The sequence below is a fragment of the Klenkia terrae genome, assembly GCF_900491935.1.
GTDB lineage: Bacteria > Actinomycetota > Actinomycetes > Mycobacteriales > Geodermatophilaceae > Klenkia > Klenkia terrae.
Genome location: NZ_UEXK01000004.1, coordinates 2765484 through 2880826, shown reverse-complemented (window position 1 = coordinate 2880826; position 115343 = coordinate 2765484). Strand labels below are relative to the sequence as shown.

Sequence of the window (115343 nt, the reverse complement as noted above, 5' to 3'; positions counted from 1 at the left end):
GCCGACGGGCGGATCACGCTCGACCAGCTGACGGCCGGCGTCCTCGGCCAGCGCCACTGGGTCGGCGTGGGTTCCCTCGCGAGTGCCGTCCGGCTGGCCCGGGTCGGTGCGCACTCCCCTCTGGAGACGCTGACCCGCCTGGGTCTCCTCACCGCCGGGCTCCCCGAGCCCGTCCTGCAGGCCGCCGTCCTGCGGGATGGACGCCTCGTCGCCGTCCTGGACCTGTGGTGGGGAGGCACCCCGGCGTTCGGCGAGACCGACGGACGCGTGAAGTGGGCGCAGCCGTGGCGAGGACGCTCGCCGGCCGACGTCGGCTGGGACGAGAAGCGACGGCACGACGAGCTCCTGGACCTCGGCCTCATGGGCACCCGGATCACCGCGGCCGACCTCGGACCCGGCCTGGCAGCCAAGGCCGCGCGCATCAGGACGCTCATGACCCAGCCCCTGCGCCTGCCCCCGGGGGTCCGCATCGTCCCGTGGCGGGACGGCCTCCGCCGGGAACCCCGTGCCCGCCCGTGGTCGGTCCCGATCACGGCCGATGGGCGGGAGGAGCCGGTCCTCAGCCACCCCCGTGCATCCTGGTCAGCTGATGTCAGCTAGGGAGGATGCACAGCCGTCGTCGCAGCTGATCCACGCCGCAGGAGCGGCTACTCGCAGGGGCCGGTGTCGACGGCGGCGGTGGCGGTGCGGCCCTGGGTGATGGCGTCGGCGACCTCGGTGTCGGTCAGCGCGTAGCCGGTGTCCGGGTCGTCGACCGCGGAGGCGAAGACCACGCCGAGCACCGTGCCGTCCGAGGCGAGCAGCGGGCCACCGGAGTTGCCGGCCCGCACCTGGCCGTAGAGGGCGTAGACGTCGCGCACCACGGTCTGCTCGGCCCGGAAGTCCGGCCCGCTGATCGCCCCGCGGTCGCGCACCCGGGCCGCGCCGACGTACAGCCCGCCGCCGCCGGGGTAGCCCATGATGATCGCGTCGGCGCCGGAGTCCACCGGGTCGGCGGTGAAGTCCAGCGGGACCTGCGGCAGCCCCGGGACGGCGAGCACCGCCACGTCGGTCTCCTGGTCGACGTAGACCGGGAAGGCGTCGTAGACGTCGCCCTCGGCCAGCACGGTGGGCTCGGTGACCCCGGCCAGCACGTGTGCGTTGGTCATCACCCGCTCGGGGGCGAACACGAAGCCCGAGCCGTCGATCTGCCGGGAGCACGAGGCCGCGACCCCGCTGACCTTGACCACCGACCCCTGCACCTGGGTGACCACCGCGCTCTGCGCCAGGGCCTGGTCGGGCACCGGCACGTCGCGCACCTGGGTGGGGGTGAGCGGGTCGAGCACGTCGGGCAGGCCGCGCCGGTCGATCGCCTCGCGCAGGGAGTCGTAGAGCGACCGCACGCCGTCGGGCACGCCCTCGTCGACCGCCTGCACCAGCGTGGACTGCCGGACCTGACTGGCCACGGCCGGGAACGCGGAGTTGGCCAGCGGGGTGGCCACCATCCAGGCGACCAGCAGGACGGCGACCGCGGAGATGGCGGCGCCGGCCACCGAGTCGACGATCTTCGCCGGCTCCCAGGTGACCTTCTCGCGGATCGCCCGGCCCACGTAGCCCGCGAGCAGCTGGCCGAGCAGGGCACCGGCCAGCACGACGACCAGGGCCACGAACACCCGGGACAGCGTCGACCCGCCGAGCTCGTCGGCGACCGGCCCGGACAGCTGAGCACCGGCCACCGCGCCGCCGAAGAAGCCGATGAACGAGGCCGCCGAGACGATCAGGCCCTGCCGGAAACCCGACAGGGCGAACAGCAGGGCCAGCGCGATGAGCACCAGGTCGACGAGGGACATCCGGTCAGCCGGTCGCCGTCGGGAACGTGGCCGGCCCCGTCACGACCATCGTCCCGACCTGGCCAGCGCGGTGTGGGACGTGCACTCGGACGGGTTGGTGCCCGGCTCGGTCACGGTCGTCTCGCTCTGGCCCGGCGCCAGCAGCGGCATGCAGGTCAGCTGGCTGGCCGTGTTGGTGACGGTCGACCGGACCTGGTCCGGCGCCACGGTGGAGGTGTCGGGGCTCAAGACGTGGTCGTCGCCCGTCTCCGGGGTGATGTCCTGGACGGTCACCAGGACCCGTGCACGGTTCGACGTCATCGCCCAGGGACCGTACGCGGCACAGCTGGGGACGACGGCTCCTCGGCCACCGTCGGCGCGGCGCGGTCGGCGGGGTCCTCGGCGACCTCGGCCGTGCCCCGCACCCGCTCCTGCTCGGCGGCCAGGTCGCGGACGTCCCGGGTGTCCCAGGGCCGGGCCACCCCGGCGGCGGTGAGGACGGCGTCCAGCACACCGGCGGTGAACCCCCAGACGACCAGCCCGGCGACCTCGAAGGCCGGCCCGGTGTAGCCCGAGGGGTGCCGCACCCGGAACCGGCGGGCCGGGTCGACCAGCTCGGCCAGCGGGACCCGGACCACCTGGGCCACCTCGAACGGGTCGCCGGTGACGGTCTGCCGCGCGTCGTCCCACCAGCCGACGACGGGGACCACCAGGTTGTCGCTGGGGCCCAGGAACAGCTCGGGCAGCGTGCCCAGCACCCGCACCGAGGCCGGTTCGACCCCGGCCTCCTCCCAGGCCTCGCGCAGCGCCGTGGCCACCGGGTAGTCCTCCCCCGGTTCGGCACCGCCGCCGGGGAACGCGGGTTGACCGGCGTGCGTGCGCAGGCGGGCCGACTTCTCGATCAGCAGGACATCGTGGCCGCGCTCGGTCTCGCCGAAGAGCACCAGCACCGCCGAGCGCCGCGCGGTGTCGGTGGCGTCGCCCATCCGGTGCCGCAGCGGCAGCGCGTCGGCCGACGCCAGCAGCGCCCGCACGTGCTCCGGGACGCCGGTCAGGTCCGTCGTCACAGGGTCACGCCCAGGTGGTCGGCCACCAGCTGCCGGAGCTCGTCGTAGGAGGACACCGCGCCTGCCTCCGTGTACGCCAGGGTGCCGTCGGCGGCGACGAAGAAGGTGAAGGGCGCCCCGCGGCGGCCCAGGTCGGAGAGCAACTCGTCCTGCTGGTCGAAGGCGTTCGGGAAGGTCACCCCGGCGTCGGCGGCGAAGGAGTCGGCCGCGCCCAGGGTGTCGGTCGTGACCACGCCGAGCACCTGCACCTCCTCCCCCGCGGCGTCGGCGAGCTCCTGGACCAGCGGGAGCTCCTCGCGGCACGGGCCGCACCAGGAACCCCACACGTTGATCACGGTGGGTACGCCCGGGGCCCGGGACAGGTCCAGGCTGCCGCCGCCGATGCACTCGAAGGTCAGCGCGGGCAGCGCGTCGGTGGCCTGCACCGTGTCCCCGGTCTGCTCCGGGCACGGCTGCAGCGCCGTGTCGACGTCCTGCACCCCGGTCTCGGCCGGGCCCGTGGCCTGCGCGCCGTCGTCGGACGACGACCCCGAGGTGCAGCCGGCGAGCAGTGCCGCGGCGGCCACCAGCGCGACCAGCAGCCGCTTCACAGCGTGTCCGAGGCGGCCGGGCTCTTCACCAGCTTCGCGGCCACCAGCGGGTCGATCGGACCCGTGCCGAAGGACGGGCACGCGCGGGCCAGGCCGCACGCCCCGCACGCCGGCTTCTTGGCGTGGCAGACCCGCCGGCCGTGGAAGATGACCCGGTGGGAGAAGTCGGTCCACTCCTTCTTCGGGATCAGCACGGCGACCTCGGTCTCGACCTTGACCGGGTCCTCCTCGGCGGTCCAGCCGAACCGGCGCACCAGGCGGCCGAAGTGGGTGTCCACGGTCAGCCCGGGCACCCCGAAGGCATTGCCCAGCACGACGTTGGCGGTCTTGCGGCCCACGCCGGGCAGGGTCACCAGGTCCTCCAGCCGCCCGGGCACCTCGCCGTCGAACTGCTCGACCAGCGCGCGGCCCAGACCGAGCACCGAGTTGGCCTTGGCCCGGAAGAAGCCGGTCGGCCGCAGGATCGTCTCGAGCTCGTCGCGGTCGGCGCCGGCGTAGGCAGCCGCCGTGGGGTAGCGGGCGAAGAGCGTGGGCGTGACCGTGTTGACCGTCCGGTCGGTGGTCTGCGCGGACAGCACCGTGGCCACCAGCAGCTCCAGCGGCGTCGTGAAGTCCAGCTCGCAGTGCGCATCGGGGTGGATCAGGGCCAGGTCGCGCGCCATCCGCCGGGCCCGCCGGGTCCGCCCCAGCGGGGTCTCGCCGGTGTCGGACGGCGGGAGGCCCAGCCGGACCGCGCGGGCCGGGCGGAGGGGGGTGGACGGAGCTGGTGCGGACACGCGCTCGAGGGTAGGCGGGGGCACCGACAGGCCCGACCTGTCATGCTCGTCCCGCCCGGCACATTCGTCACAGCACGTGTCGGGTCAGCCGCAGCCGGGCATGCCCGGCCCGTCGCCACGTCGTCCGAGGAGGTCACCGGTGGTCGCCCTCGTCGTCATCCTGTTCCCCCCGATGGTCATCGCGTTCCTGCTGATCATGGAGCGCGTCGAGGAGCCGCTGCGCCGGCCGACGTCCCAGCGCCAGGTCGAGGAGTTCCTGGCCTCGGCGACCCCCGGGGACGTCGACGAGCTGGCCCACTCGGGCATCCGCCGGGCCATGGACCGCTGGCGTCGCCGGCGGGCCGGCCGGACGGTCCGCGGCACCGAGGCGATGACCGCCCACCGCTCGGGCGACTGACCCCACCCCACCCTTCGTGGGCACCGTCGTGACGCTCCGCACGGTGAGTACGGCCACAGGCCCTAGACTGCCTCCGGACGTGGGTGATCACTGCACCCGCCACGACGTCGTACGAGAGGTGCACTGGTGGACGAGGTCCTTGCCCAGTCCGGTCTGTTCCAGGGGCTGTCGCCGGAAGCCGCGGAGCCCACGGCGAGCGGCCTGGAGACGGTCAACCTGCCCCGCGGGCGGGTGGTCTTCAACGAGGGCGAGCCCGGTGACAGCCTGTACGTGGTGCTGTCCGGGAAGATCAAGCTCTCCCGCCGCTCCCCCGACGGCCGCGAGAACGTGCTGGCCGTGATGGGTCCCTCCGACCAGTTCGGCGAGCTCTCGGTCTTCGACCCCGGCCCCCGCACGGCCACCGCCACCGCGGTGACCGACGTGCGGCTGGCCAAGATGCCCCAGCAGATGCTGCGGCCGTGGATCGAGGCGCACCCCGAGGTGGGCGAGCGGCTCCTCCAGGTGCTGGCCCGCCGGCTGCGGCGCACCAACGACTCGGTCGCCGACCTCATCTTCACCGACGTCCCCGGCCGCGTGGCCAAGGCGCTGCTGCAGATGGCCGACCGCTTCGGCTCCCGCGAGACCGACGGCCTGCGGGTCAAGCACGACCTGACCCAGGAGGAGCTGGCCCAGCTCGTCGGCGCCTCCCGCGAGACGGTGAACAAGGCGCTGGCCGACTTCGTGCACCGCGGCTGGATCCAGCTGCAGGGCAAGTCCGTCGTCGTCCTCGACGAGGAGCGGCTGCGCCGCCGCGCGCGCTGACCTGACCACCACGAGGGGCCCGGGACCACTGGTCCCGGGCCCCTTCGTGCGTCCGGCGCGTTCAGCGCGGGAGCGGCACGACCAGGCGGATCCGCGTGCCGTCGGGCAGCACGGCCCAGCGCTGACCGGTGCCGTCGTCCTCGAACGTGGGGCTGATCGGGCGCAGCGGCTCCGGTGGCGACCCGGCCAGGGCCGACGCGACGTCCGGGAAGGCCGCCAGCTGGCCCAGGGTGTGGATGGTGGGCGGCAGCATCGGCCGGTCGCCCGACCGCATCTCCGCCAGCGCGCCCTCCGCCGTCGACCAGCCGGCCTCGTCGGCCTCACCGGAGACGTCCTGCGCCTCCTGGCCGACCGGCAGGGCCGCGGCGAAGAACTTGGTGTCGTAGCGCCGGGGCTCCTCCGGCGGGGTGATCCAGTGCGCGAAGGGCCGCAGCAGGTCCGAGCGCAGGGCGAGCCCACGGGCGGCGAGCAGCTCCGACAGCGCCAGGTCCCGGGTCAGCAGGGCCCGTCGCTGGGTCTCCCACTCGGCTCCGGAGACGTCGGGCACCACCCCGCCCGCGGCCGGGCCGGCCAGCAGGACCCCGGCCTCCTCGAAGGTCTCCCGGACGGCGGCGCAGACGAGCTGGCGGGCGGTCGGGACGTCGCAGGCCCAGGTGGCGGCCCACTCCTCGGGGCCCGGGCCGACCCAGTCGAGGTCGGTGTCGCCGTCGCGGGGGTCCCCGCCACCGCCGATGTAGGCGGTCATGCCCCCGGCGAACGGCATGCCCTTCGTGCGGCGCTGCAGGTGCACCTCGAGCCCGGACGGTCCGTCCCGCAGGAGCAGGACCGTCGCCGCCTGCCGGATCACCTCAGCTCGACGGTGAGCTCGACCTCGACGGGTGCGCCCAGGGGCAGCTCGGCCACCCCGACGGCGGAGCGGGCGTGCTCGCCGGCCTTGCCGAAGATCTTGCCGATCAGCTCGGAGGCACCGTTGATCACCCGGGGCTGGCCGGTGAAGCCCTCGGCCGAGGCGACGTAGCCGACGACCCGTACGACCCGGGCGACCGAGTCCAGGCCCACCAGGTCGTCGACCGCGGCGAGGGCGTTGAGCGCGCACACCTTGGCGTCGTGCGCGGCGTCCTCGGCCTCGACCGAGCCGCCGACCTTGCCGGTGCGGCGCAGCCCGCCGTCGACGAAGGGCAGCTGGCCGCTGGTCATCACCAGGTTCCCGGTGCGGACGGCGGGGACGTAGGAGGCGACCGGTGCGGCCACCGGCGGGAGCCGCAGCCCCAGCTCGGCCAGCCGGGCGTGCCAGCTCGGCGCCTGGGTGTCCGCGGCGCCGGGCAGGCCCGAGGTCACGCCGAGGGCCGCTTCAGGTAGGCCACCAGCTGCTCGCCGCCGCCCGGCCCGGGCAGCACCGTGACCAGCTCCCAGCCGTCGACCCCCCAGGAGTCGAGGATGGCCTTGGTGTTGTGGGTCAGCAGCGGGATGGTCGCGTACTCCCAGGTGGTCCGTGTGCTCATGCCGCGCGACGCTAGCGCCCCCGCGGGTGGCGTGCTGGGACGGCCCCGCCGCGGGGGCCCCGCCGTGAGCTGGCGGACAGCGGGGAGCGGGCGGGTGCTCCTGCTCCTAGGCTCAGATGCGTGACGTCCGATCCCCCTCCCGTGCGCTGCCACATCGTCACGGGCAAGGGGGGCACCGGGAAGACGACGGTCGCCGCCGCCCTGGCCCTCGCCCTCGCCGCCGACGGGCACACCACGCTGCTGGTGGAGACCGAGGGCAGGCAGGGCATCGCCCAGCTGTTCGACACCCCGCCGCTGCCCTACGAGGAGCGCCGGGTCGCCGTCGCCCGCGGCGGCGGCGAGGTCAAGGCGCTGGCCATCGACCTCGACGAGGCGCTGCTGGAGTACCTCGAGCTCTTCTACTCGATGAAGCGGGCCGGCCGGGCGCTGCGCAAGATGGGCGCGATCGACTTCGCCACCACCATCGCCCCGGGCCTGCGCGACGTGCTGCTCACCGGCAAGGTCAAGGAGGCCGTGACCCGCCGGGTCGACGGCAAGCGGGTGTACGACGCGGTCGTCGTCGACGCACCGCCGACGGGCCGGATCACCCGGTTCCTCAACGTCACCGACGAGGTGGCGGGCCTGGCCCGGTCCGGGCCGATCAAGACCCAGAGCGACGGCGTCATGGCCGTGCTCCGGTCACCGCAGACCAAGGTGCACCTGGTCACCCTGCTCGAGGAGATGCCCGTGCAGGAGACCGCCGACGCGATCGCCGAGCTGGAGGCCACCGGCCTCCCCGTCGGGTCGGTGCTGGTCAACATGGCCACCGAGCCGCTGCTGCCCGCCTCCAGCCTGGCCCGCGCCGCCGACGGCCGTCTCACCGCGGCCGAGCTGGCCCCGGCGCTGGCCGCCGGCGGGCTGCCGGCCGACCCCGCCATCGCCGCCGGTCTGGTCGAGGAGGCCGTGGAGCACGCCCGTCGCTGGCGCTCCCAGGACGCGCTGCGCGGCCGGGTCGCGGAGCTGGGCCGCCCCACCACCGAGCTGCCGCTGCTGACCGGCCCGGTCGACTTGGGCGCCCTGCACGAGCTGGCCGACCGCCTGGAGGTGCTCCGGTGACCTCTCCCGCCCTGGACCTGGACGCCCTCGTCCGCGACCCGGCCACCCGCATCGTCGTGTGCTGCGGCGCCGGCGGGGTCGGCAAGACCACGACGTCGGCCGCGCTCGGGCTCGCCGCGGCCGCCGCCGGCCGCTCGGTCGTGGTGCTCACCATCGACCCGGCCCGCCGCCTGGCCCAGTCGCTGGGCCTGGAGGAGCTGGACAACGAACCGCGCCGCATCGAGACCGGTGGCCCCGGCGAGCTGCACGCGATGATGCTGGACATGAAGCGCACGTTCGACGACGTCGTCGTGGCGCACTCCACCCCCGAGCGGGCCGAGCAGGTGCTGGCCAACCCGTTCTACCAAGCCCTGTCCTCCTCCTTCGGCGGCACGCAGGAGTACATGGCCATGGAGAAGCTGGGCCAGCTGCGGGCGCGCGACGAGTGGGACCTGGTCATCGTGGACACCCCGCCGTCCCGCTCGGCGCTGGACTTCCTGGACGCCCCCGACCGGCTCGCCCGGTTCCTGGACGGGACGATGATCCGCCTGCTGACCGCACCGGCCCGGGCCGGCGGCCGCGCCGGGCTGCGCATGGTGAGCGCCGGCTTCGGCCTGTTCAGCCGGATCATCTCCAAGATCCTGGGCGGGCAGCTGCTGGGCGACATCGCCACCTTCATCGCCGCGCTGGACTCGATGTTCGGCGGCTTCCGCGAGCGGGCCACGGCGACCTACGAACTGCTCAAGCAGCCCGGCACGGCGTTCGTCGTGGTGGCCACCCCCGAGCCCGACGCGCTCCGGGAGGCCTCCTACTTCGTGGACCGGCTGTCCGCCGAGGGCATGCCGCTGGCCGGGCTGGTGCTCAACCGCACGCACCCGCCGGCGACGACCGCGCTGAGCGCCACCCGCGCCGAGGCCGCCGCCGAGGCGGTCGCCGAGGCCGGCGGCAAGGGCGCGAAGCTGGCCGCCGGGGCGCTGCGCGTGCACGCCGAGCGCATGGCGCAGGCCTCCCGCGAGCAGCGGCTGGCCGACCGGTTCGCCCAGGCGCACGCCGGCGTCGCCGTCCGCACGGTGCCGGCCGCGGCCGGGGACGTGCACGACCTGGCCGACCTCGAGGTGATGGCCGCCGCGCTCACCGCCGACGACGCCGACACCGGGACCGGCACTCCCCGCTCCCGCATCCTCCCGCAGCGCCGCTGACCCCCGGCTGGGACGGGTGGGGCGGGGCACCCGCNCCCCGTTGGTGTCCGGTGCGTTCGGGTCGACCGGCCCCGGCACCGGCCCCGGTCGACCCGAACGCACCGGACACCAACGGGGACGGCCAGCCCGGCTGACCGGGCCCCGCGCAGGGGCAACCGCACGACACGGCGAGGGCCGGTCGACCACCAGGTCGACCGGCCCTCGCGGCGTCCGCAGACGTCAGCCCAGCTGGCGGCGGACCTCCGCGGCGACCCGGCCGCCGTCGGCCCGGCCGGCCACCTCGGCATTGGCCCGGCCCATGACCTTGCCCATGTCGCCCATGCCGCTGGCCCCGGTCGCCGCGACCACCCCGGCGACCAGCGCGACCAGGTCCTCGTCGGTCAGCTGCGCCGGCAGGTACCCGGCCAGGACCTCGCCCTCGGCCTGCTCCCGGGCGGCCTGCTCAGCGCGCCTGGCGCCGCCGAACGCCTCGGCGGCCTCGCGGCGCTTCTTGGCCTCCCGGCGCAGCACGGCCTGCACCTCGTCGTCGGAGAGCTCGCGGGCCTGCTTGCCCGACACCTCCTCGGCGGTGACGGCGGCCAGCACCATCCGCAGCGTGGCGGGGGGCAGCTCGTCGCGGGCCTTCATGGCCGGGGGGAGGGCGGCGCGGAGCTTCTGCTTGAGGTCGGACATGGACCGAAGCCTGTCACGCCCGGCGAACGGGTTCCCGTCCTAAGCTCCCCCGGTGCGTCCCGCCCTCGCCGTCCCAGCCGCCGTCGTCGGAGCCGGCCTCGCCACCGTCGGCTACGCCAGCCTGGTCGAGCGGGTGCACTGGACCCTGCGCCGGTTCACCGTGCCGGTGCTGCCCGAGGGCCAGCGGCCGCTGACCGTGCTGCACCTGTCCGACCTGCACATGACCGCGGGGCAGACCTCCAAGCGCGACTGGGTGGCCGCCCTCGACGCGCTGGCCCCCGACCTGGTGGTGAACACCGGCGACAACCTGGCCGGCCACGACACCGTGCCGATCGTGCTGGCCGCCCAGGAGCCGCTGCTGGACCGGCCCGGCCTGTTCTGCCTGGCCAGCAACGACTACTACGCCCCCCGCCCGAAGAACCCGCTGAAGTACTTCAAGTCCGACCACAAGCGGGTGCACGGCGACGAGCTGCCCTGGCGCGACCTCCGGGACGGGATGCTGGGGCGGGGCTGGGCCGACGTCACCAACGGGACGGCGGTGGTCGAGGTCGACGGCCGCCGGATCGCCGTCCGCGGCGTGGACGACCCGCACCTGCAGCGCGACGACTACGACGCCGTCGCCGGCCCGACCGACGCCGGGGCCGACCTGCGGCTGGGCCTGGTGCACTCCCCCGAGCCCCGGGTGCTCGACCGCTTCGCCGCCGACGGGCACGACCTGGTGCTGTCCGGCCACACCCACGGCGGCCAGCTGCGGGTGCCGTTCTACGGCGCGCTGGTGACCAACTGCGGCATCCCCCGGGACAAGGCGCGCTGGCTGCACCGCTGGTCACCGCCCGGTCCGGCGGCCAACGGCACCTGGCTGCACGTGTCGGCCGGCCTGGGCACCAGCCCGTACGCGCCCTACCGGTTGTGCTGCCCGCCCGAGGCCACCCTGCTCACGCTGGTTCCCCGGGACACCGCCGTCGGCACCGCGGGGAGCGTGCGTTAAGCTCATCGACGGCTCTCGGGGTGTGGCGCAGCTTGGTAGCGCGCGTCGTTCGGGACGACGAGGCCGCAGGTTCAAATCCTGTCACCCCGACCACCACGCAGAGGCCCGTCCCGCCAGGGACGGGCCTCTGTGCGTGTGCCATGATCCCGCCGTGAACAGCGCCTCCGGCCTGCGCCGGGTCCCGGCCCTGACCGCCGCGATGGTCATCGCCTTCACCGCCTCGGGCTGCTCCAGCGGTGAGGACGAGGTCGCCTACTGCGTGGACCAGTCCAACCAGGTCGTGGACGACGACTACTGCGACTCCGGGTACAACGGCGGCGGGGGCTACTTCATCTGGCTGGGCTCCCCCGGCCGGACGCTGTCCCGCGGCGCCACCGTCCCCTCGGGTGGCCAGACGATCAACCCGGGCGACAGCTCGGCGCGCAGCGGCGCGGGCCTGCCCGGCTCGGGCAGCTACACCAGCGGCAGCGGGGGCAGCCGGTCCGGCGGCTTCGGCACGAGCATCGACAGCGGGGGCGGCAGCAGCGGCGGCGGCTTCGGCTCGTCGGGCAGCTGACGTGCGTCGCGTCCACGACGGCGTCGTCCGGCCGGGCTGGCAGGAGACGGTCACCGCCCAGGGCCTGACCTACTGGGAGACCGAGCTGCCCGACGGCAGCACGACCAGCTACTGGCGCGAGGGCCAGTTCTACGACTTCACGGCCGTGGAGGTCGCCCAGCTGGAGCGCGACGCCGCGACCCTGTTCGAGATGTGCGTCGAGGCCGGGGACCACATGGTCGCCCACCCCGAGCTGATGCTGAAGATGGGCATCCCCGAGTACACCCACGGCCAGGTGGTCGGCACCTGGAACGACGAGCCCTCCAAGCAGAGCGTGTTCGGCCGGTTCGACGTCCGGTACGGCGGGGACAGCCGGCAGTCCCGCCTGGACCCGACGCTGCGCCGCCCGCAGCTGCTGGAGTTCAACGCCGACACCCCGACGTCGCTGCCGGAGTCGGCCTACGTGCAGTGGGAGTGGTTCAGGGAGACCGGCCAGGGCAGCGACCAGTGGAACTCGATCTTCGAGCGGCTCACCCGCGCCTGGGAGCGCAACCTCGGGCTGATCGAGAAGGGGCTGCGCAAGGACCCCGTCGTCTACTTCGCCTGCGACGGCGCCGACCGGTCCGGCGAGGACCTGTTCAACACGTTCCTCATGCGCGATGCCTGCACCCAGGTGACCGACGGCGGCCGCCCCCGGTACAAGACCCGGTCGATCATGATGAACCAGATCACCCTGGACGAGGCGACCGGCGGGTTCTTCGAGGGCGACCCGGCCGACGGCCGGCACCTGGACGTGCTGTTCAAGCTCTACCCGTGGGAGTGGCTGGTCCACGACGACTTCGGCCGGGCCGCCTTCGCCGACATGGACCGCCCCGGCGGCACCGTGTGGATCGAGGCGCCCTACAAGATGCTGTGGAGCAACAAGGGCCTGCTGCCGGTGCTGTGGCAGCTGTTCGGCACCGACCCCGCGCGCAGCCCGCTGATCCTGCCGGCCTACTTCGAGGACGACGACGTCCCCGGCTGGATGCAGGAGTCGCACGTGCGCAAGCCGTTGCTGTCCCGCGAGGGCGCCAACATCACCATCTACGAGGACGGCGCCACGATCGCCTCGACCGGTGGCGGCTACGGCGAGGAGGGCTACGTGCTGCAGTCCTACGCGCCGCTGCCGGACTTCCCCGGCCCCGACGGGTCGCACCACCCGGTGCTGGGCCTGTGGATGGTCGACGGCGAGCCCGCCGGGATGGGCATCCGGGAGAGCCCGGGCCTGATCACCGACAACCAGAGCTACTTCGTGCCGCACGTGGTCGGCCACGGCAGCCCCACCCAGCAGGGAGCCTGATGTTCCTCGACACCGCCCGCGACTACCTGGCCAACTGGCCGATCGCCGCGCTCCAGGTCGTCGTCGTCGCCGCGTTCGTCGCCGCGTTCTGGTACCTGGTGAACGCGCTGACCTCCTTCGACGACAACGCCGAGATCATCACCCGCGGCAACGCCGGCTACATGATCCAGCGGCTGAGCCTGTCGGCCGCGCTCGTCGTGGGCATGCTCAACTCGCTGGAGTACCGGTACGACGAGATCGGCTGGAGCGCGCTGACCAACCTGCTCCTCGAGGGCGCCTGGGTGTTCGTGGCCCTGCTGGTCGCCCGGGTGGTCGTGGACAAGGTCGTCCTGCTGCGGGTGGACAACGTGGCCGCCATGCGGGAGGGCAACGTGGCGATCGGCGTCGTCGAGGCCGGCTTCTACCTGGGCCTGGGGCTGATCCTCAACGGGTCGCTGATCGGCAGCTCGCCGGACTGGCAGACCGGGCTGGCCAGCACGGTGGTCTTCGCCGTCCTCGGCCTGCTCGTGGTGATCGGGGTGTACTTCCTGCACGACCTGGTCACCCACGGGCTCGTCCGCCGCGGCATCGCCGCCGGGTCGCTGCCGGCCGCGTTCGAGATCGGCGGCATCCTCGTCGCGGTCTCCCTCGTCGTCCGGGTCGGCGTGGCCGGGGACTTCACCGGGTGGGGTGCCGGGCTGGCCGCCTTCGCCGCCACCGCCGTCATCGCGGTGGTGACGCTCTACCTGTTCCGGTTCCTGGTGGACCTGGTCATCCTGCGCGGGGTCACGGTCGCCTCGATCCAGCGCGAGGGCCAGGTGGTCGCCGCCGGGCTGATGTCCGGGCTGTTCGTCGTCATCGCCCTGCCGGTCGCCACGGTGGTCGCCGCACAGCTCTGACCTGCCGCCCCGGAACCGGATCGGTACGGTCGCGGACATGGCACGGCTGGATCGTCTGGACATCTCCCGCGCCCGCGGCGGCACCGCCGCCGAGCGGCTCACCGACGCCGCGGCCCGGGCGCACGCGGTCGACCACCTCGGCACCTTCCTGGCCGTCGTGGACCCCGAGCGGGTCGACCCCGGCCTGGCGCCCGAGGGGGCGCTGGCCGGTGTGCCGATCGCGGTGAAGGACAACATCGACACCGTGGACCTGCCGACCAGCGGCGGCACCTCCGCCCTGCACGGCTCCCGGCCGGGCCGCGACCACCACGCCGTCGCCCGGCTGCGGGGAGCCGGGGCCACCGTGGTCGGCAAGACCAACCTGCACGAGCTGGCCTTCGGCATCACCAGCAACAACGCCGCCTACGGCCCGGTCCGCAACCCGCACGACCCCACCCGCTCGGCCGGCGGCTCCTCCGGCGGGTCCGCGGTGGCGGTGGCCACCGGGGTGGTGCCGGTCGCGCTGGGCACCGACACCGGCGGCTCGCTGCGGGTGCCGGCCGCGCACTGCGGCATCGTGGGCTACCGGCCCACCGTCGGCCGCTGGGGTGGCGCCGACGGGTTGGTCGGGCTGTCCAGCACCCGGGACACCGTGGGCGCCCTGGCCAGCACGGTCGCCGACGTCGTCCTGCTCGACCAGGTCGTCGCCGGTGCCGCGCCCGCCACCGTGCCGCACGCCCGCATGCTGCGGCTGGGGGTCCCGCTGCCCGGCTTCTTCGACGGGCTGGCCAAGGACGTCGCCGACGCCGTCGGCCGGGCCCTGGACACCCTGGTCGCCGCCGGGGTCGACCTGGTCGAGGTCGACGTGGTGGCCGCGCACGAGCTCGACGCCCGCTGCGGGTTCCCGATCGTGTTCCACGAGGTGCTGCGGACCCTGCCGGCCTACCTCGGCAGCCTGGACGCCGGGCCCACCTTCGAGGAGCTGGTCGCCGGGGTGGCCAGCCCCGACGTCCGCGGCGCCCTGGAGCACGCGATCGGCGACCCGGTGTCGGGGGTGGCCTACGCGGAGTGCCTGCAGCTGCGCGAGGAGCTGCGCGCGGCCTACGCCGCCGCGCACGAGCTGGACGGCGGGGGCCGGCTGGACGCCCTGGTCTACCCGACCGTGCCGTTGACCGCCCCGCCGCTGGGCGACGACGACACCACCGACCTCGACGGCGAGCAGGTGCCCGTCTTCGGCACCACGATCCAGAACACCGGACCGGGGTCCACCGCCGGCATGCCGGCGGTCTCGCTGCCCTGCGGCACCACCCCGGCCGGCCTGCCGGTGGGCCTGTCGCTGGAGACGCTGCCCGGCACCGACGCCCAGCTGCTCGCGGTGGCCCGGCGGGTGGAGCAACTGCTGTCCTGAGGACCACACCCGTCCGACGAGCGGTTGTGCTCCGCAACCCCCACGCTGGGGTCCGATGACCGAATGGCTGTTCCTGCTCGCCGCGGTCGTGCTCACCGCGCTCACCGGGTTCTTCGTCGCGGCGGAGTTCTCGTGCACCACCGTGGACCGCGGGCAGGCCGCCGAGGCCGCCGACGAGGGACGCCGGGGCGCCGCCGGCGTGGTGACCGCCCTCAAGGGCCTGTCCACCCAGCTGTCGGCCGCCCAGCTGGGCATCACGCTGACCACGCTGCTGGTCGGCTACCTGGCCGAGCCGGCGATCGGCGGGCTGCTGGACGGCCCGCTGGAGTCCCTCGGGCTGTCCGGCGGGACGGCGACCGCCGTGGCGGTGGTCCTGGGCATCGCCCTGGCCACCACGCTGCAGATGCTGCTGGGCGAGCTCGGGCCCAAGAACCTGGCCATCGCCAGCCCGCTGGCCGTCGCCTCCGCCGTCGCGCCCGGGATGCGGGCGTTCACCGCGGTGTTCGGGTTCCTCGTCCGCGCGCTGCAGCGGCTGGCCAACGCGATCGTGCGCTCGCTGGGCATCGAGCCGCGCGAGGAGCTGGACGACGCCCGCGGTGCCGGTGAGCTGGCCGCGGTCGCCCGGCGCAGCGCCGAGGAGGGCGACCTCTCCCCCACCGCCGCCCGGCTGCTGGACCGGTCCCTGGGCCTGCGGGACAAGTACGCCACCGACGTGATGACCCCGCGGACCCGGCTGGTCACCCTGCCCGACACCGCGACCGCCGCCGAGGTGGTCGAGGCCGCGGTGCGCTCGGGCAACAGCCGGTTCCCGGTCTGGCACGGCGACCTGGACGACGTCACCGGGCTGGTGCACGTCAAGCAGGCGGTCGCCGTCCCCGAGGACGAGCGGGGCACCCGCACGGCCGGGGAGCTCGCCCGGCCGGTGCTCGCCGTCCCGAGCACGCTGCGCCTGGACCCGCTGCTGGACCTGCTGCGCGACGAGGGCCTGCAGCTGGCCCTGGTGGTGGACGAGTGGGGCGCCACGCACGGCATCGTGACCCTGGAGGACATCGTCGAGGAGCTGGTCGGCGAGATCACCGACGAGACCGACCGCCCGCTGCGCCAGCTGCGCCGCCGCGGCGACGACGGCTGGGAGGTCTCCGGGCTGCTGCGCCCCGACGAGGTCCGGGAGCGCACCGGCATCCCGGTCCCCGAGGGCCGCTACGAGACCGTCGCCGGGTTCGTCACCCAGCAGCTGGCCCGGTTGCCCGCCGAGGGCGACGAGGTGACCGTCGAGGGCTACCGCCTCACCGTCGCCGGGCTGGAGGGGCGGCGGGTGGCCGTGCTGCACGCCGACCCGCTGCCGCCCCCGGACGACGGCGCCGAGCTGCCCGCCCGCCAGCACGAGGTGGCGCAGTCGTGAGCGACGTCCTCGCCCTGGCGGTCCTGGTCGCCCTCCTGCTGGGCAACGCGTTCTTCGTCGCCGCCGAGTTCGCGCTGGTCTCGGCGCGGGTGGACCAGATCGAGCCCCGCGCCGCCGCCGGGTCGGCCCGGGCGCAGCGGACGCTGGACGCGATGCGCAACGTGTCGCAGATGATGGCCGGCGCCCAGCTGGGCATCACGCTGTGCTCGCTGGGCCTGGGCGCGGTCGGCGAACCGGCCGTGGCGCACCTGATCGAGGTGCCGCTGGAGGCCGCCGGCGTCCCCGAGGGGTTCCTGGACCCGATCGCGCTGGTGGTCGCGCTGGGGCTGGTCACCGTGCTGCACATGGTGCTCGGGGAGATGGTGCCCAAGAACATCACCATCGCCGGCCCCGACCGCGCCGCGATCGCCCTGGGCCCGCCGATGACGAAGGTCGTCCGGGTGCTCAAGCCGCTGATCTGGTTCTTCAACACCACGGCCAACGGCTTCGTGCGGCTGTTCGGGGTGACCCCGACCGACGAGGTGTCGGCGAGCTTCGACAGCTCGGAGATCCGCTCGATGATCACCCAGTCCCGCAGCCAGGGGCTGCTCGGCGACGAGGTCGGCGAGCTGGCCGCCGGGGCGCTGACCTTCGAGACCCACGACGCCCGCTCGGTGCTGCTGCCCTCGGCCGACCTGGTCACCGTCGACCGAGGGATCACCCCGCGCGAGCTGGAGGCGGTCGTCGCCGAGCACGGGTTCAGCCGGTACCCGCTGTGCGCGCCCGACGGGTCGTGGGCGGGCTACGTGCACGTCAAGGACGTGCTGGGCGCCGCCGACCGGGACAGCCCGTTGCCCGAGGACGCCGTCGAGCACTTCGTCGAGGTGGCCGCCGACGAGCCGCTGCCCGAGGTGCTGCAGGAGATGCGCCGGGCCGGGGTGCACCTGGGCCGGGTGGTCTCCGACGGCGAGGTGATCGGGGTCGTCGCGCTGGAGGACGTGCTCGAGCAGCTCATCGGCGACGTCCGGGACGCCGCGGTGGACAGCCCGGCACCGTCGGTGGGCGGCGGCGCCGGCGGGAGGTGAAGGATGGGGGTGTGCTCCCCCCCGACGTCACCGCCCGCTGGCAGGCCCGTTTCCGCGCCCCCCGCGTCTCGCTGCCCGACTGGGCCGAGGACGCCCCGCAGCGCTGCCTGTTCGCCTCCGACGTCACCGGCGTCGTCGAGCAGTACACCTGGGACCGGGACACCGGTGCGCAGCGCCAGGTCACCGACCGGCCCAACGGCACGCTGGCGGCCACGCTGAGCCCGGACGGCGAGACCGTGTGGTGGTTCGCCGACACCGACGGCGACGAGTTCGGCGTCTGGCGCACCCAGCCCTTCGCCGGCGGCCCCGACGCCGTCGCCGTCCCCGAGGTGGAGCCCGCGTACCCGGCCGGCCTGGAGATCGGCCGCACCCTGGTGGCGATCGGCCGGTCCACCGACGACGGCAGCGAGCTGTGGCTGGCCCCGCACGGCCAGGCACCCCGGGTGTTCTACCGCACGCCCGACACCGCCTCGGTCGACGCGCTGTCCCGCGACGAGGACCGGCTGGTGCTCTCGCACTCCGAGCACGGCGACCCCCGCTACCCCGCGCTGCGGGTGCTCGACGTGGCCGCGCTGCCCGACGGGCACGCGCAGTCCGAGCCCGACAGCCCGTGGGTGGTGGCCGAGAAGTGGGACGGCGAGGAGCTGGGCCTGCACGCGCTGGGCTTCTCCCCCGTGCCCGGTGACCTCCGGCTGCTGGTCGGCCACGAGCGCCGCGGCCGCGAGGAGCTGCTGGTCTGGGACGTCGCCGCCGACACCGAGACCGAGCTGGTCCTGGACCTGCCCGGCGACGTGACGGCCGGCTGGTACCCCGACGGCTCGGCGCTGCTGGTCGGCCACGACCACGCCGCCCGCAGCGAGCTGTACCGCTACGACCTGGCCCCGGCCGAGCTGACCCGTCTGGAGACCCCGCCCGGCGTCGTCCGCGGCGCCACCGCCCGCCCGGACGGTTCGGTGGAGCTGGCCTGGTCCTCCTCCGAGCGACCGCCGGTGATCCGCCGGGCCGACGGCCCGGTCGTGCTGGCCGCCCCCGGCGACGAGCCCCCGGCCGGCTACCCGGTCGAGGACCGCTGGGTGCCCGGCCCCGGCGGGGACATCCACGCCCTGCTGGTCCGCCCGGCCGGCGAGGGGCCGTTCCCCACCGCGTTCCTGGTGCACGGCGGACCCGAGGCGGCCGACGACGACGGCTACCGGGCCCGCCGGGCCGCCTACGTCGACGCCGGGTACGCCGTCGTCCACGTGAACTACCGGGGCTCCTCCGGCTACGGCTCGGCCTGGCGCGACGCGCTCACCGGCCGGCCCGGGCTCACCGAGCTCGAGGACGTCGCCGCGGTGCAGGACGCCCTGGTCGCCGAGGGCGTCGTCGACCCGGCCCGCTGCCTGCTGTCCGGCGGCTCGTGGGGCGGGTTCCTCACCCTGCTCGGCCTGGGCACCCAGCCCGACCGCTGGGCCGCCGGCATCGCCGAGGTCCCGGTCGCGGACTACCTGGCCGCCTACGAGGACGAGATGGAGGGCCTGCGAGCCTACGACCGGGCGCTGTTCGGCGGCTCGCCGGCCGACGTCCCCGAGGTCTACCGCCGGTCCTCACCGCTGACCTACGTCGACGACGTCGCCGCCCCGGTCCTCGTGGTCGCCGGCGCCAACGACCCGCGGTGCCCGATCCGGCAGATCGACAACTACCTGGCCGCGCTCGTCGAGCGGGGCAAGGCGCACGAGGTCTACCGCTTCGACGCCGGCCACGGCTCGCTGGTCATCGAGGAGACGATCCGCCAGGTCGAGACCGCCCTGGACTTCGCCCTCCGCCACGTCGCGCCCTGAGCGGGGTCGCTGCGCACCGTTCCCCGGTGCGCAGCGACTCCACTACGCCTGAGCGGCGATGAGCTCCGCGATCTGGACGGTGTTCAGCGCCGCGCCCTTGCGGAGGTTGTCGTTGCTGACGAACAGGGCCAGCCCGTTCGGTCCGTCCTGCCGGATGCGGCCGACGTAGGACGGGTCCTGGCCCGCGGCCTGCAGGGGCGTGGGGACGTCGACGAGCTCGACGCCGGGCGCGGACGCCAGCAGCTCGCGGGCGCGCTCGACGGTGATCGCCCGGTCGAACTCCACGTTGAGCGACAGCGAGTGCCCGGTGAAGACCGGCACCCGGACGCAGGTGCCCGACACCCGCAGGTCGGGGAGGCCGAGGATCTTGCGGGACTCGTTGCGGAGCTTCTGCTCCTCGTCGGTCTCCCACGAGCCGTCGTCGACGACGGAGCCGGCCATCGGCAGCACGTTGAACGCGATCGGCGCGACGTAGACGGCCGGGTCGGGGAAGGCCAGCGCCGACCCGTCGTAGGCCAGCTGGTCGGCCTTCTCCACCACCGCGAGCGCCTGGCCGTGCAGCTCCCGGACGCCGGCGACGCCGGACCCGGAGACCGCCTGGTAGGTCGACGCGATGATCCGGACCAGCCCGGCCTCGTCGTGCAGCGGCTTGAGCACCGGCATCGCGGCCATCGTGGTGCAGTTCGGGTTGGCGATGATCCGGCCCTCGCCCGCGAGCGCGATGTCGCCGGGGTTGACCTCGCTGCAGACCAGCGGGATCGCCGGGTCCTTGCGGAACGCCGAGCTGTTGTCGATCACCGTCACGCCGGCGGCGGCGAACCGCGGCGCCTGGGCGCGGGAGGTGGTGGCGCCGGCGGAGAACAGCGCGACGTCCAGCCCGGTCGGGTCGGCGGTCGAGGCGTCCTCGACGGTGACCTCGCCGTCACCCCAGGGCAGGGTGGTGCCCGCCGAGCGCGCGGAGGCGAAGAACCGGATGCTCGCGAGCGGGAAATCCCGCTCGGCGAGGATCTGCCGCATCGCCACGCCGACCTGCCCGGTCGCGCCCACGACGCCCAGGTGCAGCGGGCGGCTCATCGCCCGGTCCCCCCGTAGACGACGGCCTCGACGTCCGAGCCCAGCTCGAAGGCGTCGTGCACCGCGCGGACGGCGAGGTCCACGTCGGCGTCCCGGCAGACCACGGAGATCCGGATCTCCGAGGTGCTGATCAGCTCCAGGTTGACCCCGGCGTCGGCCAGCGCGCCGAAGAACTTGGCCGAGACGCCCGGGTGCGAGCGCATCCCGGCACCGACCAGGGACACCTTGCCGATGTGCTGGTCGAACACGACGTCGGTGAACCCGACGGTGTGCTTGACCTTCTCCAGCGCGGCCAGCGCGGTGGGCCCGTCGCTCTTGGGCAGGGTGAAGGAGATGTCGGCGAGCTTGGTGGCCGCCGTCGACACGTTCTGCACGATCATGTCGATGTTGATCTCGGCGTCGGCCAGCACGCGGAACAGCTGGGCCGCCTCGCCCGGCCGGTCCGGGACCCCGTAGACCGTGATCTTGCCTTCGCTCCGGTCGTGCGCGACGCCGGAGATGATCGCCTGTTCCACCGTGAGGTCCTCCATCGAGCCGGACACCGTGGTGCCGGGGAGCTGGGAGTAGGAGCTGCGGACGTGCACCGGGATGTCGTACCGGCGGGCGTACTCGACGCACCGGAGCATGAGGACCTTCGCCCCGCAGGCAGCGAGCTCCAGCATCTCCTCGTAGGTGACGGTGTCCAGCCGCCGGGCGTTCGGGACGATCCGCGGGTCGGCGGTGAAGACGCCGTCCACGTCGGTGTAGATCTCGCACACGTCGGCGTGCAGCGCCGCCGCCACCGCGACCGCGGTGGTGTCGGAGCCGCCGCGGCCCAGCGTGGTGATGTCCTTGGTGTCCTGGCTGACGCCCTGGAACCCGGCGACGATGACGATCGAGCCCTCGTCCAGCGCCGACCGGAGCCGGCCCGGGGTGACGTCGATGATCCGCGCCTTGCCGTGGCTGGACGTGGTGATCACCCCGGCCTGCGAGCCGGTGAACGACCGCGCCTGGTAGCCGTGCACCGAGATGGCGATCGCCAGCAGCGCCATGGAGATGCGCTCGCCGGCGGTCAGCAGCATGTCCAGCTCGCGACCGGGCGGGTCCGCGGTGATCTGCGAGGCCTGGTCCAGCAGGTCGTCGGTGGTGTCGCCCATCGCGGACACGACGACGACGACGTCGTGCCCGGCCCGCTTGGCCGCCACGACGCGCTCGGCGACGCGCTTGACGCGCTCGGCGTTGGCGACGGACGAACCGCCGTACTTCTGCACGACCAGGGCCACGGGGCCCGAGACTACCGCCCGACCAGCCGGATCCCCGCCGCGGTGGTGTGATCACCTGCGTGCCCGAACCCGAGGACGACGCCCGCGCCTGGCTGCTCACCACCGCCGAGCGCGACAACCCGGCCACCGCGATCCCGGCCTGGACGGCGGGGAACGACGCCGTCCCGCTGGTTCACGGAGCCGCCTACTTCGACCGGCTGGTCGACGCCGTGGAGGACCTCGGCCCCGGCGACCACCTCTTCTTCACCGACTGGCGCGGCGACCCGGACGAGAAGCTGCGCCCCGACGGCCCGACCGTCGACGAGCTGTTCTCCCGGGCGGCCCGCCGCGGCGTCTGCGTCCGCGGCCTGGTCTGGCGCTCGCACTGGGACGGGCTGAGCTTCTCCAAGGAGCAGAACGCCAGCCTGGACCGCGAGCTGGAGGAGGACGGCGCGGTCGTCGTCCGGGACCAGCGGGTCCGCCGGCTGGGCAGCCACCACCAGAAGCTGGTGATCTGCCGGCACCCGCAGGACCCCTCCCGCGACATCGCCTTCGCCGGCGGCATCGACCTCGGGCACACCCGCCGGGACGACGCCGAGCACCGCGGCGACCCGCAGCCGCAGGACATGTCCGACGCCTACGGGGACACCCCGCCCTGGCACGACGTCCAGCTGCAGCTGCGCGGGCCCGTCGTCGGCGTCCTGGACGACTGCTTCCGGGAGCGCTGGGACGACCCGACCAGCCCGGCCTCGGAGAACCCGGTGGCCTGGCTGCACGACAAGACTCTGCAGTGGCTGGGCCGCAACCAGATGGACGCCACCCCGCTGCCCGAGCAGCCGCCGGCGCCGCCGGAGTGCGGGCCGCACCTGGTGCAGACGCTGCGCACCTACCCCAAGGTCTGGCCGGCCTTCCCGTTCGCGCCGGAGGGCGAGCGGTCGATCGCCCGCGGCTACACCAAGGCACTGACCCGGGCGCGCCGGCTGGTGTACCTGGAGGACCAGTACCTGTGGTCCACCGACATCGCCGACCACCTGGCCTCCTCGCTGCGCGAGCACGAGACGCTGCAGCTGGTCGTCGTCGTCCCGCGGGTGCCCGACCAGCAGGGCGCGTTCTCCGAGCGCCCGCAGCAGCACGGCCAGGGCCAGGCCATGGAGCTGCTGCAGGAGGCCGCCCCGGGCCGGGTGCACGTGTTCGACCTGGAGAACCACGAGGGGACGCCGGTCTACGTGCACGCCAAGGTCTGCGTCGTCGACGACGTCTGGGCCGAGGTCGGCAGCGACAACATGAACCGCCGTTCCTGGACCCACGACAGCGAGCTGTCCAACGCCGTCCTGGACCCCACCCAGGACCCCCGCGAGCCCCGCGACCCCGCCGGGCTCGGCGACGGCGCCCGCACCTTCGCCCGGGACCTGCGCCTGGAGCTGGGCCGCGAGCACCTGGACCGCACGGACGACGAGGGCCTGCTGGACCCCGACGAGTTCGTCGCCGCGTGCGTGGCCACGGCCGACGCGCTGGAGGCCTGGTACGCCGGTGGCCGGGTGGGGCCGCGCCCGCCGGGCCGCATCCGCCCGCACCGCCGTCCCGAGCTGACCCGGGTCGAGCAGCTGTGGGCCACCCCGCTGTACCGCCTGGTCCACGACCCCGACGGCCGACCGCTGCGGCTGCGCCGTAGGCACACCTTCTGACCGGGCGCTGCTACGGTGGCGGCGTGCGCGGCAGCCTCCTCCTTATCCGCCGCGGCGAGGCCCTCTCCTAGGTCGGCTCCCTCGCCGCGGTGATCGCGCGTGCCCACCCCGCGCTGCCGGACCGCACACCTCGGCACACCAGGAGAGCCACCGCCATGAGCACCCACCCGCACGCCCGCAACACCCAGCAGCCCTCGGCGATGCCGATCGGCAAGTACGCGCCGTTCGCCGCCGTCCCGCTGCCCGACCGCACCTGGCCCGAGCGCACCACCACGGTGGCCCCGCGCTGGTGCGCGGTCGACCTGCGCGACGGCAACCAGGCGCTGATCGACCCGATGACCCCCGACCGCAAGCGCCGGATGTTCGAGCTGCTGGTCGGCATGGGCTACAAGGAGATCGAGGTCGGCTTCCCCGCGGCCAGCCAGACCGACTACGACTTCGTCCGGCAGCTGATCGAGGACGGGCTGATCCCGGACGACGTCACCATCCAGGTGCTGACCCAGGCCCGCGACGAGCTGATCGAGCGGACCTTCGAGTCCTTGGTCGGGGCGAAGCAGGCGATCGTGCACCTGTACAACTCGACGTCCACGCTGCAGCGCCGGGTCGTCTTCAACTCCGACAAGGCCGGCATCGTCGACATCGCCGTCCACGGCGCCCGGCTGGTGCGCAAGCTGGCGGAGGGCATGCCGGAGACCGAGATCCGCTACGAGTACTCCCCCGAGTCCTTCACCGGGACCGAGCTGGAGTTCGCCGTCGAGATCTGCGACGCGGTCACCGACGTCTGGGAGCCCACCCCGGACAACCCGACGATCCTCAACCTGCCGGCGACCGTGGAGATGGCCGAGCCGACCGTCTACGCCGACCAGATCGAGTGGATGCACCGCAACCTGGGCCGCCGGGACTCCGTCGTGCTCTCCCTGCACCCGCACAACGACCGCGGGACGGCGGTCGCGGCCGCCGAGCTGGGCTACCGGGCCGGCGCGGACCGCATCGAGGGCTGCCTGTTCGGCAACGGCGAGCGGACCGGCAACGTCGACCTGGTGACCCTGGGGCTGAACCTGTTCAGCCAGGGCATCGACCCGCAGATCGACTTCTCCGACATCGACGAGATCCGCCGCACCGTCGAGTACTGCAACCAGATCGGCGTGCACGAGCGGCACCCCTACGGCGGCGACCTGGTCTACACCGCGTTCTCCGGCTCCCACCAGGACGCGATCAACAAGGGCTTCGCGGTGATGAAGGCCGACGCCGCGGCCGCCGGGGTCGGCGTCGACGACATCCCGTGGGCCGTGCCGTACCTGCCGATCGACCCCAAGGACGTCGGCCGCAGCTACGAGGCCGTGATCCGGGTGAACAGCCAGTCCGGCAAGGGCGGCGTCGCCTACATCATGAAGACCGAGAACCAGCTGGACCTGCCCCGGCGGCTCCAGATCGAGTTCTCCGCCGTCGTGCAGCGGCACACCGAGGACGAGGGCGGCGAGGTGACCGCGGAGCAGATGTGGTCGGCGTTCTCCTCGGAGTACCTGCCCGACCCGCACGCGCCCTGGGGCCGGCTGGCGCTGACCGGGCACCGGCACGTCGCCGGCGGTGGCGGGCCCGACGAGATGACCGTCGAGCTGACCGACGACGGCGTCCCGGTGAGCCTGACCGGTCGGGGCAACGGCCCGATCGCCGCCTTCGTCGACGCGCTGCACGGCATCGACGTCGACGTCCGGGTGCTGGACTACGCCGAGCACGCCCTCTCCTCCGGCGGCGACGCCCGGGCCGCGGCCTACGTGGAGTGCGCCGTCGGCGAGCGCGTGCTGTGGGGCGTCGGCATCGACCCCAACATCGTGTCGGCGTCCCTGCGCGCGGTCGTCAGCGCCGTCAACCGCGCCCTCCGCTGAGGTAGCCGGCGCGGGTGAGCCGCGCTGTGGTGGGGTGAGCCGCCGTCGACCGCGGCTCACCCCGCACCACCGCGGCTCACCCTCGCCGTCCACAGGCGGAGGCGGCATCCACAGATGTCGTCGCAGCACCCCTGACCTCCGTCGGGGCAGGCAGCCTCGCCGCATGACCGCGCTGCAACCTCGCCCGTCGACGTCGTGGACCGAGCAGGTCTTCAGCCGGGAGCAGGCGCGGGCTGCGGGATGGACCGACGCCGAGGTGCGCAGCAGGCTCGCCTCCGGCAGCTGGACGGCCCTGCGCCGCGGTCTCTACTGCGCGACGGCCGACCTGGACGGGGCCACCGCGGGCCGTCGCCTGCACCTGGAGCTGCTCGCCCTGCAGCGGCACCTGGACCGGCCGACCGCCGCCTTCAGCCACCGCACGGCGGCGCAGCTGACCGGCATCACCACGTTCGGGGCCGGGGACGGCGAGCACCGACTCGTCGACCCCACGCGGTGGCGGTCCGGCGCCGACTACCGGATGACCCGTGCCGAGCTTCCGGTGGGCGACCTCGCCCGCCGCGGCCCCTTCACGGTGACCAGTGCTGCCCGCACCCTCGTGGACCTCTGCCGCGAGCTCGACGAGCTCGACGCGGTCGCCACCCTGGACCGCGCCCTGCTGCGCGGGCAGGTCACCCGCGAGGCCCTCGACCTCGCGGTGCAGCGGGCACGGTTCGTCCGCGGGACACCGCTGGCCCGTCGGGCGGTGGAGCGCTCGAACGGTCGGTCGGAGTCGTGGCTGGAGAGCGCGTGGCGGGTGCGGCACCTGGCTGCCGGGCTGCCCGAGCCGGAGCTGCAGGTGGAGATCTGGGCCGGCGGACGGCTGGTCAAGGTGCTCGACGGGTACCTCCGCGCCCAGGCGATCGGCTTCGAGACCGACGGGAAGATCAAGTTCACCGACCCGTACGGCGGTCGGGACCCGGCAGAGGTGCTGTGGGCCGAGAAGCGGGCCGAGGATGCTGTCCGGGCACTCGGCATCCGGGTCGTGCGGCCGACGATGGTGGACATCGGGTCCGGCTGGGCGGCGTTCGAGGCGAGGGTGGCGCGGGAGGTGGCGGCGCCCGTGCCGGCGCTGCAGCCGTTCACCGCGGTGCAGCGCGACATCGGGCGGCTGCGGCCGCCGACGTCCCGGGGGTGAGCCGCGCCGTGGTGGGGTGAGCCGCCGTCGACAGCGGCTCACCCCTACCACCGCGGCCCACCCTCGCCGGAAGGGCGCTAGGAGGTGGTGCGGGAGTCGGCTTCGGGGCCGTCGGCGGGTTCGTCGGCGTCCGGGGCGCCCTCGGGGTGCACCGGGTGCGGGCGGGCGGGCAGCGGCGCCGGCGGGGTGCCCAGCTCGTCGACCAGCAGCCGGGCCCGGCGCACGTGCCGGCGGCGGTAGGCGATCCGGCTGACCATGTGCGCGCTGACCGGCGCGGTGATCAGCTGGGACACCGCGACCAGCACCAGCATCCACACGATCGGCTGACCGGTGAGCCGGATGACCGCCCCGGTCATCACCAGCAGCACGCCGAGCACCTGCGGCTTGGTGGCCGCGTGCATCCGGTTGAGCACGTCGGGGAACCGGACCAGGCCCAGGCCTGCGGTCAGGCAGAGGAAGCAGCCGGCGACCAGGCAGATCGAGGCGACGAGGTCGGCGGCGTTCACGGGGTGCCCTCCGGGCGGCCGGCGAGGTCGGCGTCGGACGGGGTGGCGTCGGCGGGGGTCTCGGCGGCGACCAGCATGCCGCCGATGTAGCGGGCCACCGACACCGAGCCGACGAACGCCAGCAGGGCCACCACCAGCAGCACCGGCTCCAGCGAGATGTCCCGGTAGACCGCGCAGTAGACGGCGATACCGCAGGCGATGGTCACCAGCAGCGCGTCGGTGGACACCACCCGGTCCAGCAGGGAGGGCCCCATCGCCAGCCGGGCCAGGATCAGCACGGCCCCGGCGCCCAGCAGCGCGAAGCACACGATCGCCACGACGGTCACTGCTGGCTCATCCTCTCGGTCCCCTCGGTCTCCGGGGTCTGCGTGCCGGGCTCGTCGAGCCGGGCGATGTCCTCGGCCGAGCCGAAGGCCCGCACCACGCGGTCCTCCATGCCCAGCACGTTGGCCCGCTGCCGCTCGACGTGCTCGAGGTCGCGCACCTGCACCAGGTGGATCGCCATCACCGAGTGCTCCCGGTCCAGGTCCAGCACCAGCGACCCGGGCACCAGCGACAGGGCCTCGGCGATGACGGTGAGCAGCAGGTCGGAGTCGGTGCGCAGCTGCACAGTGATGATCGCCGAGCGGTGCCGGCCGGGCCGGAACGCCAGCCAGGACACCTCGACGCTGGAGATCAGCAGGTCGACCAGGAACCGGCCGACGAAGCGCATCGCGGCCAGCGGGCGGAACCGGCCCGAGGCCTCCACCGCCGGCAGCGGCAGCAGCGTGGTGACCACCAGCGCGACGGCGGCGCCGCCGAGCAGGTTCGCCCAGGAGAACGTGCCCCACAGCAGGTTCCAGACCACGACCAACCAGACCAGCAGCGGCAGCTGGTGGCGCAGCCGGGACACCCGCGCGGTCACCGGATCTCCTGGTCGCCGAAGACCGACTCGAGGTAGGGCGTGCGGTCCAGCAGGTCGGTCGCGGCCCGGTCGGCCACCCCGTACAGGACGCCGCCGAACACGGTGATCGCCAGCGTGACCGCCACGAACGCGGCGGTGGCGGCGACCATGGTGCGCGGCAGCCGGTTCTCCGCGATCTCGGCGGTGGTGGTGGCGGTGCCGGCCGCCGGGCGGACCTCGGCGACGTCCTCGTCGGCGGTGTCCACCGAGCGGGGCCGCCAGAACGCCCGGCCCCAGACGCGGGCGATGGCCACCAGGGTGAGCAGGCTGGTGACGACGGCGCCGCCGACCAGCACGTAGGGCCCCACCCCGCCGACCGCGACGCCGGCCTCCAGCAGCCCGAGCTTGCCGATGAAGCCCGACAGCGGCGGGATGCCCGCCAGGTTCATCGCCGGCACGAAGAACAGGATCGCCAACAGCGGGGACGCCTTCGCCAGCCCGCCCAGCTTCTCGGTGTTCGTCGTCCCGCCGCGGCGCTCGACCAGGCCGGTGGCCAGGAAGAGCGTGGTCTGGATGGCGATGTGGTGGACGACGTAGAAGATCGCGCCGGCGAAGCCGGCCGTCGTCCCGAGGGCGATGCCGAACACCATGTAGCCGATGTGGCTGACCAGGGTGAACGAGAGCATGCGCTTGACGTCGGTCTGCGCGACCGCGCCGAGGATGCCGACCACCATCGTGGCCAGCGCCGCCCACAGCAGCAGGTCGTCGAGCGCGCCGTCGGGGAACAGCAGCGTGTTGGTCCGGATGATCGCGTAGACGCCGACCTTGGTCAGCAGCCCGGCGAACACCGCGGTGACCGGCGCCGGGGCGGTCGGGTAGCTGTCGGGCAGCCAGGCCGACAGCGGGAACACCGCGGCCTTGATCCCGAACGCGACGAGCAGCATCGACTGCAGCAGCACCTGGGTGCCCGCCGGCAGCTCGCCCAGCCGGACGGCGAGCTGGGCCATGTTGACCGTGCCGGTGGCGGCGTAGACCAGCCCGATCGCGGCCAGGAAGACCAGCGAGCTCATCAGGCTGACCACCACGTAGGTGATGCCGGCCCGGATGCGGCCCGCGGTGCCGCCCAGGGTGAGCAGCACGTAGCTGGCCGCCAGCAGCACCTCGAAGCCGACGTAGAGGTTGAACAGGTCCCCGGCCAGGAACGCGTTGCTCACGCCGGCGACCAGCACCAGGTAGGTCGGGTGGAAGATCGACAGCGGGGTGTCGGTCTCGTCCCCGTCGGCGACACCCTGGCCGACGGCGAACACCAGGACGCCGAGGGTCACGGTGTTGGCCACGACCAGCATCAGCGCGCTCAGCCGGTCGACCACCAGCACGATGCCCAGCGGCACCGGCCACCCGCCCACCGACACCGACGTGGCGCCCTGCGAGTCGGCCATCACCAGCAGCGACACCGACACGGCGAGCACCGCGCTCAGCACGACGATGCTCAGCGTCCGCTGCAGCTGGGGGTGCCGGCCGACCAGCAGCGCGCCGGCGGCCCCGAGCAGCGGCAGCAGCACCGGCAGCGGGGTGAGCACCCGGATGACGTCGTCCATCAGTACTTGTCCCGCCCGTGGCCGCCGGCGGGGGTCCGACGGACCTCGCCCACGGCCTTGGCCTCGGCCGACTCGTTCTCGGCCTCGACGGCCCCCGCGAGGCCCAGTGCGACGTCGTCGGAGGGGGTCTCCGGATCGTCGCGGCGCGGGCCGGCCTCGACGGTGAACCCGTCCCCGGGCCCGCGGTCGGCGGGGTCCATGAGCTCGGGGTCGCGCTCGTCGGCGTCGATCTCCTCGCGGGTGGCGACCCGGAGGTCCTCGGCGTCGTCCTGCACGACCTCGTCGCGGACCAGCCGCCACGACCGGTAGATCATCGCCAGCACGAACGCGGAGATGCCGAACGTGATGACGATGGCGGTGAGCACCAGCGCCTGCGGCAGCGGGTCGTTGATCGCCGACTCGTCGTCGACCGGGAGGATCGGGGCGAGCCCGGCCACCCCGCCGGCGGACAGCAGCAGCACGTTCGCGGCGTTGCCCAGCAGGAGGAAGCCCAGCAGCACGCGGGTCAGGCTGCGGTCCAGCAGCAGGTACACGCCGGCGGCGTAGAGCCCGGCCACGATGACCGGCAGCACGATCGTGGGGGTCATCGGTCGCCTCCCTCGGGGGTCGGGGGTCGGGGGTCACCAGGTCGGGACNCTGATCGGCCTGGTCGTCCTCGGTGCCGCGGCGCTGGCCGTCCGGATCCGGCAGCGGCTGTCGGCGGTGCTGGTGGTCGGGGGTCACCAGGTCGGGACGCGCCCACCCCGGCGCCGACCGCACCGGTGCCGCTGCCGTCGCCGTCCTCGGAGGGCCGGTCGTCCTCGTCGTCGTCGGCCTCGTCGTCGGCGTCGATCTGCGCGCCGAGGCTGCGGAGGACGTCGAGCACCAGGCCGATGACGATCAGGTAGACCCCGGTGTCGAAGAACAGCGCGGTGACGAGCTTGACGTCGCCGAGCACCGGGAAGGTGCCCTGCAGGATCGTGGTCTGCAGTGCGTCGGCGCCCAGCACCAGCCCGGCGATCCCGGTGCCGCCGGCCAGCAGCAGACCGCCGCCCAGCAGCTTGCCCGGGTCGACCGGCGCGGCCTCGCCGAGCTCGTACCGGCCGCCGGCGAGGTAGCGCAGCACCAGCGCGAGGCCGGCGACCAGGCCGCCGGCGAACCCGCCGCCGGGCACGTTGTGCCCGCTGAACAGCAGGTAGACGCTGAGGACGACGATCGTGTGGAACAGCACGCGGGTGACCACCTCGAGGATGACCGACCGGCGCTGCGGGGCCAGGGTCGCGCTGGCGGCCAGCCAGCGGTCGCGCGGTGCGCGGCGGGCGGCCTCGGAGGTGCTGACCTCGCCGGTGGCCCGGGCGACCGAGCCGGTGCGCTCCCGGAGGAAGACCAGGCTGGCCACGCCGGTGGCCACCACGACGAGCAGCGACACCTCGAGCATCGTGTCCCAGGCCCGGATGTCGACCAGGATCACGTTGACGATGTTCTCGCCGCCGCCGAAGTCGTAGGCCTGCTGCGGGTAGTCCACCGACACCGGGGTCGCCGTCCGGGCGCCGAGCGCCACGATGCCCACCCCGCCCATGAGCAGGCCGACGGCGACGGCGATCAGCCCGCGGGCGGTGCGCTCCTTGGCCCGGTGCCGGTCGGAGATGTCCTTGGGCAGCTTGCGCAGGACCAGCACGAAGGTGACCAGGGTCAGCGTCTCGACCAGGAACTGGGTCAGCGCCAGGTCCGGCGCCCCCTGCAGGGCGAACAGCAGGCCGACCCCGTAGCCGGTGACCCCGACCACCAGCACCGCCGACAGCCGCTGCCGGATCCGGACGGCCAGCGCCGCGGCACCGAGGACGACCAGGCCGATCAGCGCCTGGGCCGGGGTGTCCCAGGCGCGCAGGTCGTCGGGCCAGGGCGCGCGGAAGACCAGCATCGAGCCCGGCAGCGCGACCAGCACGACCAGGATCACGCCGAGGTAGGTGGGCAGCGACCCGCGCTGGGTGGTCCGGGTGGTGTTCTGGGCCAGGACGTCCAGGCCGCGCATGGTGTGCCAGTAGCCCTCGTCGGCCGAGGCGTCGACGGCCACCCGGCGCTGCAGCCGGGCGACGAGGTCGCGGGCGGCGAACAGCGCCAGGCCGCCGCCGAGGGTGACCAGGGACAGCAGCAGCGCCGGCTGCCAGCCGTGCCAGAGCGCCAACTCCTCGGCCTCCTCCGCGACCAGCGGCAGGGTGTCGGCGTAGGGCGCGACCAGCGGCTCGAGCAGCCCGGAGAACGGCCCGGCGAGCAACCCGAGGACGGCGAGAACGGCGGGCGCGGCGAGGAAGGCCGGTCCCGGGCGGTGCAGGTGCTCAGGGCTCGGCCGGTCGGCGGCGCAGCGCCGCAGCGACCCGCCGGTGCCGAAGGCGCCCCACAGGAAGCGCGCGGTGTAGGCGACGGTGAGCACCGACCCGAGCAGCAGCCCGAGCAGGGTGAGCGAGGCCCAGCCCCGGCTCTCCAGGCCGCCGTCGAGGAAGGCGGTGAACGCCGCCTCCTTGCCGACGAAGCCCAGCAGCGGGGGCAGCCCGGCCATCGACGCCCCGGCCAGCGACGCGATCACCGCCAGCACGGGCAGCCGCTTCCCGAGGCCGTTGATCTCGCGGAGGTCCCGGGTGCCGCAGGTGTGGTCGACCACGCCGACGACGAGGAAGAGCGTGGACTTGAACAGGCCGTGGGCCAGCAGCATCGCGATGCCGGCCGCGGCGGCCTCCCGGCTGCCGGTGCCGACCAGCACCATCAGGAAGCCCAGCTGGCTGACCGTGCCGAAGGCCAGCAGGAGCTTCAGGTCGTACTGCCGCAGCGCCCGGTAGCCGCCCAGCAGCATGGTGGCCAGGCCGAGCCCGATCACCACCGGCTTCCAGCCCGGGGTGTCGGCGAAGCCGGGCGCGAGCCGGGCGACCAGGTAGATGCCGGCCTTCACCATCGCCGCGGCGTGCAGGTAGGCGCTGGTCGGCGTGGGCGCCTCCATGGCGGCCGGCAGCCAGAAGTGGAAGGGCACCATGGCCGACTTGGTGACCGCGCCGGCCAGCACCAGCAGGACGCCGACGGTCACCACCGGGCCGGTGCCCGGGTTCGCCACGACCTCGCTGAGCAGGTAGCTGCCGCTGGCCTGGCCGATCATGATCAGCCCGACCAGCATGGCCAGCCCGCCGGCGGTGGTCACGATCAGCGCCTGCTGCGCGGCGCGGCGCCCGGCGACCTTGGCGCCGCTGCCGCCGATCAGCAGGAAGGAGAAGACGGTGGTCAGCTCCCAGAACACGTACAGCAGGAGCATGTCGTCGGCGACGACGAGACCGAGCATGGAGCCGGCGAAGGCCATGAGGACGCCCGCGAACCGGCCCAGCCCCTCGTCGCCGGGCTCGAAGTACCGCGCGCAGTAGACGAAGACCAGCGCGCCGACCCCCGTGACCAGCGCGGCCACCGCCAGCGCGAGGGAGTCCAGTCGCAGCGTGACGTCGAGGTCCAGCGCCGGGATCCAGGTGGTCCGCTCGTCGACGGTGCCGCCGTCCAGCACGGTGGACAGCTGGGCGGCCAGCCACGCGAACCCGGCAGCCGGCACGAGGGCCAGGGCGTAGTACGCCGAGCGCCCCCACCAGCGCACCAGCAGCGGCGCCAGGACGGCGGCCACGAGGTGTGCGAGGAGGAGCAGGCCCACAGGTCTCCCGGGGAGATCGGACGCCGATCGGCGCGCGCGTTCGTTTCGTTCGATTTACAGTGTGCCCCGTGGACCACCACCTGCGCGAGTCGACGGTGCACCCGCCGTCCGCTCCGCCCGCGCTGCCGCGCGGCCCGTGGTGCCTGCGCGGGGTGGACGGGACGGAGATCACGCTGCCCGCGGCGCTCGCCGAGGCCCTGGAGTTCGTCGCCGACGCCTTCGTCGACGGGGCCGCGGTCACCCTGACCCGGCACGAGCGGATGGTGACCACCCAGGAGGCGGCCGACCTGCTGGGGGTCAGCCGTCCGACCCTGGTCCGGATGCTCGACCACGGGCTGATCCCCTACGACCAGCCCGGCAGCCACCGCCGGCTGCGGCTCAGCGACGTCCTGGACCACCAGCGCCGCTGCCACCACGAGGAGCCGGCTCCCCCACCCGCGTGAGCCCTAGGCGTCGGCGAGCTCGGCGGCCTCCAGCCAGGCGGTCTCGACCTGCTCCTTCTCGGTCTGGACGGCGATCAGCTGCGCGTTGAGCTCGGCGACCTTCGCGTGGTCGGTCGCCGCGTCCAGCAGCTGGCCGTGCAGCTTCTTCTCGTCGGCGTCGAGCTTGAGCATCCGGCGCTCGAGCTTCTGCACCTCCTTGCGGGCGGCGCGGGCCTCGGCCGCGCTGACCACGGGCGCCTGCGCCGTCGTCCCGAGGCCGTTGGAGGCACCCGCGGCCGTGGTGAGCGGCGCGCCGCCGGCGGCCCGCCGCCGCAGGTACTCCTCGACGCCGCCGGGCAGCTGGGCCAGCGAGCCGTCACCGAGCAGCGCGACGACGGTGTCGCAGACCCGGTCGACGAAGTACCGGTCGTGGCTGACCACCAGCACCGTGCCGGGGAACCCGTCGAGGAGGTCCTCCAGCGCGGTCAGGGTGTCGATGTCCAGGTCGTTGGTGGGCTCGTCGAGGATCAGCACGTTGGGCTCGGCCATCAGCAGCCGCAGCAGCTGCAGCCGTCGCCGCTCGCCGCCGGAGAGGTCCCCGACCGGGGTCCACTGCCGGCTGGCCGCGAAGCCGAACCGCTCGGCCAGCGTGGAGGCGGAGATCTCCTGGTTGCCCAGCCGGGCCACCCGGGCGACGTCCTGCACGGCCTCGAGCACGCGCGCCTTGGGCGGCAGCTCGGTGACGTGCTGGGACAGGTAGGCCGCCGACACGGTCTGGCCGGTCTTCACCTCGCCGGCGTCCGGCTGGTTCTCCCCCACCAGCAGCTTCAGCAGCGACGTCTTGCCCGCGCCGTTGACCCCGACGATGCCGATCCGGTCGCCCGGGCCGACGTTCCAGTCCAGGTCGCGGAACAGCGTGCGCGGCCCGTCCTCGGTGGGGACGGCGTAGTCGACGTGCTCGAGCTCGAAGACCGTCTTGCCCAGCCGGCGGGCGGCGAAGTTGGCCAGCGCCAGCTTGTCCCGGGCCGGCGGCTCGTCGGCGATCAGCGCCTGGGCTGCGTCGATGCGGAACTTGGGCTTGCTGGTCCGGGCCGGCGGGCCACGGCGCAGCCAGGCGAGCTCCTTGCGGACCAGGTTGAGCCGGCGCTCCTCGGTGACGCTGGAGATCCGGGCGCGCTCGGCGCGGGCCAGCGTGTAGGCGGAGTAGCCGCCGTCGTAGGCGTAGACCGAGCCGTCGGCGACCTCCCACGTGGTCGTGCAGACCTCGTCGAGGAACCAGCGGTCGTGGGTGACGACCACCATGCCGCCGGCGCGCTGCTTGACGTACTCGGCCAGCCACGCGACGCCCTCGACGTCCAGGTGGTTGGTGGGCTCGTCGAGGACCAGCAGGTCCAGCGGCCGGACCAGCTGCGCGGCCAGCGCGACGCGGCGGCGCTCGCCACCGGACATCGGCGCCACGGGGGCGTCCAGGCCGAGCCGGTCCAGCTCCAGGCCGGTCAGCACCGAGCGGACGGCGGGGTCGGCGGCCCACTCGTGCTCGGCGGCGTAGCCGGAGAGGACGACGTCGTGCACGGTCGTGCCCTCGGGCAGCGTGCCGGCCTGGTCGAGGACACCCATGGCGATGTCGTTGCGCATGGTGACCCGGCCGGAGTCGGGCGGCTCGGCCCCGGTCAGCACCGACAGCAGGGTGGACTTGCCCCCGCCGTTGCGGCCGACGACGCCGATCCGCTCGCCGGCGGAGATGCCGAGGGAGACGTCGTCGAGCAGGGAGGTGGTGCCGTGGGCCTTGGAGACGCGTTCGAGCGAGACCAGGTTGAGCGGAGTCGTCATGAGGACTCCATCCTCCCAGGTCCCCGCCACCCACTCCGCACGGCGTGGATCAGGTCCGACGACGGGCGTGCATCCTCAGCCGCCGACGTCGGTGGCCCAGGATGCATGCTGCTCGTCGCAGCTGATCGACGCCGGGGACGGCGGCCGTGGTCCCGGGCCTCAGGCCAGGCGGGTGACCTCGACGACGACGGAGTGCCCCTCGCTGCGCGGGCCGGAGAAGATGCCCTTCAGCGGCGGCACGTCCTTGTAGTCCCGCCCACGCCCCAGGGTCACGTGCCGGGTGCCGATCTCCACGACGTTGGTCGGGTCGTAGCCGGTCCAGGAGCCGTCCCACCACTCCACCCAGGCGTGGCTCTCGCCCTTGACCGCCTCGCCGATCGGCGCGCCCGGCTTGGGGTGCAGGTAGCCCGACACGTAGCGGGCCGGGATGCCGAGGGAGCGCAGCAGGCCCACCGACACGTGCGCCATGTCCTGGCAGACGCCCTTGCCCGACGTCCAGGCCTGCATGGCGTTGGTCTTCACGTTGGTGGACCCGGACAGGTACTGCATGTGGTCGTGCACGAACCGCGAGATCCGGTGGCCGGCCTCGCGCGGGTCGGCGTCCCCGATGACCTCGCGGGCCGCCCGCACCACCGGCGGGTCCATGGCGGTCAGCCGGGTCGGGGCCAGCATCTCGCCGAACCGGTCGACGACGTCCCGGTCGGCCAGGGCCTCCCAGCTCACCACCGCGGCCTGCTCCGGCTCGGGACCGGCCTCGACCACCGACGTCGCCACCACGGCGAGCTCGCGGTGCGGTCCGTGCAGGTCGAACGCGGTGACCGTGGAGCCCCAGTAGTCGCGGTAGGCGTGCATGGTCGCGGCCGGCTCGACCTCGACGCGCGAGCGCAGGGTGGTCTGCCGGGTGGTGTTCTCCGGCGTCATCCGGGCCTCGTTGTAGGAGCTGCGGACCGGCCCGGCGTAGGAGAACTTCGTCCGGTGCACGATCTGCAGCCGCCACCGCTCGACCCCCTGGGCGGGCGCCTGGCTCTGCAGCTGACCGGTCTGCGGCACGGCGGCGCGGGGCAGCGGACCGGTCACCGGTTCGGGGAGCCGCTGGCTCTGGGACTGGGACATCGAGGTCACCCCACGCCTTCCGGGACCCACACCTGCGGGGCCTGCTCGGTGAAGAACCTGCTGGTGACCGCCTCGCTGGCGGCCGAGCAGGTGCGCTGCAGCTCGTCGAGCCGGGTGGGCAGCTTGGCCAGGATCTCGTCGGTGCCCATGAACTCGAGCATGGTGCGGGCGCGGCCGACGATCCGGTGCGCCTCCCCCGAGACCCCGATCCGGTGGCCGTCGCGGACGTTGGAGCGCTCCAGCTCGGCCAGGCAGCCCTCGGCCTGCTCGAGCGCGGCGAACACCGACCGCGGGAACAGCCGGTCCAGCAGCAGGAACTCCGCCGCCCGACTGGAGTTCACCGCTCCCCGGTAGGTGCGCAGGTAGGGCTCGTAGGCCCCGGTCGAGCGCAGCACCAGCGTCCAGGACGGCGCGGCGTCCCCGGCCAGGACGCGGGTGGACAGCATCCGGCTGGTCATGTCGACCCGCTCCAGCGAGCGGCCGAGGATGAGGAACAGCCAGCTCTCGTCGCGGCTCATCGTGGCGTCGGCCAGGCCGAACACCATCGCCGAGCGCTCCCGGACGAACCGGTAGAGCGAGTGCGGGCCGTAGCGGCGGGCCATCGTGCGCTGCTGCGGCAGCGCGTTGTGCGTGACGTTGAGGGACTCCCAGATCTCGGCCGAGAGCACCTCGCGGGCACCGCGGGCGTTCTCCCGGGCCGCGGACAGCGCGCCGACGATCGAGCTCGGGGCGACCCGGTCGAAGGCCAGGGTGGCCAGCACCCGCTCGGTGTCGGCCTCCTCCAGCGGGCAGGGCACGCCCATCAGCGCGAGCAGGTTGTGGCAGGCCCGCTGCTCGTCGATCCACGGGTCCTCGACCAGCCGCTGGGTGTGCACGTCGAGGATGCGGGCGGTGTCGTCGGCCCGCTCCACGTACCGACCGATCCAGAACAGCGACTCCGCGATCCGGCTCAGCACGACGTCACCTCCTGCTGCTGCTGCTGCTGTTGCTGCTGGCCCTGGGCGACCGCGTTGTCGTTGGCCGGGCCCGGGTCCTGCGCGGGGGGCTCGGCGGGCAGGTCGGCGGTGGTGAACTCGATCTGGGTCCGGTCGGGCACCGGCTCCTCCACCGGGCGCGGCCCGGAGATCACCCAGGTGTCCTTGGAGCCGCCGCCCTGGCTGCTGTTGACCACCAGCTCCCCCTCCGGCAGCGCCACCCGGGTCAGGCCACCGGGCAGCACCCACACGTCGGTGCCGTCGTTGACCGCGAACGGCCGCAGGTCCACGTGCCGCGGGGCGATCTTGCCGTTGATCAGCGTCGGGGACGTCGAGAGCCCGATCGGCTTCTGCGCGATCCAGTCCCGCGGGGCGGCGCGCACCTTGACGGCCAGCTCGGTGAGGGTCTTCTCGTCGGCGCGCGGGCCGATCACGATGCCCTTGCCGCCGGAGCCGTCGACCGGCTTGAGCACGAGGGAGTCCAGGTTCGAAAGCACCCACTCGGTGGCGTCGACGTCGTCCAGGCGGTAGGTGTCGGCGTTGGCCAGCACCGGCTCCTCGTCCAGGTAGTAGCGGATGAGGTCGGGCACCCAGGTGTAGATCAGCTTGTCGTCGGCGACGCCGTTGCCGACGGCGTTGGCGATGGTCACCCGGCCGGCGCGGGCGGCGTTGAGCACGCCGGCGCAGCCGATCACGGAGTCCGACCGGAAGTGCACCGGGTCGAGGAACTCGTCGTCGATCCGCCGGTAGATGACGTCGACCCGCTGCTGGCCGTCCGTCGTCCGCATGCTGACCTGGCCGCCGGAGCACACCAGGTCGCGGCCCTCGACCAGCTCGACGCCCATCTGGCGGGCCAGCAGGGCGTGCTCGAAGTACGCGGAGTTGTAGACGCCCGGGGTGAGGACGACGACCGTCGGGTCCCCGACCGTGGAGGGCGCCGAGGCCTTGAGCGCGGCGAGCAGCTTGGTCGGGTAGTCCGCGACCGGCTGGATGCGGTGGTCGCCGAACAGCTCGGGCAGCACCTGGCTCATCGCCGCGCGGTTGGTGATCACGTAGCTGACGCCCGACGGGCTGCGGAGGTTGTCCTCCAGCACCCGGAAGTCCCCGGCCTCGTCGCGGACCAGGTCGATGCCGCTCACGTGCACGCGGACGCCGTTGGGCGGCACCAGCCAATGCGCGGCGCGGTGGAAGTGCGCGCTGGTGGTGATCACGCTGCGCGGCACGATGCGGTCGGCGAACACCTGCCCGGCGCCGTAGACGTCGGCGAGGAACGCCTCCAGGGCGTGCACCCGCTGGGCGACGCCGCGCTCGATGTGCGCCCACTCGTCGGCGCCGATCACCCGCGGCACGATGTCCAGCGGGAAGGGCTGCTCCTCGCCGGCGTGCGCGAAGGTGACACCCGCGTCGCGGTAGGTCTGGCTCAGCACGTCCGCGCGGGCGGCGAGCTCCTCGCCCGACATGGGTTGCAGGGAGCTGAAGAGCCCGGCGTACGGCGGCCTGGGCTGGGCCGGCGCGCCGAACATCTCGTCCCACTGCTCCCCGAGGGGGTAGCCGTCGAAGAGGTCCGCCATGCGGCGAACCTAGTTCCCGGCCGTGAACGGCGCGTTTCGGCGCGCGCGGAGGACCGGTCAGCGGTTCTGCAGGGCCTCGAAGAGCACCGTCTGCAGGTCGTCGGCCTCCACCGCGGGGTAGGCCGCGCCGCCGGTGGCCTCGGCGATGCGCTGCAGCACGCCCTGGTCGGCGTCCGGGCCGATGCCGACGGCGACCACCTGCACCGGCCGGGCCGGGTCCACCTCGGCGGCCAGGGTGGCCAGCAGCTCGTCCTCGCCGATGCCCGACGGGTCGTCGTCGGTGCCGTCGGTGAGCAGGACGACGGTGTTCACCGCGCCCGGGTCGTAGGACTCCCGCGCCGACCGCACGGCCGCCAGCGCGGTGTCGTAGAGCCCCGTCCCGCCGGCGGTGAGCAGGTCGGGCAGCTCGCCGAACCGGTCGGCCAGCAGCTCGCGCTGGGTCTGGCCGTCCACCGGGGTGCCGAAGGGCCGCAGCGGGACCAGCTCGCGCCAGTCCTGGGCGCCGTCCAGCCGGGCGGCGAAGACCCAGAGCCCGCCGACGGTGCGGTCGGGCAGGACGGCCAGGGCCGAGGTCAGCGCGTCGCGGGCCAGCGTGGCCCGGGTGCCCTCGCCGAGGGCGGCGTCCATGGAGGCGCTGGTGTCAACGACGGTGAGCAACCGGCTGGGCGTGGCCAGGTCGGCGAGCCGGCCGGGCAGCGCGGCCACCGCGTCGGCGGCGAGCTCCCAGACCGGCGGCTGCGCGGCGTCGCCCGCGGCGCGGCCGGTGGTGTCCCGCCAGCCGGCGTCGCGGACCGCGGTGCCGTCGGCAGCCGTCGCGGCCAGCCGCTCGAGCACCGCGTCGACTGCGGGGTCACCGCGTCCGGCGGCCGTGCGCAGCACCGGCAGCGACAGCACCGGGGCACCCTCGGACGGCACCACCACGGCCAGGTCGCCGGCGCCGTCCGCCGAGGCCGCGGCGACCTGCTGCTCGGTGGCCACCACCACGGGCGCGTCGTCGGCACCGGCGACGGCCGCGGCGAGCGCCTGCTCGGTGCCGGTCCCGGCGCGGCCGGCCGACACCACGGCCTGCACCACGGCCGTGTCCCCCAGCTCACCGGGCCCGGCGCTGGACTGCAGCGCGGCAAGCGCGATCAGCCCGGCGGCCTCGGACGGGCCGGGCAGCACGGCCCGGCCCGCGGCCTCGGCCCAGGTCGGCGGCGTCGTCGACCAGCCGAGCCCGTCGGCCACGGCCCGGCTGGTGGCCACGACCAGGGAGGTCTGGCCCAGCTCGGTCCCGTCGGCGTCGACGGTCGCCCCGGCCCGGGTCGCCCAGGACACGTCGTCGGGCACCCAGATCTGGGGCTGGGTGCCGAGGTCGCTGCCGGCCAGGACTCCCGAGGTCTGCAGCGGCGGCTCGGTGCGCACCTCGGCGACCGCGCACCGGTAGCCGCCGATCGGGATCGGCCCGGCGAGCTGGTCGCGGACCAGCGCCCCGATCTCGGGGACCACGGTCACCCGGACGGCGGCGTCGACCCGGCAGGCCTCGGCGTCGGCGGCCGGCGTGGTCGCCCCCGACGGCCGGGTCACCACCCACACCACGGCGGCCAGCGCCAGGACGGTGACCACGGCGACCGCCACCGGCAGACCCCGCCGGCGGGGAGGGGTCGACTGCGCGTGCCGGGTCGGGGTGTGGCGGCCCATCGGGGAGGTCTCCTGGCTGCGGGGCTCGCGGACAGCCCGGTTGTCGCGGACGCTAGGCGGGATCGGCCCGATCGCCCCCCCGGTCACCCGGACGGAGGACGCCCCCGCCTGGGGTGTCGCGACGTCGTGTCACGCCCCGGGCACCGTCCGGCTCAGGCGGAGGCCCGCCGGACGAGCCGGGTGGGGCAGGTGCGGGACTCCGCCGGCTCGGCCCGGCCGTCGATCTGGCGACCCAGGAGCTCCACCAGCTCGGTGGTCATCACGTCCAGCGGCTGCGCCACGGTGGTCAGCGGCGGGTCGCTGGTCAGCGCCACGTCCGCGTCGTCGAAGCCGACCACCGCGACGTCCTCGGGCACCCGGCGCCCGGCCGCCCGCAGCGCCCGCAGCGCGCCCACGGCCATCGGGTCGGAGGCGACGAAGACCGCGTCGAGGTCGGGCGCCTGGTCCAGCAGCCGGGCCATCGCCGCCTCGCCGCCGGCCTCGGTGAAGTCGCCGTGCGCGACGAGGGCCGGGTCGGGACGACGGCCCGCGTCGGTGGTCGCGGCCACCCATCCCGCGTGCCGGTCGACGCCGGCGATCATGTCCATCGGCCCGGTCAGGACGGCCACCCGGGACCGGCCCAGGCCGATCAGGTGCTCGGTGGCCACCCGGGCGCCGCCCTGGTTGTCGGCGTCGACGTAGGCCACCGACCGGCCGTCGTAGGGCCGTCCGCACAACACCAGCGGGACGCCGGCCTCGGTGAGGATGTCGGGCAGCAGGTCCTCGCTGTGCAGTGACATCAGGACGACGCCGTCGACGTGCCCCTGCCGGGCGTAGCGGGCGATCTTCTGCTGCTCGCGGGCGTCGCGGGCGGTCAGCAGGACCAGGGTCAGCTCGGTCTCGGCGAGGGCGGCGGAGACCCCGTGCACGATGCTGGCGAAGAACGGGTCGGAGAAGACCTGGCTGTTGGGCTCGCTGAGCACCAGCGCGATGGTGTCGGTGCGCCGGGTGACCAGGCTGCGGGCCATCCGGTTGGGCACGTAGCGCAGCTGCGCGATCGCCGCCTGGACGGCGACCCGGGCCTCCGGGCTGACCTTGGGCGACTCGTTCACCACCCGCGACACCGTCGCCCGGGAGACCCCGGCCAGGAGCGCGACCTCGTCCAGCGTCGGCGGCCCGGTCGCCGGGGCGCTCGTCGTCAGGTCCGTGGTCACGGGGCCATCGTGCGGCACGGGGAGCCGTCTGGGAAGGGCTCGTGGAAGCGCTCCCACGAATTTCTCCCAGCTGCTTGACAGGCTGCTGTGACGCCAGCCACTCTCCATCTCGCAAGCCGTGAGAGCGTTCTCACGGCCCCCGTCGGAGGGCATCGGCGCACCGACCCGGCGGCTCACACTGGAGGTTCCATGTTGGTATCCCGGCGGGCTCGGGCGGCTGCTGCGGCAGCTGTGTCCCTCGCCCTGCTCACCTCGGCCTGCGGCGGCAGCGACAGCGGCGACGGCGGCGAGGACGGCCAGACCACCCTGACCCTGGGCCTCTACGGCACCTTCGGCTACGAGGAGGCGGGTCTCTACGACGAGTACATGGAGCTGAACCCGGACATCCGGATCGAGCAGAGCGTGGTCGCCCAGTCCGGGCCGTACTACCAGGCGCTGCAGACCCGGTTGGCCGCCGGCTCGGGCATGGCCGACGTGCAGGGCCTGGAGATCGGCTTCATCGCCGACGTGACCGCCAACAACGCCGACGCCTTCGTCGACTTCGCGGCGGCGAACAACGCCGACGAGCTGGAGGGCAACTACTACGACTGGAAGTGGGACCAGGCCAGCACCGACGACGGTCGGGTGATCGGCCTCGGCACCGACGCCGGCCCGCAGGCCATGTGCTACCGCCAGGACCTCTTCGAGCAGGCCGGCCTGCCCACCGACCCGGCCGCGGTCAGCGCGCTGTGGCCGACCTGGGACGAGTACCTCGCGACCGGGCAGCAGTACCTCGCCTCGCCGACCCGGCAGCAGGACAGCGCCTTCGTCGACAGCCCCAACAGCGTCTTCGCCCCCGCCGTCCGGCAGGGCGACACCACCTACGCCGACGAGGACGGGAACCCCGTCGTCGAGGACAGCGACGGGGTGCAGACCGCCTGGGGCCTGGCCAGCCAGGCCGCCGGCGACGGGCTGACCGCCCGGCTCGCCCAGTTCAGCGACGAGTGGAACGCCGCCTTCACCAACGGCGCGTTCGCCACGATCGCCTGCCCGTCCTGGATGCTCAGCTACATCACCTCGCAGATGGGCGACGAGGGCTCCGGGCTGTGGAACATCGCCACGCTGCCCGGGCAGTCGGAGGCCGGCAGCACCTGGGGCGGCTCGTGGCTCGGGGTCCCGAGCAGCGGTGAGCACGTCGAGGAGGCCACCGCGCTGGTCGAGTGGCTGACCGCCCCCGAGCAGCAGATCCGCATGTTCACCGAGCAGGGCTTCTTCCCGTCCAGCTCGGTCGCGGCCGACAGCCCGGAGGTAGCCGGTGCCACGAGCGCGTACTTCAGCGACGCGGCCATCGGGCAGGTGTTCGGCGACGCCGCAGCCGCGGTCCAGCGCACCCCGATCAGCCAGTACGACACCCAGATCCAGGACGCCTTCTCGGCGGCCCTGACCTCGGTGGCCGACGGCAGCCGCGACCCCGACCAGGCCTACGCCGACGCACTGGCGGCCATCGAGCAGGTCACCGGCTGATCCCCGCGGTGCCCGGGGGGCCATCCCCCCGGGCACCGCGCTCCCCTACCCGCCGCCACCGCCTGGAGCCCCCGTGACCCTCGCCGACGACAGCCCGCGGACCCTGGCCGGGACCACCGGTCTGGCCGACGCCACTGCCCAGGACGTCGCCGACGTCCGCCCGCCGCGCGCCCCCCGCCGCGGTCCCTCGCTGTCCCGCAACCGCTGGGGCTACGGCTACGTCGCCCCGTTCTTCGTGGTGTTCGGCGCGTTCAGCCTCTTCCCCTTCCTCTTCACCGCCTGGATCTCCCTGCACGACGCCCGGTTGAGCGACATCGACGGCGGCACGTTCGTGGGGCTGGACAACTACGCGGCCCTGCTGGGGAACGACTTCTTCTGGAACGCGCTGCGCAACACGATCACGATCGGGATCCTCGCGACGGTCCCCCAGCTGTGCCTGGCCCTGGGGCTGGCCCACCTGCTGCACTACAAGCTCCGCGGCCGGACGTTCTTCCGCACCCTGATGCTGATGCCCTACGCCACCAGCATCGCGGCGGCGACCCTGGTCTTCGCCACCCTGTTCGGCCGGGACTACGGGATCATCAACACCGCGCTGGAGGCCGTCGGGCTGGACCGGGTTGACTGGGAGGCCGGCACCTGGAGCTCCCAGATCGCGATCGCGGTGATCGTGACCTGGCGCTGGACCGGCTACAACGCGCTGATCTACCTGGCCGCCATGCAGTCGATCCCCGGCGAGCTCTACGAGGCCGCCGAGATGGACGGCGCCAGCCGGTGGCGGCAGTTCCTGCACGTCACGATCCCGTCGCTGCGCCCGACGATCCTGTTCACCGTCGTCGTCTCGACCATCGGGGCCATCCAGCTGTTCGGCGAGCCCCTGCTGTTCGCCGGCAACGGCAGCACCACCGGCGGCTCCCGGAACCAGTACCAGACGCTCGGCCTGCTGATGTACCAGCAGGGCTGGAGCAACTTCAACGTCGGGCAGGCCGCCACCACGGCCTGGGCGATGTTCCTCATCATCCTGCTGGTCATCGGCCTCGCCGCCGTCGCCGGCCGGATCCGTTCCCGCCGCCGGGGAGACCTGCGATGACCGCCGTGCTCGACCGCCCCTCCGACAGCTCCCCCGAGGTCGGCCGGCGCTCGCCGCTGCGCCGGCGGAAGCCCCGCTCCCGGGCCGGGAAGGCCGGGCCGATCACCTACACCCTGGTGGTGCTGACGGCCCTGGTCTCGGTCTTCCCGCTGTACTGGGCGACCGTCGCCGGCTCGCACACCAACGCCGAGATCGCCGCCAAGCCCCCGCCGTTCCTGCCCAACGCGACCCTGTTCGAGAACGTCGCGCGGGCGTCGGAGCAGGCGCCGATGGGCCTGGCGATCCTGAACTCGGTGCTGGTCTCCAGCGCGATCACCGTGGGCACCGTGCTGTTCTGCACGCTGGCCGGGTTCGCCTTCGCCAAGCTGCGCTTCAAGGGCAACGGCGTCCTGCTGTCCCTGGTGGTCGGCACGATGATGGTGCCGACCCAGCTCTCGGTGATCCCGCTGTTCATGATGATCGCCGACCTGCAGTGGGTCGACCAGCTGCAGGCGGTCATCCTGCCCACGCTGGTCAGCGCGTTCGGCGTGTTCTTCATGCGCCAGTACCTGTCGACGGCGCTGCCCGACGAGCTGCTGGAGGCCGGTCGGGTCGACGGCGCCTCCACGCACCGGATCTTCTTCTCCATCGTGCTGCCGGTGGCCCGGCCGGCGATGGCGGTGCTGGGCATGCTCACGTTCCTGACCGCCTGGAACGAGTTCTTCTGGCCGATCATCGCGCTCACCGCGGCCAACCCGACCGTGCAGGTGGCCATCGCCAACCTGGGCTCGGGCTACGTGCCCCAGCGCGCCGTGATCATGGCCGGCACCCTGCTCGGCACGCTGCCCGTCCTGGCCGTGTTCGCCGTCCTCGGCAAGCAGATCGTCGGCGGCATCATGTCCGGCGCCGTCAAGGGCTGACCTCCCCTCCACTCCCCCGAAAGGCATCCCGTGACGAGCACCGACACCCGCCCGCAGACCGCTGACCTGGTCTTCCCCGCCGACTTCGTGTTCGGCGCGGCCACCGCCGCCTACCAGATCGAGGGGGCCGTGGACGTCGACGGCCGAGGCCCCTCCATCTGGGACACCTTCAGCCACACCCCCGGCAAGACCCACCTGGGCCACACCGGGGACGTCGCCGTCGAGCACCACGCCCGGTACCGCGAGGACGTCGCGCTGATGGCCGACCTGGGACTGTCGGCCTACCGGTTCTCCGTCTCCTGGTCCCGGGTGCTGCCCGAGGGCACCGGGCGGGTGGAGCAGCGCGGGCTGGACTTCTACCGCCGGCTGGTCGACGAGCTGCTCGGCGCCGGCGTCGACCCCTGGCTGACGATGTACCACTGGGACCTGCCGCAGGCGCTGCAGGACCGCGGCGGGTGGACAGACCGGGACACCGCGCACCGGTTCGCCGAGTACGCCGACGTGCTGCACGGCGCGCTGGGTGACCGGGTGACGCACTGGTCGACGCTGAACGAGCCGATGTGCAGCGCGCTGCTCGGGCACATGTCCGGCCAGCACGCGCCGGGCCAGCAGGACGCCGTCGCCGCGTCGCGGGCCACCCACCACCTGCTGCTGGCGCACGGGCTGGGCACCCGGGTGCTGCGGGACCGCGGGGCCACCTCGCTGGGCCTGACGCTGAACTTCACCCCGATGACCCCGGCCACCGACTCCCCCGCCGACGTCGACGCCGCCCGCCGCTGCGACGGCCAGCAGAACCGGATGTTCCTGCTGCCCGCGGTGACCGGCGCCTACCCGGCCGACGTCGTCGAGGACCTGGCCGCGGCCGGTGCACCGCTGCCGGTCGAGGACGGCGACCTCGAGGTCATCGCCGCCCCGCTGGACTGGCTGGGCGTCAACTACTACTTCAGCTCCGTCGTCCGGGACACCGGTGCACCCACCGGGAAGCAGTCCTCCTTCATCGGCGCCGAGCAGGTCGAGGACCTGGAGCCGGTCGGCCCGACGACGACCATGGGCTGGGGCATCGACGCCCCGGCGTTCACCTCCCTGCTGACCTGGATCGGGTCGGTCGCCCCCGGGCTGCCGCTTGTGGTCACCGAGAACGGGTCCGCCTGGCCGGACGCGGTCTCCCCCGACGGCGCCGTCCACGACCCCGAGCGGGTGGCCTACCTGCACGAGCACCTGACCGCGGTGACCGACGCGGTCGCGCTCGGGGCCGACGTCCGGGGCTACTTCGCCTGGTCGCTGCTGGACAACTACGAGTGGGCCCGCGGCTACGACCAGCGCTTCGGCATCGTGCACGTGGACTACGAGACCCAGGTCCGGACGCCGAAGGACAGCGCCCTCGCCTACGCCGAGGTCCTGCGCCGCCACCGCGAGGGCTGACCGACTCCCCCCGCCCCCGCATGCCTCGGCGCGGGGGCGGGGCCGGGGAAGACATCCCAGCACCGGTGGGTTACCGTCCTCGCAAGTAGTTGAACACTCAACTCAGGAAGTCGGGATGCCCGCCATCACCGTCGAGGACACCACCACGCTGGCGCGGGTCCCCGTGCCCGCCCCGAGGACCGTGCGCCGCCGGGTCCGCTCGGTGACCACCGCGCCGCGCGGGTTCGAGGGCGAGGGCTTCCCGGTCCGCCGGGCGTTCGCCGGCGTCGACCTGCGCGACCTCGACCCGTTCATCCACATGGACCAGATGGGCGAGGTCGAGTACGCCCCGGGTGAGCCCAAGGGCACCTCCTGGCACCCGCACCGCGGCTTCGAGACCGTCACCTACATCATCGACGGCACCTTCGAGCACGCCGACAGCCACGGCGGCGGCGGGTCGATCACCAACGGCGACACGCAGTGGATGACCGCGGGCGGCGGCGTCCTGCACATCGAGCGGCCGCCGGAGTCGCTGGTGGTCAGCGGTGGGCTGTTCCACGGCCTGCAGCTCTGGGTGAACCTGCCCAAGGCGCAGAAGTGGGTCGAGCCGCGCTACCAGGACCTGCGCGCCGACCAGTCGGTGCTGCTGGCCAGCCCGGACGCCGGTGCCTTCCTCCGGGTGATCGCCGGCGACGTCGGCGGCCACGCCGGCCCGGGCACGACGTACACCCCGATGGCGATGGTGCACGCGACGATCGCCCCCGGCGCGACGCTCGACCTGCCGTGGGACCCCTCGTTCAACGCGCTGGTCTACGTGCTCAGCGGCAACGGGAAGGTCGGCATCGACGACCAGCCCGTGACCGGCGGCCAGCTGGCGGTCTTCGGCCCCGGCGACACCGTGACGGTCAAGGGCGCCGACCACCAGGACAGCCGGACGCCGGCGCTGGACGTCGTCATCCTGGGCGGACGCCCGATCCGGGAGCCGATCGCGATGTACGGGCCGTTCGTGATGAACACCCGCCAGGAGGTCATGGACGCCTTCACCGACCACCAGGCCGGACGGCTGGGATCCGTCCCCGCGGCGCACGCCGAGGTGCGAGGCTTCTCGGCATGAGCGACCTGGAGCCCCGCCCCACCCCGCACGTGCTGGGTGGGGCGGGGCCCGTCGCACCCCGCCCGGCGCTGGACCTCCTGCCGGGCAAGAGCGTCACCCTGGGCGAGCGGATGCAGGTCCGCCGCCTGCTGCCGACCCTGGGCCGGCGGATGGTCGGCGCCTGGGCGTTCGTGGACCACTACGGTCCCGACGACATCGCCGGCACCGACGGCATGCAGGTCATCCCGCACCCGCACACCGGGCTGCAGACGGTCTCCTGGCTGATCGAGGGCTCGGTGCACCACCGGGACTCCCTCGGCAGCGACGTCGAGTTCGGCGTCGGCGAGCTCGCGCTGATGACGGCCGGGCACGGGATCAGCCACTCCGAGCAGTCCCCGGCCACGCACCCCCGGATGCTCCAGGGCGCCCAGCTGTGGGTCGCGCTGCCCGACGGCTCCCGCGACGTGGCGCCGGCCTTCGAGCACCACGCGTCCCTGCCGGGGTTCACCTCCGACGGCGTGACCGCCACCGTGCTCATGGGCTCCCTGGGCGGGGCGACCTCACCCGGGACGGCCTACACCCCGCTGGTCGGCGTCGACCTCGCGCTGGCGGCGGGCGCCGACGTCGAGATCCCGCTGGAGCCCGGCTTCGAGCACGCGGTGCTGGCGTCGTCCGGGTCCTCGGTGGTGGAGGGCGCCCCGGTCGACCACGGCTCGATGCTCTACCTGGGCACCGGACGCCGGACCCTGCGACTGTCGGCCGACGCGCCCTCGCGGGTGCTGCTGCTGGGCGGCGAGCCGTTCGAGGAGCAGATCGTCATGTGGTGGAACTTCGTCGGCCGACAGTCGCAGGGTCCGGCGTCCGGTGCCCAGGTAGAGCATCGAGCCGTGGTCGACCGGGGCGCCCTCCNGACCGGTGGCGCAGCTGTTCTTCTGTGAGAGGCCGGGCGCACCCCCCAGCCCGACACGGGGAGTCCCGGCGGCGGGCTCGGGTGTGTAAAAGAGACGGCGCGGGCCCCGCCGAAGAAGCCACCGCCACCGGAGTAGGAGGACTGCGACTCGCGGTCGCGGCGGGCACGGTCCACCAGCGACACGGCCTCCTCGGCCAGCGAGCTGGCCCGCGCCGCCGACTGCGACGACCCGGCCGGGTCGGTGCTGAACGCGGCCTCGGCGGCGGCGAGCAGGCGCTCGGCCTCGCTGAGCCGGGTGCGCGGCGTCGTCCCGGCCCAGTCCCGGCCGCTGGCCACCGCCGCACCGGCCGAGCTCACCGAGCTGCGCGCGGACAGCAGCGCCCGCTCGGCCCGGGCCGCGACGGCCCGGCGCTCGACCTGGGCGGTCTGCGCGGCGGCGAGGGCGGCGTCCAGCCCGTCGTCGGCGGCGTCCAGCCGGGCCAGCGCGGCGATCGGGTCGGGCGCCGGGCCGGCCATCAGCTGGTCGGCGACGCCCAGGGCATCGCGCGCCTGGGTGACCGGCTCGGCCGTCCCGGCGGCGTCGGCGGGGTCCACCCGGCCGGCGGCGACCAGCCCGGCCTCGACCTCGGCCCGCGCCGCGGGCACCGCACCCGCCGCGGTGTCGAGCTCCTGCGCCCGCGCGGCCAGGGAATCCAGGCTGGCCTGGGCCGATGCCACCGCGTCCTCGGCCGTGCGCAGCGAGGGCACCGCCGCGCCGGTGCGCCCAGCCTGCAGCTCGGTCTGCGCCGCGGCGACCGCCTGCTCGGCGGCGGCGAGCTGCTCGCGCACCCGGACCGGGACGTCGGCCACCGGCGCCAGTGCGGACACCGCCCAGCGGCGGCCGAGCTGGGCCAGCCGCTCCTCCTCGGCGGGCAGCCGGCCGGTCAGCCCGGTGATCCGCGGCGCCAGCCCGGCCAGCACCTGCGGCGCGTTGGCCTCCAGGTCGCGCAGGGCGGCGAACTCCACGGCCTGCGCGTCGAGCTGGTCGTCGGCGGCCTGCAGCAGCTCCAGCACCCGGGCGAGCATCCGGCGCCGGGTGGGCTCGTCCTCGGGCACCTCGTCGTCGAGCTGCTGCCGGAGGGCGAACGCCTCGGCGAGCTGGGCGCGGGCGGCGGCCACCGTGCCGGCGAACCCGGTGACCCCGGCCTCGCCGTACTGCAGGCGCGCGAAGTCCAGGTCGAGCTGGGAGGTGCGGACGGCCTCGTCGACGGCCAGCAGGCCCTCGCTCGCCTTCGCGGTCAGCTGCTCGGTGCTCTGGTCGGGGTAGGGCCCGGCCTTGCGGATCGCCTCGGCCTCCTCGGCGGCCCGTCGGCGCCGGCGCACCACGGCGTACCCGCCGCCACCGAGGGCCGCGGCGGCCACCACCCCGCCCAGCACGTAGCGGCCGGTGTAGCTCGGGCTGAGCCCGTCGGCCATGGCGATCGCGGCACCGGCCCAGTCCTCCTCGGACAGGCGCGGCTCGACCTGGTCGGTCTCCAGCGCGATCTGGTCGTCGTCGGAGCCGATGACCGCGTACGGGATCGAGGTGCCGTAGTCACGGCTCTCGGTGGCCACGGCGAGCAGCACGTCGCCGTCGCCGAACCCGGACAGCTGGGCGGTCTGCGCCGCCCAGTCCGGCCCGGAGGTGCCGTCGAAGGTGGTCTCGAAGACCACGAACAGCTGCACGCCCTGGTCGTCGCGCAGCTCGTCCAGCGCCGTCTGCACCTGGGTGCGCTCGTCGTCGGACAGGGCACCGGCGTCGTCGGTGATCTGGTCGTCCAGCCGCAGCGGTTCCTGCGCGGCGGCGGGCCCGGCCAGCAGCAGGGGTCCCACCGCCAGCGCCGCGACGGCGAGGAGACGGGGCAGCACGGCACTCGGTCGCGGCATGGGCGCCATCCTGCTGCATGCCCGGCCGCGCACGTGCCACCCGACGCTCAGGCGGCGTCGCCCGACGTCTGCATGAGCGAGAAGGCCGCACCCTGGGGGTCGGCGACCACCGCGTACCGGCCGTACGGCGAGTCCTGCGCGGCCCGCAGGACGGTGCCACCGCGCGCGGTCACGGCGGCCACCACGGCGTCGGTGTCGTCGACGGCGAAGCACACCCCCCACCCCTGCACGGGCGAGTCGGCACCGGACCCCAGGCCGCCCAGCCAGCGGTCGCCGAGCCGGAAGGTCTGGTAGGTGTCCTCGCCCTCCACCGGGTCCCAGGCCCAGCCGAACAGGGCGGTGTAGAACTCGCGGGCCGCCGTGCGGTCGTCCACCACGGCCTCGTTCCAGACCAGGCCGCCGTGCTGGTTGAACAGCTCGACGCCCGGGTGCTGGCCCGCCTGCCACAGCCCGAACACCGCGCCGGTCGGGTCGGCGACCACGGCCATCGAGCCGAGCGGGCCGACCTGCTCCGGGCCCACCTGCAGCGTCCCGCCGGCGGCCTGCGCGGTGGCCACCGAGGCGGCGACGTCGTCGGTGGCGACGTAGGTCAACCAGGCCGGCGTCTGGCCCTCCTGCGCGGCGCCCAGCCCGGCGACCCGGTGCCCGTCGAGCGAGGCGCTGGAGTAGCCGCCCGCCTCGGGCGGCCCCTCGGGCACGGTCCAGCCGAACACCTCGGCGTAGAAGGTGCGGGCGGCGGGCAGGTCGGTGGCGGCCAGGTCGATCCAGCACGGGGTGCCGGCGGGCCAGGGGGTGTTCCGGGTGGGCATCGTCGTCCTCCTCGTCGGGCGGGTGCGGGCACCCTCCCACCGAGGTCCGACAGGATCTAGCGCAGTCCGGCGGCCACGACCCGCGCGATGTCCGGGACGTCGATCTCCCCGGCCGCGACCGCGACCACCAACGCCTCGGCGTCGTCGACCTCCAGCAGCAGGTCGACACCGTTGAGCAGGCACATCACCCGGCCCGCAGCCCAGGCCAACCGCTCGTTGCCGTCCACGAGCGGGTGGTTGCGCGCCAGCGAGTGCATCAGCGCGGCGACCTTGTCGGCGAAGGTCGGATAGGCGTCGGCCCCGAACACCGTGGTCCTGGGGCGCGCCGCGGCCGAGGCCAGCAGCCCGAGGTCCCGGACCTGCACCCCGTCCACGATGCCCGCGGCCACCTCCAGCAGGTCCTCGACGGTGAGGTGGTCGACGACCTCCCCGCCCGGGGTCACCGGGCCAGGCGGTCGAGCAGCTCGGCGTCCTCGGTGCGCACGCGGGCGATGGCCGCGCTCAACCGGGCAGGCCGGTCGCTGACGTACTCCCGGATGGCTGCTCGGGCGACCTCCTGCATCGAGGTGCCCTCCCGCTCCGCCCGCTGCCGGAGGGCCTCGGTCTCGTCGTCGGTCAGCCGCAGGTTCATCGCCACGGCAGGATGGTACCGCCGCGGTACCACCCTGCCGGCCACCTGCACCCTGCCGTCACCCCCGGAGGGCGGTCCACGCGGCGCGGCGCTGCGCCTGCTCGGCGGGGTCGGGCACGGGCAGCGAGGCGAGCAGCCGCCGGGTGTAGGGGTCCTGCGGGTTGCCCAGCACCTGCTCCCCGGTGCCCTCCTCGACCAGCCGGCCCCGGTGCAGCACCGCGATCCGGTCGGCGAGCAGGTCGACGACGGCCAGGTCGTGGCTGATGAACAGCGCCGCGAACCCGAACTCGCGCTGCAGCTCGTCGAAGAGGTCCAGCACCCGCGCCTGCACCGAGACGTCCAGCGCCGAGGTGGGCTCGTCGGCGATCAGCAGCTCCGGCTGCAGGGCGAGCGCCCGGGCCAGCGAGGCCCGCTGCCGCTGCCCGCCGGACAGCTCGTGCGGGAACCGGTCGCCGAACGCGCGGGGCAGCTGCACGGCCTCCAGCAGCTCGTCCACCCGGCCGCGCGCCGCCCGCGGGTCACCGGCCTCCCCGTGCACGACCAACGGCTCGGCCACGGCGTCGGCGATGGTCAGCAGCGGGTTGAAGCTGGTCGCCGGGTCCTGGAAGACGAACCCGATCCGCCGGCGCACCGGCCGGAGGGCCTTCTCCTTCATCCCGGCCACCTCGGTGCCCAGCACCTGCAGCGAGCCGCCGGCGACCGGCGTCAGGCCGGCGATGGCCCGGCCGATCGTGGACTTGCCGCTGCCGCTCTCCCCCACCAGGCCCAGCACCTCACCGGGCGCGATGGTGAAGCTGACCCCGTCGACCGCGGTGAAGTCCGGCTGGCGGAAGCGGCCGCGGTAGACGATCTGCAGGTCGCGGGCGACGACGGCCGGGGCGGCGTCGGCCCAGCCCTCGGGACGGCGGGCGGCCCGCTCCTGCGCCCGGACGGTGCCCTGGCCCAACCGCGGCACCGAGCCCAGCAGCTTCTTCGTGTACTCCTCCTGCGGAGCGGCGAACAGCGTGGCGACGTCGGCGGTCTCCACCAGCTCGCCCTGGTACATGACCGCCACCCGGTCGGCCAGGTCGGCGACCACGCCCATGTTGTGGGTGATCAGCACGATCGAGGCGCCGAACTCGTCGCGGCACCGGCGCAGCAGGTCCAGGATCTCGGCCTGCACGGTGACGTCGAGGGCCGTGGTCGGCTCGTCGGCGACGATCACCCCGGCCTCCAGCGCCAGCGCCTGGGCGATGACGATGCGCTGCTTCTGGCCGCCGGAGAACTGGTGCGGGTAGTGGTCGACCCGCTGCTCGGGGTCGGGGATGCCGACCCGGCGCAGCACGTCGATCGCGGTCGCCCGTGCCTCCTTCTTCGACACGTCGCCGTGCGCCCGCAGGCCCTCGGCGATCTGCCAGCCCACCGGCCGGACCGGGTTGAGCACGCTGCCGGGCTCCTGGAACACCATCGCGGCGTCCCGGCCGCGCACCTCGCGCATCTCACGGCCGCTGAGGGTGACGACGTCAGCGGTCGAGCTGCCGTCGCGGCTGCGCAGCACCACCGCACCGCGGGTCAGCGCCGTCTCCGGCAGCAGCCCCAGCACCGTGCGGGCGGTGACGGTCTTGCCGCTGCCGGACTCCCCCACGATGGCCAGCACCTCGCCGCGGTGCAGCTGCAGCGAGACGCCCTTGACCGCCGCGACGTCCCCGCCGTCGGTGGCGAAGGTGACCCGCAGGTCCTGGATGTCGACGACCGGGTCGGTCACGGGAGTACTCCTTCGGTGCCGGCGGCCAGCCCGCCGCCGGGGGTGACGGCGACGTCGGCCGGCGGGGGGGCGTCCGCGGCCCGGCGCCGGGCGCGGAGCCGAGGGTCGGCCAGGTCGTTGAGGCTCTCCCCGACCAGGGTCAGCCCCAGCACGGTGAGCACGATCGCCGAACCCGGGAAGATCGAGGTCCACCAGATGCCGCTGGTGACGTCGGAGATGGACCGGTTGAGGTCGAAGCCCCACTCGGCGGCCGCGGTCGGCTGGATGCCGAAGCCCAGGAAGCCCAGCCCGGCCAGGGTCAGGATCGCCTCGGAGGCGTTCAGCGTGACGATCAGCGGCAACGAGCGGGTGGCGTTGCGGAGCACGTGCCGGGTCATGATCCGCCAGGTGCTGGTGCCCACCACGCGGGCGGACTCCACGAACGCCTCGCTCTTGATCCGCACCGTCTCCGCACGGACCACCCGGAAGTACTGCGGGATGAAGACCACGGTGATCGAGATGGCCGCGGCCAGCACACCGCCGACCAGGCTGGACTGGCCACCGCTGATCACGATGGCGGCCACGATCGCCAGCAGCAGCGAGGGGAAGGCGTAGACGGCGTCGGCGACGACCACCAGCACCCGGTCCAGCCAGCCGCCCAGGTAGCCCGAGACCAGCCCGAGCAGCACGCCGGCCACGATCGACAGCAGGATCGCCACGACGATGACGAACAGCGCCGTCCGGGTGCCGTAGAGGACCCGGGAGAGCACGTCGTAGCCGCCGACCGTCGTGCCCAGCCAGTGCTCGGCCGACGGTGACTGCTGGGCGCCGAAGGTGCCGTCGGCGTCGCGCAGCTGGCCGTAGCCGTAGGGCGCCAGCAGCGGGGCGAAGACCGCGGTGAGCACGAAGACGCCGGTGATGGTCAGGCCGGCGACGAGCATGCCGCGCTGCAGGCCCACGCTCTGCCGCAGCTGGTGGACGACGGGCAGCGAGCGCCAGGTCCGCCGGCGCACGGGGGTCGGTGCCGCGGTGGCCATCAGTACCTCACCCGGGGGTCGATGAGCGCGGCGACGACGTCGACGACGAAGTTCGTCAGCGCCACGATGACCGCCAGCAGCGCCACGATGCCCTGCACGGCCACGAAGTCGCGGGCCTGCAGGTACTGGCCCAGCTGGAAGCCCAGCCCGCGCCACTCGAACGTGGTCTCGGTGAGCACCGCCCCGGACAGCACGAGGGCGACCTGCAGGCCGATGACGGTGATGATCGGGATGAGTGCCGGGCGGTAGGCGTGCTTGCGCACCAGCCGCGACTCGCTGACCCCGCGGGAGCGGGCGGCCTCGACGTAGCCCGCGCCCAGGGTGCCGATCATGTTGGTGCGCACCAGCCGGAGGAAGACCCCGGCGGTCAGCAGACCCAGCGCGATCGAGGGCAGGACGGCGTAGCGCAGCACCTCGACGACCAGGTCGCCGTCGCCGGTGCTGATCGCGTCGATCAGGAAGATGCCCGTGCCGGCGCCGTTGCGGTTGAGCTGGATCTGCCCGCGGGTGGAGATCCGGCCGGCGACCGGCAGCCAGTCCAGCCACACCGAGAAGACCAGCTTGAGCAGCAGCCCGGCGAAGAAGACCGGGGTGGCGTAGCAGAGGATCGCGAAGACCCGGAGGATCGCGTCGGGGTACCGGTCGCGCACCTTGGCGGCGACCATGCCCAGCGGGATGCCGATCACGAAGGCGACCAGCAGGCCGTAGACCGCCAGCTCGAGGGTGGCCGCGCCGTAGGTGGTGAGCACCTCGGTCACCGGGCGCCGGTCGGTGCTCGTCGTCCCGAAGTCCCCGCGCAGCAGGCCGCCGAGGTAGTCCAGGTACTGCACCAGCAGCGGCCGGTCGTAGCCGGCCTCCCGGATCCGCTCGGCCAGCTGGTCGGCGGGCAGCCGCCCGCCCAGCGAGGCGGTGATCGGGTCACCGGTGGTGCGCATGAGGAAGAAGACCGCGGTCACCAGGATGAACACGGTCGGGATGATCAGCAGGGCCCGCACCAGCAGGTAGCTGCCCAGCCCGCCGCCGCGGCGCCGGCGGGCGGCGGGGGCGTCGGCGGGGACGGCCGGCGGTGCCGGGTCCTGCGTCGCGGTGGTCATCGGGTGGTGCTCATGGGGCGCTCGCTCCTGGGATCACGCGTGCGGCCCCGGGCCGCCCCACGAGGGGGCGACCCGGGGCCGCGGGTGCGGGTGTGCGGGTCAGCCGGCGGACAGTGCGCCGTACCGGAACTTGAAGGAGGCGTCGAGGGTGTCCGACACACCCTCGACCCCGGTCCGGACGACGGCGACCTGGGCACCCTGCAGGTAGGGCACCGTGGACAGGTCCTGGGCGACCAGGTCCTGGATCTGCTCGATCAGCTCCGTCCGCTCGTCGGCGTCCGGGGTGCTGGCCTGCTGCAGGATCAGGTCGTTGACCTGCTGGTTGTCGTAGTGGTTCCCGAGGAAGTTCTCCTGGAGGAAGAACGGCGTCAGGTAGTTGTCGGCGTCGGAGTAGTCCGGGAACCAGCCGAGCTGGTAGGCCGGGTAGACGTCGGCGGTGCGGTCCTCGGAGTACTGCGTCCACTCCGTGGTCTGCAGGTCGACCTCGAACAGGCCGGTCGCCTCCAGCTGGTCCTTGATCAGCGCGTACTCGTCACCGGAGGACGGGCCGTAGTGGTCGTTGGAGTACTGCAGCGACAGCTGGACCGGGGTCTGCACGCCGGCGGCCTGCAGCGCCTGGGCTGCGGCGTCGGCGTCGGGGCCGCCCTCGCCGTCGCCGTACATGTCCTGCAGCGGGGTCGCCGCGCCGGTCAGGCCGTCGGGGACGTAGGAGTACAGCGGGGTGTAGGTCCCGCGGTAGACCTGGTCGGCGATCTCCTGGCGGTCGATCAGGTCGGCCACGGCCTGCCGGACGGCGAGGGCCTTGGCCGGGTCGGCCTCGGCGGTCGTCGCGCCGAAGGGCTGGGTGTCGAAGTTGAAGACGATGTAGCGGATCTCGCCGCCGGGGCCGTCCACGACCTCGACGTCGTCGTTGCCGCGCAGGTCGTCGATGTCGGTGGCCGACAGGCTGCGGAAGGCCACGTCGATGTTGCCCTGCTCGATGTCGAGCTTGAGGTTGGAGGCGTCGGCGTAGTAGGTCACGTCGACGTTCTCGGTCTTCGGTGCGCCGAGCAGCCCCTGGTAGTCGGGGTTGGCGGTGTAGGAGACCAGGGTGTTGAGCTCGTAGTCGGTGATGACGTACGGGCCGGCGAAGGCGTTGCCCGCGACGATGTCGTCGTCGGAGGTCAGCGCGTCGGCGGAGAAGACGTCCTCGTCCACGATCGGGCCGGCCGGGCTGGACAGGATCTGCGGGAAGATCTGGTCGTCGGCGGTCTTGAGGGTGAACACGACGGTGGTGTCGTCGGTCGCCTCGACGCTGTCCATGTTGTAGAGCAGGGACGCGGGGCCGTTCGGGTCGTTGATGGCGACCATGCGCTCGAACGTGAAGACGACGTCCGAGGCGGTGAGCTCGTTGCCGTTGGCGAAGGTCAGGCCGTCCTTCAGCACCACCGTGTACTCGGTGGGCGAGGTGAACTCGGCGGACTCGGCGATGTCGGGCTCGACGTCCGGGCTGCCCAGCGGGGTGTTCATCAGGAACGGGTAGACCTGGTTCATCACGGCGAACGAGCCGTTGTCGTACGAACCGGCCGGGTCGATCGTGGTGACCTTGTCGCTGGTGCCGATGAGCAGCGAGTCGCCGTCGCCGGAGCCGCCGCCCCCGTTGTCGTCGCTGCTGCCGCAGGCGGCCACGGACAGGGCGGTCAGGGTGGCGGCGGAGGCCGCGAGCACCCGTCGGGTGGATCGGCGCTGCATGCTGGAGGACCTGCTTTCTCGGCGGGTGTTCGCCGGACGAGCTCGTTGCTGGCGTCGCCGCGACGGGACGACGTCCCGTGGACCGGCTGTCGAGACCCTAGGTCTCCGCCATGACGGTCGTGTGACCCGGGCGGGCGATCGTCACCGATTCGAGACCTCACCGGGCGCCGGGCAGGATGGGCGCCCGTGGACGCGCAGCTGGGACTCGGACTGGCCGCGATCGGCCGCCCCGCCTACATCACCCTCGGCCGGGACGTCGACCTCCCGGCCGACCGGTCGTGGTCCGCACTGGAGGCCCGCGCGCACGAGCTGCTGGACACCGCGGCCGACCTCGGGCTGACCTGGTTCGACACCGCCCGCTCCTACGGCCGCGCCGAGCAGTTCCTGGCCGGCTGGATCCCGACGGCGCCGGGCGCCGGCACGGTGTCCACCAAGTGGGGCTACACCTACACCGCCGACGACCCGACCGTGGACGCCGACGAGGTCAAGACGCACGACCTGGCCACCTTCACCCGGCAGTGGGCGGAGTCCCGCGCCCTGCTCGGCGACCGCATCGCGCTGCACCAGGTGCACTCGCTCACCCCCGACAGCCCGCTGTGGGACGACGACGCCCTGCTGCACGCGATGGCCGAGGTGCGCGACTCGGGCACCCCGCTCGGGTTCTCCACCTCCGGGCCGCGGCAGGCCGACGCCGTGCGCCGCGGGGTCGCCCTGGAGGTCGACGGCCGGCCGCTGTTCTCCGCCGTCCAGAGCACCTGGAACCTGCTGGAGACCTCGGTCGGCCCGGCGCTGGCCGAGGCGTCGGATGCCGGGTTCCGGGTGCTGGTCAAGGAGGGCGTGGCCAACGGCCGGCTCACCGACCGCGGTCTGCCGGCGGACTCCCCCGTCCGGGCCGCCGCGGCCACGGCCGGGGTGGGTCCCGATGCCGTGGCGCTGGCCGCGGCGCTGGCCCAGCCGTGGGCCGGCGTCGTGCTGTCGGGGGCGGTCACGCCGGACCAGCTGCGCTCGAACGCCGCCGCCCGTGGACTGGTCGTCGACCTGCCCGACCTCGCCGAGGCCCCCGAGACCTACTGGTCCACCCGCAGCTCGCTGCCCTGGGCCTGAGGCTCAGATCCGGCGGCGGCCCTCGAAGGCGCGGCCCAGGGTGACCTCGTCGGCATACTCGAGGTCACCGCCCACCGGCAGCCCGCTGGCCAGCCGGGAGACCGCCAGGCCCATCGGGGAGACCAGCCGGGCCAGGTAGGCCGCGGTCGCCTCGCCCTCGAGGTTGGGGTCGGTGGCGATGATCAGCTCGGTGACCGAGCCGTCGAGCAGCCGGGTCATCAGCTCCTTGACCTTGAGGTCGTCGGGGCCGATGCCCTCGATCGGGCTGATCGCCCCGCCGAGGACGTGGTAGCGGCCCTTGAACTCGCGGGTGCGCTCGATGGCCACGACGTCCTTGGGCTCCTCGACCACGCAGATCACGTCGAGGGTGCGCCGGGGGTCGCGGCAGATGCGGCACTGCTCGCCCTCGGCCACGTTGAAGCAGGTCACGCAGAACCGGACCTCGGCCTGCACGCGCTGCAGCGAGGCCACCAGCCGCACGACGTCGGCGGCGTCGGCGGCCAGCAGGTGGAACGCGATGCGCTGCGCGCTCTTGGGCCCGACGCCGGGCAGCCGGCCGAGCTCGTCGATCAGGTCCTGGACGGCGCCTTCGTACACGGGTGGTCTCCTGGTCCCGGACCGGTCAGAAGCCGGGCAGGCCCATCCCGCCCATGCCCCCGGCCAGCGGGCCCATGGTCGACTGGGTCAGCTCGCCGGCCGCCCGGTTGGCGTCGCGCACCGCGGCCACCACGAGGTCCTGCAGCGTCTCGACGTCGTCGGGGTCGACCGCCTGGGGCGAGATGGCGATCGCGGTGAGCTCGCCGCTGCCGGTCATCGTCGCGGTCACCATGCCGCCGCCGGCGGTGCCGGTGACCTCGGCCTGGGCCAGCTGCTCCTGCGCGGCCGCGAGCTGCTGCTGCATCTTCTGGGCCTGCTTCATGAGCTGCTGCATGTCGGGCTGTCCACCGGGTCGCATGCACCCGAGGGTATGCCGTGGGTCCGACAGGCCCGTGCGACGCTGCGCGGTGTGCGGCGAGCAGCGGTCCTCCTGGTGACGACGGCCCTGCTCCTTGCCGGGTGCGGCGGTGATCCCTCCCCCGCGGCCGCGCCGTCGACCACCACGACCGCCCGGACGACGAGCAGCGCCGTCCCCCCGACGACGCCCCCGACCACGCCGGCGCCGACCACCACCGAGGCCCCTGCCCCCACCACCCCGGCCGCCCCCGCGCCCGTCGTCGTCCTCGACCCGGGGCACAACGGGGGCAACGCGGCCGCCCCGGGGGTGATCGGCGCCCCGGTGCCCGACGGCACCGGCGGGACCAAGCCGTGCAACACCACCGGGACCTCGACCGACGCCGGGTACGCCGAGCACGCCTTCACCTGGGACACCGCGCTGCGGGTGCGCGATCTCCTGGTGGCGGCCGGCGTCCAGATCGTGCTCACCCGGGACGACGACACCGGGGTGGGTCCGTGCGTCGACGTCCGCGGGCAGCTGGGGGCGCAGGTCGGGGCGGCGGCGTTCGTCGGCATCCACGGGGACGGCGCGGCCGCGGGGTCGCGGGGCTTCCACGTCCCGGCCCCCTCGTAGGGGCCCGCTGCGAGCTTGCGAGTGGTGGGGAGCGAGGGGGTCCTTCTGCTGCGCGACGCGCTCACCGCCGTGGAACCGGTGAGCGACTACCTGGGCACCGACGGGCTGGACGTCCGCGGCGACCTGGCCGGGCTGAACCTGAACACGGTGCCGGCGGTCTACGTGGAGTGCGGAAACATGCGCAACGCCGCCGACGCCGCCCTGATGAGCGGCGAGGCCGGCCGGCAGGCCCTCGCCCAGCAGCTCGCCGCGGGGGTGCTCACCTTCCTGGGCCGCTGAGCGCTCAGCGGTGCCGGCGGGCGGGGGCGACGACGCAGGCCAGGTCGTCCTCCGACGGCTGGGCGGGCGGCAGCGGGGTGGGCCCGTCCCGGCGCACCGCCAGGCCGTCGAGCACCAGGGTCACGTACCGGTCGCGCAGGTCCGAGCTGCCGGCGTCGCCGAGCTGGCTGATCATCGCCAGCGCGATCCCGAGGTCCACCTCGGTGACGTCGTCGCGGAGCACCCCGGCCTGCTGGGCGTGCCGGACCAGCGCCTCGACCGCGGGGCGCAGCCGGTCCCGGCCGGCGGCGACGCGTTCGTGCCCGCGGCCGGCGGCGGCCAGCACCTGGGCCAGCCCGCGGTCGGCCGCCTGCGCCTCGGCGCCCCAGCGCAGGAAGTCGCCCAGCCCGCGCCAGGGGTCCGGGTCGGCGGCGGCCTGCTCGACCCGGGCCACCACGGCGTCGATCTCCTGCTCGAACAGGGCCTCGACCAGGTCGCCGCGCTCGGGGAAGCGCCGGTAGACCGTGCCGACGCCGACCCCGGCCGCCCGGGCGATCTCGTCGAAGCCGGCGTCCAGGCCCTGCGCGGCGTAGACCTCGCGGGCGGCGCCCAGGATCAGCGCCCGGTTCCGCTCGGCGTCCTTGCGCAGCGGCCGGACGGCGGTGCCGGCGGACGTGACGGAGGACATGACGCCATCGTAGCCGAAGCGGAACAACCTCTCCGTTTCTGTTGCTAGCGTCTCCGGAGAACCGGAAAGACCGTTCCACTTCCTTCGGAGGACGCATGACCAGCACGACCGAGACCCCGGCCCGCCCGGGTCCGGCACCGGACCGCACCGACCGGCGCCGCTGGCTGGTGCTCGGCGTCGTCGCGATCGCCCAGCTGATGGTGGTGCTGGACGCCACGATCGTGAACATCGCGCTGCCCACCGCCCAGGCCGACCTCGGCTTCGGCAACGACAGCCGGCAGTGGATCGTCACCGCCTACGCGCTGGCCTTCGGCTCGCTGCTGCTGGTCGGCGGCCGGTTGGCCGACCTGGTCGGCCGCAAGCCCGTCTTCCTCGTCGGCCTGGTCGGCTTCGCGCTCGCCTCGGCCGTCGGCGGCGCCGCCGACGGCTTCGGCGTGCTGGTCGCCGCCCGCGGCGCCCAGGGCGTCTTCGGCGCCATGCTGGCCCCCGCCGCCCTGTCCCTGCTGACCGTCACGTTCACCGACGGCAAGGAGCGCGGCCGCGCGTTCGCGATCTTCGGCGCCATCTCCGGGGCCGGCGGCGCCATCGGGCTGATCCTCGGCGGCGCGCTGACCGAGTACCTGTCCTGGCGCTGGTGCCTCTACGTGAACGTGCCGATCGCCGTGGTCGCCGTCGTCGGCGCGCTGGTGTTCCTGCCCCGCCGCGGCACCCGCGCCGCCGGCGCACCCGGCCTCGACGTCCCCGGCGCGCTGCTCTCGGTCGCCGGCCTCGTCTCGCTGGTCTACGGGCTGGCCAGCGCGGAGACCGACGGCTGGACGGCGACGTCCACCCTGGGCTTCATCGTCGCCGGCGTCGTGCTGCTGGCCGCGTTCGTCGTCGTCGAGACCCGGGTGGCGCACCCCCTGCTGCCGATGCGCGTGCTCACCGACCGGACCCGCGGCGGTGCCTACGTCGCCGTCGGGCTGGTCGGCGCCGGGATGTTCGGCGTCTTCCTGTTCCTGACCTACTTCCTCACCCAGGTGCTGGGCTACGAGCCGCTGCCCACCGGCGTCGCCTTCCTGCCGATGATCGTCGCGCTGACCATCGCCGCGCAGACCGCGCCGGCACTGGTCGACCGGGTCGGCGTGCGGGTCCCGGTCGCCGTCGGCTTCGTCGTCGGCGCCCTGGGCATGCTGATCCTCACCACCCTGGACGTGGACAGCGACTACTGGACCGGCGTCTTCCCCGGCCTCGTCGTGGTCGGCCTCGGCATCGGCCTGGTGATCGCCCCGGCGTTCGCCGCCTCCACCCAGGGGGTGCGGTCCGACGACGCCGGCGTGGCCTCGGCCGCGGTGAACACCTTCCAGCAGATCGGTGGCTCCATCGCCACCGCGGTGCTCTCGGCGCTGGCCGCGGCCGCCGCCACCGACGCGCTGGTCGGCGTCGACCCGTCCGACCCGGCTGCGCTGCTGCAGGCCTCGGTGTCCAGCTACACCACGGTGTTCGCCTGGTCGGCCGGCATCTTCGCGGTCGGCGCGGTGGTCTGCGGCCTCCTCCTGCCGCACGGTGCGGTGGAGCGCGACCCCGACGCCGCCCCGGTCATGGCGCACTAGCAACTGATCACCCCGGGCCCATCGCTGCCTCCCGTCCAGGGAGGCATCGGTGGGCCCGGTCTCGTCGCGGCGGGAGCCGTCAGGTGATGGGGTGGGCGCCCAGCTGGGTGCGGAGCAGCTGGAGCGCGGTCTGCTCGGGGTCCACCGGCGGCGGGGCGCCCTCGGTCGACCCGGTGTCGGCGGCCCGCTCGGCCATCAGCTCGTCGGCCTCGGCGCTCTCGGCGGCCCGGGCGGCGGCGCGGGCCACCTCGGGGGCGACCGGCGGCGCACCGGCGGCCGGCTGACCCGGGGCGTCCACGATCGTCGCGACCTTCCAGCGGACACCGAGCAGCTCCTCCAGCGAGGCCCGGACGATCTCCCGGTTCAGCTCGTCGCCCATCATCTTGGCCAGCGCCGGCGAGGTGAACGACATGGTCAGGGTGCCGTTGGCCAGCCCGTGCACCTGGGCGCTCTTCATCAGCCCCTCGGTGGTGCGCTTGCGGCCGCGCACCACCTTCATCAGCTCGGGCCAGATCCGGCGGACGTCGGCGGTGGTCAGCTCGCCGTCGCCGGCTGCCGCCTCCTCCTCGGGCGGGTTGGCCGACACCAGCGGCATCGGCTCGCCCCCGCGCGGGGTGGGCGAGGACTCGGCGGCAGCGCGCGGCTCGGGCCGTGCCGCCGGCGCCGGGGTGGACGCCGGTGCCGGCGTGGGCGCCGAGGTGGCCGCCGCGGCCGGGCGGCTGGGCTGCGGCCAGTCCTCGTCGTCGGTCGGCTCGGGCGGGAGCGGGATGTCGGGCTCGTCGGTGGCGGCGGCGACCCGCGGGCGGGCCGGCGGGTCGGCGGCCGGGCGCGCGGGCGCAGCCGCCGCGGCTCCCGACCGCTGCGGCGCGGCGGAACCCGGCGCCGTCGTGACCGGCCACCCGTCCACCTCGGCCGCGGGGGCCTTCGTCGCGGGTCGCGCCGGTGGGGAACCCGGGGTGGCCGTCACCGGCCAGCCGTCCTCCTCCGCGGGGGGTTCCTGCGCCGCGGGCTCGGCGATCGGAGCGGCAACCGGCCGCTCAGCCGCCGGGGCAGCCGTCGCGGGGCCGTCCGTCGCGGGGCCGTCCGCCGCGGGAGCCTTCGCCGCGGGGGCAGGGTCCGGCGACGCAGGAGCGGGGGTCTGCGCTTCGGGAGCGGGGGTCTCCGTCGCGGCGGCAGGGGCCTCCGCGGCAGGGACGGCAGGCCGGGCCACGGGGGCCGGGCTCTCGGGCGCTGCCGCCGGGGCAGCGGNGGTCAGGCCCTCGTGCACGATGTCGGCCAGCCGGGACAGGGTGGCCTGGCCCAGCGCCATGGCCTGGCGGCTCATCAGGTCCAGCCGGTCGGGCGGGCAGTCCAGCAGCCCGTTGCCGCCGGCCTCGGGGACGGCCTCCAGCACGATCAGGTCGCGCATCCGGTCGAGCAGGTCGGTGGCGAACCGGCGGGGGTCGTGGCCGGCCTCGACGACCCGGTCGACGGCCTGGAAGACCCCGGGCGCGTCGTGCGCGGCGCCGGCGTCGACGGTCTCGTCGAGCAGCGCGTCGTCGGTGACCCCGAGCAGGCCCACCGCCGTGCGGTAGGTGACGCCCTCGGGCCCGGCGCCGGCCAGCAGTTGGTCCAGGATCGACAGCGAGTCGCGCACCGAGCCGCCGCCGGCCCGCACCACCAGCGGGAAGACCGTCGGCTCGACGGTCACGCCCTCCCGCTCGCAGGTGGACTCCAGCAGCTGGCGCAGCACGCCCGGGGGCACCAGGCGGAACGGGTAGTGGTGGGTGCGCGACCGGATGGTCGGCAGCACCTTCTCGGGCTCCGTGGTGGCGAAGACGAACACCAGGAACTCCGGCGGCTCCTCCACCACCTTGAGCAGCGCGTTGAAGCCCGCCGTCGTGACCATGTGGGCCTCGTCGACGATGTAGACCTTGTAGCGGCTGTGCACCGGGGCGAAGAAGGCCCGCTCCCGCAGGTCCCGGGCGTCGTCCACACCGCCGTGGCTGGCCGCGTCGATCTCGATCACGTCGATCGAGCCCGGCCCGTCGGGCGCCAGCGCCACGCAGGAGACGCACACCCCGCACGGGATGGACGTCGGGCCCTGCTCGCAGTTCAGCGACCGGGCCAGGATCCGCGCGGACGAGGTCTTCCCGCACCCGCGCGGACCGCTGAACAGGTAGGCGTGGTTGATCCGGCCGCCGTCGACGGCGTTGACCAACGGGGTGGTGACGTGCTCCTGCCCGACGACCTCGGCGAAGGTCGCCGGCCGGTACTTGCGGTAGAGCGCCAGAGCCACGGCACGAGGCTACGGGCACCCACCCACAGCCCTACTGGGTGAGCACGAGGAAGAACTCGACCGACCCGGTGTCCTCGACGGAGACGAAGCCCAGGTCCGGGGGCGTCACGTCGTAGTCGGCGAAGGTGACCGGGATCGACCCCGAGGCCTCGACGCCCTGGGCGGTCCGGACGACCGAGAGGTCGACCGTGACCTGCTGGGTGACCCCGTGCACGCTCAGCTCGCCGGCGACCGGCACGGTGACCGGGGTACCGGTCAGCTCGGGCAGGTCGACGGCCTGGGTCACCGCGAAGGTCGCCGTGGGGTTGGCCGCCACGTCGATCACGTTGTCCCGGAAGTAGGAGTCCCGACGACCGCTGTCGGTGGCCACCGAGGCCATGTCCACGTCGACCTCGGCCGACTGCAGGTCCCCGCCGGAGACCACCAGCGAGCCGGTGACCTGGTCGGTGGTGCCGGCGACGGTGACGTCGTCCCCGTTGAGCACCTCGTCGACCCGGTACCCGGCCGACGAACCGGCCCCGATGGTCCAGGTGCCGTCGGTGACGTCGGTCAGCGGCGCGTCGGAGTCCTGCGCCTGCACGGTCGTGGCCGGGGGCGCGTCCTCCTGGAGTGCGGCGTAGACCAGCGGGCCGGCGACGGCACCGACCGCGACCACCCCCACGACGGTCCCGGCGATGATCCACATACGTCGGCTGGGCATGCGATCTCCTCTGCTTGAACGTTCATGCAGTGAAGCAGTCGAACCTGTGCCGCTCCTGTGCGACGCACAGTCTTGACCCAGGTACGTGACCAGGGCCACAGTGCAACACATCGGGCAGGTGTTGCAACGAAGGAGACGGCGATGGACGTACGGGTCGATGGTGGCGTGGTCCGCGGGGTCGACGAGGACGGGGTCAGCCGGTTCCTCGGCGTGCCGTTCGCGGCGGCACCGTTCGGTGACCGGCGGATGGCGCCGCCCGGGCCGGTCCGGCCGTGGGACGGCGTCCGGGACGCCTCGGCCTACGGCCCGACCGTGCCCAAGGGCGACTACCCGCCGCAGTACCAGCCGCTCCTGCCCGAGCAGTCCATCCCCGGCGAGGAGTGCCTGAACCTCAACGTCTGGACGCCGACCGACGCCGTCGGCGGGGGGGCGCTGCCGGTGCTGGTCTGGATCCACGGCGGCTCGTTCATGAACGGCTCCGGGTCGGTGCTGGAGTACGACGGCACCGCCTTTGCCCGGGACGGCGTGGTCTGCGTGACGATCAACTACCGGCTGGCCGCCGAGGGCTTCCTGTACGTCGACGGCGACGCCGCGGCGGGCACGGCGAACCTGGGCCTGCAGGACCAGGTGGCCGCACTGCGCTGGGTCCGCGACAACGTCGCCGGGTTCGGCGGTGACCCGACCCGGGTGACCGTCGCCGGGGAGTCCGCGGGTGCCATGAGCGTGACCACGCTGCTGGCCATGCCGTCGGCGGAGGGGTTGTTCGCCCAGGCCATCACGCAGTCCGGGGCGGCCGCGCACACCCTCACCCCGGAGACCGGTGCCACCGTCGCCGCGACCTTGGCCGAGGCGCTCGGCGTCGCCCCGACCCGGGAGGCGATCGCCGGCGTCGAGCTGGACCTCCTGGTCAAGGCGGCCTCGGACCTGGTGGTCGAGGTGCAGACCGCGCCGGACCCGGCGAAGTGGGGCTCGCTGGCGCTGAGCCTGCTGCCCTTCGCCCCTGTGGTCGACGGCACCGTGCTCCCCGCCCACCCGCTGGAGGCGTTCGCGGCCGGCGCCGCGTCGGGGGTGAAGGTCCTGGTGGGCTCCAACCGCGACGAGGCCCGGCTCTTCCTGGTCGCGCCGGGCGCCATCGACCTGGTCGACGAGCCGACGCTGGCCGGGGGTGCGGCGGCCTACGGGCTCTCCCCCGAGGGCCTCGCGCTCTACCGGGGCAACCGGCCCGACGCCTCCCCCGGCGACGTGATGGCCGCCGTGGTCACCGACTGGTTCTTCGCCGTCCCCGCCATCCGGCACGCCGAGGCCCGCGCGGCCGGCGGCGGGACCACCTGGGCGTACCGGTTCGACCGCCCGTCGCCGGCCGACAACGGCGGGCTCGGGGCCGCGCACGCGGTGGAGATCCCCTACGTCTTCGGCACCGCGCACCTGCCCTCGGCCCGGCCGCTGGCCGGTGCCGCCCCGTCGGCGGACGTGGTGGCGACCGCGCGCGGCGTCTGGGTCGCCTTCGTGCGCGACGGCGACCCCGGCTGGGCGCCCTACACCGCCGACACCCGGACCACCGGGCTGCTCACCGAGCAGCTCACCGTGGTCGACGACCCGGACGGCGTGGAGAGGGCGGCCTGGGACGGCATCCGGTGACCCGGGACGCCCCGCCGACCGCCGTCGAGGCCTTCCGGGTGGCCCGGCGGCGGTTCGTCGCCGGGCACCGGGTCGAGCTCTCGGACGTCGCGGCCGAGCTGGGCGTCAACCGGGTGACCGTGCACCGCTGGCTGGGCAACCGGACGGCGGTGCTCACCGAGGTCGTCTGGTCGCTGACCGCACCCACCCTGGCCGGGTGCTACGACCGCGCCCCCGGCCTCGGCGGTGCCCGGGTGGCCGACGCGATGGCGGACTTCGTCCGGCTGACCGTCGAGCACCCGGGCATGCGCGCCTTCCTCGAGCGCGAGCACGAGACGGCGCTGCGGGTGCTGACCCGGCGCGACCACGACTTCCAGCGCCGGATCATCGGCGCCGTCGAGGACCTGCTCGAGCGCGAGCAGCGGGCCGGCCACCTGGACGCCGGCTACCCGCTCCCGGACCTGGCGTTCCTGGTGGTCCGGGTGGTCGAGGGCTTCGTCTACGTGGAGCGCATCGTCGGCGAGCAGCCCGAGCCCGACCGGGCCGCCCGGGCGCTGCACTTCCTGCTGCGGTGAGCGGGCCCGGAGACGCAAGGGACCCCCCGCACACCCGCCAGAGCCCGCTTATCCTTGCTGCCTTCCGGCCCTGGGGAGGTTCACAGGATGACGCCGCACGAGGGGTCTGCCGGAGAGTCTAGAGGACCGCAGCGGGAACCCGGTCGACACCGTCGTGATGATGGCCCGCGTGAGCACCTCGACCCGCGGCTTCGCCCTCGTCGTCCTGGCGGCGCTGTGCTGGGGCACCTCCGGGGTGGCCGGTGACGCCGTCCTGCGCAGCAGCGACCTGGACCCGCTGGACGTCGCCTGGCACCGCATGGCGATCGGCGCCGTCGTCCTCGTCGGGCTGCACCTGGCCCGCCGCCGGCCGCTGGGCACCCGCGGCTCGGTCGGCCGGCTGGTCCTGGTCGGCGCCGGGCTGGCGATCTACCAGTCGGCCTACTTCCTCGCCGTCGGCACCGCGGGGGTGTCCATCGCGACGCTGGTCGCCCTGGGTGCGGCCCCGCTGCTGATCGCGGTGGGCGGGACGCTGCTGGGCCACGGCCGCCCGGACCGGGCCACGGTGGTGGCGCTGGCGGTGGCCCTGGTCGGGCTGGTGCTGCTGGTGGGCGTCTCGGCCGACGCCGGCGGACGGTCCGTCGTCCTCGGCGCGCTGACCGCGCTGGGCTGCGCGGTGGCCTACGCCGCGGTGGTGCTGACGTCGTCCCGGGTGCCGGCCGGGGTGCCGACGACGACGGTCGGCTTCGCCGTCGGCGCGCTGCTGCTGACCCCGGTGGCGTTGGCCGCCGGGCTGGACCTCACCGCCGACCCGCTCGCCCTGGGCCTGCTGCTCTACCTGGGCGCGGTGCCCACCGCGCTGGCCTACGGCCTGTTCTTCACCGGGGTGCGGACGGTGCCCGCGGCGGTGGTGTCGATCGTGACGCTGCTCGAGCCGCTGGCGGCGACGGCGCTGGCCACCGGCCTGCTCGGCGAGCGGCTGGCCCCCACCGCACTGGTGGGGGGCCTGCTCATGCTCGGCGCGGTGGCCGGGCTCTACCTGCGGAGGATGGGAGATTCGAACTCCCGAGGGCTTGCACCCAACCCGCTTTCCAAGCGAGCGCCATAGGCCACTAGGCGAATCCTCCAACGTGCGCCGGCCAGACTACCGGGCGGCGCGGAGCGGTTCAGCCCCGGCTCTCCACCACCAGCACTTGGTCCTCGGCGACCAGGGAGACGGCGGTGGACTTGGGCGGGTTGAGGTGCACCGACCCGGTCGCGGCGACCCGCCAGCCCAGCACCGACTCGTCCCGCAGCGCACCGGCGGCGACCACCGAGGCGAAGGGGACGGCCTCGGTGCCGACGTAGCGGTGCGCCGGCCGGAAGGTCAGCCGGGCGCCGTCCGGGGAGAACAGGTCCAGGAACACCTGGGCCAGCTCGGTCCGCTCCGAGAGCTGGGCGAGCATCAGGCTGGTGACCTCGTCGCTGACGATCCAGTCGTCCACGCCGCCGGCCTGGGCCAGCTCGACGTCGTCCCGCTCGAGCACCTCGGCGACGATCCGCACGGCCCGGTCCCCGCCGGCCGGCCACACCCGGCGCAGCGCGAGCAGCGTGAGCAGGGTGCGGGCGTCGCCGTCGGCGGCCTCGACCGCGTCCCGGTAGCTGAGCACGATGCCCTGGTCGTAGGTCTGGTCGGCGACCAGCGCGGCCAGCTCCTCGGGCCCGGCGGTGGAGGCGAAGACCCGCAGCTCGCTGTGCCGCAGATCGGGGACCACCACGTCGGCGGGGTCCACCAGCGAGGGGTCGACGACGACGTCCACGACCGTGCCCTCGACCGCGAACTGGTCGATCTCCCGGACCACCTTGGGGCCGAGCACCGACCAGCCCACCACCACCAGGTGGGTGGGTGGGAGCACCTCGTCGGTGGCCAGCAGGGGCAGCGCGGGCTCGACGGCCCGGACGCCGGTGCAGGTGAACGTGGAGTCGTCCTCGGCCACCGCGATGACCTCGTCGCCCTCGACGAGGACCCGGGTGCCGGGCGGGTTGACCTCGACCGAGCCGTCGGCGTGCGCCAGCCCGAGCAGGGAGGCGGACTCGAAGGCGGTCAGCGCGTCGGCGTAGGTGTGCCCGGTGAGCTCGGGGAACGGCGCGAAGTAGACCTCGTCGCCGTCGAAGTCCAGCAGGTCGCGCAGCACCTGCGACAGCCCGGACTGCCGGCAGGACTGCGCGGTGATCTCGGCGATGACGTGGTCGGAGTTCACCGTCACGACCTTCTGGTCGGTCAGGGTCTGGATGCTGGCGGCGTAGACCGGGTCGGCGATCTCGGCGACCACCCGGGGCCCGCGGAAGTCGGGGTCGATCGTCTTGATGGCCAGCACGGCCTTGATCGCGTCGGCGTCGCCGGACCCGGCCGCCATCACGATCACCGAGCGGGCACCGAGCAGGTTCACCATGCGCAGGTCGTCGGCCTTCGCCGGGGAGCCGGAGCGGCAGACCACCCGGGTGCTGCCGGTGTCGCGGACCGCGGCGGACAGGGCGTCCTCCATGGTCGTCTTGTCCTCGGCGCCCAGGATCACCACCGCGGCGTCCTTCTCGCTGGAGTTGGCGATCACCAGCTCGGTCACGATGGCCGCGATCCGCGGTGACCACCCCAGGACGACGGTGTGCCCGGTCTCCAGCACGTCGGAGCGGCCCTTGCGCAGGCCCTCGATCCGCTGGTCCACGCCGTTGGCGATCAGGCCGATCAGGCTGCCGGCGATGAAGATGCCGGCCAGGGTGACCACGAAGGAGAGCAGGCGGACCGGCCAGTCGGCGTCCCCGGCGAAGGTGCCGGCGTCGACCACCCGCAGCATCGCCTGCCAGACGCCCTCGACCGGGTTCGGCACCGGCGGCCCGCCGTTGATCCCGTCCACCCTGAACGCCCAGAAGATGATGCCGAAGACGACGAAGATGCCGAACGTCAGCGCGGCCAGCCAGCCGATGACCACGGTCGGGCCCTTGGCCAGGGCGTTGTCGAACCGGTAGCGCAGCTTCTGGGAGAAGGTGGGGGTGAGCACCGGGCGCTGCCGGCGGACCGCGTGCGCCCCGGGCGCCGGGCGGGCCATCCGGTTGCGGCGGCTGACCGCCTTGCCGGGCCGGGCCGGCCGGTTCGTGGCCGTCTTGATCTCGCCCATGGTCGTGCTCCTCGTCGTGCTGCTCCCCCGACCGCCCGACGGGCAGTGATCCGGGGACACGGTAGGGCCTGGGAGAGGTCCCGTTGCGGTACCGCGACGGCTCGTCGTCCCTGGTGGTGGGCCTGCGGCGGACCGGGCACGATCAGCCCACGACCCGTCCGGACCCGTGGAGCACACCGATGACCGCCCCCCACCCGATCCGCCCCGAGGTGGTCGACGCGATCGTCGCCGCCTTGACCACGACCGACCCCGCGGGCCTGCCCGACGACGCCACCCGGGCGGAGAAGGACGCCGCGCAGGACCTGTTCTTCACCCGCACCGCGGCCGGCCGGGACCAGCGGGACCGGCAGTCGCGGGCCTGGGAGCTGCTGCTCACCCGCAGCTACGACGAGCCCCCGACCTGGGACCGGTTGTTCGACGACCTGCCCACCGGCACGGCGACGGAGCTCGGCGAGCTGTTCGACGCGCTGCCCGAGGGGGCGCAGGCCGAGTACGCCCGCCGCTACGGCGCGCCTGCGTCCGGACGGCGGTAGCGTCCCGGCGGTGACGACCCCCGCCGAGGTCGGACCGGGGTACCGGGTGGCCGGCCGCTACCGCCTCGACAGCCGCATCGCCGGCGGCGGCATGGGTGCGGTCTGGCTGGCCACCGACGAACGGCTGGGTCGGCAGGTCGCGGTCAAGCAGGTCGTGCTGCCGGTCGGCGTATCGCCGGAGGCCGCGGCCGAGCAGCGGGCCCGCACGATGCGCGAGGGCCGGATCGCCGCCCGGATCACCCACCCGCACGCGATCAGCGTCTACGACGTGGTCGACGACGGCGGCTCGCCGTGGCTGGTCATGGAGCACCTGCCCTCGCGCAGCCTGGCTGCGGTGCTGTCCGCCGACGGCGTGCTGCCGGTGCAGCAGGTCGCCCAGATCGGCGCCCAGCTGGCCGACGCCCTGGTGGCCACGCACGCCGCCGGGATCGTGCACCGGGACGTGAAGCCCGGCAACGTGCTCGTGGGTGAGGGCGACCGGCTCGAGGGCCTGGTCAAGATCACCGACTTCGGCATCTCGCACGCCACCGGCGACGTCCGGCTGACCCAGACCGGCATGGTCACCGGCACCCCGGCCTTCCTGTCCCCCGAGGTGGCCCGCGGCGAGGAGCCCGGCGCGGCCGGCGACGTCTGGTCGCTGGGCGCCACGCTATTCACCGCCCTGGAGGGCGACCCGCCCTTCGGCAGCAGCGGCAACTCCCTGGAGCAGCTGTACCGGGTCGCCGCCGGGCAGTTCGACCCGCCGGTGCGCCCGGCCCGGCGCCGGTCCCGGACGCCGCTGGTCCTCGCCGCGCTGGTGGCCGTGCTGGTGCTGGCCGGCGGCGGGACGTGGCTCGCGCTGCGGGACACCGGCAGCGGGACGGCGGCCGCCCCCACCACCACCACCGCGACGACCACGACCGACGCGCCGCCCCCGGCCGTGGCACCGCCCACCACGGCGGAGCAGACGACCAGCGCACCGCCGACCACGACGGAGGCGCCGACCACCGAACCCGACGTGGTCACCGCCGCCGAGGTGTCGCAGTTCGTCACCGACTACTACGCGCTGCTGCCCGACGACCCGGACAGCGCCTACGGCCTGACCGGCCCGACGCTGCAGGGGGTGTCGAGCCGGGGCAACTACAAGTCGTTCTGGAAGCGCTTCGACGAGGTCGTCCTCGGCCCGGTCAGCGCCACCGACGGCTCGCTGGTCGCCACCGCGCAGGTGACCTTCGTCGAGGACGACGAGGAGCAGGTCGAGCAGCACCAGTTCACCCTGGTCGAGGGCCCCGACGGCACCCTGCTCATGGACCGGGACATCCCGCTCTGACCGGGTCGGGCCCGGGGCAGCACCCCGGGCCCGACCGGTGCGTCAGCGGGCCAGGAAGTCCAGCAGCGCCGCGTTGAACTCCGCCGGGTGCGAGGCGTTGACCCCGTGCGGGCCGCCCTCGATCACGACGGTCTGCGCGCCGGGGATGGCGGCGGCGGTGCGCTGGCCGCTGGCCTCGAAGGGCACCACGGCGTCGGAGTCACCGTGCAGGACCAGCACCGGGATGGTGAAGGCCTCCAGGTCGCGGCGGAAGTCGGTGCCGGAGAAGGCGACGACGCAGTCGTAGGTGCCCTTCGGCGAGGCGTAGGCGGCGATGTCGGCGGAGTGGTCGCGGACGGCCTGGCTCACCGTCTGCTCCCCCTTCGCGTCGAAGAAGTTGCTGGCGAAGCCGTCCACGAAGGCGACCCGGTCGCTGCGGATGGCGTCCAGGAACGACTGCACCGTCGCGGCGTCCAGCGCGCCGTCCGGGTTCTCGTCGGACTTCCCCAGGAACGGCGGGACGGCGGCGGCGAACACCGCCTTGGCGATCCGGTCGGTGCCGTAGGTGCCGACGTAGCGGGCGACCTCGCCGCCGCCCATCGAGAAGCCGACCAGGGTGACCTCGCGCAGGTCCAGGTGCTCGATCAGCGTGTGCAGGTCCGCGGCGAAGGTGTCGTAGTCGTAGCCCTCCCACGGCTGCGAGGACTTGCCGAACCCGCGGCGGTCGTAGGTGATGACCCGGTGGCCTGCCTCGACCAGCGCGGGCACCTGGGCCTCCCAGGAGCGGCCCGACAGCGGCCAGCCGTGGATCAGCACGACGGGCCGGCCGGCCCCGTGGTCCTCGTAGTACAGCTCGACGGGTGCGCCGTTCTCGGTGCCGACGGTCAGGGTCGTCATGGGGTGCCCTCCTGTGCGGACCGCGGGGTGCGGTCCCTGCCGCGTAAAGTACCTCGCGCACGAGGTTTCTTCCCGTCCGACCCAGCTGGGATGATCACGCCATGGACGACGACGCCGCCGAGCTGTCCGAGCTGCTCTGCTTCGACCTGTACGCGGCCTCCCGGGCGGTCACCGCGCTCTACCGACGGCTGCTCGCCGACCTGGACCTGACCTACCCGCAGTACCTGGTGCTGGTGCTGCTCTGGCGCCGCGGGCCGCTGCCCATCAAGGACATCGCGGGGTCCCTGCACCTGGACTACGGCACCCTCACCCCGCTGCTGCAGCGGCTGGAGGCCAAGGGCCTGCTGGCCCGCACCCGACGGTCGGACGACGAGCGGTCGGTGTCGATCGCGCTGACCCCGCAGGGCGACGCACTGCGCGGCGCCGCGCACGACGTGCAGGGCGCCGTCCGGACGGCGATGGGGCTGGACCCCGGGGAGACCCTCGACCTGCAGGGGCAGCTGCGCCGGCTGGCGGGCTCGGTCGAGGCCGCGGTCACCGGCTGAGACGACGAGAGGGCGGCACCCCGCGTGGGGTGCCGCCCTCTCGTGCCGGCGGTGGCGGTGGGATTTGAACCCACGGAGGCTTTCACCTCACCCGCTTTCGAGGCGGGACCCTTCGGCCGCTCGGACACGCCACCGCGGAGCACACTACAGGCCGCGCCGGGCGCGGAAGAACTCCCTCAGCAGCGCGCCGCACTCCTCCGCGCGGATCCCGGCGACCACCTCGGGCCGGTGGTTGAGCCGCCGGTCGCGCACCACGTCCCACAGCGACCCGGCCGCCCCGGCCTTGGGGTCGGGCGCGCCGTAGACCACCCGGCCGACCCGGGACAGCACCGCCGCGCCGGCGCACATGGTGCACGGCTCCAGCGTCACCACCAGGGTGGCACCGGTCAGCCGCCAGCCGTCGCCGTGCACCCGGGCCGCGGCCCGCAGCGCCAGCACCTCGGCGTGCGCGGTGGGGTCGCCGTCCTTCTCCCGCTCGTTGGCGGCCTCGGCCAGCACGGCGCCGTCGGGACCCAGGACGACGGCACCGATCGGCGTGTCGCCCCACTCCCCCGCGGCGGCGGCCAGCTCGAGGGCGCGGCCCATGGCCCGGTCCAGGGCGTCTCCGTGGAGGGATGTCGTCATGTCGACAGGTCGATCCCGGTCACCCGGGCCAGCTCGGCCAGGGCGTCGGCCGGGTCGACGACCTTGACCGTGTGCCAGCCCAGCGCCCGGGCCGGCTTGAGGTTGGGGCCGAGGTCGTCCAGGTAGACCACCTCGGCCGGGTCCACCGCCCGCCCGATCGCCGCGGCCAGCCGGTCGGTGGTCAGCGGGTAGATCGCCGGCTCGGGCTTGCGGATGCCCTCGACCGAGCTCTCCACGACGACGTCGAACAACGCCGTCAGCGCACCGTGCTCGGAGGCCGGGTCCATCGGTGCGGCGTTGTTGGTCAGCAGCGCCAGCGGCACCCCCGCCGCCCGCAGGGCCTCGATGGCGGCGACCACCTCGGGCCGGACCGCGCCGTGCAGGGCGTCGAGCACCGCGGTGGCGTCGACCTCGTGGCCGGCCGCGCGGGCCTCGGCCTCGAAGACCTCGACGAAGCCGTCCCGGTCGAGCTCGCCGCGCTCGAACCGGGCCCAGGCGTTGGTGTGCGCGTTCGCGATGTTGAGGCGGGCCACGAGGCCCAGCGGCAGGCCGGCCGACCGCTCGTAGTCCCCGAACGCGGCCAGCGGGCTGGTGGTGATCACCCCGCCGAGGTCGAAGACGACGACGCTCACGCGCGCACCGCCGCGGCCAGCTCGGCGGCGAAGCCCAGCCGCTGCGCGATCTCGGCGACCATCTCGTCGGCCCACAGGTCGGCGGTGAGGATCTGCTCCAGGTCGGCCCGGGGCAGGCCGGCGTCGGCGAACAGGTCCAGGTCGCCGGCGGGGGGCTCCTCCTCGTCGTCGGCGTCCACCTCGACGCCCTCGATGCCGTAGCGCTCCATCACCTCGGCGGCCAGCAGGAACTCCGGCAGCCCGCCGTCGCTGATCATCGCCCGCACCATGCCGCCGGGCCCGTGGGTCAGCGCGACGAAGTACAGCCGGGTGTCCACCACGACGACGAACGGCCCCGGCCAGTCCCCGGTCAGCGACCTCTCCAGCACCGGCAGCTCGGTGTCGGCGTGGTCGGCGAGCCGGCGGACCTCCCAGCCGGTGCCGGCCCGGGTGACGAGGACGGCCCAGGAGGCCAGCTGCTCGGTCATCGGACGCGCAGCAGGGTCAGGCCGTCGGCGACCGGCAGCAGCACGGTGTCGAAGCGGTCGTCGACGGCCAGCGCCGTGTTCAGCGCGGCGATCGCCCGGTCGTCGTCGTCGCGCGGGTCCAGCACGCGGCCGGCCCGCAGGGTGTTGTCCAGCACGAGCAGTCCTCCGGGGTGCATCCGTGGGTGCAGGGCGTCGACGTAGCCGGCGTAGCCCGTCTTGTCGGCGTCGACGAACGCCAGGTCGAACGTGGGGCGCACGGGCAGGGCGGCCAGCAGGTCGGCGGCCTGGCCCAGCCGCAGCTCGACCCGCTCGGCCACCCCGGCGCGGGCCCAGTACCGGCGGGCGACGTCGGTCCAGCGGGCGTCGCGGTCCAGGCACAGCAGGCCGCCGTCCTCGGGCAGGCCGCGGGCGATGGCCAGGGCGCTGAGCCCGGTGAACGTGCCGATCTCGACCGCCCAGCGGGCGCCGGAGATGCGGGTCAGCAGGGTCAGCAGGGCGGCCTGCTCGGGGGCGACCTGGTAGGTGGGCCGGCCGTCGCCGGCGGCGGTCATCGCCGCGGTCTCGGCGACCAGGTCGGCCACGACGTCGTCCGGCGGGTCGGCCGCGCCGCGGACGTAGTCCGCCAGCTCGGCGCTCAGGAGGAACGACTGGGGCGTCATGGGTGCGATCATGACCGACGTGCCCGAGCCCGACATCTCCCCGGAGCTCTTCGCGGTCCTCGCGGCCGACCCGCTCGCCGCCCAGCTGGGCATCACCCTCGAGCAGGTCTCGCCCGGGTACGCCCGGGCGACGATGACCGTCGGCCCGGCGCACCTCAACGCCGCCGGCACCGCGCACGGCGGCGCGACGATGGCGCTGCTGGACGTGGTGCACGCCGCGGTCAGCAACAGCCACGGCACGCTCGCCGTCGCCCAGGACGTGCACACCGAGTTCCTCGCCCCCGGCCGGCCCGGCGACCTGCTCACCGCAGTGGGCACCGAGGTGCACCGCAGCGCCCGGACGGCGGTCTACCGGATCGAGGCCACCGCCGGCGACGGCCGGCTGGTGGCCACCGCGCTGGCCCGGGTCTTCCGGCTGGGCACCCCGTGGGCGCTGCCCGGCGACGACGAGGTGGTCGCGATGGGCGCCCCTCCCCCGGTGCCGCCGACGATGCAGATCTCCGCCGTGGAGACCCCGCTGCCGACGCCGGGCCCCGGCACCAACCCGTCCGGGCCCACCCCGGCACCCGACGAGCTCCAGTGACCTTGCCGGTCCCCACGATGCAGGCGCCGCCGGTCGCGGTGGTCGGGCTGGGCCAGCTGGGCGGGTCGCTGGCCGCCGCGCTGGTCGCCGCCGGGCGCACCGTGACCGGCTGGGACACCGACCCCGCCGCGCGCGACGCCGCCGCGGCCCGAGGGGTGTCCATCGGGCGCGCGCTGTCCGGGGTGGTCGTGCTGGCCACGCCGATCCCGGCCCTGGGCACCGCGCTGGAGGGCCTGGACGTCGCCGCGGACGCCACGGTCACCGACCTGGGCTCGGTCAAGGTCCCGGTGCTGGCCGACCTCGGCGCCCGGTTCGGGTCCCGCTTCGTCGGCGGCCACCCCATGTGCGGCACCGAGCGCAGCGGGCACGCCGCGACCGACCCGGAGCTGTTCCGCGGCGCCCGCTGGGCGGTGTGCCTGGAGCCGGGCACCGAGCTGCCCCGGTGGCTGCGGGTCGCCGAGGTCGCCCTGGCGGTGGGTGCGTCGGTGGTGCCGGTGACCGCCGCGGAGCACGACGCCGCCGTCGCCGCGGTCAGCCACGTGCCGCACCTGCTGGCCGCCGCGCTGGCCGCCGCGGCCGCCGAGGCGGGACCGCTGGCCCTGGGCCTGGCCGCCGGCAGCTTCGCCAGCGGCACCCGGGTGATCGGCAGCGACCCCGGCTTCGTCACCGCGATGGTCGAGGGCAACGCCGCGCCGACCACGGCCGCGCTGGACGCCGTCCGGGCACAGCTCGGCCGGCCGTGGCCCGAGCTGGTCGAGGCCGGCCACGCGGTCGCCGCCCGACCGCAGGGGCGGCGCCCGGTCCGGGTGCCGCTGGACCGGGCCGCGCTGCTGGCCCTGGGCCGTGCGGGCGGCGCGGTGGAGCGCCGGCTAGCCGCCTTCGTCGAGGGCTCGATGCCGGCCTGACGGTTGTCCCGGCCACCGGCCGGGCAGGGAACACCCCGGACGACGACGAGGAGATGCGCGTGAACGAGCAGGACATCCTGGGCCGGATCCACGAACTGGTGGAGGAGGAGCACAAGCTCCGCGAGACCGCGGCCGAGCACGGGGACGACGAGCGCGCCCGGATCGCCGAGCTCGAGCGGCACCTGGACCAGGCATGGGACCTCCTGCGCCAGCGGCGGGCCAAGCAGCAGTACGGCCAGGACCCGGGCGAGGCCACCGACCGGCCGGAGTCCCAGGTGGAGGGCTACCTGCAGTAGGTCAGCGCGGCGGGCGGGCCGCCGCGGCCACCCGGGTCAGCGCATCGGTGACCGGGCCGGCCGCGGCGCCCAGCGCGCCGAGCAGGTGGGCCAGCAGCAGGTCGTGCGTGCTGCCCGCCTGCGCCAGCCGACGGCGGCCGCGCTCGGTCAGCCGGGCGCAGGTGGTCCGCCGGTCGGTGGCGCTGCGCTCCCGGGTGAGCCATCCGTCCTCGGCCAGCCGGGCCAGCGCCTGGCCCACCCCGGTCGCCGAGGACCCGACCTCGTCGGCCAGCCGGCCGACCGAGGCCCGCTCGCCCTGCACCGCGTCGACCAGCCGGAGCAGCCGCAGGTCGGCCAGCGAGACCCCGTGCTGCGCCCGCAGCGCCGCGTCCAGCCGCCGGCCGACCCGCTCGTGCACCTGGCCGATCCGCAGCCAGGTCTCCGCCGCCCCGGGTGCGGCGCCGGCCAGCCCGCGCAGGTCCCGCGGCGGCGCCGCGGCCGCCCCGCGGGGACGGGCCGGGTGCGCCGGGCGCGGGTTGCCGTGCCGGCCGTGCCGCTCCACCATCTCCGCCGGCCCCGTCAGCCGGCCGTGCCGGCGGGCGGCTGCCAGTCGTCGGCGCGCGGACGGCGGGCCGCGACGGTGGCCAGCCCGACGGCCGCCCCCAGCAGCGCCAGCCCGGCGGCCAGCAGCGGCAGCGGCGTGCGGCCGGCGTGCTCGACGGTGTCCCGCGCGGCGACCTCGAGGGCGACCGAGGTCGCGGCGGTGGAGTCCGACCCCACCAGCCGGACGACGGCCGGGCCGAGCAGCACGTCCTGCGGGATCTGCACCGCGGCCTCGACCCGGCCCTGGTCGTCGGCGGTGACCGTCGCCAGCGGGGTGGTGCTGCCGTCGAGGGAGACGGTGACCTGCTCGCCGGGGGCGAACCCGCTGCCGCGGATGGTCAGCACGCTGCCCGGGGAGACCTGCCCGGTCGAGGTGGAGCCACCCACCGGACCGTCCGGCGTCGCGGTGGCGGTCGGCGCCGGGCCGGTCGTCGACCCCGGGGTGGGTGCCGGGGTCGGTCCCGACGACGGCCCGGTCGAGGTCCCGGTCGACGGCCCCGTCGAGGGCCCGGAGGTGGGCGGGGTGGTCGGGNGGGGTGGTCGGCGCCGTCGTCCCGGTGGGGCCGGTGGGGCCGGTGACCGCCTCGCAGTCCTCGGTGCTGGGCCGCGGGTAGGTGCCCAGGTCCACCGGCTGCTCGTCGCCGTCCGGTCCGCCGACCGCGACCGAGACGGCCACGACGGTGCCCGGGGCGACCTCGGTGCCCTCCAGGGTGACCCGCTCGCCGGCCGCCAGGTCCACCGCGGACCCGGTGCCGGCGCCGTCGTAGCGCAGCGCGACGGTGCGGGCCGCGGTGCCGGCGGTGACCTCGACGCGGACGAAGCCGTCGGAGCAGTTGGGTCCGTGCACCACCCGCGCCGTCGGCCGGGCGGGGTCCACGACCGCGGCGGCCGCGGACGACGACGTCGTGCCGGCGGTCGGCTCCGGGGTGGTGGTCGGCGCGGCCGTCGCGGGGCCGGCCAGCAGCACACCGGCCACGAGGAGCGCGATGGTCAGGGTCCCGGTCGGGAGCAGCGCAGGACGGCGTGCGGGGACCGCTCCCGGCATCGCCCTGCGCACCCCGCACCTCCCACGAGTCATCACCGGAGGTCGGGACCTCGGCCACCGGTGGGCCCATCATCCCCACGGACCTGGGCCGTTTGTCGACCCCCGCGCCCTGGTCCCGGGCGTGTCGGCGGCGTGTCCGGGGCCGGTGGGACCCCTGGGGCGGAAGCCTGTCCGCGGGGCGGCGAGTGCACGACTGCGCTGGTCCCGGGGCCCGTCGGACCACCGCAGTCGTGCACCCGGCGGCCCGGGCAGCGGCGGGGATAGCGTCACGGGATGGATGCAGGGGCGGGGACCGGGCGGCGTCGGCAGGACGAGGTCTACCGGGCCGGGGTGTACGGCCGCCGTCCCCTCGTGCCGACCGTGCACACCGCGCTGGCCGCCGCGGCCCGCCGGAAGCTGACCGACCGCGCGCTGGGGTACGTCGCCGGCGGGGCCGGCGGGGAGGCCACGGTCCGGGCCGACCGGGCCGCGATCGACCGCTGGCAGGTGGTGCCGCGGGTGCTGCGCGACGTGTCCAGCCGGGACACCTCGGTGGAGCTGTTCGGCCGCCGGCTGCCCGCCCCGCTGCTGCTGGGCCCGGTGGGCGCGCTCGAGCTGGTGCACGCCGACGCCGACCTGGCGGTCGCCCGGGCCGCGGCGGCCACCGGCATCCCGATGGTGTTCTCCAACCAGGCGTCGGTGCCGATGGAGACCACCGCGGCGGCCATGGGCGACAGCCCGCGCTGGATGCAGCTGTACTGGTCGACGTCCGACGAGCTCGTCTCGAGCATGCTGCACCGGGCCGAGGCCAGCGGCTGCGAGGCGGTCGTGGTCACCCTGGACACCACGATGCTGGGCTGGCGCCCGCGGGACCTGGACCTGGGCCACCTGCCGTTCGCGCTGGGCAAGGGCATCGCGCAGTACACCTCCGACCCGGTGTTCCGCCGGCTGGTCGAGGAGCGGGCCGCCGCCGCGCCGCCGCGGGACCCGCAGCCCCGGCCCACCGTCGCCGCCGTCCGGGCGCTGGTCGGCATGGCTCGGGCATGGCCGGGGTCGCTGGCCGACAACCTGCGCTCCCCGCTCCCCCGGGCCGCCGTCGAGACCTTCCTGTCCATCTACTCCCGGCCCTCCATCACCTGGGCCGACCTGGCCTGGCTGCGCGCGCAGACCCGGCTGCCGCTGCTGCTCAAGGGCGTGCTGCACCCCGACGACGCCCGCCGCGCGGTCGACGAGGGCGTCGACGGGCTGGTGGTGAGCACGCACGGTGGCCGGCAGGTGGACCGCTCGATCGGCGCCCTGGACGCGCTGCCCGACGTGCTGACCGCGGTCGACGACGCCGTCCCGGTGCTGCTGGACTCCGGGGTGCGCAGCGGCGCCGACGTGTTCGTGGCGACGGCGCTGGGTGCCCGGGCCTGCCTGCTGGGCCGCTCCTACGTCTACGGCCTCGGGCTGGCCGGCGAGGGCGGCGTCCGGCAGGTGGTGGAGGACGTGGTCGGCGAGTTCGACCTCACCCTGGGCCTGACCGGGCACACCGCGGTCGACCAGCTCTCGCCCGACGTGCTGCGCCGGGCCTGAGCCTCACGCCCGGACGGTGGCCTCGTCCCGGCCGTCGCGGGCGGTGACCAGCCGCCGGGTGAGCAGCACGCCGGCGGTGATGGCCGCGACGACGACCCAGCTCGACACGTTCAGCTGCGCCACCCCGGACAGCCCGTGGCCCAGGTTGCACCCGCCGGCGACCAAGCCGCCCGCACCCAGCAGCAGCCCGCCCAGGGCGAGCTGGGCGTAGCGCACCGGCTGCTCCCCGCGGACCCGCAGCGCCCGGTCCCGGCGGGCGACCACGGCCGAGCCCAGCACCAGGCCGGGCAGGAAGGCCAGCAGCCACGGGTTCGGCGAGCCGCTGACCAGCCCGGACACCGCACCCACCGTGCTCGGCCCGAACGAGGCCCCGCCCAGCCCGGCCAGCGCCCACCCCGCGACCAGGACGACGCCCAGCGCCACCCCGAGCCGGGGCCCGGTCCACTGCCACGCGTGCACCGGGGTGTCCGGCCCCCGGCGCCGGCGGTGCGCCACGGTGCCGGCGACCACGACCGCGAGGAACACCACCGCCACGGCCCACCGGGGCAGCCCGAGCACCCCGGGGATCGTCCCGCCGTCCCCGCCGGGGAGCACCGTGGGCCCGGGCACCGCCACCTGCCGGGCGAGCAGCTCGCCCACCGCCCAGCCGACCAGCCCGACGAGCGCGCCCAGCATGCCCTCGCCCAGCTTGTAGAACAGGCCGCTCACGCAGCTGCGGGCCACGGCCATGCCGACGCCGATCAGCAGCCCGCCGACCACCGCGGCCACCGGCCGGAACGGCAGGCCGGTGGACAGGCCGTCGCCGAGCGGGGTGGCGTAGAGGGCGGCCAGCCCCACCGAGCCCAGCGCCACGCCCAGCAGCCAGGCCCGCAGCAGGGCACGCCGGCCCTCGCCCACCCCGGCGGCGAGGGCGTGAAAGCACAGCTGCCCGCGGTGCAGCACGGCACCCAGCAGCACACCGGCCACCAGCCCCGTCACCGCACCGACCAGCACGGGGCCAGTGTCCACACCTGTCGGCGGTGGTCGTCACCCCCGTCGGCTCCGCACGCCGCGCCGGGCGGGGGTTGACGCCGCCGAGTGGCGTGGGTCACAGTGTTCGTGGGCGGGGCAGCCGGCAGATGAATGGCTCCTCAGCACCACTGACGGAGACCGACCAACGCGGCCAGACCGCCAGGACCGGCGCCCCGCCCCACGATGACCGGCATGCCCGAGGTCGAGTTCGACGTCCGCTGGCCCGACGGCCGCTCCCAGTCGGTCTACTCCCCGTCGCTGGTGGTCGAGGAGGTCTTCACCGCCGGCCACCCGTACCCGGTGCCCGAGTTCGTGGCGCTGAGCCGGCAGGCCATGGCGACGGCCAGCGACCGGGTGCAGGCCCGCTGGGGCTTCCCCTGCTCGCGGGCGGCCGCGACGCTGGCCGCGATCGAGGAGCGGGCGGCGGGGTTCACCGACGGTGAGGTCACCGTGACGGCGTTCCGGCGTCGCTGAACCCGGGCTGCGCCGGCGGCCCGTGCGGTGGTGGGATGACCCCGTGACCTCCGACGTGCGCATCCCCGGCCTCGAGTCCCCCGTCCCGACCGGGCTCCTCATCGGCGGGCAGTGGCGCCCCTCGTCCTCGGGCGCGGTGTTCGACGTCCTCGACCCCGCCGACGGCACGGTGCTGGCCCCGGTCGCCGACGGCACGACCGACGACGTGACCGCCGCGGGCGACGCCGCCGCGGCCGCGCTTCCCGGCTTCGCCGCCACCCCGCCCCGCAAGCGGTCGGAGATGCTGCGGAAGGCCTTCGAGATCATGACCGCCCGCGCGGAGGAGTTCGCGCTGCTCATGACCCGGGAGAACGGCAAGGCCCTGCCCGACGCCCGCGCCGAGCTCACCTACGCCGCGGAGTTCTTCCGCTGGTTCGCCGAGGAGGCCGTGCGGATCGACGGCGACTACCGGGTCGCCCCGGCCGGCGGCACCCGCACCGTGGTCACCCACCAGCCGGTCGGGGTCTGCCTGCTGGTCACGCCGTGGAACTTCCCGGCCGCCATGCTCACCCGCAAGCTCGGCCCGGCGATCGCCGCGGGCTGCACCAGCGTGGTCAAGCCCGCCGAGGACACCCCGCTCACCGCGCTGCTGCTGGCCCAGGTGCTGGCCGAGGCCGGCGTGCCCGACGGCGTGGTCAACATCGTGCCGACGATGAACGCGAAGGACGTCGTGGCCACCGCCATGGCCGACCCCCGCACCCGCAAGATCAGCTTCACCGGGTCCACCGAGGTCGGCAAGATCCTGCTCAAGCAGGCCGCCGACCAGGTGCTGGTGTCCTCGATGGAGCTCGGCGGCAACGCCCCCTTCCTGGTCTGCGACGACGCCGACCTCGACGCCGCCGTCGACGGCGCGATGCTGGCCAAGATGCGCAACGGCGGCGAGGCCTGCACCGCGGCCAACCGCTTCTACGTGCAGTCGTCGGTCGCTGCCGCCTTCAGCGAGAAGCTGGCCGCCCGCATGGGCGCGATGACCGTGGGCCGCGGCTCCGACGAGGGCGTCACCCTCGGGCCGCTGGTCAACGAGGAGACCGTCGCCAAGGTCGACCGGATCGTGCGCTCCACCGTCGAGGCCGGCGCCCGCACCGTCACCGGCGGCACCCGGCCCGAGGGCCCGGGCTACTTCTACCCGCCCACCGTGCTCGTCGACGTCCCCGCCGACTCCGCCGCGATGCGCGAGGAGACGTTCGGGCCGGTGGCCCCGATCGCCACCTTCTCCGACGACGCCGAGGCGCTGGAGCTGGCCAACTCCACCCCGTTCGGCCTGGTCGCCTACGTCTACACCGGCGACCTGGCCCGCGGGCTCCGGCTGGCCGAGGCCCTGGAGTCCGGGATGGTCGGCATCAACCGCGGCGTCGTCTCCGACCCGGCCGCCCCGTTCGGCGGGGTGAAGCAGTCCGGGCTGGGCCGCGAGGGCGGCCACGAGGGCATCGGCGAGTACCTGACCACCAAGTACGTCAGCTTCCCGCTGTAGCCGCGGCGGTGGACCCCGAGGACAGCGCCCACCAGGTCGCCCTGCACGTGCTGCGCTCGGGCCCGGTCCACCGCGGCGCGGTGGCCCGGGCGCTGGGCCTGTCGCCGGGCAGCCTGACCCGGCTGGGCCGGCCGCTGGTGGACGCCGGGGTGCTGGTGGAGACCGACCCGGTCACCGACCCGGCGACCCGCCGGCCCACCCGGCCGCTGGACGTCGCCCTGGACCGGCACCGGTTCGTCGGGGTCTGCGTGCGGGGCAGCGAGGTGTGGGCGGTGTGCACCGACCTCCGCACGACCGTGCTGGACCAGGCGTCGGCCCCGCTGCCCGACCGCTCCCCCGAGGCCGTCGCCGGCACCGTCACCGACCTGGTCGCCCGGCTGGTGGGCGCCGGCCCGCCGCCGGCCGGCACCGGCATCGCCCTGGACGGCCGGGTCGACGCGGCCGGCCGGGTGCTGCACGCCGACGCGCTGGGCTGGCGGACGCCGGTCGACCTCGGCGGCCTCGTCGCCGGGCGGACCGGGTGGCCGGTCCGGGTGGACGCCGACCTGGCCTGCCTGACCCGCGCCGAGCACTGGTTCGGGCTCGGCCGGGAGCACGCCTCGTTCGCCGTGCTGACCGTGGGGGCCGGGATCGGCTACGGCCTGGTGGTCGACGACCGGGTGGTGGACACCGGCCTGCCGCAGCTGGGGCACCTGCCGCTGGGCGGGGCCGGACCGCGGTGCCCCCGGGGCCACCGCGGCTGCGCCGGGTCGCTGCTGACCACTACCGCCGTGCTGGCCGCCGCGCACGTGGCCACCGGGGCGCCGACCACCTGGGCCGAGCTGCTGGGCGGCGCGGTGGACGGCGAGGTCCGCCCCCGCCGGGTGGTCGACGACGCCGCCGCGGCGCTGGGCCGGCTGGTCGGCGTGGTGTCGGCGACGACGGGGGTGCACCAGGTGCTGCTGGGCGGGGACGGCGCCGACCTGGCCGTGGTGGGCTACGAGAGCCTGCAGGCCGCCCTGGACGAGCACCGCGACCCCTGGTCGCGCCCGGTCGAGATCACCGTGCGCGACCAGGACGCCGTCGCCTGGGCGCGGGCGGCCGCCGGGACCGCGGTGCAGCGGTTCACCGCGGGCGCGGGCTGGCTCACCCCGGCCTGACGCCGTCAGACGTCGATCCGCTTGCCCGACTCCGTGTTGAACACGTGCACCTCGGCGGAGTCGACCTGCAGGTGCACGGTCTCGCCCTTCATCGGCACGACCCGGCCGGGGATCCGCACGGTGATGAGGCGGTCGCGGCCGGCCTCGGTCTGCGCGCCGGGGAACGAGCCGTAGGCGAAGGCGTCCGAGCCGAGCTCCTCGACGACGGTGACCTCGAACGGGATCCCGGTCTCCGCGCTGGTCAGCGAGGTGGCCTCGGGCCGGAAGCCGATCGTGGCCGAGGTCTGGCCCTGCGCGGACAGCGCGGCGACGGCGGCACGGGGCAGCGGGACCGACCGGCCGCCGACGGTGGCGCCGTCCCCGGTGAGCTGCACCTCGACCAGGTTCATCGCCGGCGAGCCGATGAAGCCGGCGACGAAGAGGTTGTCGGGCTTGTCGTAGAGGTTGCGCGGGGTGTCCACCTGCTGCAGGAACCCGTCCTTGAGGACGGCGACCCGGTCGCCCATCGTCATGGCCTCGACCTGGTCGTGGGTGACGTAGACGGTGGTGGTGCCCAGCCGGCGCTGCAGCGCGGCGATCTCGGTGCGGGTCTGCACGCGCAGCTTGGCGTCGAGGTTGGACAGCGGCTCGTCCATGAGGAAGGCCTGCGGGTTGCGCACGATCGCCCGGCCCATGGCCACGCGCTGGCGCTGGCCGCCGGACAGCGCCTTGGGCTTGCGGTCCAGGTAGTCGGTGAGGTCCAGGACCTTGGCGGCCTCCTCGACGCGGCTGCGCATCTCGGCCTTGCCCATGCCGGCGATCTTCAGCGCGAAGCCCATGTTGTCCGCGACGGACATGTGCGGGTAGAGCGCGTAGTTCTGGAAGACCATCGCGATGTCCCGGTTCTTCGGCGGGACGTGCGTGACGTCCTTGTCGCCGATCCGGATGGTGCCGTCGGTGACGTCCTCCAGGCCGGCGAGCATGCGCAGCGAGGTGGACTTGCCGCAGCCCGAGGGCCCGACCAGGACGAGGAACTCGCCGTCCTCGATGTGCAGGTCCAGCGCGTTGACCGACGGACGGTCGGCGCCGGGGTACTGCAGGGTGGCCTTGTCGTAGGTGATGGCAGCCATCGTGGGGGGTCCTCTCCCGAGCCGGCGGTGCCGCACCTCGTTGTGACCGGCGACACCTGTTCGGGGCTGACCGTAGGCGACTGCGCCGGCCCGTCCCGGGGACCGCCGAGCTGGGGCTTCCGCCACGGAACCCCTGGCTGCCGGGCAGGGCTCGGTGCGGCGGGCGAGCTGTCGCGCGGACGACCGTCGCGACACGGCGCGAGTGGCCCAGATCACAGAATTGGCCAGACCGGATGACCCCGGACAGACGTCGACCCCCGCGCTCACGAGGAGCTGCGGGGGTCGACGGCTGTCTCAACCAGACGTGCACCCGAAGGGATTCGAACCCCTAACCTTCTGATCCGTAGTCAGATGCTCTATCCGTTGAGCTACGGGTGCGTATGTGTTCAGTTGTTGCGCGGAGGCTCCGGGATTTGAACCCGGGATGGGCCAAAACCCAAACCGCATTAGCAGTGCGGCGCCATAGACCGGACTAGGCGAAGCCTCCCGGGCCGCCAGGTTCCCCCGGAAGCACCGAGGAGGAAGGTTACCAGCGCCTCCTCCCCGGTGGCACCAGGGGGTGTCAGGCCAGTGCGGCGACCCGTCGTCCGGGCAGCAGCGTGACGACGACGGCCAGCGCCGCCGCGGCCGTGGCCAGCACCAACGCGCCGCCCACCCCGTAGGAGGTCTCCACCAGCGCGCCGCCGATCGCCGCCCCGACGGCCGACGCACCGAACGCGATGGTCGACAGCCAGGTGAACGCCTCCGTGGTGGCGTCGGCCGGGGCGATGGACCCGACCAGCGAGCTCTGCACGGTCAGCGTCGGGGCGATCGCGGTGCCGCCCAGGAACAGCAGCGCCCCGAGCAGCAGCGGCGAGGAGACGGCGGCCAGCGGGAGCATGCCGATCGTCGTCCCCAGCAGGCCCCAGCGGTAGAGCCGCGGCAGGGACGTCGACAGCACCCGGGCGCCGAACCACAGCCCGCCGGCGACCGAGCCCAGCGACCACACCCCGAGCAGGACGCCGGACAGGCCGGGCGAGCCGGCGGCGTCGGCGAACGCCGGGACGGCGACCTCGATCGCACCGAAGCCGAGCATCAGCGCGGTGCCGCTGACCAGCACACGGGGCATGCCGGGCACGGTGACCGTGGCGAACAGGCTCTTCTGGACGGCGACGGCCGGCCGCCAGGCGCGCATCGCGCCGGAGAAGGCCAGTCCGAGCGTGCCGACGACGGTGCAGACGCCGGCCAGCGCGATCGCGGCGACCGGGCTGGCCAGCAGGGTTAGCGTGGCCACGGTGGTCGGGCCGGCGACGAAGACCAGCTCGGTGGTGGTGGCGTCCAGGGCGTAGGCGGTGGGCCGCACCCGGGGGTCGACCCGCGACCACAGCGCGCGCACCGTGCCGCTGACCAGCGGGGTGCTGAACCCGGCCAGCGCCGAGGCACCCAGGATCACCGCGGTGTTCGTCGAGGTCAGCACGGCGGCGGCGAGGACGGCGAGCAGCAGCGGGTAGGTGACCGACTGGGCGAGCAGGACCAGCCGGGGTCCGCGACGATCGGCCAGTCGCCCGAGCACCGGGGCCATCACGGCCATGGCGATGCCGTAGGTGGCCGAGGCCAGGCCGGCGACGGCGTAGGACCCGGTCTGCTGCTGCACCAGCAGCAGGACCGCGAGGGGGACCATGGCGGACGGCAACCGGCCGGCGAACCCGGCGACGAGCAGCACCGGTGCGGAGGGAAGCCGCCACACGGTGAGGTACTGACGCATGACTGTGCTCACTCCGTACGACCTAGAAGGGGAATCGTAGGGTGCCAACCTTGGTTAGGTCCCTACGCATTCCCGACGGTACGAGATCGCCCGTAGGGAGTCAAAGCCATATGACCGCCTACACCGGGCTGGGGATGTGAGATGGACTACGACGACTACGGGTCCAACGCCGTCGAGCTGGCGGTCGACCTGGCCAACGCCGACCGCGACGACCCCGCCTGGGCCGCCGCGTTCGTGGCCGCCCACCACGAGTGGTTCACCGAGGGCACGGCGCTCGAGCTCACCCCCCGTGCAGTCAAGGCCGTGGCGACCACCGGTGACCTGGTGCGCGAGGTCGCCGTCGCCGACTCGCAGGCCCAGGTGATGGACCGGCTCAACGCGCTGCTCGCCCTGGCCAGCCCGAAGCCCTACGCCACCGACCACGACGGCGAGCTGCACCTGCACTACGCGGCCCCCGAGGCCGGCGCGCTGGAGCAGCTGACCACCACGGTGGCGATGGGGTTGTCCCAGGTCGTGGTGCAGCACGGCTGGCAGCGGCTGGGCGTCTGCGCGGCCGAGGGCTGCGGGAACGTCTACCTGGACACCTCGCGCAACGCGAGCCGCCGCTACTGCTCCAACACCTGCTCGTCCCGCTCCACCGTCGCCGCCTACCGGGCCCGCAAGAAGTCCTGACCAGGCTCCCCGCCCGGGCAAGGGATCCCTTCCCGAACGGATCCGGCGCCGGAGTTGCGGAAGGGATCCCTTGCCTCGTCGCGGGGAGCGGTCAGGCCCCGCGGACGGCGGCGACGCGGCGGCGGACGGTGGCGCGGCGGGCGCCGACCGCGGTGGTGCCGGCGACCCCGAACCCGAGGACGACGACCGCACCGAGTGCGTAGACCGCGGCGGCGTCGGGCAGTGGCTCGGACGACGACGCGGGGTCGATCCGGTCGGCCCGCACCGAGAGGGTGGCGACGGCGTCCTGGACGGCGGCCGTGGCCTGCTCGACGGCGGCCACCGCGACGGCGGCCCGGTCGACGGAGATGCCGGCGGCCGCGACCACCTGCTGGGCGTAGGCGGTCTGGTCGGCGACGCCGGCGGCGGTCTGCGGCAGCGCGAGGACCTGGTCGCGGGCCGCGGTGGCCTGCCCCCGGGCGTCCTGCGCGGCGGCCAGCGAGGCGGCGACGGCGGCGGACTGGTCGGCGACGAGCTGCTCGAGGGTCCGGGCCTCGGCCAGTGCGGCGGCCACGGTGTCCACCGGGGAGGACAGGTCGATGGCCGCGGCGCGGTTGGCCCGGGTGACGTAGCCGGCGACCAAGAGCTGGCCGGCCTCGGCCTCCGCGGCGTGCTGGGCACCCGTGCGGGCGGCGCCGGCGGCCGTGGCGGCCAGCGCGGTGGCGGTGGTGGCCTCGGGCGACCCGCCGGTGGTGGGCTGCTCGGGCAGCTGCTGCGTGCCGGTCCGGCGGCTGGTCGTCGTGGTCGGGCGCGGGGTCCGCGTCGGGGCGGCGGCCACCGGTGCGGCGGTCGGCGCGGCCTCGGGCTGCACCACCACCGGCTCGGGGACGGCGACCGGNACATGTTGCACGGTATAACTCGTGTTCAATAACATGCAGTTTCGTTAGAGTGTCGTATTAATTATCATAACATACGATCATCCCTACCAGAACTTCGCGTTCCTTATTTTTTTTTTTTTTTGTTTTTTTTTTTTTTTTTTTTTTTCTTTTTCTTTTCTTTTTTTTTTTTTTTTTTTTTTTTTTTTTTTTTTTCAAGCAGAAGACGGCATACGAGATCCTCTCTGGTCTCGTGGGCTCGGAGACCGGGGCGGGCTCGGAGACCGGGGGCGCGGTCGGTGTCGTGGGGCCGCTGGGCGTCGCACCGTCCGTGGGGGCGGCCTCGGTGGAACCGGGGACCGGCGTGTCGGCGACCGGCTCGGCCGCGGCGGGACCGGCGACGGCCACGGCGCCGATCAGGGCGACGGCGAGCAGGGGCAGCAGGCGGAGGCGGGTGCGCACGGTAATCCCTCGATCAGGTGGTGGTCGGTACACCTGGCTGATCGACCCGCCGTCCACCCCACCTCACCCCCCGGGGTGCGATCTCCCCCCAAGGGGTGGGGCGGTTAGCGTGCCCGCTCGTGGCCCTCTCCCGCTCCGCCGCCCGCCGGTTCGACGCCCGCCTGCAGGCCCGGGTCGGCCGGCTGCCGGCCAGCCCGGTGGACGGCGTGCTGCGCCGGCTGTCCGAGGCGGCCGACCACGGGAAGCTCTGGCTCGGCGTCGGGCTGGTGCTCGGCACGAAGAAGGGCGCGCCGCGGCGGGCCGCCGTCCGCGGGGGGGGATCGCTGCTGGTCTCCAGCGCGCTGGTGAACGTCGTCCTCAAGCCGGTGTTCGGCCGGGTGCGGCCCGACGCGGCCGGGGTGGCCGGGGGCCGGGCGCTGGACCGGTCCCTGCACACGCTGTCCTTCCCCAGCGGACACTCGGCGTCGGCGGCGGCGTTCGCGACCGGGGTGGCGATGGAGAGCCCGTGGGCCGGCGCGCTGGTGGCCCCGGTGGCGCTGGGCGTGGGCTACTCCCGGGTGCACGTGGGCGTGCACTACCCCGGGGACGTCGTGGCCGGGATGGCGGTGGGCGCGGCGGTCGCGGCGGCCACCCAGCACTGGTGGCGGGGCCGGCCGAGCACCCCGGCCGGGGGGCGGGCGACGGAGCGGGCCCCGGCGCTGCCCGAGGGCGAGGGGCTGCACGTGGCGGTGAACCCGCGGTCCGGGGACGCCGACTACGACCCGGCGTCGGACATCCAGGCCCTGCTCCCCCGGGCCGTCGTCCGGGACATCGACGACGAGCACTCGGTGACCGACCTGCTCCAGCAGGCCGTGCGGGAGGGCGCGAAGGCCCTCGGCGTGGCCGGCGGCGACGGCTCGGTGGCCGCGGCGGCCGCGGTCGCGCTCGAGCACGGCCTGCCGCTGGCGGTGCTGCCGGCCGGGACGCTCAACCACTTCGCCCGGGACGTCGGGGTGGCCACCCCGGTGGAGGCGGCCCGGGCGGTGGAGGCCGGCGACGGCGTGCTGGTCGACGTGGCCGCGGTGAACGGCACCCCGTTCCTGAACACCGCCAGCATCGGCAGCTACCCGGAGATGGTGCGCCGGCGGGACGCGATGTCGGGTCGGCTGGGCAAGTGGCTGGCGCTGACGATCGCCGCCGGCCAGGTGCTCCGGACGGGTGCGCCGGTCGAGCTGGAGCTGGACGGCCGCCGGGTCAGCGCCTGGATCCTCTTCGTGGGCAACGGCGTCTACACCCCGCGCGGCGTGTCCCCCGCCTGGCGGCCCTCGCTGGAGGACGGCCTGCTCGACGTGCAGTACCTCCGTGCCGACCTGCGGTTCGGCCGCAGCCGCGCGGTGCTGGCGACGCTGCTGGGCATCAGCGAGCACGCCCGCTCCTACCGGCAGTTCCAGGTGCGGTCGCTGACGGTGGTCTCCCGCTCCGGGCCGCTGGTCGTGGCCTACGACGGCGAGCCCGGCGCAGCGCACCCCGAGTTCTCGTTCCCCAAGCGGCAGCGCCTGGTCGTCTCCTGCCCTCGCTGCCGCCGGGGCGGCACCCGCCGCGACAGGACAGCGAGCAGGACCAGCGCGGTCAGCGCCTCGCCCAGCTCCTCGACGAACGTGGCCGCGGCCATCGGCAGCGGGCGGGGGTCGGCCACCGCGACCGCACCGGTGAGGACGTCGAGCCCGAGCGCGGCCAGCGCGTACACCGCCAGCGCCAGGACGACGGCCCGGGCGCCCGGCACCCGCCACACCCGGCCGAGCACACCGAGGACCGGCAGGCCCACCACGCTGGCCAGGCTGCCCAGCGCGAGCGTCGCGCCGGCGCCGTCCCAGCCCTCGAGCACCGAGTGCGCGCTGACCAGCTTGGCGAACACCAGCCCCACGCCGATCAGGGTGACCGCGCTCCACCACAGCCGGTGGGTGCCCCGGGACCGCACCGCGACCCGCCCCGCGCAGACCGCCGAGGCCACGAACAGCGACGTGGTGAACAGCCGCGGCAGACCGCCGACGGCGTCCAGGTCGAAGACCCACTCCGCACCGCCCAGGGAGCAGGACCCGACGGTGCACCGCCAGCGGACGACGAAGCCCAGGCCGAACAGCCCGAGCGCCAGGCCGGCCAGCGCCCAGAGCCAGGTGTCGTCGCGCGCCCGGGCGGGGGCGGGCGGGGCCAGGGTCACCTCCCCAGTGTCGCCGACGATCCTGGCCGCGGGCTGACAGCGAGCGGGCAGAGGTGGGCATCACTACGGTCGGGGGCGAGGGTTCGTCGTCCCGCCGATCGGGCACGGACCCGCCGACGACGTCGATGGAAGAAGGACACCCATGCTGGTCCGCCGGATCGCACGACCCCTACTCGCCGCCTCCTTCGTGTACGGGGGCATCAGCACCCTGCGCGACCCGCAGAGCCGGGTGCCCGGGGCCACGAAGGTCGTGAACCAGATCGCCCAGGTCGCCGACGAGCAGCTGCCCGTCGAGGTCCCCCGGGACGTCGAGCAGTGGGTGAAGGTCGACGCCGGGGTGAAGGTCGGCGCCGGGGTGCTGTTCGCCCTCGGCTGGTTCCCGCGGCTGTCCGCGCTCGCGCTGGCCGGCTCGATCGTGCCGACGACGCTGGCCGGGCACCGGTTCTGGGAGGACACCGACGACGAGAAGAAGTTCAGCAACCAGGCGCACTTCCTGAAGAACGCCGGGCTGCTGGGCGGGTTGCTCATCGCCGCCGTCGACACCGAGGGCAAGCCCTCGACCAGCTGGCGCGTGCGCCGGTCGGCCGACAAGGCGATCGCCAAGGCCGAGTCGCGCTACGAGAAGGCCGCCAAGAAGGCCGAGAAGGCGCAGAAGAAGGCCAGCCGCGGCCGCACCGGGCGCAAGCTGAAGAAGCAGGCCAAGAAGGTCGGCAAGGAGATCGGGCTCTCGTGATCCCCGCGGACGCGCTCCGGAGGATCGCCTTCCTCCTGGAGCGCGCCCGCGAGCCCACCTACCGGGTGTCGGCGTTCCGGACGGCGGCGCACGTCGTCGAGGGCCTGTCCGACGCCGAGCTCGAGCGCCGCATCAAGACCCGCACGCTCACCGACCTCAAGGGCATCGGGGCGAAGACCGCCGCGGTCGTGCTGCAGGCGCACGCCGGCGAGGAGCCCGAGTACCTGGCCGACCTGAAGGCGCAGCACCCGCCGACCGAGCTCGAGGGCGCGGCCGGTGAGCTGCGGAACGCCCTGCGGGGCGACCTGCACACGCACTCGGAGTGGTCCGACGGCGGCAGCCCGATCCGGGAGATGGCGCTGGCCGCGATGGGCATCGGCCACGACTACCTGGCGCTGACCGACCACTCCCCCCGGCTGACCGTGGCCAACGGCCTGAGCGCCGAGCGGCTGGCCCGTCAGCTGGACGTGGTCGCCGAGCTGAACGAGGAGCTGGCCCCCTTCCGGATCCTCACCGGCATCGAGTGCGACATTAACCTCGACGGCACGCTGGACCAGACCGACGAGCTGCTGGCCCGGGTGGACGTGGTGGTGGCCAGCGTGCACTCGGAGCTGCGCGCACCGGCCGACAGGATGACCGCGCGGATGCTGGCCGCGGTGCAGAACCCGCACACCGACGTCCTGGGGCACTGCACCGGACGGCTGCTGGTGGAGCGCACCCAGCGCGGCGGCAAGCAGCAGAAGCCGCGGCCGGAGAGCGGGTTCGACGCCGAGGCGGTGTTCGCCGCCTGCGTGGAGCACGGAACCGCCGTGGAGATCAACTCCCGGCCGGAGCGGCTGGATCCGCCGACCCGCCTCTTGCAGCTGGCCGCGGACCTGGGGTGCGACTTCTCCATCGACACCGATGCGCACGCCCCGGGTCAGCTGGACTGGCAGGGCGCCGGCTGCGAGAAGGCCGCCGGGGCGGGCATCACCGCCGACCGGGTGATCAACACCGGGACGGCGGAGCAGCTGCTCAGCCGCTGACGCCCCGCCCGCCGTAGACCGACTCGAGGGTCGCGACGACGGCGTCCATGGAGTACCGCGTCCGCGCCAGCTCGACGGCGCGGCCGGCCGCGGCCGCCCACGCCTCGTGGGCCAGCAGGTGCAGCACGGCGTCGGCCAGCTCCCGCGGCGACCCGTCGGTGACCGCACCGGCCCCGGTCTCCGCCACCGCGGCGCTGAGCCCGGTCTCGGTGGTCAGCACCACGGGCAGCCCGGCGCTCAGCGCCTCCAGCACCGCCATGGGGAAGGGCTCGGCCACGCTGGGCAGGACGAACACCTGCCCCCCGGCGAGCAGGTCGCGGGCCGCCGCCGGACTGGTGGGGCCGCGGCGCGTGCACACCGCACCGATCCCGCCCGCCTCGATGGCGGCGTCCACCGCGCCCGCCTCGCCGCCGTCGGGACCCCACAGCTCGAACCGCACCCCGGGCCGGACGGCGTGGACGAGCGCGGCCGCCTCGACGAACGCCACCGGTCGCTTGCGGTTGGCGAGCCGGGACACGAAGAGCACCAGCGGGTCCGACGTTGCCGGAGCGGCGAGTCGACCGGCGGAGGGGACGCCGTTCACCACCCGGGTGATCCGGTCGGCGGGCACCCCCTGCCGCTCGAGGTCGGCCACCTCGTGCCTGGTGAGGGCGAGGAATGCGGCCCGCTGCACGACCCGCCGGGTCCAGACACGGTCCAGCAGCGCCTGTGCCCGACCGCGCTCGGCCCGCACCTGGCCGTGGGTCTGGACGACCAAGGGCACACCGAGCCGGGCGGCCCACCACGCCGCCGGCAGGGTCACCAGGTCGCGGGTGAGGTGCACGTGGACGACGTCGAACTGCCGGACGTGCCGCAGCACCCAGCCCAGCAGCCCCGGAGCCACCATCCCGGCGAAGGTGTCGGGTCGAGGGCGCCGGGCGCGGAACAGCAGCGTGGCGGGATCCCCGTCACCGGAAGCCCGACCGTCCCACCCGGCGATCAGGGTGACCTGGTGCCCGGCCGAGCGCAGGGCGCGCACCTGGTCGGTCGCGACCGAGACCGGACCGCCGTAGGCGCCGTCCTCGCTGACGAGGGCGGCGACGTGGAGGACTCTCACGCCGACGCCGGCTCGCTGCGTGCAGGGGCATCGACCGCGAGGTGCTCGCGGGTCACCCGATCGGCGAACCAGGCGCACGCCAGCATCACGACCAGGTTCGCCATGGCCTGCAGCAACGAGCCCCGGAGCAGGAAGACGAAGTAGAACGGGAGGATGCAGTCGACCACCCCCGGTGCACGGCTGCGCCGCAACCGGGTCACTATGGCGTCGTCGCGACCGCGGGCCCACCAGCCGAAGGCCAACCCGCCGATGCCGACGGCGACCCAGCCGCCGTTGATGAACAACTCGGCCCACAAGGGGGCCGACAGGTTGTCGAAGGAGTAGTCCCGGAAGTCGGCGAGCAGGACACCGGTGTCCTCCGGCTTCTCGGTCCACACCGCCCGGGGCACCCAGAACAGGGCAACACCCAGGGCTTGCCGCCCCTCGGTGGTTCCGTACTGGTCCACGTAGAGCAGGGTGTTGTCGATCTGGGCGAAGGCGTCGAAGTCCCCGCCCTCCAGGGCCGACAGCGGCGAGATCTCGATGCCACCCGGGGTCGAGGTGTCGCGGAACGCGTCGGCGACCGGGAAGACGACCAGCAAGCCCAGCACCGCCCCGACGGCGACCGCCCGGAAACGCCGCCCGGTGGCGTAGAGGCCCAGCGCCCCGGCCAACGACAGCGCCACGGTGCCGAACACGTACCGCGGGCTGTTGAGCGGGTTGACGGTCACCACCAAGGCGACCACAGCGGTCCAGTACACCACCTGCTCGCCCGTCGTCCACACCGGTCGCGGCCGGCGCAGGCGCAGCAGCGTCATCGAGACCACGGTGACCAGCAGCGGCATGATCGCCAGCGCCTGGACGATGCCCTGGGTGGCGGTGTTGGGCCACACGGCCGCCATCTGCGCACCCAGCTGGTCGACCGAGGTGAACAGCGCCGGTGCGACCTGCACCAGGTAGTAGGCGGTGAGCAGCAAGGACCCCAGACCGAGCCATCGCAGGCCCCGCGGCACCCCGACCTGGGTGTTCCCTGCGATGGCGGGACCGATGGTGCGCAGCCGGGCGCCCCTGCCTCCCGAACGCAGCGTGCGGAGCCCGCACCCGACCGCGAAGGACAGTGAGCCGAGACCGACGACCAGCAACGACTCGGCGACGAAGGCGCCGTACACCTCCGGGGTGGTCTCCGGCGAGACGCCCTCCCGCAGCTGCACCAACGGCGCAAGTCCCAGGAAGACGTAGGTGAACAGCCAGACCGTCATCTCGACGAGGCGCTGCTCTCCGCGGCCGACGATCCAGCTGTATCGCACACCGACCAGGACCAGCACCACCAACGCCCCCAGCCAGCCCGGGTTCCGCGGGCCGGGGGTGGCGGCCAGCACGTACGCCGGGACCGCCAGGCCGAAGACGAGGGCCGCCAGGGCGCCCAGCGGCACGGACCCCACCACCCGGGCTGGCACGGCGCCGCCCGGGGAGAGTGCGGCTGGGGATTCCATGGACCTGTCCTGTCGTCGGTCCGTGCAGCGTAGGGCGGTGTCGTCCGCGGTCCCGGGAGCCACCCCGAACGGGTGACCAGGCCTGTGCGATGTTGTACGGGGCGGCAGGATCGGCCGAGAACACGTGGGTCGGGCCAGGGTGGCCGGTCGTGGTGGGGCCGCCGTCGGGTGGCCCGGGCCCAAGCGGCTGCACGAGTCAGGAGTGATGCCCGGTGGATCTGCAGGACACAGTGCGCGTACTGCGCTCGGCCTGGTGGGTCCTGGTCGTGGCCACCTTGCTGGGCGGAGCAGCTGCCGGTGGGTTGGTGCTGGCCAGCACGCCTCAGTACACCGCCGACACGCGGCTGTTCATCTCCACCACGGGGTCCGGCGACGACATCAGCGCCGCCGTCGAGGGCAGCGTCCTGGCCAAGGCGCGGGTGTCGTCCTACGCGGCCTACCTGACCGACCTGCAACTGTCGCAAGCCGTCGTCGACGACCTGGACCTGGACATGACCGCCGATGAGCTCTCCCAGGAGATCACCGCCTCGGTGGTGCCGGACACCGTCATCCTCGACGTCACCGTCACCGACCCCTCCGCCACGCAGGCGCAGGCGATCGCCGAGTCCATCGGCACCCAGTTCGACGGCCTGGTCGCCGCGCTGGAGACCCCGGCCGGCCAGCTCAGCTCGCCCATCCAGGTGTCGGTCATCGCCCGACCGGAGCTGCCCACCCAGCCCAGCAGCCCACAACCCACCCGGCAGGTCCCGATCGGCCTCGTGCTCGGGTTCGTGCTGGGGTGCGCCCTGGTGCTGATCCGCCACAAGACCGACAGCCGGGTCCGGACCAGCGCGCAGGCCGCCGAGCTCGCCAGCGGGCCGGGCCTGGCGGTCATCCCGCTGGACGACCAGCTGGCCGCGGGCACCAACGTTCTCCAGGATCGCGAGGTCCCCAGCGCGGAGTCCTTCCGCCAATTGCGCACCAGCCTGGACTTCGTCGACGTGGACTCGCCACCCCGCACCATCCTGGTCAGCAGCTCGCTGCCCGGCGAGGGCAAGACCACCGTGTCGGTGAACCTGGCGCTCGCCCTGACCGCGGCCGGGCGCCGGGTGGTGTTGGTGGAGGCCGACCTCCGACGTCCTCGGGTCACCCGCCAGCTCGGGCTGGTCAGCGGCGCCGGGTTGACCAGCGTGCTCAACGGCTCGGCCGACCTCGACGACGTCCTGCAGCCGGTCGGTGACGGTTCGCTGCAGGTCCTCGCCGCCGGCCCCACGCCGCCCAACCCCGGCGAGCTGCTCGCCTCGGGCCTGATGAAGAAGGTGCTGTCCGATCTGGTCGGCCGGGCCGACATCGTCCTGCTCGACGGTCCGCCTCTGCTGCCGGTGTCCGACGCCGGCGGGCTGGCCCCCTCCACCGACGGCGTGCTGCTCTGCGTCCGCTACGGCCAGACCCGGTCCCGCGAGCTGGAGAGCGCGGCCCGCACCCTGGAGCGGGTCGGGGCCCGCACGCTGGGCTCTGTGTTCACCTTCGTCCCTCGCCGGGCCGCGAGCGAGGAGGGACTCGGGTACAGCTACCACTACGGCGAGGACCCGGCGCCGCGCCGCGGATGGTTCGCCCGGCGACTCGCGCCGTCGGCACCGGCCGCCGCGCCCGCCCGCCCTGCCCCGACTGCCCCGATCGCGACGGCGTCCGACGGCACGGCGGTGCGCCGGGTGCAGGCCGCCGCCCGTGCGACCGTGACCGGCTCGGTGGCCGAGCTCGACACCCCTGAGCCGGCCGCCCCGCCTGCGCCGACGGAATTCCCGGAGCCAGATGCCCCAGCGGTCCCGGCGGACCGGACAGGGCAGGAGGACAGCGACACGACAACGCGAGACAGCCGGTCGGACGACGAGTCGGCCTCCGCGGACACCACCGCCGCGCCGGCCCCCGCTCGTGCACCGTCCAACGTCCCGCCGCGGCCAGCGATCTCCGGCCCCGACGCGCCGATCTACCCGGCCCGCGTGGTCGTCGGACCACGGCAGCCGGATTCCAGCCAGAGCTCGCGCTCCCGGGGTCGCGGCCGCCGCGGCTGAACATCGCGCACCGGGACCGCCGATGGGCCGCCCCGGCCCACCCCGCCGTCAGACCAGCGCAGGAGCGCGGGTGCCGAGGAACGTCTGCAGGAGCGGGAACAGTGCGTCGGCGATCCGGTCCGCGACCGCTCGGTGCACCGCGGACGAGCGACCGACGGGATCCAGGACGTCGTCGTCCCCGGGCGTGACCAGCCCACGGGCGGCCCGCCCCCGGCCCAGCGCGGCCACCAGGGCCGCGCCGCGGGCATCCAGGTCGCGGGCGGGCGGGACCACCAAGTCCCGCGGCAGGTGGGCGAGCAGGTCCCTGGCCTCGAGCAGGGTGAAGGTGCGCGCCATGGCCCGGGGGGCGACCTGCAGCACGTCGCGCCGGTGCGCGCGGGTCAGGGCGAGCACCAGGTCGGCTTCGGCGGCGTGCTCCGGGACGAACTGCCGAGCCCGGAAGGACCCGGCGTGGCCACCCAGGTCGGTGAGGGCCTGCGCGGCCCGCGGGTCCATCGCCGAGCCGACGACGGCCGCCGTCCCAGAACTCGACGCAGTCAGGTCGCCGCGACCGAGCTCCTCGGCGAACGCGGTGGTGATCCGCTCCGCGAGGGCGGACCGGCAGATGTTCCCCGTGCACACGAAGGCCACATGCATGTCTCGATCGTGGCACGAGTTCCGGTACCCGTCGTCACCGTCACCCCCATCCGGGTGACGACCGGTGACCGTGTGGGTGGTCATCGCCGGATGCCGCGGCGGCCTCGACCCTCGGCACTGGATGGTCGATTGGCCTCGCTGCCGGTGCTCGCCCGGACGTCAGGACCCGGGCGTCCTGAGGTCGGTGAGCGGCGGGTCCGCCAGCCCGGCCTGCCGCACGTCGGCGACGAACCGCTCGGCCAGCAAGGCATGGCCGGCGTCGTCGGGGTGGATGCCATCGGGGTCCAGCAGCCGCTGGGCGGCGGCGTCCTCGACCCACCGCTCCCCCACCGGGTCGATGACCAGTCCACCGAGATCGACCGCGAGGTCCCGGAAGCCGGCGTCGACCGTCTGCTGCCAGCTGTCGGCCGGGTCGGGCCCCTGGGTGAGGTAGGCGGGCAGGACGACGACCAAGGTCGCCTCCGGCCAACGCGCCCGTACCTCGGCCAGGTAGGCGGCCGCCACGGCGACGACGTCCTCTGCCGGCGTGGCCCGGTCGTTGCGACCGGCGTCGATCACCACGACGTCGGCCAGGTAACGCTGTGCGGACGACTGCAGCCGGTCGGGCAGCGGACTGAAGGAGGGGGTGTTGGAGCGGCCGTCGGCCACGAACCCGGTGCCTCCCTGGGCGTCGAGGTTGCAGGTCCAGTCCAGCAGTGCTGCCGCCCGGCACGACCAAGCCTGGGCGGGGCTGCTGGCGCCGGCGCCGGCGGTGTAGCTGTCGCCGATGAAGAGGGCGGCCGTCGGTCGGGTGGGCGGACCCATCGGTGGACCGGACCGGGATGCGTCCCCGCCCTCCGGTCCGGGCACGCGCAGCGCCGCGCCCATGACCACGACCGCCATCACGGCGACCACGGCCAGCACGATCCCTCGGCACCCCGCATCCCGTCGCACCGGGCAAGCGTGACCGATCCGACCCGCAAGTGCCATCACCCGTTCGTGGGCGCAGCGGTCACACGGGGAACCGGGGCCCGCGCAGCTGCATGGGGGAGCCCCCGGCGACCATGCCATCGGGCACCTCCCCGGAGACGACGGTGCCCGGGGACACCAGCGCGGAGACCCCGATCCGGCTGCCGCCCAGCACCACGCACCGCGCCGTCACCCAGGCGCCGTCCTCGATCGTCACCGGGGCGGTGATGAGCGCCATGTCCCGACGGTGCGCGTGCGAACCGGTGGTCACGAAGGTGCCCTGGCTGACCACGGCGTCCGAGCCGATGGTCAGCTGGTCCTGGTTGTGCAACCAGACGTCCTCGCCGATCCAGCTGCGGTCACCGACGGTCAGCTTCCAGGGGAAGCGCACCCGCAGCCGTGGGCGCAGCAGCACGCCCTCACCGATCCGGGCGCCGAAGGCGACGAGCACCGCCCGCCGCACCCTGGAGCTGATCTGCAGCGGGTTGCTGACCAAGAGCACCTCGGCCAGGCCCCAGAGGTAGACCTTCCAGGCCGGTGCGTCCCACGCCTCGCCCGAACCCGGCGCGGCCGACAGGTCGATGACCCGGGGGCGGACGTCGGTCACGACGCGCGGACGGTGCCGGCGGCGAGCTGCTCCCGGTACCAGGCGACGGTGGCGGCCAGACCTTCGTGCAGACCGATCTCGGCGCGCCAGCCCAGGTCGTGGATGGTGGAGACGTCCAGCAGCTTGCGGGGGGTGCCGTCGGGCTTGGTGGTGTCGAAGACCAGTTCCCCGGTGTAGCCGACGGTGTCGGCGACGAGCTGGGCGAGCTCGGCGATGGGCAGGTCCTCCCCCACCCCGATGTTGACCGGCGCGCCGTCGTCGTAGTGCTCCAGCAGGTGCACGCACGCCCGCGCCAGGTCGCTCACGTGCAGGAACTCCCGCCGTGGGGTGCCGGTCCCCCACACGGTGACGGTGGGGTCGCCGTCGATGCGGGCGTCCTCGAACCGGCGGATCAGTCCGGGCAGCACATGGGAGCCCTCGGGGGAGAAGTTGTCCCCGGGCCCGTACAGGTTGGTGGGCATCGCCGAGATGTAGTGCAGCCCGTACTGGCGGCGCAGGGCCTGCACCTGCAGCACCCCGGCGATCTTGGCGATCGCGTAGGCGTCGTTGGTCGGCTCCAGCAACCCGGTCAGCAGCGAGTCCTCGCGGATGGGCTGCTCGGCGAACTTGGGGTAGATGCAGGAGGAACCCAGGAACAGCAACTTCGAGGTGCCCGTGGCCGCGGCGGCGTCCAGGACGTTGGTCTGGATCCGGATGTTGTCGGAGAAGAAGTCTGCCGGGTAGGTGGCGTTGGCCAGGATCCCGCCGACCTTGGCTGCGGCCAGGATCACCGTGGCCGGGCGCTCCCGGTCGAAGAACGCCTCCACCGCGGTGCGGTCGCGCAGGTCCACCTCCGCCGAGGTCGCAGTCACCAGGTCGGTGAACCCCTCGGCCTGCAGGTGGGCCAGCACCGCACCGCCCACGAGGCCCCGGTGCCCCGCCANAATGTGTATAAGAGCCAGCCCCCTACGGCGTCGCCAAGCTCTACGCCTACTGGGCCACCCGCAACTACCGCGAGGCCTACGACACCTACGCCGTCAACGGCATCCTGTTCAACCACGAGTCCCCCCGCCGCGGGGAGACCTTCGTGACCCGCAAGGTCACCCGCGCCGTGGCCCGCATCAAGGCCGGCCTGCAGGACAAGCTCTTCATGGGCAACCTGGACGCCGTCCGCGACTGGGGCTACGCCCCCGAGTACGTCGAAGGCATGTGGCGGATGCTCCAGGCGTCTGAACCCACCGACTACGTCCTCGCGACCAACACCGCCTACAGCGTCAAGGACTTCGTGCGGCTGTCCTTCGAGCACGCCGGCCTCGACTGGGAGAACCACGTCGAGTACGACAAGCGCTACGAACGACCCAGCGAGGTCGACGCACTCGTCGGGGACTACACCAAGGCCAAGACCATCCTCGGCTGGGAACCCAAGGTCCACACCCCCGAACTGGTTAAGATCATGGTCGACGCCGACATCCAGGCCCTCGACGACCAGCTCTCCGGCAGATCAGTCCGGGTCGACTCATGACCCGCCTGGACGTCACCGTCGTCGGCCTGCACTACGCCCCCGAGCACTCGGGCAACGCGCCCTACACCACCGGCCTGGCCCGGCACCTCGCGACCGAGGACATGGACGTGACGGCGGTCGTGGGCTACCCGCACTACCCGGAGTGGCACCTGCACCCGGACTACCTGCGCCGACGCCGCGTGGAGGTCGACCACGGGGTCACCGTGCGCCGGCAGCGGCACCTGGTGCCGGCTGAGCCCACTGCGCTCACCCGGGTGGTCATGGAGTCCACGTTCGCGGTCAAGACCGCGTGGCAGCTGATGCGCCGTCGGGCGGACGTCGTGGTGGCGGTCAGCCCGGTGCTGCTGTCCCTGCTGCCGGCGGTTCTGCTGCGCCGGGCGGGTGGCTACCGGCTCGGGGTGTGGGTGCAGGACCTGTACGGCGCTGCGCTGGCCGAGACGGGACTGGGCGGGGGTCTGCTCACCCGCGCCACCGCCTGGCTGGAGATCGCGCTCCTGAAGCGGGCCGACTCGATCTCCGTCATCCACGAGGTCTTCCGGCGCCGGTTGGTCGAGGCCGGCATCGCGCCCAACCGGATCGAGGTCATCCCCAACTGGTCGCACGTGTACGTCCCCGAGGACGTCGACGTCCCCGCGGTCCGGGCCCGCCTGGGCTGGGGACCCGACGAGGTCATCGCGCTGCACGCCGGCAACATCGGCGTCAAGCAGGGCCTCGACGGCCTCGTGGACGTCGCCCGGCTGGCCGACCAGCGCGGCAGCCGGGTGCGGGTCGTCGTCATGGGTGACGGGTCCCAGCGGGCGCACGTGATGGCCCTGGGTGCCGACGTCGACCGGCTGACGTTCCTGGCGCCACTGCCGGACGGGGAGTTCGAGACCGCCCTCGCTGCCGCGGACGTGCTCGTGCTGCACGAGAAGCCCGGGCTGGTCGAGATGAGTGTCCCCAGCAAGCTCACCAGCTACTTCACCGCCGGCCGACCGGTGGTCGCCGCAACCGATCCCCGCAGCGGGGCGAGCTCGCTGATGGCCGCCGCGGGAGCCGGCCGGTCCACGTCGGCCGGGGACGCGGCCGCGATCCTGGACTCGATCGAGCAGGTCGCCGCCGACCCGGCCGCGTCGACGGCGATGGGTGCCCGGGGCCGGGTCTACGCGGCCGAGCACCTGACCAGCGCCGCCTCTCTGCGCCGCTACACCTGCTGGGTGCACCAGCTGGCGGGGGACGGCCAGCTCGTCCCTCAGCCGGTGGGGGTCACGTCGCCGCTCGACCGGGAGCTGTCCGCGTCGCTCCTGGACGTGCCGGGGCCGGCGCCGGCGCTGCCCCGCGTGGCGCTCCCGGACACCGCGCCCTCGAACGCCGCGATGTCCTCGAGGCAGAGGTCGCGCGCACTGGCCGGCTCCGCCCCGAACCCGCGGTACCAGTCGGCGGTCCTGCCCAGCGTCTCGCCCAGCCGCCAGGTCGGGGTCCAGGACAGCGCCCGCGCGGCCAGCTCGACGTCCAGCCGGAGCACCCCGGCTTCGTGACCCAGGTCCTCGTGGGGCTCGCTGCGCCAACCGCGGGAGCCGTCGGCCAGCGGCCCCCACGCGGTGCTGAGCCCGTCGACGAGCTCGGCGACCGTGGCGTCGTCCTCGGGGTGCGGGCCGAAGTTGTAGGCGCCGGCGAGGGCGTCGGCGTCGTCCTGCAGCAACGCCGCGGCCAGCGTGAGGTAGCCCGACAGCGGCTCCAGCACGTGCTGCCAGGGCCGCACCGCGTGCGGGCTGCGCAGCACCAGCTCGCCGCCGCGGGCCCGGGCCCGGGCCAGGTCGGCCACCAGGCCGTCCTCGGTCCAGTCCCCGCCGCCGATGACGTTGCCCGCCCGGCCGGAGGCCAGCCGCACCACCGGACAGCCCGCCGCGGCCTGGGCCTGCGGGTCGAAGTAGGAACGCCGGTAGGACTGGACCACCAGCTCCTGGGCGGCCTTGCTCGCGCTGTACGGGTCGTGCCCCCCGAGCGGGTCGGTCTCCCTGAACGGCCGGCCGGACTCGTCGTTCAGGTAGCACTTGTCGCTGGTGACCACCACGACGGCGCACGGCCGGTCGGCGGCCCGCACCGCGTCGAGCACCGCCGTCGTGCCGTCGACGTTGACCGAGAACGCCTCCGCCGGGCGGCGGTACCCCTCGCTCACCACCGTGCGGGCAGCCAGGTGCAGCACGACGTCGGGCCGGGAGCGGGCGACCACGGCGTCGACGGCGTCCCGGTCGCGGACGTCGCCGACCACGTGGTCGTGCAGGACGTCGGCGACCCCGGCGACCTCGAACAGCGCCGGGTCGGTCTCCGGCGCCAGTGCGTACCCGGTGGTCCGCGCGCCCAGCGCGGCCAACCACAGCGCCAACCACGAGCCCTTGAAGCCGGTGTGCCCGGTCACGAGCACGTCCCGGCCACGCAGTGCCGAGGGATGAGGAGCGGTCATGGCCGGACCTGGTAGGACATGGTGCGCAAGCCTAGGACCGACCGAGGGGGTCACGGTGCCCGACGAGCCCGCCGGTCGTTGCCGATCCTGCCGCGACGCCGCCGTCACCACCGTGCTCGACCTCGGGCACCAGCCGGTCGCCGACGACCTGGCCGACAGCCCGGACGACGCACGCGGTGCTCCTCGGCACCGGCTGGCGGTGGGCTGCTGCCGCAGCTGCGGGCTGGTCCAGCTCGACGCCCTGACGCCGGTGCTCGCCCACGCCGCGCACGGGCACGGGAGCGCCTTCTCCGGCACCGTCCTCGACCACGAGGCCGGGTGGGCGGCCGAGCTCATGGCCGACCTGCCCCCCGCGGGCCGGGTGCTGGACGTCGGGTCGGGCTCGGGCGGGCTGCTCCGCCCGTTCGCCGCGGCGGGTCACCAGGTCCTCGGGTGGGAGCGCGACGGCGCCCTCGCCGACCAGGCCACCGCAGCGGGCACCACCACGACGGTCCGCGACGGCAACGTCCGGGGTGCTGCCGTGCCCGAGTTCGACCTCGTCCTGGCCAACCACACGCTCAGCCACGCCGACGACCTCGACGCCGCGGTCGAGGTCCTCGCCGGCTCGCTGGCCCCCGGCGGCCGGCTGGCGGTCGAGTTCCACTCGGCCCTGGGCATCCTCCTCGGCGGTCAGGTGGACGTGGTCTGCCACGCCCACCGGAGCTACCTGTCGCTGACCGCCCTGACCGCGGCACTGGGCCGGCACGGGCTCACCGTGACCACGGCCCGGCCGTTGACCCTGCACGGCGGCGTCGTCCGGGTGCAGGCCCGGTCCACCGCCGAGGGGGCGCGGCCCGAAGGCGGCGTCGCCGAGGTGCTGGCCGCCGAGGCCGAGGCCGGGCTCGGGGACCCCGCGGCCTGGCGTCCGCTGGCCGACCGGACCCTCCGGCTGCCCGACGCGCTGCGCGATGCGCTGGCCGGGCTGGGGGACGGGGTACGGGTGGCCGGCTACGGCGCCCCCAGCCGCGGGACGACGCTGCTGAACCTCTGCGGGCTGACCGCGTCCGAGCTGCCGCGCACCGCCGACCGCTCGCCGGCCAAGCAGGGCAGGTTCCTCCCGGGTGCGGGCACCCGGGTGTGCGCGCCCGAGGAGCTCGCCGCGGACCCGCCGGACGTCGTCCTGGTCCTGGTGTGGCCGCTGCGGGAGGAGGTGCTGGCCCAGCTCGCCGACCTGCGTGCCCGGGGCACCCGCTTCCTCTTCCCGCTGCCCACCCTGGAGCTCGTCCCGTGACCCGGCCCTTCCGCTTCATCGCCCCGGCCCCGCGGTTGGGGACCGACCCGGCTGCCTGGCGCGCGGAGGTGCGCCGGATCGAGGACCTCGGGTTCACCACGATGTCCATCGGTGACCACCTCAGCAGCGGCTGGGTGCTGGAGCCGCTGACCGCCATGACGGTGGCCGCCGAGGCCACCACGTCCCTGCGGGTGCTGTCCCTGGCGCTGGCCAACGACTACCGGCACCCGGTCCTGCTGCACAAGGCGCTGGCCACCCTGGACGTCTTCAGCGGCGGCCGGGTCGAGGTCGGCATCGGCGCCGGCTGGATGGCCGCCGACTACACCGCGGCGGGCATCCCGATGGACCGACCGGGCGTGCGGATCGACCGGCTCGAGGAGGCCCTGGCCGTGCTGACCGGCCTGTTCGGTCCCGAGCCGCTGACCTTCGCCGGCGAGCACTACCGGGTGCAGGACCTCACCGGTCTGCCCCGGCCGGTGCAGGCGCCCCGTCCGCCGCTGCTGGTCGGCGGTGGCGGCCGCCGGATGCTGGAGCTGGCCGCCCGGACCGCCGACGTCGTGGGGGTGCACTGCACCCTGCGCTCCGGGGTGCAGGACTCCGAGGCCGTCGCGGACCTGACGGCCGAGCGGGTCGCCGAGAAGGTCGGCTGGGTGCGGGAGGCCGCCGCCGCCGCCGGTCGCGACCCCGAGCTGCAGTTCAGCGTCTACCACAGCCGGGTGGGACGGGACGCCCCCGCGCCCAGCTCGAGCTTCGCCGCCCTGATGGCCGCCGCGGGCGACACCCTGGCCGACTCCCCGGCGGTGCTGGTCGGGGACGTCGACGAGTGCGTGGACCGCCTGCAGGAGGTGCGGGAGCGCTACGGGTTCAGCTACCTCAACCTGGGGGCCGACCTCGACGGGCTGGCCCCCCTGGTCGCCCGGCTGGCCGGGACCTGACCGCTCAGCGCAGCGCGGCGGCGGGGGTGCGGGCGAGCACCTCGGCGGCCGCCCGCTCGCCGCTGAGGTAGGACTCGTCGGTCCAGGCGTGGTCCCAGTCGCCGTAGCGCCCGCACCGGGCGATGCCCACCTCGGCCAGCCAGGCGTGCACGGTGGCGACGGCGTCGGCCCGCTGGTGGTCCCAGATGACGTTGGCGTACTCGATGTTGCGGGCCTCGGCGACCAGGACCTCGTCGTCCTCGCGCAGGACCCCCACCCGCCGGAGGTCGGCCAGCACCCGCTCGACCACCTGCTCCGGGGTCTGCTGCAGCGGCTTGTAGCGGTGCGAGTGGTAGACCTCGGCCTGGATGGCGCCCGCGCCGGCCGGTACGACGTGCGGGGAGAGCATGTGCGGGAAGTTCAGCCGCGGGAACACCACGTCGGGGTCGTAGTAGTAGGTGATGTGCGCCGGGGACAGGTCCTCCCGCGCGACCCCGACGTTGACCACCATCGCCGAGCTCCACGACAGCGCCGCGGCCGCGGCCAGCACCGCCGCGGGTGCCCCGTCGACCAGCGGCACCAGGTCCGGCAGCGGGATGGAGGAGATGATCGCCTCCGCGGTGACCGCGCTGCCGTCGGCGAACCGCACCGTCCCGGCGGCGGGGTCGATGCCCACCACCCGGTGGTCCAGCCGGACGTCCAGCCCGCGCCGCATCCCGGCCAGGTAGGCGCCGAACCCACCGCGCTCGGGGTAGCGGAACTCGGTGACGTAGTGCTTGTGCTCCCGCGGTGCGTCCAGCGCCCCGGTCAGCATCTCGGTGAGGTCCGGGCGGTACATCCGCGGACCCAGCCACTCGGTCGTCACGTTCTCGGGCTCGGTCGTGTGGTACTTGCGGCCGTAGACCATCGGGAAGGTCTCGGCGAACGTGCGGCCGTAGGAGGAGACCAGCCAGTCCGCGTAGTGCTCGACGGACCGCTGCGGGCCGGTGGACTCCGCGACGAAGTCGGCCAGGACGTCGACGACGAGCTCGGGGGGCAGACCGTGCAGGTTGAGCTGGACCGGGTGGCGCACCCGGTGCCCGCGCCACACGTTGTCGATGTGGGCCTGCACGGTGCGGAACCGACCGTCGACGGCGTCGGCGAAGACGCCGGCGACCCGCTCGTCGGAGGTGAACGACAGGTGCGGTCCGTCGTCGAACAGGAAGCCGTGGCCGGCGTCGAAGGTCGCGGTGTGCCCGCCGGCGTAGGACTTCGCGTCGAAGCAGACGGCCTCGCGGCCGGCGTCGCGCAGCGCGTGGGCCGCGCCCATCGCGGCCATGCCCGAGCCGAGGACGGCGACCGGGACAGGAGTGGGGTCGGAGCTCATGCGCCGGGCCTCTCGGGGGTGGTGGGGGCGAAGGCCAGGACGGCCTTCGCGCAGCTGAACGCTTCGGCGTAGGACGAGGAGCACTCGACCCCGCGCAGCCGCGCGAGCCCGAGGAAGACCTCGTCGTCGTACCAGGCGCGGCCCCGCTGGGAAGGGTAGGACGCCGCCAGCAGCTCGGCCTTGCGCCGGGCGGTGGCCGGGTCGAGGGCCACGTACACCGGACGGCGGCCCAGGTCGCCGTCCCACTTGGGGATCTCGTAGCCCAGGGTGAGCACACCGCGGAAGACGGTGGGCAGCAGCTCGGCGATCAGCCGGTGGTCCTGGTGGCTGTCGTCGGGGCCGGGACCGATGACGAGGTCCGGGCGGGGGGCGGCGGCGGCGTGGTCCTCCAGCACCTGCTTGACCGCGTCCCAGTGCGCCGGCAGCCGGCCGTCGGGCAGGTCGTGCACGGTCACCGTGTGCCGGGCGCCGGCGAGGAACAGGTCGGCCGCCGCCCGCGCCTCCGCGGCGCGCTCGGCGGTGCCGGTGAGGACGAGGACGTCGACCTCGGTGTCGGGTCGCTGGTCCACCAGCTGCAGCAGGGTGCCCCCGGCGCCGATCTCGACGTCGTCGGGGTGCGCGCCGACCGCGAGCACCCGCAGCGGACGGCCGAGGTCGGCGGGGAGGAGGGCCAGCACGGCTCAGATCCGGTCGAGGGCGCCGTCGAGGGCGGACGGGGTGCGGTCGACGTCGGTCACCGTCCGGGTGCCTGCCTCCGGGGTCGCGGCGGCGGACGGCTCCCACACCGCCCACGGCCGGCGGCCGGACTGGTAGAGCTCCTCCAGCTGCGCGTGCTCCTTCACCGTGTCGGCCGGCACCCAGAACCCGGCGTGCCGGTAGGCGGCGAGCTTGCCGGCCGCGGCCAGCCGGGCGAGCGCGCCGTCGACGAGGTCCTCCCCCGGCAGCAGCGCGTCGAACAGCTCGGGCCGGAAGACGAAGAACCCGCCGTTCTCCCAGATCGGGAACCGGCTCACCGGCTGCAGCCCGGACACCCGGTCGTCCTCACCGATGTCGAGCACGTGGAAGGAGGACTGCGGCGGCACCGCGGTCAACGACGCCGTGGCGTCGCCGGCCAGGAACGTCGCCACCACGTCGGGCAGCGGGACGTCGCTGAGCACGTCGGCGTAGTTGGCCAGGAAGTACTCGTCCCCCTCGACGAGGTGCCGCACCCGGCGCAGCCGCTCGCCGATGCTGCTGTTGAGCCCGGTGTCGACGAAGGTGATGGTCCAGTCGGTGAGGTCGCTGGAGAGCAGGTCGACCTCACGCCCCCCGCGCAGCACGAAGTCGTTGCTGGCGGTCTCCTCGTAGTGGAGGAAGTAGTCCTTGATGAAGCCGGCGCCGTAGCCCAGGCACAGCACGAACTCGGTGTGCCCGTGGTGGGCGTACCAGCGCATCACGTGCCAGATCAGCGGCCGACCACCGATCATGACCATGGGCTTGGGGACCGACGAACCACCGTCGCGCATCCGCATCCCGTGGCCACCGCAGAACAGGACGACCTTCACGGCGAGCTCCTCAGTCGATCTCGAGTGCGGGGATGGGGACCACCAGGCGGGTCCCCCAGTCACGGACGTGGGCCAGCTGCGCGCTGATCTCCGTGCGGAGGTTCCACGGCAGGATCAGCACGTAGTCCGGCCGCACCTCGTCGATGGCCTCGGGCGGCAGGATCGGGATGTGGGTGCCCGGCAGGAACATGCCGTGCTTGTGCGGGTTGCGGTCGACGGTGAAGGCCAGCAGGTCGCTGCGGATCCCGCAGTGGTTCAGGAGCGTGTTGCCCTTGCCCGGGGCGCCGTACCCGACCACCGTCCGCCCCTCCGCCGCGGCGGCGGAGAGGAACGCCACCAGGTCGCGCTTGACCCGGTCGACGACGGCGGCGAACCCGCTGTGGCCCTCGAGGGTGTGCAGCCCGCGGGCCGCCTCCTCCGCCAGCAGCGCGGCCACGGCCGGGGTCCCGGTGCCGGCGTGCTGCTGGTGCCGGGCCCAGATCCGCAGCGAGCCACCGTGGGTGGCCAGCTCCTCGACGTCGACCACGACCAGACCGGCCGTGGCGAGCACCCGCTGGGCGGTGAGCAGCGTGTAGTAGGAGAAGTGCTCGTGGTAGATCGTGTCGTACTGGGCCCGCTCGATCAGCCGCATCAGGTGCGGCACCTCGATGGAGAGCCACCCGTCGTCGGCGAGGAGTGCGGCCAGACCCGCGGAGAAGTCCCGGACGTCGGGGACGTGCGCGAAGACGTTGTTGGCCGCCACCAGGTCGGCCGGACCGTGCTCGGCGCGGACCGCCGCGCCCTCCTCCGCCCCCAGGAAGGCCACCCGGGTGGGCACGCCCCGGGCCTCGGCGTCGACGGCGATGTTGCCCGCGGGCTCGATGCCGAGCACCCGGATGCCCCGGGCGACGGCGTGCTGGAGCAGGTAGCCGTCGTTGCTGGCCACCTCGACCACGAAGCTGTCGGCGCCCAGGCCGAGACGCTCGGCCGAGGTGTCCACGAAGCGCTCCGCGTGGGCCACCCAGGAGGAGGAGTAGGAGGAGTAGTAGGCGTAGTCGGAGAAGATCTCCTCGGCCGGCACGTGCGGGGGCAGCTGGACGAGCAGGCAGTTCGCGCAGATCCACACCCGCAGCGGGTAGAAGACCTCCGGGGACTCCAGCCGCTCGCGGGGCACGTAGCTCTCGCACGGCGGGGACATGCCGAGGTCGACGAACACGTCGGTCAGCGGTCGATCGCACAGCCGGCACGCACCGCCGCCCTGGGCGGACAGCCCTGCCAGGGTCGTCGGGAGGGTCGCGGGACGGGTCACGGGGCGGACTCCTGCTCGGTCGGTCGGTGGGTCAGGCGGCGGTGGGCGCGGACGGCCCGGATGCGGGTGACCAGCCCGGCGCGGAGGCGGCGCGGGAGCACCGACACCGCCAGGCCCAGCACCACGGCACCGCGGGCCCCGGCGGCCCATGCGTCGCGCAGCTGACGGCGGGCGTCCGCGGGGTCGCCCTCCACCAGCAGCGACCACGCCAGGCTGGCGCGGAAGGGGGCACTGGCGCGCAGCACCTCCGGCCGCAGGTCGCCCAGGCGCGGGTCGGCGAGGACCCGGTCGAAGGTGTGCACCTGGGGCACCTCGAGGCGGGTGCTGTGCGCGGCCGAGGCACCGTGCAGCCGGTAGTAGGACAGCCGGTCGGGGACATACCAGGCGGCCGCACCGTCGCGGCTGGCCAGCCAGGTCAGCCAGACCTCGTAGGGCGGGGAGACCTCGGCGGGGACGTCGTCCCAGTCCATGGCGCCGTTGCGGAAGACCGTGGCGACCACGAAGAACACGGCGCGGTCGACCATGCACTCCCGCACGAAGGGCTGGATGCGGCCCGCGGCCAGCCGGGAGCGGCCCCGCTCGGCGGTCGTGGCCTCGGTCTCGGCCGGCAGCACCCGCCCCTCGGCGTCGACCACCCAGTGGTCGGCGAAGCTCAGCAGGATGTCGTCCTGGGCCTGCAACGGAGCGAGCATGACCTCGAGGTAGGTGGGGTCCCAGAAGTCGTCGTCGTGCAGGGTGGCGACGAACCGGCCCCGGCAGTCGCGGTACATGGCCAGGGCGTTCTGCAGCCCGTCGGTCGGCCCTTCGTTGCTGCGGTAGCGCAGCCGGGGATCTCCGTAGTCCGCGACCAGGTCCTCGATCTCGGGGGACCCGTCGCTGTCGGAGACCAGGATCTCGACGTCGCGGACGGTCTGCGCCCGGGCGCTGTCGATGGCCTGCCGTAGCCAGTCCGGCCGGCGGAAGGTGGGGATGGCCACGGTCACCAGCGGGGCGTCCGTCTCCGGCACCTGTCCCCCACCCCCCGTCGGACCCCGGACATGAGTCGGAGCTGTGCGCTGACCCTTTCCCCCTCCGGATCGGAGGTCAAGGGATGTCGGCCGTGGTCACCCCCGTGGGGTGACCACGGCTCAGGACGCCGGGGTCCAGGTCTGGATCTCGGCCAGCCCCACGTCGGTGGTGAGCAGGCTGACGGAGGTCACCGTGAAGGTCATCCGGGTGACCGTCCGCGTGCTGAACGAGACGGTCGTGGCCGCACCCGAGTTGGACAGCGACGGGACCGAGACCTGGCTGCCGCTGGAGAAGGTCAGCGTGCCGCCGGTGATCCGGTCGGACAGGTTCGGCCGGTCGTAGAGCACGACCCGGTCCAGGGTGACCGGCGTGGCCCAGGTCAGGGTGAGGGTTGCCCCGCGGCCCCCGCCGTTGGTCACCCACTCCGCCGTCGGGTTGGCGGGCGCCCCGGCGGCCACGCCGTCCACCGCCTTGGCCGCGCCCTGGCCGGCCGCGGTGTTCTGCGAGGAGGCCGTGACCGACGCCACCCCGGCGACGTTCTGGGCAACGACGGGTGCCGCGGTCGCCGGCGTCCAGGCCTGCAGCTCGGAGAGGCCGACGTTCTTCGTCGCCGAGCTCACCGAGGTCACCGTGAAGGTCAGCCGGGTCACCGTCCGGGCGGCGAAGGACACCGTGGTCGCGGTCCCCGCGTTGGCCAACGAGGGCACCGTGACGGAGGTGCCGTCGGAGAAGGCCAGGGTCGCCCCGGTGACCTGGTCGCTGGCGTTGGGACGGTCGTACAGGACCACCTTGTCCAGGGTGACCGGGGTTGCCCAGCTCAGGGTGAGGGTGCTGCCGGTCCCGCGTCCGTCGGTGGCCCACTCGGTCGTGGCGTCACCGGGGTACCCGCCCACGACACCGTCGACGGCCTTCGCCGCGGTCTGCCCGGTCGAGGTGTTCTGCGAGGACGCGCTGACGGCGGCCTGACCGGCCACGTTGCGCGCAGCTGCCGTGCTCGTCGTGGTCGGAGCCGCCGTCGTGGTCGGAGCCGCCGTCGTGGTCGGAGCCGCCGTCGTGGTCGGAGCCGGCGTCGTGGTCGGAGCCGGCGTCGTGGTCGGAGCCGGCGTCGTCGTGGGAGCCGTGGTCGTCGCCACCGGGGTCCACGTCTGGATCTCCGACAGCCCCACGTTGCTCGTGCTGGCGCTGACAGCGGTGACGGTGAACGTCAGCCGGGTGACCGTGCGCGCCGTGAAGGACACCGTGGTGGCGGTCCCGGAGTTGGCCAGCGAGGGCACGGTGACGGAGGTGCCGTCGGAGAAGGCCAAGGTCGCCCCGGTGACCTGGTCGCTGGCGTTGGGACGGTCGTACAGGACCACCTTGTCCAGGGTGACCGGGGTCGTCCAGGTCAGGGTGAGGGTGCTGCCGACACCACCGCCGTCGGTCGCCCACTCAGCGGTGTAGTCGTCCGGGAACCCCGAGACCACGCCGTCGACCGCCTTGGCGGCCGTCTGCCCCGTCGAGGCATTCGCCGAGGAGGCCGCGACCGAAGCTCGACCGGCGACGTTCGTCCCCGGCGTCGGCGTCGTGGTCGGAGCCGGCGTCGTGGTCGGAGCCGGCGTCGTGGTCGGAGCCGCCGTCGTGGTCGGAGCCGGCGTCGTCGTGGGGGCCGGGGGTGTGGTCGGGGCGGGTGTCGAACCGGACGTCCAGGTCTGGATCTCCGCCAACCCGACGTTCTCGGTGGTGGGGCTGACCGACGTGACGGTGAAGCGGACGCTGCTCGTCGTGCGGGCGGGGAAGGTGATCGTGACCGGCGCCCCGGCGTTGTCCAGGGCCGGGACGGCGACCGTGGTGCCGTCGGTGAACGTGAGCGTCCCGCCCAGGACCTGGTCGGCGAGGTTCGGGCGGTCGTACAGCACGACGGTGTCCAGCTGGAACGGCTCGGCCCAGTTCAGCTGCAACGAGGTCCCTGCGGCGCCGGAGAAGCTGGCCCACTCTGCGCCCGAGTTGTCCGGGTACCCGCTGACGACGCCGTCGACGGCCTTCTCGGGGCCCTGGCCAGGCCTACCCGACGATGCGCTGACGCTGGCCAGCGCGGCCACGTTGCCGGTGCCGGTGCCCACCGTCGGGTGCACCTGGCTGGCGAGGTAGTTGCGGGTGATCCAGCGCTCCTCGTTGCGCCCTTGGCAGGCATCGATGCTGCCGCACACGTTGTCGTCGTGCTGGGCGTAGACGAACTGCGCGTTCCGCTTGCGCGCCAGGGCGTCACCCGCGACGTTGGGCGCGAGGGCCTCGGCGGGGTACCCGGCGTAGCTGACGAGCTGGGCAGAGGGGACGGAGGACGCGCGGGCCTGGGTCGCCAACCGGGCCACCGTGTAGTGGTCGCTGTGGTCGCCGCCGCCGAAGTTGCCCACGTTGTCCAGCGTGCGGACCACGTCCGCGGAGAAGGACGACATCACCGCGCCGAGCGTCTGCACCAGGCTGGACACGGTGTAGGTCTCTGCCGGGGTGTCGACGGTCGTGAGAGAGCTGATCGCGCCCGTGTAGAGGGACTGGAGGCTGGTGT

The 115343-nt window shown here is 74.3% G+C and carries 103 protein-coding genes, 5 tRNA genes, 1 other RNA gene and 5 pseudogenes (2 of these 114 cut by a window edge); 49 read left to right on the top strand and 65 right to left on the bottom strand.

Annotation, left to right across the window (positions count from 1 at the left end):
- Positions 1–600: the 3' portion of a type IV toxin-antitoxin system AbiEi family antitoxin domain-containing protein gene (locus LFA75_RS14480; protein WP_225234322.1), read on the top strand. It extends 492 nt beyond the left edge of the window; only the last 600 of its 1092 coding nucleotides appear in the window; its start codon lies beyond the left edge, outside the window; it ends in the stop codon at positions 598–600.
- Positions 601–647: 47 nt separating this feature from the next.
- Here LFA75_RS14480 and LFA75_RS14475 read toward each other — a convergent pair whose 3' ends face one another.
- Genes LFA75_RS14475 through nth form a run of 5 tightly spaced genes read right to left on the bottom strand, consistent with a single transcriptional unit; the run spans position 648 to position 4241 of the window.
- On the bottom strand, positions 648–1829 hold the full coding sequence (locus LFA75_RS14475) for a MarP family serine protease (RefSeq protein WP_225234321.1): 1182 nt from the start codon (positions 1827–1829) through the stop codon (positions 648–650).
- A 39-nt stretch (positions 1830–1868) separates the two neighbouring features.
- On the bottom strand, positions 1869–2129 hold the full coding sequence (locus tag LFA75_RS14470; RefSeq protein ID WP_225234320.1) for a hypothetical protein: 261 nt from the start codon (positions 2127–2129) through the stop codon (positions 1869–1871).
- Complete coding sequence (locus LFA75_RS14465) at positions 2126–2875, bottom strand: NUDIX hydrolase (RefSeq protein WP_225234319.1); 750 nt, start codon at positions 2873–2875, stop codon at positions 2126–2128. Before LFA75_RS14465 ends, LFA75_RS14470 begins: the two co-directional genes overlap by 4 nt.
- Positions 2872–3465 (bottom strand): TlpA family protein disulfide reductase, encoded by a 594-nt coding sequence (locus LFA75_RS14460; protein WP_225234318.1) that lies wholly within the window; start codon positions 3463–3465, stop codon positions 2872–2874. The genes LFA75_RS14465 and LFA75_RS14460 overlap by 4 nt, the downstream gene beginning before the upstream one ends.
- Entirely contained in the window at positions 3462–4241 is a 780-nt protein-coding gene (gene nth / locus LFA75_RS14455; protein WP_225234317.1) for an endonuclease III, read from the bottom strand. Before nth ends, LFA75_RS14460 begins: the two co-directional genes overlap by 4 nt.
- A 139-nt stretch (positions 4242–4380) precedes the next feature.
- On the opposite strand from nth, the gene LFA75_RS14450 reads away from it, so the two are divergent.
- Together LFA75_RS14450 and LFA75_RS14445 are read left to right on the top strand one after the other, a co-directional pair.
- Positions 4381–4638 carry a hypothetical protein gene (locus LFA75_RS14450; protein WP_225234316.1) on the top strand — a complete coding sequence of 86 codons (258 nt, stop codon included), beginning with the start codon at positions 4381–4383 and terminating at the stop codon, positions 4636–4638.
- 126 nt (positions 4639–4764) lie between these two features.
- Positions 4765–5439 (top strand): Crp/Fnr family transcriptional regulator, encoded by a 675-nt coding sequence (locus LFA75_RS14445; protein ID WP_225234315.1) that lies wholly within the window; start codon positions 4765–4767, stop codon positions 5437–5439.
- A gap of 61 nt (positions 5440–5500) precedes the next feature.
- Here LFA75_RS14445 and LFA75_RS14440 read toward each other — a convergent pair whose 3' ends face one another.
- The 3 genes from LFA75_RS14440 to LFA75_RS14430 are packed head-to-tail and all read right to left on the bottom strand — an operon-like array spanning position 5501 to position 6941.
- Entirely contained in the window at positions 5501–6286 is a 786-nt protein-coding gene (locus LFA75_RS14440) for an NUDIX hydrolase (RefSeq protein ID WP_225234314.1), read from the bottom strand.
- A complete protein-coding gene (locus LFA75_RS14435) occupies positions 6283–6777 on the bottom strand; it encodes a RidA family protein (RefSeq protein ID WP_225234313.1) in 495 nt (164 codons plus the stop codon). The genes LFA75_RS14440 and LFA75_RS14435 overlap by 4 nt, the downstream gene beginning before the upstream one ends.
- Entirely contained in the window at positions 6774–6941 is a 168-nt protein-coding gene (locus LFA75_RS14430; RefSeq protein WP_225234312.1) for a DUF4177 domain-containing protein, read from the bottom strand. The genes LFA75_RS14435 and LFA75_RS14430 overlap by 4 nt, the downstream gene beginning before the upstream one ends.
- 120 nt (positions 6942–7061) lie before the next feature.
- Here LFA75_RS14430 and LFA75_RS14425 point away from each other — a divergent pair, with 120 nt between their 5' ends.
- Positions 7062–8036: an ArsA-related P-loop ATPase gene (locus LFA75_RS14425; RefSeq protein WP_225234311.1), complete on the top strand. Its 975-nt coding sequence runs from the start codon at positions 7062–7064 to the stop codon at positions 8034–8036.
- A complete protein-coding gene (locus tag LFA75_RS14420; RefSeq protein ID WP_225234310.1) occupies positions 8033–9214 on the top strand; it encodes an ArsA family ATPase in 1182 nt (393 codons plus the stop codon). The genes LFA75_RS14425 and LFA75_RS14420 overlap by 4 nt, the downstream gene beginning before the upstream one ends.
- Before the next feature lie 219 nt (positions 9215–9433).
- Here the strand turns inward: LFA75_RS14420 and LFA75_RS14415 are convergent, their stop codons facing one another.
- Entirely contained in the window at positions 9434–9886 is a 453-nt protein-coding gene (locus LFA75_RS14415) for a GatB/YqeY domain-containing protein (protein WP_225234309.1), read from the bottom strand.
- Between the two features lie 52 nt (positions 9887–9938).
- Between LFA75_RS14415 and LFA75_RS14410 the strand changes: the two genes are divergently transcribed.
- The 9 genes from LFA75_RS14410 (at position 9939) to LFA75_RS14370 (ending at position 19296) form a co-directional block, all read left to right on the top strand.
- Positions 9939–10874 carry a metallophosphoesterase gene (locus LFA75_RS14410; RefSeq protein WP_225234308.1) on the top strand — a complete coding sequence of 312 codons (936 nt, stop codon included), beginning with the start codon at positions 9939–9941 and terminating at the stop codon, positions 10872–10874.
- 16 nt (positions 10875–10890) lie between these two features.
- Positions 10891–10967 (top strand) — tRNA-Pro (locus LFA75_RS14405).
- A gap of 58 nt (positions 10968–11025) precedes the next feature.
- Positions 11026–11430: a hypothetical protein gene (locus LFA75_RS14400; protein ID WP_225234307.1), complete on the top strand. Its 405-nt coding sequence runs from the start codon at positions 11026–11028 to the stop codon at positions 11428–11430.
- A gap of 1 nt (position 11431) precedes the next feature.
- Complete coding sequence (locus LFA75_RS14395; protein ID WP_225234306.1) at positions 11432–12748, top strand: glutathionylspermidine synthase family protein; 1317 nt, start codon at positions 11432–11434, stop codon at positions 12746–12748.
- Positions 12748–13626, top strand: a complete 879-nt coding sequence (locus LFA75_RS14390) for a DUF350 domain-containing protein (RefSeq protein WP_225234305.1) — start codon at positions 12748–12750, stop codon at positions 13624–13626. Before LFA75_RS14395 ends, LFA75_RS14390 begins: the two co-directional genes overlap by 1 nt.
- Positions 13627–13663: 37 nt before the next feature.
- On the top strand, positions 13664–15013 hold the full coding sequence (locus LFA75_RS14385) for an amidase family protein (RefSeq protein ID WP_225234304.1): 1350 nt from the start codon (positions 13664–13666) through the stop codon (positions 15011–15013).
- A gap of 55 nt (positions 15014–15068) precedes the next feature.
- A complete protein-coding gene (locus tag LFA75_RS14380; RefSeq protein ID WP_225234303.1) occupies positions 15069–16415 on the top strand; it encodes a hemolysin family protein in 1347 nt (448 codons plus the stop codon).
- Positions 16412–17479 carry a hemolysin family protein gene (locus LFA75_RS14375; protein ID WP_225234302.1) on the top strand — a complete coding sequence of 356 codons (1068 nt, stop codon included), beginning with the start codon at positions 16412–16414 and terminating at the stop codon, positions 17477–17479. The genes LFA75_RS14380 and LFA75_RS14375 overlap by 4 nt, the downstream gene beginning before the upstream one ends.
- 11 nt (positions 17480–17490) lie before the next feature.
- A complete protein-coding gene (locus LFA75_RS14370) occupies positions 17491–19296 on the top strand; it encodes a S9 family peptidase (protein ID WP_225234301.1) in 1806 nt (601 codons plus the stop codon).
- A gap of 42 nt (positions 19297–19338) precedes the next feature.
- Here the strand turns inward: LFA75_RS14370 and LFA75_RS14365 are convergent, their stop codons facing one another.
- On the bottom strand, positions 19339–20370 hold the full coding sequence (locus tag LFA75_RS14365; RefSeq protein ID WP_225234300.1) for an aspartate-semialdehyde dehydrogenase: 1032 nt from the start codon (positions 20368–20370) through the stop codon (positions 19339–19341).
- Positions 20367–21632 (bottom strand): aspartate kinase, encoded by a 1266-nt coding sequence (locus tag LFA75_RS14360; protein WP_225234299.1) that lies wholly within the window; start codon positions 21630–21632, stop codon positions 20367–20369. Before LFA75_RS14360 ends, LFA75_RS14365 begins: the two co-directional genes overlap by 4 nt.
- A gap of 59 nt (positions 21633–21691) precedes the next feature.
- Here LFA75_RS14360 and LFA75_RS14355 point away from each other — a divergent pair, with 59 nt between their 5' ends.
- The 3 genes from LFA75_RS14355 (at position 21692) to LFA75_RS14345 (ending at position 26356) form a co-directional block, all read left to right on the top strand.
- On the top strand, positions 21692–23296 hold the full coding sequence (locus LFA75_RS14355; protein ID WP_225234298.1) for a phospholipase D family protein: 1605 nt from the start codon (positions 21692–21694) through the stop codon (positions 23294–23296).
- A 155-nt stretch (positions 23297–23451) separates the two neighbouring features.
- A complete protein-coding gene (leuA, locus tag LFA75_RS14350) occupies positions 23452–25182 on the top strand; it encodes a 2-isopropylmalate synthase (protein ID WP_225234297.1) in 1731 nt (576 codons plus the stop codon).
- A gap of 163 nt (positions 25183–25345) precedes the next feature.
- Positions 25346–26356, top strand: coding sequence for a hypothetical protein (locus LFA75_RS14345; RefSeq protein ID WP_225234296.1), 1011 nt, complete (start codon positions 25346–25348; stop codon positions 26354–26356).
- 77 nt (positions 26357–26433) lie between these two features.
- On the opposite strand, the gene mnhG is transcribed toward LFA75_RS14345, so the two are convergent.
- The 6 genes from mnhG to LFA75_RS14315 are packed head-to-tail and all read right to left on the bottom strand — an operon-like array spanning position 26434 to position 33001.
- Positions 26434–26862: a monovalent cation/H(+) antiporter subunit G gene (gene mnhG, locus LFA75_RS14340; RefSeq protein ID WP_225234295.1), complete on the bottom strand. Its 429-nt coding sequence runs from the start codon at positions 26860–26862 to the stop codon at positions 26434–26436.
- Positions 26859–27188 (bottom strand): monovalent cation/H+ antiporter complex subunit F, encoded by a 330-nt coding sequence (locus tag LFA75_RS14335; RefSeq protein ID WP_225234294.1) that lies wholly within the window; start codon positions 27186–27188, stop codon positions 26859–26861. Before LFA75_RS14335 ends, mnhG begins: the two co-directional genes overlap by 4 nt.
- The gene (locus tag LFA75_RS14330) at positions 27185–27766 is read right to left on the bottom strand and encodes a Na+/H+ antiporter subunit E (RefSeq protein ID WP_225234293.1); all 582 of its coding nucleotides are present in this window, start codon (positions 27764–27766) and stop codon (positions 27185–27187) included. Before LFA75_RS14330 ends, LFA75_RS14335 begins: the two co-directional genes overlap by 4 nt.
- Positions 27763–29343, bottom strand: coding sequence for a Na+/H+ antiporter subunit D (locus tag LFA75_RS14325; RefSeq protein ID WP_225234292.1), 1581 nt, complete (start codon positions 29341–29343; stop codon positions 27763–27765). Before LFA75_RS14325 ends, LFA75_RS14330 begins: the two co-directional genes overlap by 4 nt.
- On the bottom strand, positions 29343–29930 hold the full coding sequence (locus LFA75_RS14320; protein WP_225234291.1) for a Na(+)/H(+) antiporter subunit C: 588 nt from the start codon (positions 29928–29930) through the stop codon (positions 29343–29345). The genes LFA75_RS14325 and LFA75_RS14320 overlap by 1 nt, the downstream gene beginning before the upstream one ends.
- Positions 29927–33001 (bottom strand): Na+/H+ antiporter subunit A, encoded by a 3075-nt coding sequence (locus LFA75_RS14315; RefSeq protein WP_225234290.1) that lies wholly within the window; start codon positions 32999–33001, stop codon positions 29927–29929. The genes LFA75_RS14320 and LFA75_RS14315 overlap by 4 nt, the downstream gene beginning before the upstream one ends.
- 68 nt (positions 33002–33069) lie before the next feature.
- Between LFA75_RS14315 and LFA75_RS14310 the strand changes: the two genes are divergently transcribed.
- Positions 33070–33444 (top strand): helix-turn-helix domain-containing protein, encoded by a 375-nt coding sequence (locus LFA75_RS14310; protein WP_225234289.1) that lies wholly within the window; start codon positions 33070–33072, stop codon positions 33442–33444.
- 3 nt (positions 33445–33447) lie between these two features.
- Here the strand turns inward: LFA75_RS14310 and LFA75_RS14305 are convergent, their stop codons facing one another.
- From LFA75_RS14305 to LFA75_RS14280, 6 genes are all read right to left on the bottom strand, one after another.
- Positions 33448–35253 (bottom strand): ABC-F family ATP-binding cassette domain-containing protein, encoded by a 1806-nt coding sequence (locus LFA75_RS14305; protein WP_225234288.1) that lies wholly within the window; start codon positions 35251–35253, stop codon positions 33448–33450.
- A gap of 159 nt (positions 35254–35412) precedes the next feature.
- Positions 35413–36366: a transglutaminase family protein gene (locus LFA75_RS14300; RefSeq protein WP_225234287.1), complete on the bottom strand. Its 954-nt coding sequence runs from the start codon at positions 36364–36366 to the stop codon at positions 35413–35415.
- A 5-nt stretch (positions 36367–36371) separates the two neighbouring features.
- Positions 36372–37322 (bottom strand): alpha-E domain-containing protein, encoded by a 951-nt coding sequence (locus LFA75_RS14295; RefSeq protein ID WP_225234286.1) that lies wholly within the window; start codon positions 37320–37322, stop codon positions 36372–36374.
- Entirely contained in the window at positions 37316–38911 is a 1596-nt protein-coding gene (locus LFA75_RS14290; RefSeq protein WP_225234285.1) for a circularly permuted type 2 ATP-grasp protein, read from the bottom strand. The genes LFA75_RS14295 and LFA75_RS14290 overlap by 7 nt, the downstream gene beginning before the upstream one ends.
- A gap of 57 nt (positions 38912–38968) precedes the next feature.
- Positions 38969–40591 (bottom strand): VWA domain-containing protein, encoded by a 1623-nt coding sequence (locus LFA75_RS14285; RefSeq protein WP_225234284.1) that lies wholly within the window; start codon positions 40589–40591, stop codon positions 38969–38971.
- A gap of 152 nt (positions 40592–40743) precedes the next feature.
- A complete protein-coding gene (locus tag LFA75_RS14280) occupies positions 40744–41784 on the bottom strand; it encodes a LacI family DNA-binding transcriptional regulator (RefSeq protein WP_225234283.1) in 1041 nt (346 codons plus the stop codon).
- Positions 41785–42015: 231 nt separating this feature from the next.
- Here LFA75_RS14280 and LFA75_RS14275 point away from each other — a divergent pair, with 231 nt between their 5' ends.
- The 6 genes and pseudogenes from LFA75_RS14275 to LFA75_RS14250 all read left to right on the top strand — a co-directional run.
- On the top strand, positions 42016–43287 hold the full coding sequence (locus tag LFA75_RS14275; RefSeq protein ID WP_225234282.1) for an ABC transporter substrate-binding protein: 1272 nt from the start codon (positions 42016–42018) through the stop codon (positions 43285–43287).
- Positions 43288–43360: 73 nt separating this feature from the next.
- Positions 43361–44374, top strand: coding sequence for a carbohydrate ABC transporter permease (locus tag LFA75_RS14270; protein WP_225234281.1), 1014 nt, complete (start codon positions 43361–43363; stop codon positions 44372–44374).
- Positions 44371–45273, top strand: a complete 903-nt coding sequence (locus LFA75_RS14265; protein ID WP_225234280.1) for a carbohydrate ABC transporter permease — start codon at positions 44371–44373, stop codon at positions 45271–45273. Before LFA75_RS14270 ends, LFA75_RS14265 begins: the two co-directional genes overlap by 4 nt.
- A 30-nt stretch (positions 45274–45303) precedes the next feature.
- Positions 45304–46695 (top strand): GH1 family beta-glucosidase, encoded by a 1392-nt coding sequence (locus LFA75_RS14260; RefSeq protein ID WP_225234279.1) that lies wholly within the window; start codon positions 45304–45306, stop codon positions 46693–46695.
- Between the two features lie 115 nt (positions 46696–46810).
- Positions 46811–47788 (top strand): pirin family protein, encoded by a 978-nt coding sequence (locus LFA75_RS14255; RefSeq protein ID WP_225234278.1) that lies wholly within the window; start codon positions 46811–46813, stop codon positions 47786–47788.
- Positions 47785–48549: pseudogene (locus LFA75_RS14250) on the top strand (pirin family protein); the annotation flags it as partial. The gene LFA75_RS14255 and the pseudogene LFA75_RS14250, both read left to right, overlap by 4 nt.
- Here LFA75_RS14250 and LFA75_RS24300 read toward each other — a convergent pair.
- The 8 genes from LFA75_RS24300 to LFA75_RS14210 form a co-directional block, all read right to left on the bottom strand.
- Positions 48489–50582 (bottom strand): TPM domain-containing protein, encoded by a 2094-nt coding sequence (locus LFA75_RS24300; RefSeq protein WP_455428459.1) that lies wholly within the window; start codon positions 50580–50582, stop codon positions 48489–48491. The pseudogene LFA75_RS14250 and the gene LFA75_RS24300 sit on opposite strands and share 61 nt — an antisense overlap.
- A gap of 47 nt (positions 50583–50629) precedes the next feature.
- Positions 50630–51391: a VOC family protein gene (locus LFA75_RS14240; RefSeq protein WP_225234276.1), complete on the bottom strand. Its 762-nt coding sequence runs from the start codon at positions 51389–51391 to the stop codon at positions 50630–50632.
- Positions 51392–51447: 56 nt separating this feature from the next.
- Positions 51448–51834, bottom strand: a complete 387-nt coding sequence (locus tag LFA75_RS14235) for a type II toxin-antitoxin system death-on-curing family toxin (protein ID WP_225234275.1) — start codon at positions 51832–51834, stop codon at positions 51448–51450.
- Positions 51831–52022, bottom strand: coding sequence for a ribbon-helix-helix protein, CopG family (locus LFA75_RS14230; protein ID WP_225236066.1), 192 nt, complete (start codon positions 52020–52022; stop codon positions 51831–51833). Before LFA75_RS14230 ends, LFA75_RS14235 begins: the two co-directional genes overlap by 4 nt.
- A 58-nt stretch (positions 52023–52080) precedes the next feature.
- Positions 52081–53766: a dipeptide ABC transporter ATP-binding protein gene (locus LFA75_RS14225; protein ID WP_225234274.1), complete on the bottom strand. Its 1686-nt coding sequence runs from the start codon at positions 53764–53766 to the stop codon at positions 52081–52083.
- Positions 53763–54782: an ABC transporter permease gene (locus tag LFA75_RS14220; protein WP_225234273.1), complete on the bottom strand. Its 1020-nt coding sequence runs from the start codon at positions 54780–54782 to the stop codon at positions 53763–53765. Before LFA75_RS14220 ends, LFA75_RS14225 begins: the two co-directional genes overlap by 4 nt.
- Positions 54782–55876 (bottom strand): ABC transporter permease, encoded by a 1095-nt coding sequence (locus LFA75_RS14215; RefSeq protein ID WP_225234272.1) that lies wholly within the window; start codon positions 55874–55876, stop codon positions 54782–54784. Before LFA75_RS14215 ends, LFA75_RS14220 begins: the two co-directional genes overlap by 1 nt.
- Positions 55877–55975: 99 nt before the next feature.
- On the bottom strand, positions 55976–57607 hold the full coding sequence (locus LFA75_RS14210) for an ABC transporter substrate-binding protein (protein ID WP_225234271.1): 1632 nt from the start codon (positions 57605–57607) through the stop codon (positions 55976–55978).
- A 186-nt stretch (positions 57608–57793) separates the two neighbouring features.
- Between LFA75_RS14210 and LFA75_RS14205 the strand changes: the two genes are divergently transcribed.
- The gene (locus LFA75_RS14205; protein WP_225234270.1) at positions 57794–58711 is read left to right on the top strand and encodes an aldo/keto reductase; all 918 of its coding nucleotides are present in this window, start codon (positions 57794–57796) and stop codon (positions 58709–58711) included.
- Positions 58712–58714: 3 nt separating this feature from the next.
- Here LFA75_RS14205 and recR read toward each other — a convergent pair whose 3' ends face one another.
- Both recR and LFA75_RS14195 read right to left on the bottom strand, forming a co-directional pair.
- Complete coding sequence (gene recR, locus LFA75_RS14200) at positions 58715–59308, bottom strand: recombination mediator RecR (protein ID WP_225234269.1); 594 nt, start codon at positions 59306–59308, stop codon at positions 58715–58717.
- A gap of 25 nt (positions 59309–59333) precedes the next feature.
- Positions 59334–59666: a YbaB/EbfC family nucleoid-associated protein gene (locus LFA75_RS14195; protein ID WP_225234268.1), complete on the bottom strand. Its 333-nt coding sequence runs from the start codon at positions 59664–59666 to the stop codon at positions 59334–59336.
- Positions 59667–59678: 12 nt separating this feature from the next.
- Between LFA75_RS14195 and LFA75_RS14190 the strand changes: the two are divergent.
- A pseudogene (locus LFA75_RS14190) lies at positions 59679–60557 on the top strand (N-acetylmuramoyl-L-alanine amidase).
- Positions 60558–60561: 4 nt separating this feature from the next.
- Here the strand turns inward: LFA75_RS14190 and LFA75_RS14185 are convergent.
- Complete coding sequence (locus LFA75_RS14185) at positions 60562–61224, bottom strand: TetR/AcrR family transcriptional regulator (RefSeq protein ID WP_225234267.1); 663 nt, start codon at positions 61222–61224, stop codon at positions 60562–60564.
- A gap of 95 nt (positions 61225–61319) precedes the next feature.
- On the opposite strand from LFA75_RS14185, the gene LFA75_RS14180 reads away from it, so the two are divergent.
- Positions 61320–62816, top strand: a complete 1497-nt coding sequence (locus tag LFA75_RS14180; protein ID WP_225234266.1) for an MFS transporter — start codon at positions 61320–61322, stop codon at positions 62814–62816.
- 79 nt (positions 62817–62895) lie between these two features.
- Here the strand turns inward: LFA75_RS14180 and LFA75_RS14175 are convergent, their stop codons facing one another.
- Together LFA75_RS14175 and LFA75_RS14170 are read right to left on the bottom strand one after the other, a co-directional pair.
- Positions 62896–65094: a DNA polymerase III subunit gamma and tau gene (locus tag LFA75_RS14175; RefSeq protein WP_225234265.1), complete on the bottom strand. Its 2199-nt coding sequence runs from the start codon at positions 65092–65094 to the stop codon at positions 62896–62898.
- A 31-nt stretch (positions 65095–65125) separates the two neighbouring features.
- Entirely contained in the window at positions 65126–65794 is a 669-nt protein-coding gene (locus LFA75_RS14170) for a YceI family protein (RefSeq protein WP_225234264.1), read from the bottom strand.
- 141 nt (positions 65795–65935) lie between these two features.
- On the opposite strand from LFA75_RS14170, the gene LFA75_RS14165 reads away from it, so the two are divergent.
- Entirely contained in the window at positions 65936–67432 is a 1497-nt protein-coding gene (locus tag LFA75_RS14165; protein ID WP_225234263.1) for a carboxylesterase/lipase family protein, read from the top strand.
- Positions 67429–67986: a QsdR family transcriptional regulator gene (locus LFA75_RS14160; protein WP_225234262.1), complete on the top strand. Its 558-nt coding sequence runs from the start codon at positions 67429–67431 to the stop codon at positions 67984–67986. The genes LFA75_RS14165 and LFA75_RS14160 overlap by 4 nt, the downstream gene beginning before the upstream one ends.
- Before the next feature lie 14 nt (positions 67987–68000).
- Here the strand turns inward: LFA75_RS14160 and ffs are convergent.
- An RNA gene (gene ffs, locus LFA75_RS14155) (signal recognition particle sRNA small type) lies at positions 68001–68096 on the bottom strand.
- A gap of 47 nt (positions 68097–68143) precedes the next feature.
- Between ffs and LFA75_RS14150 the strand changes: the two are divergent.
- A pseudogene (locus LFA75_RS14150) lies at positions 68144–68944 on the top strand (DMT family transporter); the annotation flags it as partial.
- A gap of 63 nt (positions 68945–69007) precedes the next feature.
- On the opposite strand, the gene LFA75_RS14145 reads toward LFA75_RS14150, so the two are convergent.
- A tRNA-Ser gene (locus tag LFA75_RS14145) sits at positions 69008–69092 on the bottom strand.
- Between the two features lie 39 nt (positions 69093–69131).
- Entirely contained in the window at positions 69132–71117 is a 1986-nt protein-coding gene (locus LFA75_RS14140) for a CASTOR/POLLUX-related putative ion channel (protein ID WP_225234261.1), read from the bottom strand.
- A gap of 179 nt (positions 71118–71296) precedes the next feature.
- On the opposite strand from LFA75_RS14140, the gene LFA75_RS14135 reads away from it, so the two are divergent.
- Together LFA75_RS14135 and LFA75_RS14130 are read left to right on the top strand one after the other, a co-directional pair.
- Entirely contained in the window at positions 71297–71650 is a 354-nt protein-coding gene (locus tag LFA75_RS14135) for a hypothetical protein (protein WP_225234260.1), read from the top strand.
- Positions 71651–71660: 10 nt separating this feature from the next.
- Positions 71661–72959 carry a serine/threonine-protein kinase gene (locus LFA75_RS14130; RefSeq protein WP_225234259.1) on the top strand — a complete coding sequence of 433 codons (1299 nt, stop codon included), beginning with the start codon at positions 71661–71663 and terminating at the stop codon, positions 72957–72959.
- A 42-nt stretch (positions 72960–73001) separates the two neighbouring features.
- On the opposite strand, the gene LFA75_RS14125 is transcribed toward LFA75_RS14130, so the two are convergent.
- A complete protein-coding gene (locus LFA75_RS14125) occupies positions 73002–73835 on the bottom strand; it encodes an alpha/beta fold hydrolase (RefSeq protein WP_225234258.1) in 834 nt (277 codons plus the stop codon).
- A 101-nt stretch (positions 73836–73936) separates the two neighbouring features.
- Here LFA75_RS14125 and LFA75_RS14120 point away from each other — a divergent pair, with 101 nt between their 5' ends.
- Positions 73937–74380, top strand: coding sequence for a MarR family winged helix-turn-helix transcriptional regulator (locus LFA75_RS14120; RefSeq protein ID WP_225234257.1), 444 nt, complete (start codon positions 73937–73939; stop codon positions 74378–74380).
- Between the two features lie 49 nt (positions 74381–74429).
- Here LFA75_RS14120 and LFA75_RS14115 read toward each other — a convergent pair.
- The 5 genes from LFA75_RS14115 to LFA75_RS14095 form a co-directional block, all read right to left on the bottom strand.
- Positions 74430–74514 (bottom strand) — tRNA-Ser (locus LFA75_RS14115).
- Between the two features lie 10 nt (positions 74515–74524).
- Positions 74525–75004: a tRNA adenosine(34) deaminase TadA gene (gene tadA, locus LFA75_RS14110; protein ID WP_225234256.1), complete on the bottom strand. Its 480-nt coding sequence runs from the start codon at positions 75002–75004 to the stop codon at positions 74525–74527.
- Entirely contained in the window at positions 75001–75636 is a 636-nt protein-coding gene (locus LFA75_RS14105) for an HAD-IA family hydrolase (protein ID WP_225234255.1), read from the bottom strand. Before LFA75_RS14105 ends, tadA begins: the two co-directional genes overlap by 4 nt.
- Positions 75633–76103, bottom strand: coding sequence for a tRNA adenosine deaminase-associated protein (locus LFA75_RS14100; protein WP_225234254.1), 471 nt, complete (start codon positions 76101–76103; stop codon positions 75633–75635). The genes LFA75_RS14105 and LFA75_RS14100 overlap by 4 nt, the downstream gene beginning before the upstream one ends.
- Positions 76100–76762 (bottom strand): O-methyltransferase, encoded by a 663-nt coding sequence (locus LFA75_RS14095; protein WP_225234253.1) that lies wholly within the window; start codon positions 76760–76762, stop codon positions 76100–76102. The genes LFA75_RS14100 and LFA75_RS14095 overlap by 4 nt, the downstream gene beginning before the upstream one ends.
- A 10-nt stretch (positions 76763–76772) precedes the next feature.
- Here LFA75_RS14095 and LFA75_RS14090 point away from each other — a divergent pair, with 10 nt between their 5' ends.
- From LFA75_RS14090 to LFA75_RS14080, 3 genes are read left to right on the top strand one after another with little or no spacing between them, the layout of a single operon-like run.
- Complete coding sequence (locus LFA75_RS14090; protein WP_225234252.1) at positions 76773–77345, top strand: PaaI family thioesterase; 573 nt, start codon at positions 76773–76775, stop codon at positions 77343–77345.
- Entirely contained in the window at positions 77342–78250 is a 909-nt protein-coding gene (locus tag LFA75_RS14085; RefSeq protein WP_225234251.1) for a prephenate dehydrogenase/arogenate dehydrogenase family protein, read from the top strand. Before LFA75_RS14090 ends, LFA75_RS14085 begins: the two co-directional genes overlap by 4 nt.
- 59 nt (positions 78251–78309) lie before the next feature.
- Positions 78310–78546 (top strand): DUF2630 family protein, encoded by a 237-nt coding sequence (locus LFA75_RS14080; RefSeq protein ID WP_225234250.1) that lies wholly within the window; start codon positions 78310–78312, stop codon positions 78544–78546.
- A 1-nt stretch (position 78547) separates the two neighbouring features.
- Here the strand turns inward: LFA75_RS14080 and LFA75_RS14075 are convergent, their stop codons facing one another.
- Positions 78548–79090 (bottom strand): MarR family winged helix-turn-helix transcriptional regulator, encoded by a 543-nt coding sequence (locus LFA75_RS14075; protein WP_225234249.1) that lies wholly within the window; start codon positions 79088–79090, stop codon positions 78548–78550.
- Between the two features lie 14 nt (positions 79091–79104).
- Positions 79105–79515, bottom strand: a complete 411-nt coding sequence (locus tag LFA75_RS14070; protein ID WP_225234248.1) for a hypothetical protein — start codon at positions 79513–79515, stop codon at positions 79105–79107.
- 931 nt (positions 79516–80446) lie between these two features.
- Here LFA75_RS14070 and LFA75_RS14065 point away from each other — a divergent pair.
- Complete coding sequence (locus LFA75_RS14065; RefSeq protein ID WP_225234247.1) at positions 80447–81727, top strand: alpha-hydroxy-acid oxidizing protein; 1281 nt, start codon at positions 80447–80449, stop codon at positions 81725–81727.
- Between the two features lie 3 nt (positions 81728–81730).
- Here LFA75_RS14065 and LFA75_RS14060 read toward each other — a convergent pair whose 3' ends face one another.
- Positions 81731–82720, bottom strand: a complete 990-nt coding sequence (locus LFA75_RS14060; RefSeq protein WP_225234246.1) for a YeeE/YedE thiosulfate transporter family protein — start codon at positions 82718–82720, stop codon at positions 81731–81733.
- Between the two features lie 210 nt (positions 82721–82930).
- Here LFA75_RS14060 and LFA75_RS14055 point away from each other — a divergent pair, with 210 nt between their 5' ends.
- Genes LFA75_RS14055 through LFA75_RS14045 form a run of 3 tightly spaced genes read left to right on the top strand, consistent with a single transcriptional unit; the run spans position 82931 to position 85861 of the window.
- Positions 82931–83212, top strand: coding sequence for an MSMEG_0570 family nitrogen starvation response protein (locus LFA75_RS14055; protein ID WP_225234245.1), 282 nt, complete (start codon positions 82931–82933; stop codon positions 83210–83212).
- Positions 83213–83255: 43 nt separating this feature from the next.
- The gene (locus LFA75_RS14050; protein WP_225234244.1) at positions 83256–84722 is read left to right on the top strand and encodes an NAD-dependent succinate-semialdehyde dehydrogenase; all 1467 of its coding nucleotides are present in this window, start codon (positions 83256–83258) and stop codon (positions 84720–84722) included.
- A gap of 8 nt (positions 84723–84730) precedes the next feature.
- Entirely contained in the window at positions 84731–85861 is a 1131-nt protein-coding gene (locus LFA75_RS14045) for an ROK family protein (protein WP_225234243.1), read from the top strand.
- Positions 85862–85866: 5 nt separating this feature from the next.
- Here LFA75_RS14045 and LFA75_RS14040 read toward each other — a convergent pair whose 3' ends face one another.
- The 4 genes from LFA75_RS14040 to LFA75_RS14025 all read right to left on the bottom strand — a co-directional run bounded on the left by LFA75_RS14040 (position 85867) and on the right by LFA75_RS14025 (position 88714).
- The gene (locus LFA75_RS14040; protein WP_225234242.1) at positions 85867–86970 is read right to left on the bottom strand and encodes an ABC transporter ATP-binding protein; all 1104 of its coding nucleotides are present in this window, start codon (positions 86968–86970) and stop codon (positions 85867–85869) included.
- Between the two features lie 305 nt (positions 86971–87275).
- Positions 87276–87348, bottom strand: a tRNA-Arg gene (locus LFA75_RS14035).
- Positions 87349–87368: 20 nt separating this feature from the next.
- Positions 87369–87457: transfer RNA gene (locus LFA75_RS14030), tRNA-Ser, on the bottom strand.
- Between the two features lie 75 nt (positions 87458–87532).
- Complete coding sequence (locus LFA75_RS14025; protein ID WP_225234241.1) at positions 87533–88714, bottom strand: MFS transporter; 1182 nt, start codon at positions 88712–88714, stop codon at positions 87533–87535.
- A 141-nt stretch (positions 88715–88855) separates the two neighbouring features.
- On the opposite strand from LFA75_RS14025, the gene LFA75_RS14020 reads away from it, so the two are divergent.
- From LFA75_RS14020 to LFA75_RS14000, 4 genes are all read left to right on the top strand, one after another.
- Positions 88856–89386 carry a CGNR zinc finger domain-containing protein gene (locus tag LFA75_RS14020; protein ID WP_225234240.1) on the top strand — a complete coding sequence of 177 codons (531 nt, stop codon included), beginning with the start codon at positions 88856–88858 and terminating at the stop codon, positions 89384–89386.
- Positions 89387–90821: 1435 nt separating this feature from the next.
- The gene (locus LFA75_RS14010) at positions 90822–92936 is read left to right on the top strand and encodes a bifunctional phosphatase PAP2/diacylglycerol kinase family protein (protein ID WP_225234238.1); all 2115 of its coding nucleotides are present in this window, start codon (positions 90822–90824) and stop codon (positions 92934–92936) included.
- Positions 92937–93041: 105 nt separating this feature from the next.
- Positions 93042–93632: a DoxX family protein gene (locus LFA75_RS14005; RefSeq protein WP_225234237.1), complete on the top strand. Its 591-nt coding sequence runs from the start codon at positions 93042–93044 to the stop codon at positions 93630–93632.
- On the top strand, positions 93629–94657 hold the full coding sequence (locus tag LFA75_RS14000; RefSeq protein ID WP_225234236.1) for a PHP domain-containing protein: 1029 nt from the start codon (positions 93629–93631) through the stop codon (positions 94655–94657). Before LFA75_RS14005 ends, LFA75_RS14000 begins: the two co-directional genes overlap by 4 nt.
- On the opposite strand, the gene LFA75_RS13995 is transcribed toward LFA75_RS14000, so the two are convergent.
- Positions 94647–95753 carry a glycosyltransferase gene (locus LFA75_RS13995; RefSeq protein ID WP_225234235.1) on the bottom strand — a complete coding sequence of 369 codons (1107 nt, stop codon included), beginning with the start codon at positions 95751–95753 and terminating at the stop codon, positions 94647–94649. The genes LFA75_RS14000 and LFA75_RS13995 overlap by 11 nt on opposite strands.
- The gene (locus LFA75_RS13990) at positions 95750–97165 is read right to left on the bottom strand and encodes a hypothetical protein (protein WP_225234234.1); all 1416 of its coding nucleotides are present in this window, start codon (positions 97163–97165) and stop codon (positions 95750–95752) included. The genes LFA75_RS13995 and LFA75_RS13990 overlap by 4 nt, the downstream gene beginning before the upstream one ends.
- 272 nt (positions 97166–97437) lie before the next feature.
- Between LFA75_RS13990 and LFA75_RS13985 the strand changes: the two genes are divergently transcribed.
- Positions 97438–99276, top strand: coding sequence for a polysaccharide biosynthesis tyrosine autokinase (locus LFA75_RS13985; protein ID WP_225234233.1), 1839 nt, complete (start codon positions 97438–97440; stop codon positions 99274–99276).
- A 48-nt stretch (positions 99277–99324) separates the two neighbouring features.
- Here LFA75_RS13985 and LFA75_RS13980 read toward each other — a convergent pair whose 3' ends face one another.
- The 4 genes from LFA75_RS13980 to LFA75_RS13965 form a co-directional block, all read right to left on the bottom strand.
- Positions 99325–99912, bottom strand: a complete 588-nt coding sequence (locus tag LFA75_RS13980) for an arsenate reductase/protein-tyrosine-phosphatase family protein (protein WP_225234232.1) — start codon at positions 99910–99912, stop codon at positions 99325–99327.
- Between the two features lie 159 nt (positions 99913–100071).
- On the bottom strand, positions 100072–100815 hold the full coding sequence (locus tag LFA75_RS13975; protein WP_225234231.1) for an SGNH/GDSL hydrolase family protein: 744 nt from the start codon (positions 100813–100815) through the stop codon (positions 100072–100074).
- A gap of 88 nt (positions 100816–100903) precedes the next feature.
- Positions 100904–101467 carry an LbetaH domain-containing protein gene (locus LFA75_RS13970; RefSeq protein WP_225234230.1) on the bottom strand — a complete coding sequence of 188 codons (564 nt, stop codon included), beginning with the start codon at positions 101465–101467 and terminating at the stop codon, positions 100904–100906.
- Entirely contained in the window at positions 101464–102390 is a 927-nt protein-coding gene (locus LFA75_RS13965) for a GDP-L-fucose synthase family protein (RefSeq protein ID WP_263639430.1), read from the bottom strand. The genes LFA75_RS13970 and LFA75_RS13965 overlap by 4 nt, the downstream gene beginning before the upstream one ends.
- 29 nt (positions 102391–102419) lie before the next feature.
- Here LFA75_RS13965 and LFA75_RS13960 point away from each other — a divergent pair.
- A pseudogene (locus tag LFA75_RS13960) lies at positions 102420–102968 on the top strand (GDP-mannose 4,6-dehydratase); the annotation flags it as partial.
- Positions 102965–104095, top strand: a pseudogene (locus tag LFA75_RS13955) (glycosyltransferase family 4 protein); the annotation flags it as partial. The pseudogenes LFA75_RS13960 and LFA75_RS13955, both read left to right, overlap by 4 nt.
- Before the next feature lie 104 nt (positions 104096–104199).
- Here LFA75_RS13955 and rfbG read toward each other — a convergent pair.
- Positions 104200–105411, bottom strand: coding sequence for a CDP-glucose 4,6-dehydratase (gene rfbG, locus LFA75_RS13950; RefSeq protein ID WP_225234229.1), 1212 nt, complete (start codon positions 105409–105411; stop codon positions 104200–104202).
- Between the two features lie 55 nt (positions 105412–105466).
- Here rfbG and LFA75_RS13945 point away from each other — a divergent pair, with 55 nt between their 5' ends.
- Both LFA75_RS13945 and LFA75_RS13940 read left to right on the top strand, forming a co-directional pair.
- Positions 105467–106681, top strand: coding sequence for a class I SAM-dependent methyltransferase (locus tag LFA75_RS13945; protein ID WP_225234228.1), 1215 nt, complete (start codon positions 105467–105469; stop codon positions 106679–106681).
- Entirely contained in the window at positions 106678–107616 is a 939-nt protein-coding gene (locus LFA75_RS13940; RefSeq protein ID WP_225234227.1) for a TIGR03621 family F420-dependent LLM class oxidoreductase, read from the top strand. Before LFA75_RS13945 ends, LFA75_RS13940 begins: the two co-directional genes overlap by 4 nt.
- A 4-nt stretch (positions 107617–107620) precedes the next feature.
- On the opposite strand, the gene LFA75_RS13935 is transcribed toward LFA75_RS13940, so the two are convergent.
- The 6 genes from LFA75_RS13935 to LFA75_RS13910 form a co-directional block, all read right to left on the bottom strand.
- Positions 107621–108961, bottom strand: a complete 1341-nt coding sequence (locus LFA75_RS13935) for a protoporphyrinogen/coproporphyrinogen oxidase (RefSeq protein WP_225234226.1) — start codon at positions 108959–108961, stop codon at positions 107621–107623.
- On the bottom strand, positions 108958–109638 hold the full coding sequence (locus LFA75_RS13930; protein ID WP_225234225.1) for a PIG-L deacetylase family protein: 681 nt from the start codon (positions 109636–109638) through the stop codon (positions 108958–108960). The genes LFA75_RS13935 and LFA75_RS13930 overlap by 4 nt, the downstream gene beginning before the upstream one ends.
- A gap of 3 nt (positions 109639–109641) precedes the next feature.
- On the bottom strand, positions 109642–110505 hold the full coding sequence (locus tag LFA75_RS13925) for a sugar phosphate nucleotidyltransferase (RefSeq protein ID WP_225234224.1): 864 nt from the start codon (positions 110503–110505) through the stop codon (positions 109642–109644).
- A 10-nt stretch (positions 110506–110515) separates the two neighbouring features.
- Positions 110516–111793, bottom strand: a complete 1278-nt coding sequence (locus LFA75_RS13920) for a class I SAM-dependent methyltransferase (RefSeq protein WP_225234223.1) — start codon at positions 111791–111793, stop codon at positions 110516–110518.
- The gene (locus LFA75_RS13915) at positions 111790–112800 is read right to left on the bottom strand and encodes a glycosyltransferase family 2 protein (protein WP_225234222.1); all 1011 of its coding nucleotides are present in this window, start codon (positions 112798–112800) and stop codon (positions 111790–111792) included. The genes LFA75_RS13920 and LFA75_RS13915 overlap by 4 nt, the downstream gene beginning before the upstream one ends.
- Positions 112801–112920: 120 nt before the next feature.
- Positions 112921–115343: the 3' portion of a DUF7402 domain-containing protein gene (locus tag LFA75_RS13910; RefSeq protein WP_225234221.1), read on the bottom strand. 409 nt of this gene lie beyond the right edge of the window; the window shows 2423 of its 2832 coding nt (coding positions 410–2832); the start codon falls outside the window, past its right edge — the gene reads right to left on this strand; it ends in the stop codon at positions 112921–112923.

Bases quoted from the DNA above. Each gene is read 5' to 3' on its own strand.
- LFA75_RS14475 (WP_225234321.1), bottom strand. From the start codon at position 1,829: ATGTCCCTCGTCGACCTGGTGCTCATCGCGCTGGCCCTGCTGTTCGCC.
- LFA75_RS14470 (WP_225234320.1), bottom strand. From the start codon at position 2,129: ATGACGTCGAACCGTGCACGGGTCCTGGTGACCGTCCAGGACATCACC.
- LFA75_RS14430 (WP_225234312.1), bottom strand. From the start codon at position 6,941: ATGAGCACACGGACCACCTGGGAGTACGCGACCATCCCGCTGCTGACC.
- LFA75_RS14415 (WP_225234309.1), bottom strand. From the start codon at position 9,886: ATGTCCGACCTCAAGCAGAAGCTCCGCGCCGCCCTCCCCCCGGCCATG.
- LFA75_RS14390 (WP_225234305.1), top strand. From the start codon at position 12,748: ATGTTCCTCGACACCGCCCGCGACTACCTGGCCAACTGGCCGATCGCC.
- LFA75_RS14385 (WP_225234304.1), top strand. From the start codon at position 13,664: ATGGCACGGCTGGATCGTCTGGACATCTCCCGCGCCCGCGGCGGCACC.
- LFA75_RS14380 (WP_225234303.1), top strand. From the start codon at position 15,069: ATGACCGAATGGCTGTTCCTGCTCGCCGCGGTCGTGCTCACCGCGCTC.
- LFA75_RS14365 (WP_225234300.1), bottom strand. From the start codon at position 20,370: ATGAGCCGCCCGCTGCACCTGGGCGTCGTGGGCGCGACCGGGCAGGTC.
- leuA (WP_225234297.1), top strand. From the start codon at position 23,452: ATGAGCACCCACCCGCACGCCCGCAACACCCAGCAGCCCTCGGCGATG.
- LFA75_RS14345 (WP_225234296.1), top strand. From the start codon at position 25,346: ATGACCGCGCTGCAACCTCGCCCGTCGACGTCGTGGACCGAGCAGGTC.
- LFA75_RS14325 (WP_225234292.1), bottom strand. From the start codon at position 29,343: ATGGACGACGTCATCCGGGTGCTCACCCCGCTGCCGGTGCTGCTGCCG.
- LFA75_RS14320 (WP_225234291.1), bottom strand. From the start codon at position 29,930: ATGACCCCCACGATCGTGCTGCCGGTCATCGTGGCCGGGCTCTACGCC.
- LFA75_RS14305 (WP_225234288.1), bottom strand. From the start codon at position 35,253: ATGACGACTCCGCTCAACCTGGTCTCGCTCGAACGCGTCTCCAAGGCC.
- LFA75_RS14300 (WP_225234287.1), bottom strand. From the start codon at position 36,366: ATGTCCCAGTCCCAGAGCCAGCGGCTCCCCGAACCGGTGACCGGTCCG.
- LFA75_RS14290 (WP_225234285.1), bottom strand. From the start codon at position 38,911: ATGGCGGACCTCTTCGACGGCTACCCCCTCGGGGAGCAGTGGGACGAG.
- LFA75_RS14285 (WP_225234284.1), bottom strand. From the start codon at position 40,591: ATGGGCCGCCACACCCCGACCCGGCACGCGCAGTCGACCCCTCCCCGC.
- LFA75_RS14265 (WP_225234280.1), top strand. From the start codon at position 44,371: ATGACCGCCGTGCTCGACCGCCCCTCCGACAGCTCCCCCGAGGTCGGC.
- LFA75_RS14255 (WP_225234278.1), top strand. From the start codon at position 46,811: ATGCCCGCCATCACCGTCGAGGACACCACCACGCTGGCGCGGGTCCCC.
- LFA75_RS14240 (WP_225234276.1), bottom strand. From the start codon at position 51,391: ATGCCCACCCGGAACACCCCCTGGCCCGCCGGCACCCCGTGCTGGATC.
- LFA75_RS14230 (WP_225236066.1), bottom strand. From the start codon at position 52,022: ATGAACCTGCGGCTGACCGACGACGAGACCGAGGCCCTCCGGCAGCGG.
- LFA75_RS14220 (WP_225234273.1), bottom strand. From the start codon at position 54,782: ATGGCCACCGCGGCACCGACCCCCGTGCGCCGGCGGACCTGGCGCTCG.
- LFA75_RS14215 (WP_225234272.1), bottom strand. From the start codon at position 55,876: ATGACCACCGCGACGCAGGACCCGGCACCGCCGGCCGTCCCCGCCGAC.
- LFA75_RS14210 (WP_225234271.1), bottom strand. From the start codon at position 57,607: ATGCAGCGCCGATCCACCCGACGGGTGCTCGCGGCCTCCGCCGCCACC.
- LFA75_RS14195 (WP_225234268.1), bottom strand. From the start codon at position 59,666: ATGCGACCCGGTGGACAGCCCGACATGCAGCAGCTCATGAAGCAGGCC.
- LFA75_RS14185 (WP_225234267.1), bottom strand. From the start codon at position 61,224: ATGTCCTCCGTCACGTCCGCCGGCACCGCCGTCCGGCCGCTGCGCAAG.
- LFA75_RS14180 (WP_225234266.1), top strand. From the start codon at position 61,320: ATGACCAGCACGACCGAGACCCCGGCCCGCCCGGGTCCGGCACCGGAC.
- LFA75_RS14170 (WP_225234264.1), bottom strand. From the start codon at position 65,794: ATGCCCAGCCGACGTATGTGGATCATCGCCGGGACCGTCGTGGGGGTG.
- LFA75_RS14165 (WP_225234263.1), top strand. From the start codon at position 65,936: ATGGACGTACGGGTCGATGGTGGCGTGGTCCGCGGGGTCGACGAGGAC.
- LFA75_RS14140 (WP_225234261.1), bottom strand. From the start codon at position 71,117: ATGGGCGAGATCAAGACGGCCACGAACCGGCCGGCCCGGCCCGGCAAG.
- LFA75_RS14135 (WP_225234260.1), top strand. From the start codon at position 71,297: ATGACCGCCCCCCACCCGATCCGCCCCGAGGTGGTCGACGCGATCGTC.
- LFA75_RS14125 (WP_225234258.1), bottom strand. From the start codon at position 73,835: ATGACGACCCTGACCGTCGGCACCGAGAACGGCGCACCCGTCGAGCTG.
- LFA75_RS14120 (WP_225234257.1), top strand. From the start codon at position 73,937: ATGGACGACGACGCCGCCGAGCTGTCCGAGCTGCTCTGCTTCGACCTG.
- tadA (WP_225234256.1), bottom strand. From the start codon at position 75,004: ATGACGACATCCCTCCACGGAGACGCCCTGGACCGGGCCATGGGCCGC.
- LFA75_RS14100 (WP_225234254.1), bottom strand. From the start codon at position 76,103: ATGACCGAGCAGCTGGCCTCCTGGGCCGTCCTCGTCACCCGGGCCGGC.
- LFA75_RS14095 (WP_225234253.1), bottom strand. From the start codon at position 76,762: ATGACGCCCCAGTCGTTCCTCCTGAGCGCCGAGCTGGCGGACTACGTC.
- LFA75_RS14090 (WP_225234252.1), top strand. From the start codon at position 76,773: ATGACCGACGTGCCCGAGCCCGACATCTCCCCGGAGCTCTTCGCGGTC.
- LFA75_RS14075 (WP_225234249.1), bottom strand. From the start codon at position 79,090: ATGGTGGAGCGGCACGGCCGGCACGGCAACCCGCGCCCGGCGCACCCG.
- LFA75_RS14065 (WP_225234247.1), top strand. From the start codon at position 80,447: ATGGATGCAGGGGCGGGGACCGGGCGGCGTCGGCAGGACGAGGTCTAC.
- LFA75_RS14055 (WP_225234245.1), top strand. From the start codon at position 82,931: ATGCCCGAGGTCGAGTTCGACGTCCGCTGGCCCGACGGCCGCTCCCAG.
- LFA75_RS14040 (WP_225234242.1), bottom strand. From the start codon at position 86,970: ATGGCTGCCATCACCTACGACAAGGCCACCCTGCAGTACCCCGGCGCC.
- LFA75_RS14025 (WP_225234241.1), bottom strand. From the start codon at position 88,714: ATGCGTCAGTACCTCACCGTGTGGCGGCTTCCCTCCGCACCGGTGCTG.
- LFA75_RS14020 (WP_225234240.1), top strand. From the start codon at position 88,856: ATGGACTACGACGACTACGGGTCCAACGCCGTCGAGCTGGCGGTCGAC.
- LFA75_RS14005 (WP_225234237.1), top strand. From the start codon at position 93,042: ATGCTGGTCCGCCGGATCGCACGACCCCTACTCGCCGCCTCCTTCGTG.
- LFA75_RS13980 (WP_225234232.1), bottom strand. From the start codon at position 99,912: ATGCATGTGGCCTTCGTGTGCACGGGGAACATCTGCCGGTCCGCCCTC.
- rfbG (WP_225234229.1), bottom strand. From the start codon at position 105,411: ATGACCGCTCCTCATCCCTCGGCACTGCGTGGCCGGGACGTGCTCGTG.
- LFA75_RS13935 (WP_225234226.1), bottom strand. From the start codon at position 108,961: ATGAGCTCCGACCCCACTCCTGTCCCGGTCGCCGTCCTCGGCTCGGGC.